This is a genomic window from Nocardia sp. NPDC051052 (assembly GCF_044456045.1).
Classification (GTDB): domain Bacteria; phylum Actinomycetota; class Actinomycetes; order Mycobacteriales; family Mycobacteriaceae; genus Nocardia.
In genome coordinates this window covers 57,672-169,586 of sequence record NZ_JBITFL010000007.1, presented here as the reverse complement: position 1 = coordinate 169,586, position 111,915 = coordinate 57,672, and the positions used below count along the sequence as shown (strand labels likewise).

115 protein-coding genes and 1 pseudogene (2 of these 116 running past the window's edge) are annotated in these 111,915 nt (G+C 66.9%); 57 read left to right on the top strand and 59 right to left on the bottom strand.

The features are described 5' to 3' along the window. On the top strand, nt 1-1,574 hold the final stretch of the coding sequence (locus ACIBCN_RS25160) for an AAA family ATPase (protein ID WP_396994098.1). It extends 1,630 nt beyond the left edge of the window; the window shows 1,574 of its 3,204 coding nt (coding positions 1,631-3,204); its start codon lies off the left edge, out of view; the stop codon is at nt 1,572-1,574. A gap of 199 nt (nt 1,575-1,773) precedes the next feature. On the opposite strand, the gene ACIBCN_RS25155 is transcribed toward ACIBCN_RS25160, so the two are convergent. From ACIBCN_RS25155 to ACIBCN_RS25140, 4 genes are all read right to left on the bottom strand, one after another. Then, nucleotides 1,774-2,334, bottom strand: coding sequence for a methylated-DNA--[protein]-cysteine S-methyltransferase (locus ACIBCN_RS25155; protein ID WP_396994097.1), 561 nt, complete (start codon nt 2,332-2,334; stop codon nt 1,774-1,776). Next, nucleotides 2,331-3,929, bottom strand: coding sequence for a DNA-3-methyladenine glycosylase 2 family protein (locus ACIBCN_RS25150; protein WP_396994096.1), 1,599 nt, complete (start codon nt 3,927-3,929; stop codon nt 2,331-2,333). Before ACIBCN_RS25150 ends, ACIBCN_RS25155 begins: the two co-directional genes overlap by 4 nt. A gap of 173 nt (nt 3,930-4,102) precedes the next feature. Next, a complete protein-coding gene (locus ACIBCN_RS25145) occupies nt 4,103-4,294 on the bottom strand; it encodes a YbdD/YjiX family protein (protein ID WP_396994382.1) in 192 nt (63 codons plus the stop codon). Between the two features lie 47 nt (nt 4,295-4,341). Beyond that, the gene (locus ACIBCN_RS25140; protein WP_396994095.1) at nt 4,342-6,636 is read right to left on the bottom strand and encodes a carbon starvation CstA family protein; all 2,295 of its coding nucleotides are present in this window, start codon (nt 6,634-6,636) and stop codon (nt 4,342-4,344) included. Between the two features lie 397 nt (nt 6,637-7,033). Here ACIBCN_RS25140 and ACIBCN_RS25135 point away from each other — a divergent pair, with 397 nt between their 5' ends. The 3 genes from ACIBCN_RS25135 to ACIBCN_RS25125 are packed head-to-tail and all read left to right on the top strand — an operon-like array spanning nt 7,034 to nt 10,031. After that, entirely contained in the window at nt 7,034-8,308 is a 1,275-nt protein-coding gene (locus ACIBCN_RS25135; protein WP_396994381.1) for an ABC transporter substrate-binding protein, read from the top strand. A 14-nt stretch (nt 8,309-8,322) separates the two neighbouring features. Beyond that, a complete protein-coding gene (locus ACIBCN_RS25130; protein ID WP_396994380.1) occupies nt 8,323-9,198 on the top strand; it encodes a carbohydrate ABC transporter permease in 876 nt (291 codons plus the stop codon). Next, complete coding sequence (locus ACIBCN_RS25125; RefSeq protein ID WP_396994094.1) at nt 9,195-10,031, top strand: carbohydrate ABC transporter permease; 837 nt, start codon at nt 9,195-9,197, stop codon at nt 10,029-10,031. The genes ACIBCN_RS25130 and ACIBCN_RS25125 overlap by 4 nt, the downstream gene beginning before the upstream one ends. Before the next feature lie 80 nt (nt 10,032-10,111). Here the strand turns inward: ACIBCN_RS25125 and ACIBCN_RS25120 are convergent, their stop codons facing one another. Together ACIBCN_RS25120 and ACIBCN_RS25115 are read right to left on the bottom strand one after the other, a co-directional pair. After that, entirely contained in the window at nt 10,112-10,534 is a 423-nt protein-coding gene (locus tag ACIBCN_RS25120; RefSeq protein WP_396994093.1) for a VOC family protein, read from the bottom strand. 4 nt (nt 10,535-10,538) lie between these two features. Then, nucleotides 10,539-11,381 (bottom strand): helix-turn-helix domain-containing protein, encoded by an 843-nt coding sequence (locus ACIBCN_RS25115; protein ID WP_396994092.1) that lies wholly within the window; start codon nt 11,379-11,381, stop codon nt 10,539-10,541. A gap of 130 nt (nt 11,382-11,511) precedes the next feature. On the opposite strand from ACIBCN_RS25115, the gene ACIBCN_RS25110 reads away from it, so the two are divergent. Both ACIBCN_RS25110 and ychF read left to right on the top strand, forming a co-directional pair. Then, on the top strand, nt 11,512-12,435 hold the full coding sequence (locus tag ACIBCN_RS25110) for a zinc-binding alcohol dehydrogenase family protein (protein WP_396994091.1): 924 nt from the start codon (nt 11,512-11,514) through the stop codon (nt 12,433-12,435). A gap of 136 nt (nt 12,436-12,571) precedes the next feature. Beyond that, entirely contained in the window at nt 12,572-13,651 is a 1,080-nt protein-coding gene (ychF, locus tag ACIBCN_RS25105) for a redox-regulated ATPase YchF (protein WP_396994090.1), read from the top strand. 127 nt (nt 13,652-13,778) lie between these two features. On the opposite strand, the gene ACIBCN_RS25100 is transcribed toward ychF, so the two are convergent. Beyond that, nucleotides 13,779-14,597 (bottom strand): Eco29kI family restriction endonuclease, encoded by an 819-nt coding sequence (locus ACIBCN_RS25100; RefSeq protein ID WP_396994089.1) that lies wholly within the window; start codon nt 14,595-14,597, stop codon nt 13,779-13,781. A 152-nt stretch (nt 14,598-14,749) separates the two neighbouring features. Then, on the bottom strand, nt 14,750-15,589 hold the full coding sequence (locus ACIBCN_RS25095) for a GIY-YIG nuclease family protein (RefSeq protein ID WP_396994088.1): 840 nt from the start codon (nt 15,587-15,589) through the stop codon (nt 14,750-14,752). Nucleotides 15,590-15,705: 116 nt separating this feature from the next. On the opposite strand from ACIBCN_RS25095, the gene ACIBCN_RS25090 reads away from it, so the two are divergent. Further along, nucleotides 15,706-17,037, top strand: a complete 1,332-nt coding sequence (locus ACIBCN_RS25090) for a DNA cytosine methyltransferase (protein WP_396994087.1) — start codon at nt 15,706-15,708, stop codon at nt 17,035-17,037. Nucleotides 17,038-17,041: 4 nt separating this feature from the next. After that, on the top strand, nt 17,042-17,824 hold the full coding sequence (locus ACIBCN_RS25085; RefSeq protein ID WP_396994086.1) for a very short patch repair endonuclease: 783 nt from the start codon (nt 17,042-17,044) through the stop codon (nt 17,822-17,824). Between the two features lie 49 nt (nt 17,825-17,873). Here the strand turns inward: ACIBCN_RS25085 and ACIBCN_RS25080 are convergent, their stop codons facing one another. Beyond that, nucleotides 17,874-18,662, bottom strand: a complete 789-nt coding sequence (locus ACIBCN_RS25080; protein WP_396994085.1) for a hypothetical protein — start codon at nt 18,660-18,662, stop codon at nt 17,874-17,876. A gap of 288 nt (nt 18,663-18,950) precedes the next feature. Between ACIBCN_RS25080 and ACIBCN_RS25075 the strand changes: the two are divergent. Then, a pseudogene (locus ACIBCN_RS25075) lies at nt 18,951-19,117 on the top strand (redox-regulated ATPase YchF); the annotation flags it as partial. Here ACIBCN_RS25075 and ACIBCN_RS25070 read toward each other — a convergent pair. After that, entirely contained in the window at nt 19,114-19,821 is a 708-nt protein-coding gene (locus tag ACIBCN_RS25070) for a TVP38/TMEM64 family protein (protein ID WP_396994084.1), read from the bottom strand. The pseudogene ACIBCN_RS25075 and the gene ACIBCN_RS25070 overlap by 4 nt on opposite strands. Nucleotides 19,822-20,727: 906 nt before the next feature. Here ACIBCN_RS25070 and ACIBCN_RS25065 point away from each other — a divergent pair. Beyond that, on the top strand, nt 20,728-21,009 hold the full coding sequence (locus tag ACIBCN_RS25065) for a hypothetical protein (protein ID WP_396994083.1): 282 nt from the start codon (nt 20,728-20,730) through the stop codon (nt 21,007-21,009). Next, a complete protein-coding gene (locus tag ACIBCN_RS25060) occupies nt 21,006-22,130 on the top strand; it encodes a hypothetical protein (RefSeq protein ID WP_396994082.1) in 1,125 nt (374 codons plus the stop codon). Before ACIBCN_RS25065 ends, ACIBCN_RS25060 begins: the two co-directional genes overlap by 4 nt. Before the next feature lie 59 nt (nt 22,131-22,189). Here the strand turns inward: ACIBCN_RS25060 and ACIBCN_RS25055 are convergent, their stop codons facing one another. Beyond that, nucleotides 22,190-22,633, bottom strand: a complete 444-nt coding sequence (locus ACIBCN_RS25055) for an SRPBCC domain-containing protein (protein ID WP_396994081.1) — start codon at nt 22,631-22,633, stop codon at nt 22,190-22,192. 38 nt (nt 22,634-22,671) lie between these two features. Beyond that, a complete protein-coding gene (acpM, locus tag ACIBCN_RS25050; protein WP_396994080.1) occupies nt 22,672-22,977 on the bottom strand; it encodes a meromycolate extension acyl carrier protein AcpM in 306 nt (101 codons plus the stop codon). Between the two features lie 120 nt (nt 22,978-23,097). Between acpM and ACIBCN_RS25045 the strand changes: the two genes are divergently transcribed. Continuing rightward, entirely contained in the window at nt 23,098-24,045 is a 948-nt protein-coding gene (locus tag ACIBCN_RS25045; protein ID WP_396994079.1) for a MerR family transcriptional regulator, read from the top strand. Here the strand turns inward: ACIBCN_RS25045 and ACIBCN_RS25040 are convergent. After that, nucleotides 24,042-24,422 (bottom strand): nuclear transport factor 2 family protein, encoded by a 381-nt coding sequence (locus ACIBCN_RS25040; protein ID WP_396994078.1) that lies wholly within the window; start codon nt 24,420-24,422, stop codon nt 24,042-24,044. The two genes, ACIBCN_RS25045 and ACIBCN_RS25040, sit on opposite strands and share 4 nt — an antisense overlap. A 191-nt stretch (nt 24,423-24,613) precedes the next feature. Between ACIBCN_RS25040 and ACIBCN_RS25035 the strand changes: the two genes are divergently transcribed. After that, nucleotides 24,614-25,198: an NADPH-dependent FMN reductase gene (locus ACIBCN_RS25035; RefSeq protein ID WP_396994077.1), complete on the top strand. Its 585-nt coding sequence runs from the start codon at nt 24,614-24,616 to the stop codon at nt 25,196-25,198. Nucleotides 25,199-25,220: 22 nt separating this feature from the next. On the opposite strand, the gene ACIBCN_RS25030 is transcribed toward ACIBCN_RS25035, so the two are convergent. From ACIBCN_RS25030 to ACIBCN_RS25010, 5 genes are all read right to left on the bottom strand, one after another. Further along, nucleotides 25,221-25,574, bottom strand: coding sequence for a hypothetical protein (locus ACIBCN_RS25030; protein ID WP_396994076.1), 354 nt, complete (start codon nt 25,572-25,574; stop codon nt 25,221-25,223). A 42-nt stretch (nt 25,575-25,616) separates the two neighbouring features. Beyond that, nucleotides 25,617-27,479: a lipase family protein gene (locus tag ACIBCN_RS25025; protein WP_396994075.1), complete on the bottom strand. Its 1,863-nt coding sequence runs from the start codon at nt 27,477-27,479 to the stop codon at nt 25,617-25,619. Between the two features lie 101 nt (nt 27,480-27,580). Continuing rightward, entirely contained in the window at nt 27,581-27,898 is a 318-nt protein-coding gene (locus ACIBCN_RS25020) for a hypothetical protein (RefSeq protein WP_396994074.1), read from the bottom strand. A 120-nt stretch (nt 27,899-28,018) separates the two neighbouring features. Next, nucleotides 28,019-28,639, bottom strand: coding sequence for a hypothetical protein (locus tag ACIBCN_RS25015; protein ID WP_396994073.1), 621 nt, complete (start codon nt 28,637-28,639; stop codon nt 28,019-28,021). A gap of 46 nt (nt 28,640-28,685) precedes the next feature. Further along, a complete protein-coding gene (locus ACIBCN_RS25010; protein WP_396994072.1) occupies nt 28,686-29,546 on the bottom strand; it encodes an NAD(P)H-binding protein in 861 nt (286 codons plus the stop codon). Nucleotides 29,547-29,689: 143 nt separating this feature from the next. On the opposite strand from ACIBCN_RS25010, the gene ACIBCN_RS25005 reads away from it, so the two are divergent. Beyond that, on the top strand, nt 29,690-30,679 hold the full coding sequence (locus tag ACIBCN_RS25005; protein WP_396994071.1) for an Lrp/AsnC family transcriptional regulator: 990 nt from the start codon (nt 29,690-29,692) through the stop codon (nt 30,677-30,679). Here ACIBCN_RS25005 and ACIBCN_RS25000 read toward each other — a convergent pair. Beyond that, nucleotides 30,676-31,167, bottom strand: coding sequence for a MarR family winged helix-turn-helix transcriptional regulator (locus ACIBCN_RS25000; RefSeq protein WP_396994070.1), 492 nt, complete (start codon nt 31,165-31,167; stop codon nt 30,676-30,678). The two genes, ACIBCN_RS25005 and ACIBCN_RS25000, sit on opposite strands and share 4 nt — an antisense overlap. Nucleotides 31,168-31,241: 74 nt before the next feature. Between ACIBCN_RS25000 and ACIBCN_RS24995 the strand changes: the two genes are divergently transcribed. Then, on the top strand, nt 31,242-32,699 hold the full coding sequence (locus tag ACIBCN_RS24995) for an MFS transporter (RefSeq protein WP_396994069.1): 1,458 nt from the start codon (nt 31,242-31,244) through the stop codon (nt 32,697-32,699). A 257-nt stretch (nt 32,700-32,956) separates the two neighbouring features. Here the strand turns inward: ACIBCN_RS24995 and ACIBCN_RS24990 are convergent, their stop codons facing one another. Then, on the bottom strand, nt 32,957-33,934 hold the full coding sequence (locus ACIBCN_RS24990) for a helix-turn-helix transcriptional regulator (RefSeq protein ID WP_396994068.1): 978 nt from the start codon (nt 33,932-33,934) through the stop codon (nt 32,957-32,959). A gap of 92 nt (nt 33,935-34,026) precedes the next feature. Between ACIBCN_RS24990 and ACIBCN_RS24985 the strand changes: the two genes are divergently transcribed. Beyond that, a complete protein-coding gene (locus ACIBCN_RS24985; protein WP_396994067.1) occupies nt 34,027-34,674 on the top strand; it encodes a TIGR03086 family metal-binding protein in 648 nt (215 codons plus the stop codon). Between the two features lie 39 nt (nt 34,675-34,713). Here ACIBCN_RS24985 and ACIBCN_RS24980 read toward each other — a convergent pair whose 3' ends face one another. The 6 genes from ACIBCN_RS24980 to ACIBCN_RS24955 all read right to left on the bottom strand — a co-directional run bounded on the left by ACIBCN_RS24980 (nt 34,714) and on the right by ACIBCN_RS24955 (nt 39,052). Further along, entirely contained in the window at nt 34,714-35,688 is a 975-nt protein-coding gene (locus ACIBCN_RS24980; protein ID WP_396994066.1) for a glycine betaine ABC transporter substrate-binding protein, read from the bottom strand. Next, nucleotides 35,685-36,467 (bottom strand): ABC transporter permease, encoded by a 783-nt coding sequence (locus ACIBCN_RS24975; protein WP_396994065.1) that lies wholly within the window; start codon nt 36,465-36,467, stop codon nt 35,685-35,687. Before ACIBCN_RS24975 ends, ACIBCN_RS24980 begins: the two co-directional genes overlap by 4 nt. Next, entirely contained in the window at nt 36,464-37,663 is a 1,200-nt protein-coding gene (locus ACIBCN_RS24970) for an ABC transporter ATP-binding protein (protein ID WP_396994064.1), read from the bottom strand. The genes ACIBCN_RS24975 and ACIBCN_RS24970 overlap by 4 nt, the downstream gene beginning before the upstream one ends. Beyond that, complete coding sequence (locus tag ACIBCN_RS24965; protein WP_396994379.1) at nt 37,656-38,306, bottom strand: ABC transporter permease; 651 nt, start codon at nt 38,304-38,306, stop codon at nt 37,656-37,658. The genes ACIBCN_RS24970 and ACIBCN_RS24965 overlap by 8 nt, the downstream gene beginning before the upstream one ends. Before the next feature lie 105 nt (nt 38,307-38,411). Then, complete coding sequence (locus ACIBCN_RS24960) at nt 38,412-38,804, bottom strand: type II toxin-antitoxin system VapC family toxin (RefSeq protein WP_396994063.1); 393 nt, start codon at nt 38,802-38,804, stop codon at nt 38,412-38,414. Then, on the bottom strand, nt 38,801-39,052 hold the full coding sequence (locus tag ACIBCN_RS24955) for a type II toxin-antitoxin system VapB family antitoxin (RefSeq protein WP_396994062.1): 252 nt from the start codon (nt 39,050-39,052) through the stop codon (nt 38,801-38,803). Before ACIBCN_RS24955 ends, ACIBCN_RS24960 begins: the two co-directional genes overlap by 4 nt. A gap of 151 nt (nt 39,053-39,203) precedes the next feature. On the opposite strand from ACIBCN_RS24955, the gene ACIBCN_RS24950 reads away from it, so the two are divergent. The 3 genes from ACIBCN_RS24950 (at nt 39,204) to ACIBCN_RS24940 (ending at nt 42,234) form a co-directional block, all read left to right on the top strand. Beyond that, nucleotides 39,204-39,860: a CHAP domain-containing protein gene (locus tag ACIBCN_RS24950; protein ID WP_396994061.1), complete on the top strand. Its 657-nt coding sequence runs from the start codon at nt 39,204-39,206 to the stop codon at nt 39,858-39,860. Between the two features lie 233 nt (nt 39,861-40,093). Then, complete coding sequence (locus ACIBCN_RS24945; RefSeq protein WP_396994060.1) at nt 40,094-41,251, top strand: hypothetical protein; 1,158 nt, start codon at nt 40,094-40,096, stop codon at nt 41,249-41,251. A gap of 275 nt (nt 41,252-41,526) precedes the next feature. Then, nucleotides 41,527-42,234, top strand: coding sequence for a DUF1906 domain-containing protein (locus tag ACIBCN_RS24940; protein ID WP_396994059.1), 708 nt, complete (start codon nt 41,527-41,529; stop codon nt 42,232-42,234). A 113-nt stretch (nt 42,235-42,347) separates the two neighbouring features. Here ACIBCN_RS24940 and ACIBCN_RS24935 read toward each other — a convergent pair whose 3' ends face one another. Both ACIBCN_RS24935 and ACIBCN_RS24930 read right to left on the bottom strand, forming a co-directional pair. Then, the gene (locus ACIBCN_RS24935) at nt 42,348-42,698 is read right to left on the bottom strand and encodes a hypothetical protein (protein WP_396994058.1); all 351 of its coding nucleotides are present in this window, start codon (nt 42,696-42,698) and stop codon (nt 42,348-42,350) included. A 119-nt stretch (nt 42,699-42,817) separates the two neighbouring features. Then, the gene (locus ACIBCN_RS24930; RefSeq protein WP_396994057.1) at nt 42,818-43,603 is read right to left on the bottom strand and encodes a hypothetical protein; all 786 of its coding nucleotides are present in this window, start codon (nt 43,601-43,603) and stop codon (nt 42,818-42,820) included. Nucleotides 43,604-43,935: 332 nt separating this feature from the next. Here ACIBCN_RS24930 and ACIBCN_RS24925 point away from each other — a divergent pair, with 332 nt between their 5' ends. After that, nucleotides 43,936-45,162, top strand: a complete 1,227-nt coding sequence (locus tag ACIBCN_RS24925) for a mannosyltransferase (RefSeq protein WP_396994056.1) — start codon at nt 43,936-43,938, stop codon at nt 45,160-45,162. Between the two features lie 167 nt (nt 45,163-45,329). Here the strand turns inward: ACIBCN_RS24925 and ACIBCN_RS24920 are convergent, their stop codons facing one another. Together ACIBCN_RS24920 and ACIBCN_RS24915 are read right to left on the bottom strand one after the other, a co-directional pair. After that, nucleotides 45,330-45,626, bottom strand: a complete 297-nt coding sequence (locus ACIBCN_RS24920; protein ID WP_396994055.1) for a 4a-hydroxytetrahydrobiopterin dehydratase — start codon at nt 45,624-45,626, stop codon at nt 45,330-45,332. Between the two features lie 97 nt (nt 45,627-45,723). After that, nucleotides 45,724-45,900, bottom strand: coding sequence for a hypothetical protein (locus tag ACIBCN_RS24915; protein ID WP_191093947.1), 177 nt, complete (start codon nt 45,898-45,900; stop codon nt 45,724-45,726). 153 nt (nt 45,901-46,053) lie between these two features. Between ACIBCN_RS24915 and typA the strand changes: the two genes are divergently transcribed. From typA to ACIBCN_RS24885, 6 genes are all read left to right on the top strand, one after another. Continuing rightward, nucleotides 46,054-47,952, top strand: a complete 1,899-nt coding sequence (gene typA / locus ACIBCN_RS24910) for a translational GTPase TypA (RefSeq protein ID WP_396994054.1) — start codon at nt 46,054-46,056, stop codon at nt 47,950-47,952. 412 nt (nt 47,953-48,364) lie between these two features. Further along, nucleotides 48,365-50,146, top strand: a complete 1,782-nt coding sequence (locus tag ACIBCN_RS24905; protein WP_396994053.1) for an ABC transporter family substrate-binding protein — start codon at nt 48,365-48,367, stop codon at nt 50,144-50,146. Next, a complete protein-coding gene (gene mshB / locus ACIBCN_RS24900; RefSeq protein ID WP_396994052.1) occupies nt 50,143-51,018 on the top strand; it encodes an N-acetyl-1-D-myo-inositol-2-amino-2-deoxy-alpha-D-glucopyranoside deacetylase in 876 nt (291 codons plus the stop codon). Before ACIBCN_RS24905 ends, mshB begins: the two co-directional genes overlap by 4 nt. 178 nt (nt 51,019-51,196) lie before the next feature. After that, the gene (locus ACIBCN_RS24895; protein ID WP_396994378.1) at nt 51,197-52,666 is read left to right on the top strand and encodes an amino acid permease; all 1,470 of its coding nucleotides are present in this window, start codon (nt 51,197-51,199) and stop codon (nt 52,664-52,666) included. 45 nt (nt 52,667-52,711) lie between these two features. Further along, on the top strand, nt 52,712-52,870 hold the full coding sequence (locus ACIBCN_RS24890; protein ID WP_396994051.1) for a hypothetical protein: 159 nt from the start codon (nt 52,712-52,714) through the stop codon (nt 52,868-52,870). A gap of 17 nt (nt 52,871-52,887) precedes the next feature. After that, entirely contained in the window at nt 52,888-53,286 is a 399-nt protein-coding gene (locus ACIBCN_RS24885; protein ID WP_396994050.1) for a hypothetical protein, read from the top strand. A 13-nt stretch (nt 53,287-53,299) separates the two neighbouring features. Here ACIBCN_RS24885 and ACIBCN_RS24880 read toward each other — a convergent pair whose 3' ends face one another. Beyond that, nucleotides 53,300-54,865 carry a PH domain-containing protein gene (locus ACIBCN_RS24880; RefSeq protein WP_396994049.1) on the bottom strand — a complete coding sequence of 522 codons (1,566 nt, stop codon included), beginning with the start codon at nt 54,863-54,865 and terminating at the stop codon, nt 53,300-53,302. After that, nucleotides 54,862-55,359 (bottom strand): PH domain-containing protein, encoded by a 498-nt coding sequence (locus ACIBCN_RS24875; protein ID WP_396994048.1) that lies wholly within the window; start codon nt 55,357-55,359, stop codon nt 54,862-54,864. Before ACIBCN_RS24875 ends, ACIBCN_RS24880 begins: the two co-directional genes overlap by 4 nt. 253 nt (nt 55,360-55,612) lie before the next feature. Here ACIBCN_RS24875 and ACIBCN_RS24870 point away from each other — a divergent pair, with 253 nt between their 5' ends. The 5 genes from ACIBCN_RS24870 (at nt 55,613) to ACIBCN_RS24850 (ending at nt 62,663) form a co-directional block, all read left to right on the top strand. Continuing rightward, nucleotides 55,613-58,213 carry a bifunctional FO biosynthesis protein CofGH gene (locus ACIBCN_RS24870; protein ID WP_396994047.1) on the top strand — a complete coding sequence of 867 codons (2,601 nt, stop codon included), beginning with the start codon at nt 55,613-55,615 and terminating at the stop codon, nt 58,211-58,213. Between the two features lie 193 nt (nt 58,214-58,406). Continuing rightward, nucleotides 58,407-58,730, top strand: a complete 324-nt coding sequence (gene fdxA, locus ACIBCN_RS24865) for a ferredoxin (RefSeq protein WP_396994046.1) — start codon at nt 58,407-58,409, stop codon at nt 58,728-58,730. A gap of 7 nt (nt 58,731-58,737) precedes the next feature. After that, nucleotides 58,738-59,916: a succinyldiaminopimelate transaminase gene (gene dapC, locus ACIBCN_RS24860; protein WP_396994045.1), complete on the top strand. Its 1,179-nt coding sequence runs from the start codon at nt 58,738-58,740 to the stop codon at nt 59,914-59,916. A 151-nt stretch (nt 59,917-60,067) separates the two neighbouring features. Beyond that, nucleotides 60,068-61,702, top strand: coding sequence for an L-glutamate gamma-semialdehyde dehydrogenase (gene pruA, locus ACIBCN_RS24855; RefSeq protein WP_396994044.1), 1,635 nt, complete (start codon nt 60,068-60,070; stop codon nt 61,700-61,702). Between the two features lie 4 nt (nt 61,703-61,706). Beyond that, nucleotides 61,707-62,663, top strand: a complete 957-nt coding sequence (locus tag ACIBCN_RS24850; protein WP_396994043.1) for a proline dehydrogenase family protein — start codon at nt 61,707-61,709, stop codon at nt 62,661-62,663. A 6-nt stretch (nt 62,664-62,669) separates the two neighbouring features. Here the strand turns inward: ACIBCN_RS24850 and ACIBCN_RS24845 are convergent, their stop codons facing one another. Beyond that, nucleotides 62,670-63,554 (bottom strand): oxygenase MpaB family protein, encoded by an 885-nt coding sequence (locus ACIBCN_RS24845; RefSeq protein ID WP_396994377.1) that lies wholly within the window; start codon nt 63,552-63,554, stop codon nt 62,670-62,672. 166 nt (nt 63,555-63,720) lie between these two features. Here ACIBCN_RS24845 and ACIBCN_RS24840 point away from each other — a divergent pair, with 166 nt between their 5' ends. After that, complete coding sequence (locus tag ACIBCN_RS24840; protein WP_396994042.1) at nt 63,721-64,353, top strand: TetR/AcrR family transcriptional regulator; 633 nt, start codon at nt 63,721-63,723, stop codon at nt 64,351-64,353. 9 nt (nt 64,354-64,362) lie between these two features. Here the strand turns inward: ACIBCN_RS24840 and ACIBCN_RS24835 are convergent, their stop codons facing one another. Beyond that, nucleotides 64,363-65,076, bottom strand: coding sequence for a hypothetical protein (locus tag ACIBCN_RS24835; RefSeq protein WP_396994041.1), 714 nt, complete (start codon nt 65,074-65,076; stop codon nt 64,363-64,365). Nucleotides 65,077-65,174: 98 nt separating this feature from the next. Then, entirely contained in the window at nt 65,175-66,029 is an 855-nt protein-coding gene (locus tag ACIBCN_RS24830) for an oxygenase MpaB family protein (protein WP_396994040.1), read from the bottom strand. A 147-nt stretch (nt 66,030-66,176) separates the two neighbouring features. Between ACIBCN_RS24830 and ACIBCN_RS24825 the strand changes: the two genes are divergently transcribed. After that, complete coding sequence (locus tag ACIBCN_RS24825; RefSeq protein WP_396994039.1) at nt 66,177-67,604, top strand: acyl-CoA synthetase; 1,428 nt, start codon at nt 66,177-66,179, stop codon at nt 67,602-67,604. Between the two features lie 53 nt (nt 67,605-67,657). Here ACIBCN_RS24825 and dapD read toward each other — a convergent pair whose 3' ends face one another. Beyond that, nucleotides 67,658-68,605, bottom strand: a complete 948-nt coding sequence (dapD, locus tag ACIBCN_RS24820; RefSeq protein WP_396994038.1) for a 2,3,4,5-tetrahydropyridine-2,6-dicarboxylate N-succinyltransferase — start codon at nt 68,603-68,605, stop codon at nt 67,658-67,660. Nucleotides 68,606-68,941: 336 nt separating this feature from the next. On the opposite strand from dapD, the gene dapE reads away from it, so the two are divergent. The 9 genes from dapE (at nt 68,942) to ACIBCN_RS24775 (ending at nt 79,236) form a co-directional block, all read left to right on the top strand. Next, entirely contained in the window at nt 68,942-70,045 is a 1,104-nt protein-coding gene (gene dapE, locus ACIBCN_RS24815; RefSeq protein ID WP_396994037.1) for a succinyl-diaminopimelate desuccinylase, read from the top strand. A 147-nt stretch (nt 70,046-70,192) separates the two neighbouring features. After that, the gene (locus ACIBCN_RS24810) at nt 70,193-71,002 is read left to right on the top strand and encodes a TIGR00730 family Rossman fold protein (RefSeq protein ID WP_396994036.1); all 810 of its coding nucleotides are present in this window, start codon (nt 70,193-70,195) and stop codon (nt 71,000-71,002) included. Further along, nucleotides 70,996-71,544, top strand: a complete 549-nt coding sequence (locus tag ACIBCN_RS24805; RefSeq protein ID WP_396994035.1) for a TIGR00730 family Rossman fold protein — start codon at nt 70,996-70,998, stop codon at nt 71,542-71,544. The genes ACIBCN_RS24810 and ACIBCN_RS24805 overlap by 7 nt, the downstream gene beginning before the upstream one ends. A gap of 33 nt (nt 71,545-71,577) precedes the next feature. Next, nucleotides 71,578-73,347 (top strand): long-chain-acyl-CoA synthetase, encoded by a 1,770-nt coding sequence (locus tag ACIBCN_RS24800; RefSeq protein WP_396994034.1) that lies wholly within the window; start codon nt 71,578-71,580, stop codon nt 73,345-73,347. Nucleotides 73,348-73,421: 74 nt separating this feature from the next. Then, nucleotides 73,422-74,306, top strand: a complete 885-nt coding sequence (gene folP / locus ACIBCN_RS24795) for a dihydropteroate synthase (protein WP_396994033.1) — start codon at nt 73,422-73,424, stop codon at nt 74,304-74,306. Next, complete coding sequence (locus tag ACIBCN_RS24790) at nt 74,303-75,256, top strand: glucosyl-3-phosphoglycerate synthase (protein ID WP_396994032.1); 954 nt, start codon at nt 74,303-74,305, stop codon at nt 75,254-75,256. The genes folP and ACIBCN_RS24790 overlap by 4 nt, the downstream gene beginning before the upstream one ends. Nucleotides 75,257-75,458: 202 nt before the next feature. Next, nucleotides 75,459-75,992, top strand: a complete 534-nt coding sequence (locus tag ACIBCN_RS24785) for a (2Fe-2S)-binding protein (RefSeq protein ID WP_396994030.1) — start codon at nt 75,459-75,461, stop codon at nt 75,990-75,992. After that, on the top strand, nt 75,989-76,996 hold the full coding sequence (locus ACIBCN_RS24780; RefSeq protein ID WP_396994029.1) for an FAD binding domain-containing protein: 1,008 nt from the start codon (nt 75,989-75,991) through the stop codon (nt 76,994-76,996). Before ACIBCN_RS24785 ends, ACIBCN_RS24780 begins: the two co-directional genes overlap by 4 nt. Next, nucleotides 76,993-79,236, top strand: a complete 2,244-nt coding sequence (locus ACIBCN_RS24775) for a xanthine dehydrogenase family protein molybdopterin-binding subunit (protein WP_396994028.1) — start codon at nt 76,993-76,995, stop codon at nt 79,234-79,236. Before ACIBCN_RS24780 ends, ACIBCN_RS24775 begins: the two co-directional genes overlap by 4 nt. A gap of 98 nt (nt 79,237-79,334) precedes the next feature. On the opposite strand, the gene ACIBCN_RS24770 is transcribed toward ACIBCN_RS24775, so the two are convergent. The 8 genes from ACIBCN_RS24770 to sigE all read right to left on the bottom strand — a co-directional run bounded on the left by ACIBCN_RS24770 (nt 79,335) and on the right by sigE (nt 85,544). Then, nucleotides 79,335-80,414 (bottom strand): XdhC family protein, encoded by a 1,080-nt coding sequence (locus ACIBCN_RS24770; protein ID WP_396994027.1) that lies wholly within the window; start codon nt 80,412-80,414, stop codon nt 79,335-79,337. Nucleotides 80,415-80,505: 91 nt separating this feature from the next. Then, on the bottom strand, nt 80,506-80,727 hold the full coding sequence (locus ACIBCN_RS24765; RefSeq protein ID WP_396994026.1) for a hypothetical protein: 222 nt from the start codon (nt 80,725-80,727) through the stop codon (nt 80,506-80,508). A 22-nt stretch (nt 80,728-80,749) separates the two neighbouring features. Continuing rightward, nucleotides 80,750-81,310: a hypothetical protein gene (locus ACIBCN_RS24760; protein ID WP_396994025.1), complete on the bottom strand. Its 561-nt coding sequence runs from the start codon at nt 81,308-81,310 to the stop codon at nt 80,750-80,752. Between the two features lie 148 nt (nt 81,311-81,458). Beyond that, nucleotides 81,459-82,316: a hypothetical protein gene (locus ACIBCN_RS24755; RefSeq protein WP_396994024.1), complete on the bottom strand. Its 858-nt coding sequence runs from the start codon at nt 82,314-82,316 to the stop codon at nt 81,459-81,461. 102 nt (nt 82,317-82,418) lie between these two features. Next, a complete protein-coding gene (gene tatB / locus ACIBCN_RS24750; RefSeq protein WP_396994023.1) occupies nt 82,419-82,835 on the bottom strand; it encodes a Sec-independent protein translocase protein TatB in 417 nt (138 codons plus the stop codon). A 33-nt stretch (nt 82,836-82,868) separates the two neighbouring features. Beyond that, nucleotides 82,869-84,422, bottom strand: a complete 1,554-nt coding sequence (locus ACIBCN_RS24745) for a trypsin-like peptidase domain-containing protein (protein WP_396994022.1) — start codon at nt 84,420-84,422, stop codon at nt 82,869-82,871. Between the two features lie 10 nt (nt 84,423-84,432). After that, the gene (locus tag ACIBCN_RS24740; RefSeq protein WP_396994021.1) at nt 84,433-84,822 is read right to left on the bottom strand and encodes a hypothetical protein; all 390 of its coding nucleotides are present in this window, start codon (nt 84,820-84,822) and stop codon (nt 84,433-84,435) included. Between the two features lie 62 nt (nt 84,823-84,884). Then, nucleotides 84,885-85,544: an RNA polymerase sigma factor SigE gene (gene sigE, locus ACIBCN_RS24735; RefSeq protein WP_396994020.1), complete on the bottom strand. Its 660-nt coding sequence runs from the start codon at nt 85,542-85,544 to the stop codon at nt 84,885-84,887. 297 nt (nt 85,545-85,841) lie between these two features. On the opposite strand from sigE, the gene ACIBCN_RS24730 reads away from it, so the two are divergent. The 3 genes from ACIBCN_RS24730 to ACIBCN_RS24720 all read left to right on the top strand — a co-directional run bounded on the left by ACIBCN_RS24730 (nt 85,842) and on the right by ACIBCN_RS24720 (nt 87,371). Continuing rightward, nucleotides 85,842-86,474, top strand: coding sequence for an O-methyltransferase (locus ACIBCN_RS24730; RefSeq protein WP_379280751.1), 633 nt, complete (start codon nt 85,842-85,844; stop codon nt 86,472-86,474). Between the two features lie 82 nt (nt 86,475-86,556). Then, the gene (locus ACIBCN_RS24725; protein WP_396994019.1) at nt 86,557-86,796 is read left to right on the top strand and encodes a hypothetical protein; all 240 of its coding nucleotides are present in this window, start codon (nt 86,557-86,559) and stop codon (nt 86,794-86,796) included. 347 nt (nt 86,797-87,143) lie between these two features. Continuing rightward, nucleotides 87,144-87,371, top strand: a complete 228-nt coding sequence (locus tag ACIBCN_RS24720; protein ID WP_396994018.1) for a hypothetical protein — start codon at nt 87,144-87,146, stop codon at nt 87,369-87,371. Here the strand turns inward: ACIBCN_RS24720 and ACIBCN_RS24715 are convergent. Genes ACIBCN_RS24715 through glgC form a run of 3 tightly spaced genes read right to left on the bottom strand, consistent with a single transcriptional unit; the run spans nt 87,349 to nt 90,291 of the window. Then, nucleotides 87,349-88,518, bottom strand: coding sequence for a DUF6545 domain-containing protein (locus ACIBCN_RS24715; protein WP_396994017.1), 1,170 nt, complete (start codon nt 88,516-88,518; stop codon nt 87,349-87,351). The two genes, ACIBCN_RS24720 and ACIBCN_RS24715, sit on opposite strands and share 23 nt — an antisense overlap. Before the next feature lie 12 nt (nt 88,519-88,530). Next, on the bottom strand, nt 88,531-89,031 hold the full coding sequence (locus ACIBCN_RS24710) for a hypothetical protein (RefSeq protein WP_396994016.1): 501 nt from the start codon (nt 89,029-89,031) through the stop codon (nt 88,531-88,533). Between the two features lie 45 nt (nt 89,032-89,076). Then, the gene (glgC, locus tag ACIBCN_RS24705; RefSeq protein ID WP_396994015.1) at nt 89,077-90,291 is read right to left on the bottom strand and encodes a glucose-1-phosphate adenylyltransferase; all 1,215 of its coding nucleotides are present in this window, start codon (nt 90,289-90,291) and stop codon (nt 89,077-89,079) included. 138 nt (nt 90,292-90,429) lie between these two features. Between glgC and glgA the strand changes: the two genes are divergently transcribed. Then, on the top strand, nt 90,430-91,587 hold the full coding sequence (gene glgA, locus ACIBCN_RS24700; RefSeq protein ID WP_396994376.1) for a glycogen synthase: 1,158 nt from the start codon (nt 90,430-90,432) through the stop codon (nt 91,585-91,587). 158 nt (nt 91,588-91,745) lie between these two features. On the opposite strand, the gene ACIBCN_RS24695 is transcribed toward glgA, so the two are convergent. The 9 genes from ACIBCN_RS24695 to ACIBCN_RS24655 all read right to left on the bottom strand — a co-directional run bounded on the left by ACIBCN_RS24695 (nt 91,746) and on the right by ACIBCN_RS24655 (nt 99,431). Further along, nucleotides 91,746-92,597: a putative RNA methyltransferase gene (locus ACIBCN_RS24695; protein ID WP_396994014.1), complete on the bottom strand. Its 852-nt coding sequence runs from the start codon at nt 92,595-92,597 to the stop codon at nt 91,746-91,748. Then, nucleotides 92,584-92,751: a DUF3117 domain-containing protein gene (locus ACIBCN_RS24690; RefSeq protein WP_011211259.1), complete on the bottom strand. Its 168-nt coding sequence runs from the start codon at nt 92,749-92,751 to the stop codon at nt 92,584-92,586. The genes ACIBCN_RS24695 and ACIBCN_RS24690 overlap by 14 nt, the downstream gene beginning before the upstream one ends. A gap of 141 nt (nt 92,752-92,892) precedes the next feature. Then, nucleotides 92,893-93,459: a DNA-3-methyladenine glycosylase I gene (locus ACIBCN_RS24685; protein ID WP_396994375.1), complete on the bottom strand. Its 567-nt coding sequence runs from the start codon at nt 93,457-93,459 to the stop codon at nt 92,893-92,895. 38 nt (nt 93,460-93,497) lie between these two features. Next, a complete protein-coding gene (locus ACIBCN_RS24680) occupies nt 93,498-93,818 on the bottom strand; it encodes a DivIVA domain-containing protein (RefSeq protein ID WP_396994013.1) in 321 nt (106 codons plus the stop codon). Nucleotides 93,819-93,911: 93 nt separating this feature from the next. Beyond that, nucleotides 93,912-95,045, bottom strand: coding sequence for an Mrp/NBP35 family ATP-binding protein (locus tag ACIBCN_RS24675; protein ID WP_396994012.1), 1,134 nt, complete (start codon nt 95,043-95,045; stop codon nt 93,912-93,914). Nucleotides 95,046-95,064: 19 nt separating this feature from the next. Next, nucleotides 95,065-95,928: a lytic transglycosylase domain-containing protein gene (locus ACIBCN_RS24670; RefSeq protein ID WP_396994011.1), complete on the bottom strand. Its 864-nt coding sequence runs from the start codon at nt 95,926-95,928 to the stop codon at nt 95,065-95,067. Nucleotides 95,929-96,040: 112 nt separating this feature from the next. Beyond that, the gene (locus tag ACIBCN_RS24665) at nt 96,041-97,228 is read right to left on the bottom strand and encodes a lytic murein transglycosylase (RefSeq protein ID WP_396994010.1); all 1,188 of its coding nucleotides are present in this window, start codon (nt 97,226-97,228) and stop codon (nt 96,041-96,043) included. 360 nt (nt 97,229-97,588) lie between these two features. After that, the gene (locus ACIBCN_RS24660) at nt 97,589-98,152 is read right to left on the bottom strand and encodes a DUF1003 domain-containing protein (protein WP_396994009.1); all 564 of its coding nucleotides are present in this window, start codon (nt 98,150-98,152) and stop codon (nt 97,589-97,591) included. Next, the gene (locus tag ACIBCN_RS24655) at nt 98,145-99,431 is read right to left on the bottom strand and encodes a magnesium transporter MgtE N-terminal domain-containing protein (protein WP_396994008.1); all 1,287 of its coding nucleotides are present in this window, start codon (nt 99,429-99,431) and stop codon (nt 98,145-98,147) included. The genes ACIBCN_RS24660 and ACIBCN_RS24655 overlap by 8 nt, the downstream gene beginning before the upstream one ends. Nucleotides 99,432-99,482: 51 nt before the next feature. Here ACIBCN_RS24655 and ACIBCN_RS24650 point away from each other — a divergent pair, with 51 nt between their 5' ends. From ACIBCN_RS24650 to ACIBCN_RS24640, 3 genes are read left to right on the top strand one after another with little or no spacing between them, the layout of a single operon-like run. Beyond that, on the top strand, nt 99,483-100,451 hold the full coding sequence (locus ACIBCN_RS24650; protein WP_396994007.1) for an HpcH/HpaI aldolase/citrate lyase family protein: 969 nt from the start codon (nt 99,483-99,485) through the stop codon (nt 100,449-100,451). A gap of 12 nt (nt 100,452-100,463) precedes the next feature. Then, entirely contained in the window at nt 100,464-100,955 is a 492-nt protein-coding gene (locus tag ACIBCN_RS24645) for a general stress protein (RefSeq protein ID WP_396994006.1), read from the top strand. Between the two features lie 3 nt (nt 100,956-100,958). Then, a complete protein-coding gene (locus ACIBCN_RS24640; RefSeq protein ID WP_396994005.1) occupies nt 100,959-101,540 on the top strand; it encodes a suppressor of fused domain protein in 582 nt (193 codons plus the stop codon). Nucleotides 101,541-101,546: 6 nt separating this feature from the next. Here ACIBCN_RS24640 and ACIBCN_RS24635 read toward each other — a convergent pair whose 3' ends face one another. Further along, nucleotides 101,547-102,623, bottom strand: a complete 1,077-nt coding sequence (locus tag ACIBCN_RS24635; protein WP_396994004.1) for a magnesium and cobalt transport protein CorA — start codon at nt 102,621-102,623, stop codon at nt 101,547-101,549. A gap of 151 nt (nt 102,624-102,774) precedes the next feature. Here ACIBCN_RS24635 and ACIBCN_RS24630 point away from each other — a divergent pair, with 151 nt between their 5' ends. From ACIBCN_RS24630 to ACIBCN_RS24615, 4 genes are all read left to right on the top strand, one after another. Beyond that, nucleotides 102,775-103,629 (top strand): PHP domain-containing protein, encoded by an 855-nt coding sequence (locus ACIBCN_RS24630; RefSeq protein ID WP_396994003.1) that lies wholly within the window; start codon nt 102,775-102,777, stop codon nt 103,627-103,629. Between the two features lie 50 nt (nt 103,630-103,679). After that, complete coding sequence (locus tag ACIBCN_RS24625; RefSeq protein WP_396994002.1) at nt 103,680-103,892, top strand: hypothetical protein; 213 nt, start codon at nt 103,680-103,682, stop codon at nt 103,890-103,892. A gap of 96 nt (nt 103,893-103,988) precedes the next feature. Continuing rightward, entirely contained in the window at nt 103,989-105,755 is a 1,767-nt protein-coding gene (locus ACIBCN_RS24620) for an FAD-binding protein (RefSeq protein WP_396994001.1), read from the top strand. A gap of 438 nt (nt 105,756-106,193) precedes the next feature. Beyond that, nucleotides 106,194-107,390 (top strand): NADP-dependent malic enzyme, encoded by a 1,197-nt coding sequence (locus tag ACIBCN_RS24615; protein WP_396994000.1) that lies wholly within the window; start codon nt 106,194-106,196, stop codon nt 107,388-107,390. A 9-nt stretch (nt 107,391-107,399) separates the two neighbouring features. On the opposite strand, the gene ACIBCN_RS24610 is transcribed toward ACIBCN_RS24615, so the two are convergent. Continuing rightward, entirely contained in the window at nt 107,400-107,621 is a 222-nt protein-coding gene (locus tag ACIBCN_RS24610; RefSeq protein WP_396993999.1) for a hypothetical protein, read from the bottom strand. A 41-nt stretch (nt 107,622-107,662) separates the two neighbouring features. Next, nucleotides 107,663-108,562 carry a glycine betaine ABC transporter substrate-binding protein gene (locus ACIBCN_RS24605; protein WP_396993998.1) on the bottom strand — a complete coding sequence of 300 codons (900 nt, stop codon included), beginning with the start codon at nt 108,560-108,562 and terminating at the stop codon, nt 107,663-107,665. 244 nt (nt 108,563-108,806) lie between these two features. On the opposite strand from ACIBCN_RS24605, the gene ACIBCN_RS24600 reads away from it, so the two are divergent. The 4 genes in view from ACIBCN_RS24600 to ACIBCN_RS24585 are tightly spaced (at most 10 nt apart) and all read left to right on the top strand, a layout consistent with a single transcriptional unit that may run on beyond the window. Next, entirely contained in the window at nt 108,807-109,694 is an 888-nt protein-coding gene (locus ACIBCN_RS24600; RefSeq protein WP_396994374.1) for an ABC transporter substrate-binding protein, read from the top strand. A 10-nt stretch (nt 109,695-109,704) separates the two neighbouring features. Continuing rightward, a complete protein-coding gene (locus tag ACIBCN_RS24595) occupies nt 109,705-110,868 on the top strand; it encodes an ABC transporter ATP-binding protein (protein WP_396993997.1) in 1,164 nt (387 codons plus the stop codon). Beyond that, on the top strand, nt 110,865-111,533 hold the full coding sequence (locus ACIBCN_RS24590) for an ABC transporter permease (RefSeq protein ID WP_396993996.1): 669 nt from the start codon (nt 110,865-110,867) through the stop codon (nt 111,531-111,533). The genes ACIBCN_RS24595 and ACIBCN_RS24590 overlap by 4 nt, the downstream gene beginning before the upstream one ends. Further along, nucleotides 111,530-111,915: the 5' portion of an ABC transporter permease gene (locus ACIBCN_RS24585; protein WP_396993995.1), read on the top strand. Its footprint extends 331 nt past the window's final position; the window shows 386 of its 717 coding nt (coding positions 1-386); its start codon is at nt 111,530-111,532; the stop codon falls past the right edge of the window. Before ACIBCN_RS24590 ends, ACIBCN_RS24585 begins: the two co-directional genes overlap by 4 nt.

Genomic DNA, 111,915 nt, shown 5'->3' with positions numbered 1-111,915 from the left:
CCAAGGATGCCGAAGAGGCGGCGGTGGCGGCCGAACGCGCCGCCGAGGACGCGCGTGACCGCGTGCTGGCCCGAATCACCGCCCTGGAGCGCGAGATCGAGACGCTCACCGTCCGCGGCGGCGACACCGACCGGGTCGAACTGGCCGCCGCCCTCCGCGCCGCCACCGACCGCTACACCGACACCGCCGAATTGGCCGCTCTCGCCGACGGCCTGACCGCTGAGCTCGCCCGGCTGCGCACCGACGAGTCGCGCCTGCACGACGAACTCCGCGAATCCGATTCGCGCCGAAGCACAGTCGCGGCGAACGTCGCCGCCGCCACCACACGCCTCGCCGAACTCAATGACCGCCTCCGCGTTGCCGCGGGCGCCGACGAGACCATCGAGCGCCGCTACGCCCGCCTCACCGCCCTTGTCGCCGACGCCACCACCCTGCGCGACGCTCGCGCCGACACCGCAGCCGCGCGCGAACAGGTAGCTGTCATCGCTGACCGTGTCGAAAACCTGTCCCGTGCCGCAGGTTTCGTACCCGAGCAGGAAGGCAACCAGCAGCGAGCCGAGGCAGTGGCCGGTGCGGCATCCGCAACCGATGAATCGAGTGATTCGGCTACGGCACGCGCCGAAGAAGCAGGCACGGCGACGGCGGATGAGCCGGTCACCGAACCCGCACCGCGGTCTGTCGAGATACCCCAGGACGTGGTGGCGCGACTGACCGCATATGCCCGCGTGGTCACCGCGGCCAGCCGCACTCCGCAACGGCAAGCCGACATCGAAGCCGAACTGACCAACGCCGACCGCACCCGCGCACACGCGGAAGCCGTTCTCGCGGAACCGGAAATCCGAGCGGCCGCCGCCACCGAGCCGGGCGACCTGACCGAACTCGAGTCCGCCGTCGCCGCCGCGCAGACGCAACTGAACACCGCCGTCGCCGCACACGCCGAAGCAACCAGGCGGGTCAGCCTCCTGGAAGACCTCGGCGGCCAACTCTGGGCGGCAGTGGATCGCATCGCACCATTGCAGCGCACCCACGACGAACTGGCCGGGCTCGCCGAGGTGGTCGCGGGCCGCGGCGAGAACAACCGCAGGATGTCGCTGCGCTCTTACGTTCTCGCCGCTCGACTGGAAGAGGTGGCTCAGGCTGGTTCGCTGCGCCTGCGCCGAATGTCCGGTGGCCGTTACGAATTCGTGCACTCCGACAAGGCGGGTCCGCGCGGCCGTCGCGGCGGACTCGGCCTCGACATTCGCGACGACTACACCGGCGCCATCCGCCCCGCCAAGACCCTCTCCGGCGGCGAAACCTTTATGGCGTCACTGTCGTTGGCCCTCGGCCTGGCCGACACCGTCGCCGCCGAATCCGGCGGCCTCGTGCTGGACACCCTCTTCATCGACGAGGGCTTCGGCGGCCTCGACGCCGACACCCTGGACGCGGTGATGGGTGTCCTCGACGAACTCCGCGCCGGCGGCCGCGTCGTCGGCGTCGTCAGCCACGTCGACGAAATGCGCCAGCGCATCCCCAGCCGCCTGCACGTCCGGCGTGGCCGCACCGGCTCCCACCTCGAGGCCACCGTCGCCTAACCGGACCGTTGAACTCGACGCGATATCGAGGTCGAAGAGGGTATTCGCTGTCGGGCTCGTGGACGGTGCCGCTCGTCGGGCTGATGGTGCTGATGGCGCTCAACATCGTGATCGGCTTGTCGGCCGGACGCGCCGCTATATCGAGCGCGTCAGCACATCGCTGCCATGAGCGAAACTCGTTGCAGGACAGAGGCAACCGTCAGCACAAGGTGCCGCGTCCGGCCTCGTGATCGAGCAGCCAGCGCTTGATCGGCAGACCCCACCGGAAGCCGCCGAGCGCGCCGCCGATGCGATAGATGCGGTGGCATGGGACGAACAGGGCCGCCGCGTTGCGCGCACAGGCGTTGGCCGCGGCGCGGGTGGCGTCGGGGCGGCCGGAGATGGCGGCGTACTCGGTGTAGGTGATCGGAGCGCCCGCCGGGACCTTGCGCAGGACATCCCAGGCGTGCATGAGGAATTCGCCGGATTGCTGGCGAACCGGGACCTCATCGATCGCGGTGAGATCGCCGTCGTGGTAGGCGGTGATGATCCGGGTGAGCTCGCCGAGCGAATCCCGTTGCCGCAGTTCGGCCGGACGCAAAGCCGGGTGGATCACCGGGTGCAGCTGGTCCACGTCGGCGGTCCACCCGGCAGCCAGCACGGCACCGTCGGCGTCGACCACGGCGGTGAACGGGCCGATCGGAGTATCGACCGTCGCGAAATCCGCGGTGGTGGTACCGATGTGGCGCTTGATCGGGCGAACAGCGGTGGTGGCGTTCATGATTCGGTGCTCGCTTTCGAGGAGGCGGACTTGGCGCGGGCGGCGCGGTCGGTCAGCGCCGCCTTCCACAGGTGCATGGACAGGTAGGAGCGCCATGGCGCCCAGCGTGCGGTGTCGCCGAGGTCGATGCCGAGCACTGCGGCGCCCTGGCGGACCACCAGATCGGTGTTCAGCAGTACGTCCGGGTCGGCGAGCAGGCGCATGGTCACGTAGTCGGCCGTCCACGGGCCGACCCCGTCCAACGCGAGCAGGTCGCGGCGCAGTTCGGCGGCGGTGCGGCCCTGGTGCAACGCCAGTTCGCCGCTGGCCAGCGCCGCGGCCGCGCCGATGATCGAGCGAATCCGCCGCGTCGGACCGGTCAGCACCTCGGTCCCGCGTTCGGCAATCACCGCCGGGGTGGGGAACAGCAGGGGTATTGGCCCGTCGACCCGATCGCCGAGCGCGTCGACCAGCCGCGCGGTGTGCGTCGCTGCCGCCGACACCGAGATCTGCTGCCCGATCATGGTGCGCAGCAACAGTTCCGGCCCGTCCAAGCAGCCGGGCACCCGAATGCCGGGGGAGAAGACAGCCCGTCGCCCGGCGCCGGGCTCCAGCTCGGCGTCCGGTGGTGATCCGGCGCCCGCGTCGGGTAGTCGAGTGGTGTCCGGGTCGGCCAGCTCCGGTGTCGAAACCCGCTGTCCCGGAGCGACACCCAGCGCCTCGTCGATGCCGATCGGGTCGGCGTCGAGGTCGAGCAGGTGCCGTAGTCGCGCGACCGTCGGTGCCAGGTCCCGCATGTCGTGCAGGGCCAGCTCGGCCCGCACATGGTCGCGCTGGAAACTGAGCCGGGTCGTCGCGTGCCCGTGTGGCGTGCGCAGATTTCGGGTGTAGGCGCGGCTCTCCCACAACTCCATGCCAGGAACCACATGCGAGGAGAGGAACCACTCCAGCCAGGCCCGATCCAGCGGCTCGCGGTAGGGCAGCCGCAGGCTGAGCGAGCCGTTCACGGCGGGCACCGGGCGTCCATTCGAGGCCGACTTCGCCCGATTCGACTCGGCCCGCATGGTGGTGGGGCTGACCGCGAACACCTCGCGCACCGTGTCGTTGAACTGGCGAATGCTGGCGAACCCGGCCGCGAAAGCGATGTCCGACATGGGCATTGCCGTCGTCTGGATCAACAGCCGGGCGGTGTGCGCCCGGTGCGCGCGGGCCAGCGCCAGCGGGCCTGCGCCGAGTTCGGTGGTGAGCACGCGGGTCAGCTGCCGCTGCGAATAGCCGAGCGTGGCGGCCAGCGCGGGCACGCCGCCGCGTTCGATCACCCCGTCGCCGATCAGCCGCATCGCCCGCGCGGCCAGGTCCGCTCGGGTGTTCCAGAGGGGCGATCCGGGGGCGGCGTCCGGCAGGCACCGGCGGCAGGCCCGGTAGCCCGCCTGCTGTGCCGCCGCCGCGGTCGGCAGGAACGACACATTCATCCGTTTCGGCGTGATCGCCGGACACGAAGGGCGACAATAGATTCCGGTGGTCCGCACGGCAGTGAAGAACTGCCCGTCGAAGCGGGAGTCCCTGGTCGACACCGCCCGGTAGCACCCCTCGAAATCCAACGCTGTGATCGTCACGCCCACCACAATGTCAGCTGTCGGCAACCTCCGCTAGCGGAAATCTGCCACCACCCCTGGTAAGTGTGCGATGCGCACGGGGGCGTTGTCGGGGCGAATCGCGAACGCGCAGATCAGCCGCTACCCGGACGGGCGGAGCGTCGCCCTCATCGCGCCGCCCCGCCCCGCCGCGCTCAGCAGCAGCGATTTGTCGGGTTGTTATCCGCGTCCGCGTGCCGGGTCTTCCAGTACTCGCGTTCCGTCGGCACCGCGCAGCCGGGATGGTTGCGCGCCAGATGGTCCACGTACCGCTGATAGTCCTGGCCGCCGAGGATCGAGTTGAACCACCAGCCGACCGTGCGAACCGCTGTCGCACCGGCACGCAGGCCCCGCACGGCAGCCGATCGACTGCCGTGCGGGGCGACGTGCACGGTCATTGCGTCGCTTTCACCTGTGCGGCGCCCGGCGCTCGGACTTTCCCTGAGGCGATCAAGGCGTCCCATTCCCGTTGCACCTCCTTTTCCTCCAAGGTCGCGAGGAACGACGTCGGCGCGAAGATCTTCGACGGCTCATCCGGTGATTCGCTGTCCGGTCCGCCGCCCGCACGCCAGGCCCGCACACAGACCACGAAGCCGACGATCGCCACGATCAGCACCAGCACCGCGAAGATGACCGACAGACTGCCCTGGATGAAGGTGTTGCGCACCACCTTGTCCATGTCGGCGGCCGTCTTGGCGGGCGCCAGGATCTTCCCCGCGTCGACCGCCGCCACGTAAACGCTGTGCTGCTTCCAGTAGCCGATGCTCGGGTCGGCTGAGAAGATCTTCTGCCAGGACGCCGTCATCGTCACGACGAGATCCCAGATCAGCGGGATCGCCGGAATCCAGGCCCACTTGACCAGGCCCTTCTTGATCACGATGGTCAGCACCACGGTGAGCGCGATCGCGGCGAGCAACTGGTTGGAGATGCCGAACAGCGGATACAGCGTGTAGATGCCGCCGAGCGGATCGGTGACACCCATCAGCAGCACCGAGCCCCACGCGGCGACCACGATCGCCGAGCAGAGCCAGGCGCCGGGCCGCCACGACGGATCCTTGAACTTCTTGGCAGGGCCGCCGAGGTTACCCAGCGAGTCCGACAGCATGAAGCGCGCGACACGGGTGCCCGCGTCGATCGTGGTGAGGATGAACAGCGCCTCGAACATGATCGCGAAGTGGTACCAGAACGCCTTGAGGCCGCTGCCGCCGAGGAACTTGTGCAGCACCTCGGACATACCGACGGCGAGCGTCGGCGCGCCACCGGTCCGCGAAACGATGCTGGTCTCGCCGACGTCCTTGGCCGCCTGGGTCAGCTCAGCGGGGGTGATCGGATCCCCGCTCAGGCCAAGGCTGTTGGTGTAGGCAGCCGCTTTTTCCGCGGTGCCACCGGTGAGGCCGCCGCTCGCGTTCATCGCGAAGTAGAGGTGCTGATCGATGATGCTCGCGGTGATGATCGCCATGACCGCGACGAACGACTCCATCAGCATGCCCGCGTAGCCGATCATCCTGGCCTGCGACTGCTTCTCCAGCAGCTTCGGCGTGGTGCCCGAGGAGACCAGCGCGTGGAATCCGGACAGCGCGCCGCAGGCGATGGTGATGAACAGGAACGGGAACAGGCTGCCCGCGAACGCCGGGCCCTTGCCGGAACCGGCGAAGTCTGAGACGGCGGGCGCCTGCAACACCGGCATGGTGATCACGACGCCGACGGCCAACAGGACGATGGTGCCGATCTTCATGAAGGTGGATAGGTAGTCACGCGGGGCAAGCAGCAGCCACACCGGCAGCACCGAGGCGATGAAGCCGTAGCCGATGAGGAACCACGCGATGGTGGTGCCGGACAGCGTGAACAGGTCCTGGCCCCAACCGGATCCGGCGACCCAGTTGCCGGAGATGATGGCGAGCAGCAGCAGCGCGAACCCGATGAGGGAGACCTCGCCGACCTTGCCCGGCCGGAAGTAGCGCAGGTACACGCCCATGAACAGGGCGATCGGGATGGTCATCGAGATGGAGAACACGCCCCACGGGCTGCCGCCTTGCAGCGTGCCGTCCTTGCCCGGGGTCGCGGCCAGCGCGTTCACCACGACGATGCCGAGCACCGCGAGCAGGATCATCATGATCACCAGCACGGCGACGATCGCGGCGACACCGCCGACCACGCCGAGCTCGTCGCGGGCCATCTGCCCGAGGCTGCGGCCACGGCGGCGGGTCGATGCCCACAGCACCAGGTAGTCCTGCACCGCGCCGGCGAAGACGACGCCGATCACGATCCAGATGGTGCCGGGCAGATAACCCATTTGGGCGGCGAGGACCGGGCCGACCAGCGGGCCGGCGCCGGCGATGGCGGCGAAGTGGTGCCCGAACAGCACCCGCCGGTCCATCGGCATGTAGTCCTTGCCGTTTTCCAGGATCTCGGCGGGCGTGGCCTGGTCGTCCCGCGGCTTGGCGATCTTGTACTCGATGAGTCTGGAATAGAACTGGTAGGCGAGCACGTAGGTGGCAACGGCCGCGACCACGATCCATACCGCGTTGACCGACTCGCCGCGGGAGATGGCCAGGACGGCCCAGGCGATCGCGCCGAGGACGGCGATCGCGGCGAAAATGCCCTTCTTGACTGGGGTAATAGGCGAACGGTCCACGACACCCACGGGAGGTAGGTCGGGATCTGTCCGGAGGTATTCGATGGTCGCCATGCGAACTACTCTCCCGTGAAATCGAGCTGGCTGAAACGATGTCAACGTAGCTGAACCGAAGCGCGAATGCGCCGCACTTAGTGAAGTCTGAACATTGCGATACGGATCGAGATCGCCGCGAGGCCTCGTGCTGTGTCTTCCTACGAGCGGCGCTCGGTCCGCCGGCGCGGCGCGGGTATGGGTGGCCCGCGTGGCGTCAGCTGCCCGGTCGACCGTTGTTCACGGTGTCCGGTGTTCGCCGGTGCGCGTGGGCGTGTTCTCCTCGCCCGGCGATGTTGCCATCCGTATGCTGCCATGCTGGCTCGGGCATTCGCCGATCGGTCCTACACATCGACGTTTCTCCTCCCGGGGTTCGCGTATCCATCCGCAGGCCGTCGTGGAGGAGCTCGTGTCACCGATTCGTCGTCGCACCCTGCTCGGCTCGGCGCTGGCCGCCCCCTTACTCGGCGCGACCGGATGCGGGTCCGCCGACGATGCGCTGACCTTCTTCTTCCAGGCCAGGCCGGAGGAGGCACGGGTGCGGTTGTCGATCATCGACGAGTTCCAGAAGCGGCACCCGGACATCAGGATTCGCACCATCATGTCCGGCCCGGATCCGCAGCAGCAACTGCTCACCTACTGCGCGGGCGGTAGATGCCCCGACGTCATCATGGCGTGGGAACTGCTCTACTCCGGGCTCGCCGAGCGTGGCGTGCTGCTGGACCTGCGCACGCTGCTCGATCGAGAGCCCGAGTACGCGGAGATGTTGCGGCGCGACAGTTATCCGGCGCTCTACGACACCTTCACCTATGCCGGTGGGCAGTACGCCTTGCCTGAGCAGTGGTCGGGGGTGTTCCTCTATTACAACCGGGAGCTGTTCGCGGTGGCCGGGCTGACGCCGCCTTCCCGGTGGCGCGACGCCTGGTCGTTCGATGAATTCCTGGATGTCGCGCGCACACTCACGAAAAACAAGCAGTGGGGCTTCGCAGACGCCTGGGTGCCGTACTACTCGGCCGCGTGCTTCGGCATGAACAACGGCGCGGAGTGGTTCACGCCGTCGGTCGCGCCGACCAGGGCCAACCTCGGGGATCCCCGGTTCGCCGAGGGCTTCCAGTTCTACGCCGACCTCGCGGTGCGGCATCGGGTGGCGCCGAAAGTCGCCGACCAGCTGTCGATTTCGGCGCCGGACCTGTTCCGGGCGGGACGGGCGGCGATGGTGCTCGGTGGGCACTGGCTGTACTCGGAATTCGCGGGGCAGGAGGGGCTTTCGATCGACGTCACGGTGTTGCCGGTGGGGCCGCACGGTGGTCCCGGCGCGATCACCGATGTCGGCAGCACCGGGCTGTCCATCGCGGCGGGCAGTCCGCGCGTCGAACAGGCGTGGGAATTCGTCAAATTCGCGACCGGGCCGGTGGGGCAGGCCATCATCGCCGCCTCCGGGCTATTCGTGCCGGTGTTGAAATCCGCGATGGGCTCGCCCGGTTTCGCTGCCGCACACCGGGAGACACGCAACCTCGCGGTGTTCACCGAGGGACCGGACAACTCCCGGCCGCTGCCGGTGACCCCCGCCTGGGGCAAGGTCTCCGCACTGTTGGAGCGCGGTGCCAACCGTGTGCTGCGCGGTGCCGCCACTGCCGCCTCCCTTGACGGTCGATTCACCGCTGACCTCGACGCGTTGCTGGAGTCGCCGTGAGCCGGGCCACCGGGTTGGCGCGGAAGCGGGAGCGGGCAGGGTGGGCGTTCGTGGCGCCGAATGTGGCTGCGGTGGCGGTGTTCCTGTTGTTTCCTTTGGGGTTTTCGCTGTATCTGAGTTTTCACTCGTGGGACTTGTTCCGGCCGATGCGGTATGTGGGGCTGGACAACTACACGCGATTGTTCGGGTCGGATCCGTTGTTTCTCATCGCATTACGCAACAGCGCGGTGTTCACCGTGCTCACGCTGGTGCCGACGGTGCTGATCGGGCTGGGGATCGCGGCGGCATTGAATCGAAAGTTGTCCGGTATCGGGCTCTTTCGGACGCTGGCGTTCCTACCGCTGGTGGCTTCCACCGTCGCGATGGCGGTGGTGTGGCGGTTCATCTTCACCGAGGACGGGATGCTCAATGTCGGGCTCGGCGTGGTCGGTTTGGGCCCGGTGCCGTGGCTGACCGATCCGGACCTGGCGCTGGTCTCGCTGAGTGTGGTCACGGTGTGGAAGAGCGTGCCGTTCGCGACCGTCATTCTGCTTGCCGCGATGCAGGGGGTGCCGGAGCCGCTGTACGAGGCGGCGAAGATCGACGGAGCCGGTGCGCTGCGGCGGTTTTCGGCGATCACGCTGCCGCTGATCCGTGGGCCGCTGTCGTTTGTCTTCGTGATCACGGTCATCAACTCGATGCAGGCGTTCGATCAGGTGTACGCGCTCACCGGTAGCAACGGGGGACCGGAGACGGGGACCTATCTGCTGGGAATCATGTTGTTCCAGAACGCCTTCGGGTTCTACGAGGTCGGGTACGCGTCGGCGTTGGCCTGGGTGATCTTCGCGATTCTGCTGGTGCTCACGGTGTTGCAGTTGCGGTTTGCCCGGCGGGATGCGGTGGATCTGTGAACACGGCTCGTGGCAGGGCGCTGCTGCGCGGGGCGGGGATCTACGCGGTGCTGATCGGCATCGCCTGGTGCGCGTTGGCGCCGATTCTGTGGGCGTTGTCCGGGTCGTTGAAGCGGGAAGGGGAGGTCGCCGAGGGGAGCCTGCTCCCGGCGATCCCGCAGTGGTCCAACTACGGCAAGGTGTTCGAGCTGCTGCCGCTCGGGCGGATGCTGCTCAATACCGCGGTCTACGCGGTATGCGTCACCGCGGGGCAGGTGTTCTTCTGCTCGTTGGCGGGGTATGCGTTCGCGCGCTTGCGGTTTCGTGGCCGCGACGTGCTGTTCGTCGCTTACCTCGGCACGCTCATGGTGCCGCTGACCGTCACGGTGATCCCGCAGTTTCTGTTGATGCGTGCGTTCGGCTGGGTGGACACGCCGTGGGCGATGATCGTGCCCGGCCTGTTCGGCAGCGCCTTCGGCACCTACCTGATGCGCCAGTTCTTCTACACGCTGCCAATGGAATTGGAGGAGGCGGCCATCCTCGATGGCTGCTCCACCTGGCAGGTCTACTGGCGAGTTCTGTTGCCGCACACCCGCCCGGCGCTGATGGTGCTCGGCGTGCTCACCTGGATCACCGTCTGGAACGACTTCCTATGGCCGCTCGTCATGATCCAGCGCAACGAGATCGCTACCGTCACACTGGGATTGGTGCGACTCCAGGGGCAGTATTACACCCAGTGGCCGATTCTCATGGCCGCCTCGATGGTCGTTCTGTTTCCGCTGCTCGTGGTGTACGCGATTGCCCAACGCGCGTTCATCCGCGGCATGGCCATGTCCGGTCTCGGCGGCCGTTGAGCGCCTGACGGCCCGACCGCACCTAGTGCTGTCAGGCCGTAGACCCCAGGTGGACTTACGCGGTGCTCCCGGCCGCCGGGCTACTCGCCCCAGTAAGTGCCGAAGCTCCAGAGGTTGCCCTCAGGATCGCGGACGGTGAACCCGCGCGAACCATAGTCTTCGTCGCGCAGACCGCGAAGCACCTCGGCCCCTGCGGCGGTCGCGCGCTCGAGCAGGGCGTCCGGGTCGTCGCAGACCACATAGGTCGAGTCGTTGCCGGGGACGCGCTTGCCGAACACGCTCTCGTCCTTGCAGGCGGACCCGAACATCACGCCGCCGCCGAGCGGCCAGCGCAGTTCGGCGTGCTCGACGATCGACGGGTCGTCTTCCCGGGTGTACATCGCGGTCTCCTCGAAGCCGAACGCTTCGACGAGGAACTTGGACATGGCTTTGGCGTCGCGGAAGGTCAGCGTGGGCCAGACGGCGGTGCGGGTGGTGAGGTCGGCCGGTGTTGAATTCGTCATGCGTTCAGCGTCGCTCGACGGACCGGTCGGTGTCTTGGACGGATGGAATCTCCGCACTCAGCCAGACCGTCGGGCTGGTGCCGGCCAGCGCGGCGAAGTCGCGATTCAGATGCGCCTGGTCGTAGTAACCGCAGCTGGCCGCCACCTGCGCGATGGTGATGAACGAGGGAGTGCGCTCGAGCATCCGGCGGGCCCGTTCGAACCGGGTGACCCTGGCCGCGAGCTTCGGACTCAGCCCGAACTCGTTGCCGAACCGGCGGGCGAGGTGCTGTCTGCTCCAGCCGATGTCCTCGACCAGCGAGCTGACCGGCCGGGTGCCGCCGGAGTCGACGAGCGCCCGCCAAGCCCAGGTCAGCTCGGGTGCGACCACGCGATCGGGTTGGGCCAGCTCGGTCAGGATCCGATCGACCGTGGCGAAGCGTTCCGGCCAACCGCTCGGTTCCTGCAACCGCTCCCACAGCTCGCACCCCACCGGACCGACCACGTCCGCGAATTCCACCGACGTGTCCCACAGCGCCGCGGCGGGGACGCCGAACAGCGCTCGGCTGCCGAGCGGGGTCAGCGCGACCGAGACACCCTCCTGATGACCGGTATGCGAGATCAACGCCGTGCTGGCCTGCAGCCCGCCCACCGAACAGCGATAGTCCTGCGGGGATTGGCTCGGATCCGTCTGCGCCACAACGTCGATCGTCGGGCCGATGCTGATGATGAACGTCATGTGCGCCGAGGGCAGGCCACGATGCAGCCCCGCCGGATAACCCGTCATGCGGTAGCCGAGGTAATGATCGATGAACGGCGTGAGCATGGGCGCCGGTCGCGCTGTCACCACCTCGGTGCTCGGCTCCATGCAGGTCACGCTACGCCGCCCACCGGCGACCGCAAGCGCGGTGAGATGGAGCACTCGGCGGCGAAATTGGGTATGAGCACACAGCTACGGCTGGTTACCGTGTCCTCTTCTAACGATTTCTGGAGGTGTGATGCGGCGGGTCCAATACGAGCGCAGCGGTGGTCCTGAGGTGCTCGAGGTCGTGTCGGTCGAGGTGCCGACGCCGGGACCCGGGGAACTCCTGATCCGGGTGGAGGCGATCGGGGTGACGCTGCCGATGGTGCGGAAGGTGCGCGAGCAACCCGAGCCGATCGCGCTGGGTGGCGAGGTCGCGGGTGAGGTTGTCGCGGTCGGTGACGGCGTCACCGGATACGCGCCGGGGTATCGGGTGACCGGGCTGGTGTTCGGGCACGGATACGCCGAGTACGCACTGGTCGCGGTGGCGATGGCGTCGCCGATTCCCGACGGTGCGTCGGCCGTGGACGCGGTCGCGCTGGTGCGCAGTGGGTTGGTCGCGCTCGGCGCGCTCGCGGCGGCGAACCCTCGGGAAGGTGAGTCGGCGCTGATCACGGCGGCGGCCAGTGGCGTCGGGCATCTCGCGGTCCAGCTTGCGCGGGTGCGTGGCGCGTCCCGGGTCGTCGGTGCGGTCTCGGATCAGTCCAAGGCGGAGTTCGTGCGTGAGCTCGGCGCCGACGAGGTGATCGAATACGGGCAGGAGTCGTGGGGCGAGCCGGTCGACTATGTGCTGGACGCGGTCGGCGGCGACCTGCTCGGGCCCGCGCTCGCCGCGCTCGTTCCCGGCGGCAGGCTGGTCGCCTACAGCTCCGGCGGCGGCACCATCCAGGCGTACGACCTGCTCGCCGGCGGCAAGTCGGCGATCGGATTCCAGATCGCCCGCATCGCCAAGGGGCAGCCGGGCTTGTTCGAACAGTGGCGGCAGGAGCTCTGGCAGTACGTCGCGTCGGATCAGCTGCGGCCCGTCGTGCATGCCGAATTCGCGCTCGACGACGCCGCCGAGGCGCACGCGCTGATCGAGGACCGCGGCAATCTCGGCAAGGTCGTGCTTATCCCCTGATCATCGGTAGGGCAGGCGCGGGTCGAAGGCTCGCGCCTGCCGCGTAGACTCTCGTTCTCGTGAGCGAGCGAGCGAGCGAACTATCCAGCACAGCGTCTGAGACGTACGAGAATGCCGAGCGAAGCGAGGCAATCTCGTGAGTCTCACCCTCGGAATCGTCGGCCTGCCCAACGTCGGAAAGTCGACGCTTTTCAACGCGCTGACCAAGAACGACGTGCTTGCCGCGAACTATCCGTTCGCGACCATCGAGCCGAATGTCGGCGTGGTGCCGCTGCCCGATCCGCGGTTGAACAAGCTCGCCGAAATCTTCGGTTCGGCGAAGATCCTGCCCGCCGTGGTGTCGTTCGTGGACATCGCGGGCATCGTCAAGGGTGCCTCCGAGGGCGCCGGTCTCGGCAACAAGTTCCTCGCCAACATTCGCGAAGCCGACGCCATCTGCCAGGTGGTCCGCGTCTTCGCCGACGACGACGTGGTGCACGTCGACGGTCGCGTCGACCCGCTCGCCGATATCGAGGTGATCGAGACCGAGTTGATCATCGCCGATATGCAGACCCTGGAGAAGGCGATCCCGCGGCTGGAAAAAGAAGCCAGGATCAAGAAGGACCGCAAGCCCCTGCTCGACGCGGCCAACGCGGCGAACGCTGTCCTCGACAGCGGCCAGACCCTCTACTCCGCGCGCACCAAGCTGGATGGCGAACTGCTGAAAGAGCTTTCGCTGCTCACCACCAAACCCTTCCTCTACGTCTTCAACGCCGACGAGTCCGTCCTCACCGACGACGCGAAGATCGCCGAGCTGAAAGCCGCCGTCGCCCCCGCGGACGCGGTGTTCCTCGACGCCAAGGTCGAAGCCGAACTCCTCGAACTCGACGACGAATCCGCCCTGGAACTCCTGGAATCCATCGGCCAAACCGAACCAGGCCTGAATGCCCTGGCCCGCACCGGCTTCCACACCCTCGGCCTGCAGACCTACCTCACCGCGGGCCCGAAAGAGTCCCGCGCCTGGACAATCCACCAGGGCGACACCGCCCCCAAAGCCGCAGGCGTCATCCACACCGACTTCGAACGCGGCTTCATCAAAGCCGAAATCGTAGCCTTCGACGACCTCGTCCAACACGGCTCCATGGCCGCCGCCAAAGCCGCAGGCAAGGTCCGCATGGAAGGCAAGGACTACGTCATGGCCGACGGCGACGTCGTCGAATTCCGCTTCAACGTTTAGGTGCGCCCATACCTTCGAAGTGCGGGTTTTCTACGGTGGCTTGTCTAGCTGCGTCTAGCTCTGTCTATATTGGGATAGATCGCTGAGTCCTGCGTTTATTCTAAATAAGTCGCTCAATATTCAGACATCACATTTCTTGAATGCCGACCTGTGCGATCAGTTCGTGGATGATGGCCTGCGCATCGGTGAAAGGAGAGTTGTTTTCAAAATGCTCGGCAACCTGCGACTCAATGGTAGCGACCGTCTTCGCGTCTTCGAGCAGGGAGTTGCCTGCCCAGACTCGTCCAGGATGAAGCGTGTCCCAAGGTGATCGCTTATTTGTGCGAGTTTCTGCGTCGTCTCCATGTTTTCCGAAACCTTCGAGAATATTGATTTGTTTATTCCATATTGGCTTGAACAGGTTGATCAGCGCATCCTCTGCAGCAATTTGCCATCCGCTCGCTATGACGAGTCTCCGGCAGTGGAAGTCGTCCAGTGAGAGATTGATGGCCCTGTTGATGTTTGTTCTGTGTTCCATGAGTCGTTTGGATAATTTCGTTCCTTGTTTTTTAGGCGTGCGAGCACCGGATGGCGGATTGGCCTTACCGACATAGATTGGGGTCTCGGTTCCTCTGATCGGCGAGTAGATCTGCTCACTGCCGATGTAGTAAAGGGCGTATACGCCAGAGCCATATATCTTGTCGATGGTGACGTTGCTCAGTGGTTGGGCGTCTTGGCCGAGTAGCGCGATGGCTGCGAACACCCCGAACAGCCCGGAATCGGACGGATCGAAAACGGCTTGTGGTTGACGAACTGGATCGAGGGAGGCGACACTCTTGGAGAGTTCAGCGACGACGTCTTCCAGCTCGGTACGCCGTGCATTGGTTAACCTTGCTGGTAGGTCGACGACATCGTGTGTCAGCAGCTGTATATCGGCTACAAGCTTCCTATGACGATGGCTGGTCACCGAACTCCTCGTTCTTCCGGGTCGATCAATTCTCTGCCGGAGTGGTCTAGTGATATGTCAACGGGCTTGCGCGACGCTGATGACTGTACGCGTGGATTTGCTATTCGGTTGCCTGATTATCGTGACAGCTGCCGTGCTCGGCAGGTCGATACTCACTCGTCAAAGGCGAGGATATCGTCTGCGGTCATCTCTTCGGGAGATGCTTCGGGGGATGCTTCAATCGTATGGCCGGATCGGTAGTATCGCCAGGCGCTCTTGTACTCTTTTGGAGATTCTGCATACATGATCACGTAGCCCATGAGTGCTGTAATCTGCCAGATATCAGGCGAAACCGCCGAAACCATTCGGAAGGCAGCGTCTGCGGACAAGTCAGCTGCGGGCACCTCCACAAGCTGCAATCTCGCCCTGGGGGGTTCTGCATATCGGAAGTTGTATGGCAGCGCCATCTTGAGAGATTTCAGGAAGGCCGCGAGAGTAGTCCTACCGTGCGTGAGCCCTTCGACCGGTAGGTCCAAGTTTATTGGGTACATGACATCAAAGTGATTGTGCTTGAGGAGTGTCGTATCACGCTGGCGGCCCGGATCCTTATTGCCGAAGCCATTGTTGTTCCAAGGAATGCCTTTAAGTTCCTTGTGGTGGCTTATGAGAAGCTGCTCCGGGGCCAATGCGGAGAAATCCTCGGCGACGTATAGGCAGGAGAAACTGACGGTGCCGATGTTAATGTTTTGTCGCCCTGAGATCTTATGCAAATGGTTTCGGAGCCGACTGGGGAGAGATCGGTCTGCCTTGCCCACGTAGACGAATTTGCGGTCCAGATACAGCTGGTAGACGCCGGGCCGCTCGTCCAGCCGTAGGAGATTCTCCTCTGCCAGCGGTGCCGGTTCTAGGTGGGACAATGCTTCGGCGAGCTGATCACCCAGCGCTTTGGTGATGCTCAATCGGAAGTCGTCATGGTAGGTGCCCCGACCGCTGGGCCTGGCTGCCTGCGTCATCCGGTTCGCTCCTTCGATAGTGCTTGTCATCCAGAACCCTATGGGCTCAATCACTTACAGTCGACTCGCCATGCGGAATGTCGCGAGGGTTGCTGGCTCCGCGGTATGGTCTCCGTATGGTTGACCAGCCACAAGAAGCGAAGAAGTCGCGAACGAGTGTTGAGCTGTTCGCTGGCGGGGGCGGCCTTGCTATGGCCGTCCACCAGGCGGGTTTCCGGCCGCTCTTGTTCAACGAGTTCAACAAGCGGGCATGCGAGACCTTGGTCGCAAGTGCTACGAAGACGCTCGGTGTTGATGGTCTTGTGTCCATCGAGGACGTCTGCCCTAAGCCTCCGAGGCGAGGGGAACCCGCTCCTCTCTATCCGGGAGATGTGCGAGACCTCGATTTGACTCGACTGCAAGGCAAGGTTGATGTCCTCGCTGGAGGTCCACCTTGTCAGCCCTTCAGCGCCGGAGGTGTGGCTAAAGGTGATGAGGACAAGCGCAATATGTTTCCCGCCATGTTCAAGGCGGTTCGTGATATCCGGCCGAAGGCTGTAATCTGCGAAAACGTCCGAGGCCTACTTCGCCCCTCCTTCGCCGAGTACTTCCAGTACATCTTGAATGAACTCCAGCTCCCATTCGAGAAGAGGGACGACGACACGAGGTGGCAGGACCACAACGCGCATCTGACTGGAATCCTCGGAAAGCTCTCCGAGGATGATAGTGATTGGGATCATTATAAGGTCGTGATGGTTCCTGTTAATGCGGCCGACTATGGAGTCCCCCAGGTGCGCAATCGCGTAGTTATCGTTGCCTTCCGTGCAGATCTGGGCGTCGATATGGAGGCATTCGAAAAGTACGTCAAAACTCCGCGCTTCTCTGAAGCGGCCTTGTTTCGTTCTATGCGTGACGACGACGGCTCGTACTGGAATCGTCATGATGCCCCTGACCATGTGAGGTCTCGGGTCCAGGCGCGTTTGCCAAGAATCATCAAGGAAGACGACTGCCAGCCTTGGCGCACGTTGCGTGACGCAATCGCTGGTAACGGAAAAGACCTGCCAAAGCTACCGCCAGTCGATCTCAATCGACTTCACGAGAAGTTCGATTTTGGTAAGGCAATCGATGTCGTTGATCATGTCGGATGGCCGGGTGCCCGGATCTATAAAGGTCACACACCGAACGAGCTTGACCGACCGGCCAAGACTGTCAAGGCTGGCGTTCATGGTGTGCCGGGTGGGGAGTCGGTAATGCTGACAGACGAGTTGGATCCCGCTGACGGCATGAACTACCGGCACCGATATATGACCGTTCGAGAGACTGCCCGTGTGATGACCTTCCCAGACGAGTGGCTTGGCTCAGGCCCTCGGGGCGAGCAGATGCGGCAGTTGGGCAACGCAGTCCCGGTTGTTCTCGGTGAGTTCTTCGCCGAGGCGGTTGCGGACGCCCTTCTGGCTGCTGGACACTGAAACCATGCCGCAGGCAGGGGATGGTGGGTATTGGGGGGAGCGACTTCCCCCGGAGCGGGCCTACAAGCGCCGTGCGGGCTCCGTCGCTCCAGCGGTCGAGCAAGACCGCGCAGCAGGTGGTCGCAACAAACGCAATGTTGACCTCGGCGGAGGTCGACTTGCACGAGCTTCCATCACCCTGAGGCTGTATCGGCGCACTCGTCGAATCCGTGCGTATTTGCGTTGGTCTCGTGACGGCAAGACTGAGGAGAAGTACGTTTGCGAAGTCGGGAACGACTCACGCAGGGGCAATCTCGCTGAGGCGTGGCAACGAGCCCGGGAGAAAGGCTTTATCGTCGAGGAGTCGCTTCCGCCTGAGTCGAAGGCTTCGTCGCTTGAGGTACGTGCCGTCATGCGCGCCAACCGGCACAAGGACACTGAACCAGAGTTGGTACTGCGTAGAATGCTCTACCGGCGCGGGTTGCGTTACCGAGTTGACACCAAGCCACTTGCGGAAATTCGCCGAAAGGCTGATGTAGTTTTTCCGCGTGATCGAGTCGCTGTCTTCATGGACGGCTGTTTCTGGCACGGATGTCAAGAGCATCACCGCCCGGCAGTGAAGAACGCGGACTTCTGGCACGACAAAATCGAAGCTAACCGTGTCCGGGACACCGAGACGAATGACAGACTGAGGTCAGCGGGCTGGACCGTCGTTCGAGTTTGGGAGCATGATGACCCCCGCAGCGCGGCCGAGCAAATTGACCAGTTGATCAGACGGCTGCGCGCCATGCAACTTGAGGGGTGCTAGTTTAAACGTCCTGTTGCGGGATCAAAGTAGTCTGTGCGAGCCAGGAGTCTCACGAAATATCTGCTAAAGGCTGAGAAGGATCCGGCGCCGCAGCGATATCATCGCCGCAAGGTGCACTGCTGGCCAGGTATTCCTCATAGGTTGTTTTATGCATGGGAAAGTCCGGGAGCTTGGACCACGAGAGTGTGTTGCCTACTTGCGCCGCGACGAGATTAGCAAGGTGCTCTGCGGCGGCTCGGTAGATTCTAGCGCAGGTGATTGCTCCGTGTAGGACTAACGAGTGTTTGCCGGTTTTCGTTGGCTTCAGAACTGCCGAGGCAGGTACAGAGGTTCCCCGTATCGGGCCGGGCCAAATCTCACTCTGCCAACCGCTGGCTAGTCCGTGTGCCAGGCAATGGCGTACTTGCATCCAACCTTGTGCGTCGTGTCGAGCCCTTTTCCAGTCCAGCTCTATTGGATTCCACAAGCGTTTTCCGGCCTCGGGGGGATACCAGACGTCGATGCTGAAGCCGACTCCAATTGCCGATTTCGTGCCCGGGAACTCTTTAGTCGCGAGTCGTTCGATTTCTTCGATATCTGGGTTGTTTAGTTTTACATTCTTGACAATTTGCGCGAAACTCTGGCCTTGAAGGTGTAGCGCGGTGGCAAAAAAATCCTCTACGAAGCCCTCGAACGCCGCTACGGCACCAAGCGTGATAGCGGGAGCGAGCGCGGCAGCGTTACCCACTCCACCGGGTTTGCGGGGGTGTAACGCCAGTAAGCGGGACGGAACAATCAGTGACCGTGCGTATCGATCGACGCTGTCCTGAAGGCTAGGCGCGAGTACGGCGGTGGTCACGAGGCTCCCTATGGCTGGAGTGTACGAGCTAGTGAAGGTTCTCACATCTGAGCGAGGTGTGGCGAGGCCTCCCCGAGGCGATTGTGCCAGGCGGACAGATCTCCGTGCTGAAGCAGCCAGGCGTCTCCGAGCAGTCCTTCGTGAATCCTGCTGGTGTCAGGCGGCGCTCCTCGGCTTGGCGTGATACGCGGGCGATAAAAGTCGATGCAGATCCGTTGGCATGTATCACCATCTCGTCGGACCAGTGCCTCCGTGGTCGAGCTGAGCTGGCTCGTGTCCCTTTAGCCATACCTCCTCGACCTACAGATCCATCTCACCGAAATCTCGAAAGAGTCCCGCACGTGGACGATCCGCCAAGACGACACCGCGCCAAAGTCGCAGGCAAGGTCCGGATGGAAGGTAGGGATCACGTCATGGCAGATTGCGACGTGGTCGAATGCCGTTTCAACGTCTAAGGTTTCGGTGCTGGTTCGACTTCTTCACCGCGGTGGCGCCAAGTGCGGTAGGTGCGATGGGCGGCGTAGGCGCCGATGATGGTGGTGATTATGCACCAGACGGTGATTGCGGTGTAGGCGAGGGGGGCTGAGAGGTCGCCTATTGAGGCGCCTAGGGCGGTGTAGACGAATGCTCTTGGAGTGGAGCCGATGAAGGCGCCGGTGGCCATTTGCCATAGCGGGACGCCGAGTGCGCCGAACAGGTAGGACGCCAGGGCGTCTGGGGCGCCGGGGACGAAGCGTTGGCCGACTACGGCCCAGAGGTCGCGTCGTTCGATCTGTGCGTCTAGGCGTTCGGCGCGTTCGGCGCCGAGGAGTCCGCGCGCACTTTCGCGGCCTGCCCGGCGTCCGAGGAAACTGGAGGATGTCGCGGTGCCTACCGTCGCGCCCAACGTCACGAATGTGCCGACCAGCGGGCCGAATAGGAGACCGCTCCCGGCGGCGAGGATCGGGCCGGGGACGAGGATGGCACCGAGTAGGGCCGACACCATCGCGTAGGCCAATGGCGCGGCCGGGCCCGTCGACGCGATCATGTCGCGCACGCCTTCGACGTCGATCACTCGTACGACGGCAACGAGATAGAACATGCCGAGCAGGAATACGATGCACAACGCGAGCCGTGTGCCGTGTCGCCACCGGCTGGTCTGCGAGGAGTCGTCGGTCATGGTGCGCCCAACCCTGCCGCACGTTGACTGCGGCCGCGAATCGAGTCTTATTATGGCTGCCCGTCTGAGGGCGGCGGCTTGCACGCGCGGCGGTGGCGCGTCTGGCGGGCTGGCGCGAATTGTGTTCGCAGGGGTGGGATCGGGGGTGACCGACTGTCGGCGGCGAAGGCTTCAGGCAGTGGAAATGCCTGAAGCCTTCGTCGCTGGCGTGTCCGCGCGAACAGACGACGCCGATCCCGGTTGCTCGGCTGTCTCACACGATCATCCGGGGGCTTTAACCGCGCCTCGAAATTACCGGCCGGTAGCGTCGGCTAATCACTATAACGATAAGCCTGCCGCACGTTGTGCACGTCCTCCAGACGTTGGCGCGTGGACGCTACACAGTTCAGACAGGCGGGACTGCCGATAAACGCTGGTAGGAGGGGTACCGCGGCACTGACCTGATCGTTGGCCGGTGGGAGCGTTGGACTATCACAGGACTGCGATGAGACAGCGGTTTTCACCCGTTGGACAAGGGCTGGACCCTGCCGGTCGGTGATCGACCGTCCAGTTGGACGGCTAATTGTGGAATCTTCCACTCTGCGTTGGTCGTTCGTTCGTAATCTGCCCTGGAGCGGTGCAAGATGGTCTGCTGCTGGCCCCGAAACCGGGGCCGGTCCCTCGATCCTGAGCGCGAACTCGGGAGACGGGGATTGTCGCGACTTGCTCGTCGAAGTCTCGGCTGTCTCAACCGAATTGGTAGCCCGAGGTGCAGGTTCGCTCTGTCCCGTCGGTGGGGGTTTGCGCGCGCAATGAGAGTCGAACAGTGCCGGGCCTTGGACTACCTCGATAAGAGGAAGCGCTGTTGTGAACATCCGGGCTCTTCGGCGGCAACGCCAGGTTCAGCATTGTGCTGAGCATCGACCTGTGGCAGGTCCCTCCCTCCCCATCCCTCCCTCTCCCGCACCGGCTGTCTCTTGGCCTTCGGCATTTCTGACCGCGGTCATCGTGGTGGCCGGCCTCGGTTATCACTTCATGCTCGTCGCGCGGGGCGTCGAACCGGAACGCGCGGTGAAATACCTGATGATGATCGCGATTCCGCTTGTTTCGCTGGCACTGCCGAGCAGCGCGGCGGGGATCGCGGTGCGCACGGTGTGCCGTCTGCTCGGCTCGGCCCTCGGTGCGCAGGGTAGTGGCGGCGCACGATGAACGATCTGGTGTTTCCTACTCATCCATCAGAGGGCTCGACAGGTGATTCGGCGGCCGCGTTCATGGCGATGCTGCGCAGGATTCACCAGCTCTCCGGTCTCACGGCAGGCCAGATCGCCGTCTCGTCCGGGTTGCCGCGTTCCACGGCGTACCGATTCATCGACCCCAAGAACACGACGGTGCCCAAGAGTCGAGACCAGGTCGGAGCGTTCCTGCTGGCCTGCCGCCTATCGCGAGAGGGGGTGTTGCACATGCTCGAGCTGTGGGACGAGGTCACCGGCGCCGTGCCACCGACGGACCCGGCGGACCGGATACTGCACGGGCCACTCGACGACGACAGCGCGGGTCGCGAGGGCCGTGCCCCGGCGCAGACCCCGGAGCCGGGCTTCTACCCCTGGGAGGACCCGGCACGATGGCGTGATTCCACCATGCGATACCAGCGTTTGGAGGGACCGGCGGGCCTGCAATGGATGGGCCGAGACGGCATGGCGGCGGCGCAGCACATCTACGCACACCTCGGGACGTGCCCGATGTGTGCGGAGCATGATCAGCCACGTCGGCGGACCTCGGCGGTGCCGATATCGATACTGGGCCGCGCCTTGCCTTTGATGCTGCTGTTGGTGACCGTCGCTCCGATGGCATTCGCCCTGTGGCTCGGCCACCAATTCAACGGCCCGATCGCCGGCCTCTTCGCGCTCAACATCGTCACCGCGTTATTGATCGGCACCGCGAAGTGGGTGCACAAACCGTACGGCGTCAAGCTGCTGACCCCGGCATGCCTCAGCGCGGCATTACTCGCCGGTCTCAGCACCGGGACGTTGGCCGCGGTCGCGGCCGCGGCGCCGCTGGTCGGGGTACTCACCGGCTTCACAGTTTTCACCGGAACACCACTGTGGGTCGGGCTGACCAACCTGTCGAACATCGCCACCGCCCGTGGCGCGTTCATCCTCGTCGCCGCGGCCTGGTGCGGAATCGCCCTCGGCTACGCCGCCAGCCTCACCATGTTCTCGGCCGCCGGTGCCGTCCTGGTCGGGGCGATGGGATCGGCGATGACCGTGATGCAGCTATCGAGCAGGGTGTTCGAGGAAGCTTCGAGCGTGAACGCCACGGCGCAGTCCTAGGCGGTCGGGTCGACCTCGTGGCGCACTGGCGACCCGACCACCTCCGCATTCGACCAAGGTCAGTGGTGGATCACCTCGCCGAGTCGCGGCAGGACTGAACGCTTCCAGTGTCGCTCCATGGCGTTGCGGAGCATCTTCTGCCGACGGTCTTCGATGTCGAAACCCGTCTGCGTCAACAGAAGTCGGGTACCACGGCCCTGGGGGTGCAGCTGCCAGTCGACAACCCACCGGGCAGGGTGCTCACCCTGCGGATATACCCAGCTGTAGGTCAACTGTGCGCACCGCTGGGCCGCCAGTACTTCGCAGGCGATCTGGTTGATCGAGGCGGCCGGAATGGTGAATTGGAAGTGGGTTCCGACCGAGGCGGCGAATCCGGTCGGGCGAAGCAGCCACCGCTCCAGCAGCTCCGGCTCCGTCAACGCGCGCCATACGGTGTCCGGTGGCTGCGGGAAGAAGTTGCCGAGTTCGATCGCAGCGGGATTCAACCGCGCATCAGCAATCACCTACGCACCGCCTAGCGGCGGGGACTGCGGACCCGGGTTCAATTCCCTTGGCCTTCCTTGAATTTCGCCTCCATCTCTGCGGCGAGTCGGGGCTGCTCGGCCTCCATTTTCTGGACGTACGCCACCGCGTCGCCGACAGTTCTCAGGGCCGCCATGTCTTCGTCGGGGATTTTGACCTCGTATTTGTCCTCGAGTTGCACGGCGATCTCCACCAGCGACAGCGAGTCGATGTCCAGATCGTCGACGAAGGATTTCTCCAGCATCACCTCGGCGGCCTCGATGCCGGTCACCTCCTCGACGATCTCCGCGATCCCTGCGACGATTTCTTCCTGCGTAGTAGCCACGGCTCACCCTCTCTTCGATGCGATCACATATCTGCGGTACTCGGCGCGCCGTCCAGGACGGCGGTCGATCGGCAGTGCCAGTACGCTAAGAGCTCCACCGGGGTGGAGGTTCAATAGGTTGTGACAGACGACATACCGGCGCGGGCGCTGGTGAGCATCGGGGAATTGGCGCGGAGCACCGGGCTTGCGGTGCGAACGATCCGGTTCTACTGCGACGAAGGCATTCTGGAACCACGCCGCAGCCCAGGCGGGCATCGGATGTTCGACGCCGATAGCGCCACCGAACGATTGCTGCTGGTCCGGCGGTTGCGCGCGCTCGGCCTCGGGCTCGGCTCGATCACCGAGGTGCTGCGCGGCGAGCAGTCGATCGCCGAGGCCGTCGCCGCCGAAAGTGCGCGCCTCGACATCGAATTCAGGTCGCTGGCATGGCGGCGGGCGTCGGTGCGGGCAGTCGAGACGGCCGCGCCGACGCAACGGGCCGAGCGACTCGCGTTGCTGTCTGCCGCGCAAGACGGTGGTGCGGTGCATGATTGCCTCGTCCGGTTCTGGTGGCGCATCCTCGCGCCGATACCTCGGTGCGACGTGGCAGGCTGGGTGTGCTGGAATGTCCCGGAGCCGCCCGCTGATCCGTCCGTCGACGAGGTAGTCGCGTACGCCGGGTTGGCCGCTTTGGCTGTCGACCCAGAAATGAACAGTGTTGTGCGACAGCATCTCTGGCGGATGCAGCCGGATCTGATCCGCGACCCCCGAGAGTTGTACGCCGACGTGGGCGACGTGATGGTGGATGTGGTGACGCTGATCACCGAAGGCGTGCGGCCGCGCGATGGTAGCGAAGTCGATCGATTCGTCAATGCCCATGCCACTGCGCGAGGGGAATATGATTCTCCGCGTTTCCGCGAGCGATTGCTGACCGGTGCCACCGACACGGACCACCGGATCCATCGCTACTGGGCTCTGACGGCGCAGCTCTTCGGACCCCGCGTCACCGTTGGGCCGGCCTATAACTGGCTGATCGACGCACTGGCCCATTCCGCCGACCTTGCCGATGGACCAGCACGGCGGACTTAGTCCATTAGCTCGACCCACTGCGTGCGAGAGGGGCCAGGGGCGAAGGAATCGCCGAAATACTGTGTCTCGCGGACTACTTCCGCACCCTCGAATTCCATGATGCTCACGACGTGAGACGGTTCGCCGTCGTAGGTGAGGACGAGTTCGCTGATCCACAGATCGCCGCCGCCGAGTATGCGTCGAACGGTGAAGCGTTTCGCGCTCGGCGGAGCTTCGCGCGAGGCCTGAATATTATGCCGCCCGCGGATGCGCTCGCCGGATTGCGGGTACTCGAGAACCGCGTCGGCTCGGTAGATTTCGTGTTCGGTCGTGAAGTCGTTGGCGTCAGACGCCGCCCAATGGCGCCGCAGGGCTATCCGCGAATCGTCGTCGTGCATGGCGAACCTTCCTTCTGTGGCTGCATGCCGCAGGGTACTCGGGCGGCTTCACGGGAAGGCGCGGTTCGCTGCGGGGGCCTGAATGGGTCATTTGACCAAGGTTTGGTTGCCAGCTCACCGCAATTTGACATCAACCTTTGTTGATGTTCGACGCTTACTCGCATCACCTGCAAGCGTCGAAAGGAATTGTTATGACGAAGAATCCGGTCAAGGTCGCCGTGATCCTGGGAAGTACGCGGGCGGGCCGGTTCGGCCCGACGGTCGCGAACTGGTTTGTCGAGCACGCCGAACGGCGTGACGACATCGCGGTCGACCTCATCGATCTGGCGGAAGACCAACTGCCCGCGCATCTGTCGAGCGAGCCGGAACCCGACGGCGCGCGAGCACTGCGGTCCGTGGGTGCGCGCCTGACCGCGGCCGACGGCTTCGTCGTTGTGACGCCCGAGTACAACCACAGCTATCCGGCGCCGCTCAAGAGTGCGATCGACTGGCACTTCACCCAGTGGCAGGCCAAGCCGATCGGATTCGTCTCTTACGGAGGCGTTTCCGGCGGCTTGCGCGCGGTGGAACACCTCCGCCACGTCTTCGCCGAACTGCACGCCGTCACCGTCCGCGACACCGTCAGCTTCCACGGCGCCGGTCAACTCTTCGACCCGACAGGCAAATTGACGGACCCGTCGGCTCCCGCAGCCGCCGCCGACCAACTGCTCAACCAACTCGTCTGGTGGGGGTCCGCCCTCCGCTCGGCCCGCGCCGAACGGCCGTACGCGGCCTGATACCAAGCTAATTGGCTGCCGCTCAGCGAGTGGCGCGGTGCGGCTCTGGGTGATCCTTGCGGCGGATGCAGGCGGCACCGGCTCGGGGAAGCACTGCGTCACACCGTGGTTCGCCCCGGCCGGCGACGATCCGGTTCAGGTCGCCCGGGTCCACTCCGGCGCGAGCGCGCGCCAAGGCGGCACGCAGTGCGGCCCTGGGATCGGGGCCGTCCGGACCCCAGCCCTGCGACATCGCCGCATTGATCTCGTCCTTCGACATCACCCTGGCGATCGTCTCGTCGAGCAACCCGGCGGCGGCGACGGTGCGAATCAGACCTGCCGGTGCGGGTTCCGGCCGGTAGTCCCACCCGTCGAGGCCGATGTCTTCAACCAGCACGTCGAGTAGCACCAGCGCTTGCCACAGTTCGGTGGCTAGTGGTTAGTGGCTGGTCAGGGGGGTGGGGAGGGGTTGGCCGCAGTTGTTGGGGGTGGGGGTGTTGGTTAGGTGGTCGGCGAACCATTGGATGACGCGGGGGGCGACGGCTTCGTCGTTTTGGGTGTCGTGGCCGACGTTGGGGTTCCATTGGGTAGTCACCGGGGTGCCTGCGGCGCAGTAGCGGTCGACGAGGGCGGCGGTGAATTTCGGGGGGACGAGTTTGTCCTCCAGGCCTTGGGCCAGGTAGACGGGGACGCCAGGGGGTAGATCGGGGGCGCGGTTTTCCTCGAAGGCTTGGCGCCATGCTGGGTCGGCGAGTGGGTCGCCTTTGAAGTAGTCGCCCATGCCGGGGACGGTGGTGATCCGGGCGAAGAGTGCGGCGAAAGGCATTGCGGCGCAACCGGCTCCGGCCATTTCCTGGTTGCGTGCCGCAGCTTGCGGGGTGAGCAGGGCGTTGGGGTCGAGTTGGGGGTAGGTCTTTGCGTACTGGGTGGTGAGGAAAGGGGTGACGGCCCAGCCGTTGAGGAGTTGGGGTGGGCGTTCCCGGAGGATGCCCGCGATGTCGGACGCGGGGGCGGTGGCGGCGTCGGCGACGAGGTGCAGTTCGGGTGCGTAGGTGGGTGTTTGGGCCGCGGCGGCCAGGGAGATGAGGCCGCCCTGCGAGATGCCGTAGATCAGCATGTCGGTGCCCGCGCCGGTGCCGGGGAGGTTGCGGGCGGCGCGGGCGGCATTCACGGTGTCGCGGCCCTGGTCGGTGGCGACGAGGTAGTGCTCGCCGTCGCCGGTGCCCGCGGCGCCCGCGTAGTCACTGGCGGTGACCACCCAGCCGCGGTCGAGCGCGTCGTTGAGCCAGGGCATGGATGCGGCGATACCGGATTGCCTGCTCGGCGCGCATTCGGCACCGAGGCTGACGGTGCCGTGGGCGAAGTTCAGGATGGGGCGGTCGGTGCCCTCGGTGAGCGGCGTCCAGACCATGCCGGACGACACGGCCGGGGTGCCGTTCCGGTCCTGGGACCAGTACAGGATCCGCTGGCCGTGGCCGTGCACGCCGGGCAGTGACATTGGCGACGAACGGATCACGGTGCCCGGCGGCTGGGGTGAAATACCTTGTGGCACTTCGTAGAAGGCGGCCAGCCGGGTTTGCTCCGCGTCCTGCCTGGCGGCCTGGGTGACGATTGTCCCGTACCAGCCGAGCGTCACGGCGAGCACGATCAGCTGCACGGTCACCGCGGCCGGACGCCACCAGCGCAGGGTGCTCGCGCGCGGCAGGGGCGCGGTCAGCCGGACGCCGCGGACCACCATCGCCACCCCGGTGATCAAGAGCGTGATGATGGTCCACGCGGTGAAATCCAGGCCGGTGCGAAACGGCAGCGTGGCGAGAATCAGGCCGGCGAGCACCTGCCAGCCCGCGAGTGCGGCGGACGCGACGACGACGTCATCCCGCTGTGTTCCGGCCGACAGCCCGCAGCTCCCGACCCCGATCCAGCACGCCCCGACCCACACCAGCGAGAGCGACACCGGCATGGTCAGCACCGCGATTCCGAGCGCACCGAACCCGGCAGCCAGCACCGCCTCGATGCCCAGCAATCGCCGAGCACGCACAACTCGCGCGGATACGTGGCTGGCGTCGTCCGACGCCTGACCCGGCTCGGCAGCCGCCGAACTCCCGCTCCGCGCCAACCACCACCGGGCGGCGGCGGACGCGCCGAGCACCAGCATCGCGACCGCGACGACCACGCGTCCCTCGATCAGCGAGACGCCGAAGGGTGAGTACAGCAATACACCCGACACGATCACTGCCAGCCCGGGCAGCCACCAGGCAATCCCACGTGCGTCCCAGGTCCGGGCTTTGCTACCGCTCACCATGGCCTCCGTCTTTCGGTTACGCGGCAAACAGCTCGATGCCGATAACTCTACGGACGGCTAACGAGCGATCTATGTGATCTTCGTCGGCGCGCGGTCCCGGCTCAGCGGTTCCGCCACCGCCACCGCGCCCACTTCCTGGCCGCCGGGCTGACGGCGAGAACCGGGAGAAACAGTACGAAGCCGACCAACGCGACGGGAATCATCACGTAGATGAGCAACTCGCCGAGTACTTGAACGATGGTGGGAACGGCGAAGGGTAATGCCAGCACCGCCAGCGCAATCGCCAGCGGATAGGCGCCGCCCGAGGCCGCGACGATCGCGGCGAACGCGAATCCGGCCGCGAGTACGAGACCGAGCAGGGCGACGAGATAGTTGTCCCACCATGCGTGTTGTTTCGTGTGAATCGAAGCGCCTCCCATGACGTCGGGTCCGACCCAGCCGCAGAGCCTAGCGCGCGAACCGCGCCTCAGCCGGCAAAGTCCCCGATCACGTTGTCCACCCGCTTCTTCCGCGCACCGAATGGGACACGCGAGTAGCCCTCACATCTCGTTCGGCGCGTCTTCTACCGGTTCTATCGTGGCGTCGGCGAAGAGGGGAAAGTCGGCGGCTTCCGGGGAGTCCGCGGCGGTTTCCTCGCCGATGTAGAGGTCGAGGTGGTGGGGACCGCTTGCGCCCGGGATGAATTCGTCGCCGATAGACCATTCCGCGGCTTGGTATTTCGTGCAGGTAGCGGTGGCTTCGGGATCGAAGATGCCGCAGTCGGTGAGGCGCAGGCGGGTGCCCGGTTCCAGGCCGTCGGCCGCGGCGCTGTGGAAGGGTTGCAGGATTTCGCCCGCGGCGTCGCGGGGGTGTGAGTCGAGCCAGAAGCCGGAGTCGTAGGACCAGTTCAGGTAGGCGCCTGCGTTGCTGCCGCTGGTGATGCGGCCGGTGCCCTCGTCGCGTACCGCGTCGACGAAATCGCTGGGCAGGTCGCCGAGTTGGGCGTCGGAGTCGGCGCAGTCGATAGCGGTGCAGCCGTGCACCGTCTCGCGCGGTCCGTCGTGGTAGGACTCGACGGCGGTGTAATACGCCGTGACGGTCCAGTCGGACCACTCGCTCTCGCCGGCGTCGCACCCGGTCGCGAGGACCGACACGGCCAGCAACCCCACACCCAGCCTCACACTCTGATCGTACGGGGGTTGCCGCCGTGCCGCCGCCCGGGCCGAGTCAGGCTGCGGCGGAACAGAACTCGGCGGCATGATCGACTGCCCACTGCCGGAAGGTGCGTGATGGTTCGCCGGTGAGCCGCTCGACGGTGTCGTGCACAACGGACGTGAAAGCCGCCAGCGCGGTGGCCCGCAGCGCCATGATCGCGTCCGCCAGGTCGGCGGGAACGCCGTGCTCGAGAAGGGCCCGTCGTGCCTGTTCCGGTGCGACTTCGACGAATTCGAGCGGTCGGCCGAGTACCTCGGCGAGGACGGCGGTCTGCTCGCGGGGGGACAGCGCCTGCGGTCCGCTCAGCGTGTAAACCTGACCGTCGTGCCCGTCGGCGGTGAGTGCCACGGCCGCGACCGCCGCGATATCGCGCGGATCGATGACGGCTATTCGCCCCTGGCCGTATGGCGCGTGCACGGCACCGTGCGCGCGGATCGTGCCTGCCCAGTGCAGTGCGTTGGACATGAATCCGAGCGGGCGCACGATGGTCCACGGCACGCCGGCGCCGCGCACGGACCGCTCGCCCGCGCGATGCCAGGTGGGGATGGGATCGGTGGCGGTGTCGTCGCCGGTGCGGCCCGACGACAGCTTCACCAGGCGTGCGACGCCCGCCGCTGCGGCCGCCTGGGCGACGACGGCGTCGTGCTCGGGAATCGCGGGGCCGGTGGACAACAGGAACACCCGATCCACGCCTGCCATGGCGGCGGCCATGTGGGTGGAATCGCCAAGGTCGGCTCGGACCACCTCGATGCCGGCGGGCAGGCGCGCGTCCGCCGGGTGTCGGCTGGTTGCACGAACGTGTTCGCCCGCGGCACGCAACTGGTCGATCAGCGCGCGGCCGACGGTTCCGGTGGCACCCGTTACGAGAATCATGGTGTCGCTTTCTCTTCCGATGGCGCGGGCGTTCCGGTCGAGCGCTCGCTGCCTGGACCAGAGTGCGACCGGAATCGTCAATCGATCCATCTGCTGCCTGCAGATAGTGGAAAGTTTCCATTTGTCGTGGTGATATGAAAGGAATGACCACACTGGACGAAGTGGATCGCGGCCTGATCCACGCACTGCACATCGACGGCAGGGCACCGTTCAATCAGATCGGTGCAGTGCTCGGTGTGTCCACCCAGACCATCGCCCGCCGGTACCGCCGGCTCCGCGCGGAGGCCGGTCTGCGCGTTGTCGGGTTACCCGACGTGGGCGGAATTGGAAAGGCGCAGTGGCTGGTTCGGCTCACCACCACGATGGCCGCCGCGCGAAACCTCGCCAACTCGCTGGCCCGCCGCTCCGACACCTCGTGGGTCAAGTTGATGTCGGGCGGCACCGAAATCTTGCTCATCGTCGATGTCCCGCTGGGCGCGCAGACCCGATCGATACTGCTGCAAGACATTCCGCGTACAGCTGGCATCACGGGGGTGTCCGCGCATCTGGTGCTGCATACCTATCACGGCGGACCCGGAGTGTGGCGCGGACATGTCAACGCCCTGAATGCCGCTCAGCAGCAACAGCTTCGGATCAGCGTCGACCGACCGCCGCGAAATCAGGCACTGTCCGCCGCCGAGACCGCCTTGCTCGGCGCACTGAGCCGTGACGGCCGCTCCGGACTCGCCGAGCTCGCCACGGCGACCGGCTGGTCACCGGCGACGGTCACCCGGCGCCTCGCCGACCTGCGGGCGACCGGCGCGCTCTTCTTCGATGTCGAATTCGACGACGCGCACTTCGGCGCGACCACGCAGGCGCTGCTGTGGATGTCGGTCGCCCCGGCCCACCTCGACGCGGCCGCCACCGGGCTGGCCGGGCACGACGAGCTCGCCTTCGTCGTCGCGACCACCGGCTCGGCGAACCTCGTCGCCCAGGCGATGTGCCCGGATCCTGCCGCCCTGCACGGGTACCTCACCGGCCGCCTCGGCGAGCTCGGGGAGATCCGGACGCTGGAGACCGCCCCGGTGCTGGCGACGATCAAGGCGGGTGGCCGGACGGTCTCCGAGCTGACATCAGTCAAGGGGATCCGCTAGACCGATTGCCGCACCCCTGGCGGGCGCGGCCACGGATTGTCTTCGATGTGCTCGACGGACTGGTTGAACCGCGCGATCAGCCTGCTCAACTGGTCGACATCGGCATCGTCCCAGTCGGCGACCACCGCACCGATACCGTCCCGGCTCTGCAGGCGATCGGCCGCCAGCGCGTCCAGTCCCTTGCCGGTGGCCTGGATCTTGCGGGCGATGCCGCCGTCGGGGTCGGGGACCCGGTCGACGAGGCCCTGCTTGAGCATCGCGCCGACCTGGCGGTTGATCGTGGAGATGTCGAGCTGGAACGTCTCGGACAGCTCACGCAGGCTGAGCGCGGTGTCGAACTCCAGCCTGGTCAGGATGAGAAAAGCCGAGCGGTCGAGCTGGAAACCTGGACGGCGCAGCAGGGACGCGGGAAAGTGCCTGGCGAGCAGGGTCAGCTCGTAAACCAGGCGGGTGAGCGCTGCGTTGTCGGCGGGACCGAATTCGGACATGGGCCTCACTATGTCGGGTGCGTCACGTTATATCCAATTGTGCACGATACACAAGATGTGTAGCGTGCACATTTGTGACTGTTGCTGCCGACGCGTCTTCGACCGTCTCTGATTCCGACGACCGAAGGCGTCCATCGCCGGCCGTCCTCATCGCGACCCTCGGCATGGTCGGTGTCGTCGTCTCGCTGATGCAGACGCTGGTCATCCCGATCATCCCGACGTTGCCCGACCTGCTGAGCACCTCGGCGTCCAACGCCTCCTGGGTGGTGACCGCCACCCTGCTCGCCGGCGCGGTGTTCACCCCGATCAGCGGCCGGCTCGGCGACATGTTCGGCAAGCGCCGGGTGCTGTTCGTCAACCTGCTCTCGCTGGTCGCCGGTTCGGTGGTCTGCGCGACCTTCACCTCGCTGATTCCCGAGATCGTCGGACGCTCGCTGCAGGGTGCCGCGGTCGGCGCGATTCCGTTGGGCATCAGCATCATGCGCGACGAGCTGCCCGCCGAGAAGGTGGGTTCGGCGATGGCGATCATGAGCGCGACGCTCGGCGTCGGCGGCGCCCTCGGCCTGCCGCTCGCCGCGGCGATCGCGCAGAACGCGGACTGGCACATGCTGTTCTGGACCGCGGCCGGCCTCGGCCTCATCTGTGCCGCACTGGTTTTCGTGTTCGTGCCGGAGTCGCCGGTGCGCACCCCCGCACGGTTCGATTTCGGTGGCGCGGTTGGTCTTTCGATCGCCTTGCTGGCGCTGCTCATTCCGATCACCAAGGGCGCCGATTGGGGGTGGGCGAGCCCGACCACCCTGATCCTGTTCGCGGTGTCGCTGGTGGTGTTCCTCTGCTGGGGCGCCTACGAGCTGCGCCAGCGTTCGCCGCTGGTCGACCTGCGGGTTTCGGCGCGGCCGCGGGTGCTGTTCACCAATATCGCGTCTGTCGCGGTCGGCTTCGCGCTCTACGGCATGTCGCTCACCTTCCCGCAGCTGCTGATGGCACCGGAGCAGACCGGCTACGGCTTCGGCCTGACCATGGTCAACGCCGGATTAGCGCTGGCGCCAACCGGATTCGTGATGATCCTGCTCTCGCCGGTCTCGGCGAAGCTGTCCGCCGCGCGCGGCCCGAAGATCACCCTCGCGCTCGGCTCCGCGGTGATCGCGGCGGGCTACCTGTGTGCCGTGGTGCTGATGAACAGCGTCTGGGAAATCATGGTTGCGTCGATGATCGTCGCCGCGGGTGTCGGCCTTGCCTACGCCGCGATGCCCGCGCTCATCATGGGCGCGGTGCCGATCACCGAGACGGCCGCGGCCAACGGGCTCAACTCGCTGATGCGTTCGGTGGGTACGTCGACCTCGTCGGCGGTGATGAGCGTGGTGCTCGCGCACATGACCATGCAGCTCGGCGTGCACGTGTTCCCGTCCCGCGACGGATTCCACACCACGTTCCTGATCGCCACGGCGGCCGCCATTGTCGCGATCGTGCTGACCTCGCTGATCCCGATGCGCAAGGCGCCCGACGCGGCGGCGACCGTCGGTCACGCCTGATCTGAGTAGTGCGAGAAGGCCGACCCGAGTTCGCTCGGGTCGGCCTTTTTTCTAGCTCAGTTGCCCCAGTGGTTAGCGGTGTCTGTGGCAGCGCTAGCGCCGCCGTTGTCTCGCTGGTCATGCTCGACCTCTCTCACCTCCGACCTCGAGAGTCGATGCACGCACACTGGACAGGAAACTGCCTGTGAGCGTAGGAGAGTCGGCGGCCGTGGGGCAGGCGTCAACTCGCCGAAGCGTGGTATTCCGACACCCCGTGATCATTCATCCAGATCCGGGGCGACGGCTTCGGTGTAGCGGCGGGCGAGGGTGCGGAGGTGGGCGACGAGTTCCGGGGGGCCATCCACCCGGAAGTCCATCATCAGCATGCTCAGGTAGATGGCGAGGGTTTCCAGGGCGTCGGCGCCGGTCAGCAGGACGCAGGTGTCGGCGTCGACGGCCTCGACGACGCCGACCGCGGGATTGATTCGGGCTATGACGGTTTCGGCGGGGGCGAGGACGGTGACGCGGGCGTGCACTTTCCAGCCGGTGCTGGCGATGTGTCGCATGACGAAGGCGACGAGGTCGTCGTCGGGGAGTGAGCGGGCGGCGAAGCGGCGAGCGCCGGGGCTCGCCTGCTGGACTCTGGCTACGGGAATCGCACTCCAGGAATGGGTTTCGAGGTGGTAGGCGACCAGATACCAGCGGCGCTGCCAATTGATGAGTCGATAGGGTTCGACTTCTTCGCGTGCCAGGTCTGCCTGATCGATCAGCACGGTGGCGCCGTCGCGGATGGCGCCGGCGAGCGTGGTCAGGATCGCGGCGGGAACCGGGGCGTCGGGTTCGCGCGACCCGGTGGTGGCGGGGCCGATGGCGGTGGCCTCGCGTAACGCGGTCACCTTGCGTTGCAAGCGTTTCGGCAGAATCTGGTCGAGCTTGGCCAGCGCTCGGGTGACATTGTCGGTGATATCCGCGATCCCGGTGGCGCCGTCCTCGGCCAGTCCGACGGCGACCGCGACGGCCACTGCCTCGTCGTCGTCCAGCAGCAGCGGCGGCATGGTGGTGCCGCGGCCGAGGCGGTAGCCGCCGATCGCGCCGCGTCGCGCCTGCACTGGGTAGCCGAGTTCGCGCAGGCGTTGGATGTCGTTGCGCAGGGTGCGGTCGGTGATCGCTAGCCGCTCGGCCAGTTCCCTGCCGGTGTGCGCGCGATCTTGGAGGAGTGCTAGCAAACGCAGTACGCGGACTATGGTCGGCGTCACATTTCACCTCTGGAAAATTAGGAACGGAACTAGCCTAATCGACTCATAGGCTGATGTCAGAAGCAAGGAACACCAACTCGAAAGGTCCTGACATGAACGCCACCACCACCTCCATCGCCACCCTGAGCCCCGTGTGGCGCGACGTTCTCGCCGAGTCCTACCGCGCCCTGGCAAACGTTGTCGCCGGCGTTCGCGATTACCAGTGGCAGCTGCCGACGCCGTGCTCGGCATGGACGGTGACGCAGGTGGTTCAGCACGCCGCGGGCGATCAGCTCGCCTACGCCGCGGCCCTCGGCATCGGCGCCGGGCCCGCGTACGACCCGTTCGACCCGTCCGGAAGTGTCGACGGCTCGCTGACGGCGCTGGTCGATGCCGCGATCGAGCAGACCGCGGCGGCCTGGGCGACGGTCGCCGACGGCACCGAGGCCGTTCCGACACCGCTGCCGCACGGTGCGCTGCCGACTCCGGTAGCCGCCGTGATGTGCGCACTGGACGCCGCGGTGCACGCGTGGGATATCGCGATCGGCACCGGCCAGGCGTCGCCGTTGACCGAAGAACTGGCCGGGTATCTGCTCACCGCCGCGCGTACCGGGCATCCGGCACCCGGTAGCGGCCAGGAAGCGGAAATCGTTGAGCCGCTGCGGCAGTGGGGAGCCTACGCCGCGGTTGTCGACGAGAAGTCCGATGGCAGCGCGGTCGCCGAGCTCCTGCACTACCTTGGTCGCGTCCCGCGCGTCTGAAGTGTTCGGCCGTAACCCGCTGGACCGCAATCGAAAAGGTCAGCGGGCGGTGACGAATCCCTGGGCGACCATCCAGTCGCGGGCGACGTCGGCGGGCTCTTGCCCCTCGAGGTCGACCAGCCGATTCAGCTCGGTGACTGCCTCGTTGGTGAGGCGCTGCGAGATCGGCGCCAGGATGGTGGCGACCTGCGGATGCGCGTCGGCGAAGGACTTGCGCATTACGACCGCCGCGTTGTATTTCGGGAAGAAGCGCTGATCATCTTGCAGCAGTACGAGTTTCAGGGCCGGGATGCGGCCGTCGGTGGTGGCGACGGAGCCGAACTTGCACTGCTTGGCGTCGGCGGTGGCCTGATAGACCACCGCATCCTGGACGATCTGTTTGTGGACCTTGCCGACATCGATGTTGTATTTGCGGGCCATGCCGGGGTATCCGTCCTGGCGCACATTGAATTCGGTGCCGACACAGGTTGCCGCGGCGGCCGGGTCCTTCTCGATCAGCGCCGCATAGTCCGACAGCGTCCGCACGCCGGTCTCCTGCGCCGTGGCCGGGCTCATCACCAGCGCGTAGGTGTTGTTCATCGGCGCCATGTCGGCCCACACCATGCCGTGCGCGGCGAGGTCGGCGTCGCGGAGGGCGTTGAACTGCTCGACCTCGTCCGGGATCGGGGTCTCTTTGCCGAGGTAGTTGACCCAGCCGGTGCCGGTGTAGTCGTAGGCGACATCGATCTGACCGTGCAGCTGGGCGTCGCGAAGGCTGTTGGAGCCCTGGATGTTCGTCAGATCCCGCACGTCCGCGCCGGCGGCCGACATGGCGAACTCGATGATGTAGCCGAGGATGTTCTGCTCAGTGAAGTCCTTGGACCCCACGATGATTCGGACGCCGTCGAGTTCGGGGACCGGGCCGATGCTGCCCGGGCCCACCCGAAGGGGCACCGCGCCACCGGATTCCAAGCCGCAGGCCGCCACCAGCAACATCCCGGCCGCCAGCGCGACACCACGCCACCGCCGGTTCATTTCAGCCCCCTCGGTCCGAGGAACTGCTCGGCGAGCGCGCCGAGCCAGTCGACCAGCAGGGCGAGCGCGACCGCGAGCACGGCGCCGACGACGAGGGTGACGTTGTCGCGCAACTTGTAGCCGGTGTCGATCAGGATGCCGAGACCGCCCGCGCTCACCAGGAAAGACAGTGTCGCGGTGCCCACCGCCAACACCAGCGAGGTGCGCAGGCCGGCCAGGATGTAGGGCACGGCAAGGGGAAACTCGATGCGCCGCAGCACCGTTGCCGCCGACATACCCTGCCCGCGGCCGGCATCGGTGAGCGTCTGGTCGACCTGCTGATAGCCCAGGATCGTGTTGCGCAGCACCGGAAGTAGCGAATAGAACGCGATCGGCGCGACGCCGATCCAGAAGCCGGTGGTGCGGGTGGCGAGGTAGAACAGCACGATCAGGCCGATGGCCGGTGCGGCCGCGCCGATATTGGCGATGCCGACGAAAATCGGTGCCAGACGGCGATATCCGGGCCGGGTGAGCACTGTGCCGAGCGGCACCGCGATGACGATGACGATCAACACGACGGTCGCCGAGATCAGGATGTGCTGCCAGGTGACGCTCACGATGTTGTGCGTGTTCAGGCTGGCCTGCTGGGTGGTGGTCAGGTCTCGCGCGAACGCCCAGACCAGCACACCCGCGGTGAGCAGCAGCACGACCACCGGCTGGACGAACAGCCGGATGCGCTCGGCCCGGCGCTGGGCGGCGGGCGAGGCGGTCGCGGGCGGGGTGCCGATGGCCGCCGTCACGGCGTGTCACCCGCCGCGGGATGGCCGGATCCGTGTTCGGCGCGCATCGCCGACAGATGCGCGACCAGCGTGTCGATGGTGATCAGCCCGACGTATTCGCCGCGCTTGCCGGTGACGACCGCGTTCGCCGTCTGGTCGGCGAGCAGCGCCTCCAGCGCGTCCTGCAACGTCGACCGCGGCGACAGCGGCTCGCCGATCGGTGTTCCGGTGCCGCGCAACGAGTTCGCGTGCGCCAGATGCTCGGCCGACACCCAGCGCAGCGGCCGCCGCTGCTTGTCGAGCACCAGTGCCCACGGCCAGTCCTGCCCGGCCAGCGCGGTCCGCAGCACGTCGACCGGCTCGTCTTCTACGGCGGTCGGGCATTGCCCCATGTCGACATCGCTCACCCGGGTGAGCGTGAGCTGCTTGAGCGAGGCGTCCGCGCCGACGAAGCCCGCGACGGTCTCGTCCGCGGGATCGGCGAGGATCGCCGCGGGGGTGTCGTACTGCAGGATGCGGGATTGGTTGCCCAGCACCGCGATTCGGTCGCCGAGCTTGACTGCCTCGGTGAAATCGTGCGTGACGAAGACGATGGTCTTGCCCAATTCGCCTTGCAGCCGCAGCAATTCGTCCTGCAACAGGCCGCGGGTGATCGGGTCGACCGCGCCGAACGGCTCGTCCATCAGCAGCACCGGCGGGTCGGCCGCGAGCGCGCGGGCGACGCCGACGCGTTGCTGCTGGCCGCCGGACAGCTGGCGCGGGTAGCGGTCGCGATAGGTGTCGGGGTCGAGGCCGACCAGGTCGAGCATCTCGTCGGTGCGGGCGGCGACTCGCTTACGGTTCCAGCCGATCAGGCCGGGCACCGTCGCGACGTTCTTGGCGACCGTCATGTGCGGGAACAGTCCGGCCTGCTGGATCGAGTAGCCAATGCCGCGGCGCAGCTGGTCGGGATTCATCGACGCGGCATCGCGCCCGCCGATGGTGATGGTGCCCGAGGTCGGCTCGATCAGCCGGTTGATCATCCGCATGGTGGTGGTCTTGCCGCAGCCGGAAGGCCCGACGAGTACCACGATTTCGCCGGCCGGGATGGTCATCGACACCTCGCCGACGGCCGGATCGCGCTGGCCGGGATAGCGTTTGGTGACCGCGTCGAGCACGATCTCCTCGCCGGACACCGCCGATTCGATGCCGCCGGAACGGGTTTCGGTGTCAGTCACGGATTCCCCTCGAGGTGGTGAGGCGTCCGACGAGGACGTAGATCCCGTCCAGTACGAGCGCGAGTACGACGATCAGCACCGTGCCGACCAGGGCCTGCGGCACCGCGTTCGGGCTGCCGAGCCGGGCGAGTCCGGAGAAGATGAGGTTGCCGAGCCCCGGCCCCTTGGCGTATGCGGCGATGGCCAGAATGCCCATGATCAGCTGCGTGCTGACCCGGATGCCGGCCAGGATGGCGGGCCAGGCGAGCGGGAGCTCGATGGCGGTCAGTACCCGCAAGCGATTCATGCCGACGCCGCGCGCCGCGTCGGTCACCGCGGGATCCACCGAGGACAGCCCGATGATCGTGTTACGCAGGATCGGCAGCAGCGCGTAGAGCACCAGCGCGGTGACCGTCGGGGCGACGCCGAGGCCGAGGATCGGAATCAGCAGGCCGAGCAGTGCGAACGACGGCACCGTGAGGATCGCGCTGGCGACGGCCGTCGAGATCGACGAGCCGAGCGGGCTGCGGTGCACCGCTATCCCGATCAGCACCGCGACGACGGTCGCGATCAGCACCGATTGCAACACCGCCGACACATGCAGGTAGGAGTCGATGAGCAGCTGATGTCGCCGGTGTACTACGAAAGTCCACAGCGTGTCCAGGGTCGTACCTCCCCGTCGCCCGGTGTCCTGGGAGGGTAGCGCGGATTCGCTTCGCCCGGACGGTATTCCGGGCGGCGCGCCGCCGCCCGGAACCGAGCTCCGAGGTCAGACCGCGGATCTGATATCGGTGTGCACGAAGTCGTTGCCCTTGTAGAGCAGCGGCTTCTTCCTAACGGTGGCGAGTGCGTATGCGAAGCAATCGCCGAGATTGAGCTTGGCCTGATGCCCGCTGCCCTTGCCGAAATCGCGATACGCGGCTCGGGCGATGGCGGCCTGCTCGAGCGAGACCGGAACGAGCTCGATCTGTGCGCTTTCCATCAGTTGGTCTGCGCGCCGGGCGAGCACAGGGTTCGGATGCCGGTCGACTTTGATAGAGACCTCGAAATGGTTGACGACCGACATCGCGATGCTGTGGGTCGATCCCAGAATCTCGGTGAACGAGTCGGACTCGGGTTCCTCATTGAGGATGGCGAGCAGGGCAGACGCGTCGACGATCATGCGGGCAGCCCTTCGTCATCGTAGAGATCGTCGGTGGTCAACGGCGGTTGCCCGGACTCCCTCATGATCGTGTGAATATCGGCCACGATCAGCCGCAGATCTTCGAGCCGAGTCTGCTGCTCGGCATCCAGTTCTTTCAACATGCGTTTCAGTGCCTCCTCGACAACGCTGGTTTGGGACATCCCCGTCCGCTCCGCTGCCTCACGCACCAAGGCGTGCACGTTCTCATTTTTTATGTTCAAACCCATGGGGTCTACCCTCCTGGACTGGGATGGTAGAACTCTACCTCAAGTGTCGCGAGCAGGGAAATAGGTTTTCGACGGGAACCGTTCGGGCTCCACGTTCGTCCAATTCAGCAAGGACCGAGACGGTCGCGATCGCGAATCAACTGGGGGAGAGATGTCGGAGCAGCAGGTCAGAGCCTCGCATCGGGTGCGTCACCGCGCGGAGCGCCCGCGGCACGGCCGCGCTGGCCGGCCCGCGGGCCGGTGGCTCGCGGTGGGACTGGTGGTGGTCGCGCTCACCGTGGCGGGGGTGCTGGGAGTCCGCTGGTGGCAAGACCATTCGAACCCGGCGGCGATCATCGGTCAGCGCGGCACCGAGTTCCCCGCGGTCGACCGTTCGACGCTCGACCCGGCACAGGCCAAGGTGGTGGCGGTGACGGCACGGGAATTCAACAGCCCGGGGGCGGGCACCAAATACGCCGAAGGAGCGAGCGAACCGTGGTGCGCCGATTTCGTCAGCTGGGTGATGCGGGAGTCGGGGGTGCCGCTGGCCAACCCGAATTCGGGCTCGTGGCGGATCCCCGGGGTGTACACGCTGCAGGAGTACTACGCGAGCACGGGGCGCTTCGCCCCGTTGGGCAGCTATCAGCCGCGCACAGGTGACGTACTGATGTACGACAGCACCAGCCCATTCGGCCAGCACACGAACATTGTGCTGAAGTCCGGCGCCGGTGTCGTGACGACGATCGGCGGCAACGAGTTCGGTGAGGTGAGCATCCACACATTCGCGCTGGCCGAGGCGCCGGGGATCGTCGGATTCGGCACATTGTGAGAAGTATCGACGGCCGACGGCGGTGGTTGGTGGGTGCGCACGTCTTTCGGGCACGCGCGATAGCCCTACGATAGATAGTGACGGCGCCCGGCAGCGCCGTCGCCGATCCCCGCCCTGCCTCCCCCTCATCGGCAGGACGGGGATCTCGGGTTCAGACTTGGGCAAGTTCCGGGCAATGTCGGTCGCGTACCGTGTCCGGTGTCCATCGAGCGGTGAGGGTTGCGGAAAATCTGATGCAGTCGACCGACGAACCGATCAGCGATCCCGGGTGGATCGACTATGCCGATTTCGGCGAGCGATTTGTCACGCAGGCGGTGACGAAGGACCGGATCGAGGCCGCGGTGTCCGGAATGACCGGCCGCGGCATGACCATCGGCCCGTTCTCCCTCGGCCCGGCCGGTCTCGCGGGTTTCGTCGCCGAGGGCAAGGTCGGCACGCCGAAGGTGCTGCACAGTGGCCCGCACGTCACGTTCGAGGTCACCGTTCCGGTGTCGTTGGCGCTGAAGGTGATGCTCGGCGGCAAGAAGTTGCGGCTGGAGGCACGGGTCGAAATCGATCTGACCCTGCACGCGCGCACCGCCGATCCGTTGCTGATCGTCATCGACATCCCGCCGATCACCCAGCGCGACGTCAGCTTCGTGCTGCGCGCCCAAGCGATGGACGCCGCGGGGGAGATGCTGCTCGATCCGATCGCGGGCCTGGTGCAGCGCGAGGTCGCCTCGCGGGTGAACGCCATGCTCGCCGATCCGCAGGCCCGGCGCAGCCGAGTCTTCGATGTCGAGGCCATTGTGAGCGGCACCAAGTCGACGCATCGGGAGCAGGCGGAGTTCGACTGGATCGGCTACGACGAATTCGGGCACCGGTTCTTCTCGCGCATCGTGACGCGCGAGCGCGTGTTCGAGGTGGTCGAACGAATGGCGGGACGGCCGATCGAGATCGGCCCGCTGAAGACCGGGCCGGGTAAATCGGCGACCGTCACCGTGCGGGGGAGTGTCCGAGTGCCGCAGCTGGACGATAAAACAGACACGCCACGATCTTTCGACCTGACGCTGCCGGTCAGCCTGGACATCACCGTGGACGTGCTGAAGGCCAACCGATACCGCGCCGACGTCGAGGTGCCGCTGGTGTTGACCGCGCGCGCCGCCGACCCGTTGCTCGTGGTCATCGACGTACCCCCGCCCGACCCGGACGACATCCGGCTGGAGTTCAAAGCGCACGGTGTGCGTGCGGCGACCCTCGGTGCGCTCGCGGGCATCAAGAAGCAGGTGATCGCCCAGGTCGCGGGGGTCGTGAGCAAAGAGCTCGCGGACAGTTCGGGCCGGACGATCGACGTGGCCGCCCGCATCGGCTCGAGCTCGCCCGCCTCTCCGGGAACTTCTGACCAGGCCTAGGCGGGTCGGCGGTCGCGTTGGCGACCGGCAGTGATGTCAGGGGGTTTGCCGTGCCCGCCGAGTTACCCATGCTCTCGCGAAATCAGGCGTCTCGTTGGCATCCTGGTTGCTCATGTGACCAATGTGAAAGGGTGTGTCCCGTGGGTCTAGCGGTTCCCATGTGAATATGGTGAAATAAGTACACGTTCGAGGCTCCCGGCGCGTGCTGAATGTATGGGGAAGGTGCGCCGGGCACGCTGCCATCCATGGTCGGGGTTGCGCGAAGGAGTCCTACGATGCGTTCCATTTCGGTATCCCGGCGTGCGCTGTTCGGCTATGCCGCCGCGGCGGCCGCGATCGGCCTGACCGCCTCCGCGAAACCCGCCACCGCCGGTGCCTTCGGCACCTTGATCGATTACGCGGGCGGGGTGCCCTCGGCCGAATCGATCAGGGACGCCGGACATCTCGGCGTGATCCGGTACGTCTCCGACCGGCGGCCCGGCGCGGAATGGATGGCGGGCAAGCCGCTGCGTGCCAACGAGGTCGACGAGCTGCACGAGGCGAACCTGCAGATCGTGTCCTGCTACCAGTTCGGCAAGGGGCCGACCGCGGACTGGCGCGGCGGAGTGGAGGCGGGCAAGAAGCACGCGCAGCGCGGGCTCGACCTGCACCTCGCCGCCGGCGGACCCGAGGGCGTGCCGATCTACGCCGCCATCGACGACAACCCGACCGCGGTCGACTTCGCCACCATGATCGCGCCCTACCTGCTCGGCTGGCAGGAGGTGCTCGGCAAGGAGAACACCGGCATGTACGCCAACGCCCCGACTATCGAACTCGCCCGCGCCGCAGGCCTGGGTTCCTGGTACTGGCAACACAATTGGGGCTCCAACGGTGTCATCCACCCCGCCGCGCACCTGCACCAGTTCGAGATCGACAAGCGCTCGCTCGACGGCATCGGCATCGACCTCAACCACGCGCTCGCCCCCCAATACGGGCAGTGGTGACGTCGGATTCGGCAACCGGGCAACTGATTTCGCAAGAACATGGGTAACTCGCCGGGTACAGGCAAACCCATCAACGACGGCACCGCCGGTCGCCAGCGTTGACGTCGCTACACCTAGGTCTGGCCTAAATAATCGGGGAGGCGGGAGAGCTCTTCGTCGGGAACTACGCGCAATGTCGGGCGGCTGTCCGGCGCCTCGTGATCGCCGAGCCAGGAGAACAGTGACCAGCGGGACAGGCCGGAGAACGCCGAGCCGAGGCTGGTGAACGAGAACGAGGAGATGGCCGACCCGAACGAGCCGACCGAGCCGATCGACAAGATCGAGCCGACGCTGCCGATCGACAGGATCGAGTAGGCCGACCCGATGGACAGGATCGAGCCCTCGGATCGGAAGGACAGTATCGATCGATGCGAATGCCTGCTTCGAATGGAGCGGCCGGGCCGTATCGAATGTTCGATCGCCATAGTTAGCGGTCTACCACATTCGTCACCCATTCATCCGTCATCGCGCCGTTTCGCCGAGGCGATGTCGTAAAGACGACAACGGCGGCGGCCCCGCAGGGACGCCGCCGTTGGTCTGAAACCTATGCGACGGTGAAGAATCCGAGCGTCGGCAGGAATGAGCAGGTGCGTGCGTCGGCGTCGTCGGCCTTGGTGGTCAGCGAGCCGGAGATGACCGCGACGACCCGGCCGGAACCGGTGTCGGCGATCGCGGACAGGGTGGCCGGGCCACCCGGGTTGATCTTGGCCTCGTCGGTGAGCGGCAGCAGGCCGCCCTGGCGGGTGTCCAGGTTCATCCACTGCACCGTCATCGGCGGATTCTGGACCTCCGTCGGCGCCTTGGTGCCGAGCGCGGTGAACACGAACCCGGCCTGACCGGCCTTCGGTCCGGGCGGCGGCAGCTGGGCCGGGCCGGATACCGCGAGCGCGGTGCCGATGGAGTCGGCGGTCGGGCCGATGCAGCCCTTGCCGATGGTCGGGTAGAGGAACTGCGCGATGACCGGCCCTTCCTGCGGCAGTTCGGGGCCACCGCCACCGCTGCCGTCCAGGAAGGTGATGATCCGTTCCAGCGTCGACTTGATCTGCGGCGGCAGGCTCAGCGTCGCGAGCAGCTTGCGGGCCTGATCGAGGATGGCCGACTGCGGGCCTGCCGCGACATCGGCGGGGCCGGCGATCGAGCCGACGATGGCAGGGGCCAGGGCGGCAAGGGCGTCGATCGGGACACCCTCCGGGACCATCGGCACGGTGTTCGGGGTCGCCGCAGGCGCGGGCGCGGGCGCCGCGACTGCAGTCGTCGGCGCGGCAAGCGTGGCGGTCGCCGCAATGGCGAGCGCCGACAATGCAATCCGCGATCCTCGGGTGCGAAGCACTGGTCTAGCCGTCCTTACCTCGGGTACATCTGGGCCGATGCTGAAAAGCCATCGTTTCGGGGGTCACTCTAGGGATTACGCGGCTATGTGTACAGCTGCGTCGCCCTACCGGTGTTGCGGACGATCAGTGTTATCAGACGGTAGCGCGCATCAGGTGTTACTGGTGTGAAAGGTGATGCAAATGTTATCAGTGATTCGGCTGGTGACACGAGGGCGCGACGACCTGGATCGGCGCTGCGGTTAATCTAGTCGGGGCCATCCGTTCTTGTCGCCGAACACTCGCATCGCCGGGTGTCGGGCCGACGCCCCCACCCGAGTCGAAAGCCTGCGATTTGAACCGTCAACTCCGATGGGCTGTCTCGGTACTCGGTCTGTCCATTCTGTCCAGGCTGCTCTGGATGTTCTTGAACAAGAACGGACTCAACGTCGTCGACCTCCACGTGTACGTGGACGGATCGGCGTCGCTGCTCACCGACAAGCTCTACGACTTCACCTACGCGGAGAAGACGCCGGACTTCCCGCTGCCGTTCACCTATCCACCGTTCGCCGCGCTGGTCTTCTTCCCGCTGCACTATCTGCCGTTCACGGCTGTCGCAGTCGGCTGGTTGCTGGCCACCGTCGCCGCGCTCTATGTTGTCGTGCGCATCGCGCTGGAGCTGATCCTCGGGGTGGAGCGGGCGCACGAGCCGGGCTGGCAGGTCGCGACCGTCGGCTGGACCGCGGTCGGCATGTGGATGGAGCCGGTGCGGACCACGATCGACTACGGCCAGGTCAATGTCTTCCTGGTACTCGGCGCGATGATCGCGGTGCGCAGTTCGCGCTGGTGGCTGTCCGGCGGGCTGGTCGGCATCATCGCCGGGATCAAGCTGACCCCGGCGATCAGCGGTCTGTACTTCGTCGCGCAACGGCGCTGGCTGACGGTGGTGTGGTCGGCAGTGGTGTTCGGCGGGACCGTCGGGATCAGCTTCTTGATCGCCCCGCACGAGGCGCGGCGGTACTTCGGCACCCTGCTCGGCGACGCCGACCGGATCGGTCCGGTCGGCTCGGTGTGGAACCAGTCGTTGCGCGGCACGCTCAGCCGAATCCTTGGCTACGACGTGCAATCCGGGCCGTGGTGGCTGGCCGGCGTGCTGGTGGTCGCGGTGCTGGCGTTCTTCGCCTGGCGGGTACTCGAGCCGGACGACCGGATGGGCACGCTGATCATGGTGCAGCTGTTCGGGCTGCTCGTCTCGCCGATTTCCTGGTCGCACCACTGGGTCTGGCTGCTGCCGACGGTGCTGTGGTTGCTCTACGGGCCGCTGCGGCAGGCGCCCGGCGCCAAGATCATCGCGGGCTACTGGTTGGTGAATACGCTGATCGGGATTCCGTGGGTGCTGTCGTTCTTCCAGGATTCGATCTGGACCATCCCCCGCCCGGCCGTGCTGGCCTGGCTCGGCACGGTGGACGTGATCGGCTCGCTGGTGTTCTTCATTTGGGTGATTCGATCCGGTCGACGCCAGAAGTCGGACCCGGCGCAGGCGGCGCGCGCGGCCACCGAGGGCCAGGCGCGCACCGCTTAGGGCGTGTCTCCCAAATCCAGGCGGCGCCTCCGCGGCTCAGATCGCCGCCTGCCCGCGTTGTCGTCGTCGCCGATACAACCCCGGTATCGGCTCCTCCTCCGCCTTGGCAGGCGACGATCTGAGCCACGGATGCATCCACCTGGATTTGGGAGACACGCCCTAGCCGGTCAGGCGAGCTGAGCCGCCAGCTGGTCGATCTTGCCGGCCAGCTCGATGTCGAGCGCGGTGAGACCGCCGGAATCGTGGGTGGACAGCGCGAAGCTGACCTTGCGCCAGCGGATGTCGATGTCGGGATGATGATTGGCGGCCTCGGCCGCCTCGGCGACCTGCCGGACGAGCTCGATGCCCGCGAGGAAGGTGGGCGCTTGGACGGTGCGGGACAGCACGTTGCCGTCCCTGGTCCAGTCCGGCAGGGTGGTCAGTGACTCGGTGAGTTCGGTTTCGGTCAGCAACGGGGCACTCATAACCCCGGTTCTACTCCTCCGCCGGGAGTGATGTCCGTCATTGCCGGATCAGTCGGGCGCAGCGCGGTTCGGGGGCCGTGCCGGAGGGTCGGAAAGGTCAGGCGGCGCGCGCCTGCTTGAGTGCTTTTTTCAGGTCCTTGCCGCAGATGCCTGCGGCTTCACACTTCTTCATACGCATAATGACCACAGGGCATTTCACGCAGCGCGTCTTTTTTCGACAGCACTTCTTCTTCGGTTTCAGTCGCGAAACCTGCTTAGCCTTGACCTTGCCCATGTCGGTTAGCATACCCTTAGTTGCGTGCCTGGCGCGGAGGGGTGACCCGAACACAGGTAGGGTGTATATGGCCGCAATGCCCGGTGAGTTTCGATTCTCCACCTGTTTGCAGGGGTCGGCCGGTACCTACACCTAACAGCAGGAGGATTCAGCGTGTCGTCTGCGCGCGATTTTCGCAACGTTGCCATCGTGGCCCACGTCGACCACGGTAAGACGACGCTGGTCGACGCCATGCTCCGCCAATCCGGCGCCTTCGCCGAGCGAGCCGAGCTCGTCGATCGGGTGATGGACTCCGGCGACCTGGAGCGCGAGAAGGGCATCACCATTCTCGCCAAGAACACCGCGGTGCATAAGCACCACGCGGATGGTTCCGTCACCGTCATCAACGTGATCGATACACCAGGCCACGCCGACTTCGGTGGTGAGGTCGAACGCGGCCTCTCCATGGTCGACGGTGTCGTGCTGCTGGTCGACGCCTCCGAGGGCCCGCTGCCGCAGACCCGGTTCGTGCTGCGTAAGGCACTCGCCGCGTCGCTGCCGGTGATCCTGGTGGTCAACAAGACCGACCGGCCCGACGCCAGGATCGAGGAGGTCGTCGAGGAAAGCCACGACCTGCTGCTCGACCTGGCCTCCGACCTGGACGACTCCGCCGCCGAGGCCGCCGAGCTCGCGCTCGACCTGCCGGTGCTCTACGCCTCGGGCCGCGCGGGCAAGGCGTCCAAGGAGCGTCCGGAGAACGGGCACGAGCCGGACGCGGAAAACCTGGACGCACTGTTCGAGGTGCTGATGGACAGCATTCCCGCGCCCAAGAGCAACCGGGACGCGCCGCTGCAGGCGCACGTCACCAACCTCGACGCCTCGGCCTTCCTCGGCCGCCTCGCGCTGGTCCGCATCTACGCGGGCGAGCTGCGCAAGGGGCAGAACGTCGCCTGGATGCACGCCGACGGCGTCAAGACCGTCAAGATCACCGAGCTGCTGCAGACCGTCGGAGTCGAGCGGCAGCCGGGCGAGATCGCCATCGCAGGCGACATCGTCGCGATCGCGGGCATCCCGGACATCATGATCGGCGACACCCTCGCCGATGTGGACAACCCGGTCGCGCTGCCGCACATCACGGTCGACCAGCCCGCGATCTCGGTGACCATCGGCACCAACACCTCGCCGCTGGTCGGCCGGGTCAAGGGCCACAAGCTCACCGCACGCATGGTGAAGTCGCGCCTGGACCAGGAACTGGTCGGCAACGTCTCGCTGCGCGTGCTCGACATCGGTCGCCCTGATGCCTGGGAGGTGCAGGGCCGTGGTGAGCTGGCGCTGGCCATCCTGGTCGAGCAGATGCGCCGCGAAGGCTTCGAGTTGACCGTCGGCAAGCCGCAGGTGGTCACCAGGCTGGTCGACGGCAAGGTGCACGAGCCGTACGAAGAGCTGACCATCGACTGCCCCGACGAGTACCTGGGTGCTGTCACACAGCTGCTGGCCGCCCGCAAGGGCAAGATGGTCCAGATGGCCAACCACAGCGCGGGCTGGGTGCGCATCGAGTTCATCGTCCCCTCGCGCGGTCTGATCGGTTTCCGTACCGACTTCCTCACCGACACCCGCGGCACCGGCATCGCCAACGCCGTCTCGCACGGCTACGCGCCGTGGGCGGGCGAGATCCGGGCCAGGCACACCGGTGCGCTGGTCTCCGACCGGGCGGGCTCGGTGACCCCGTTCGCGATGATCCAGCTCTCCGATCGCGGCCAGTTCTTCGTCGAGCCGGGCGCGGACACCTATGAGGGCATGGTTGTCGGCATCAACCCGCGCGCCGAGGATCTCGACATCAACGTGACGCGTGAGAAGAAGCTGACCAACATGCGCAGCGCGACCGCCGACGTGTTCGAGACGCTGGCCAAGCCGCTGCAGCTCGACCTGGAAGCCGCGATGGAGTTCTGCGCCGACGACGAGTGCGTCGAGGTCACGCCCGAGGTCGTCCGGGTGCGCAAGGTCATCCTTGGCGCCACCGAGCGTGGTCGCGAACTGTCCCGCCGCAAGGCACGGGACCGCGCCGCCCTCTGATCGTTTCCACGGCAACGGGATTCCGGCGTGTACGCGCCGGAATCCCGTTTGCTATCGGAATTCTTACCGCCACAGACCGTGGTTTGAATTATCCGGGAATTTTCGGGCGTCGGCTCAGCTGAATAGCGTGTGCATCGGGATGTGCGCTGGATTTCGGCGCTAGCAAGGTGCGTGGCCTCGGTGGCGAATGCTGCTGATAGGCAAGCGTTCTGGACAACGCGTCGGCGCTGATCTGAACGCGGAGACCCCTTTTCGACAAGAATGCCGACCGGTTGCCGGGCGTTCTGTTCGCACAATTAATGAGCGTCGTCGCGGCCCGCATTGTGGTGCTGCCACCCCCTCAATATGGGCAGGATTCCGTCAGGTGGGTGCGGTAGAGTCCGCAACCGTGAAAGTGGGCGCAGGGAATGGCATGAGGCCGCCGACGCGGGCAGGGCGCCGCGCCACGTGGCGCGCACTGTTGATCATCGTGACGGCGTCGTTGACGGTGTTCGCCGGGTGTACCGCGAATCCGCCGCCGCCGATCGAGACCACGGACAGTCCGAAGACGACGCAAGCCAAGCCGGGTAAGAGCACGGTGGTCGTCGCGATCGACACCATCGGTATCGGGTTCAATCCGCACCTGCGTTCGGATCAGTCACCCGCCTCCGCCGCGTTGAGTTCGATGGTGCTGCCGAGTCCGTTCCGGGCGGTGCCGAGTCAGGCCGCGCCCGGTGCCACCGACTGGGTGCCGGACACGTCGTTGATCGCCTCGGCCGATGTCAGCGCGCAAGATCCGTTCACCATTACCTACGCGCTGCGCAACGAGGCCAACTGGTCCGACGGTGCGCCGATCGCCGCCGAGGACTTCCAATTCCTGTGGCAGCAGATGATTTCGCAGCCCGGCGTCATCGACTCGGCGGGTTACCGGCTGATCACCGATATTGGCTCCGCGGACGGCGGCAAGCTGGTAACCGTCAAGATGCGCGCGCCCTATCCGGGCTGGCAGCAATTGTTCACCAACCTGCTGCCCTCGCATCTGATGAAGGATTCGCCCGGTGGGTTCCAGGAGGGCTGGGTGAAGAGCATCCGGGTGTCCGGCGCGCAATTCGCGATCAAGAACGTCGATCCCCAGCGTGAGGAAGTTCTGCTGGAGCGCAACGCCCGGTTCTGGGGCACCCCGGCGGCGCCGGACGAGATCCTGTTGCGGCGCGGTGGCACGCCCGCGCAACTGGCGGAATCATTGCGCACCAACGATGCCCAGATGACGCTGGTGCATGGCGGTGTCGCAACTCAGGCACAGCTGGCCGCGATTCCGTCGGTACGCACCGCGATCATGCCGCAGTCGCGGGTGCTGCAGCTCGCGCTCAACGGCCGGAGCGGTCCGGTGAGCGACATTCGAGTCCGCCGCGCGGTGCTCGCTTTGCTGGATCCCGCGCTGCTGGCGACGGTCGGCGCGCAGACCGGCGGCTGGGTGGAACCGGCTCGCGCACAGATACTTTCGCCATCCGATCCCGGCTATGCGCCGACCTCGCCACCCCGCCCGCCCGCCGAGGAATCCTTCGCGCTGCTCGCCGAGGCGGGGTATGGCCGTGCGCCGGAACCGCCGCCGGTCAACTCGCCGACCTCGCCCGCGCCGACACCGCGACCGGTCGCGAAAAACGGTAAATCCCTGACGATTCGGATCGGCGCGGTGGAGGGCGACGCCACCGCCATCGCGGTCGCCAATACCGCCGCCGACCAATTGCGCAGTGCCGGAATCGATGCCACGGTTCGTAGTGTTGCTGCGGATCAGCTCTATGGGCGCGAGCTCATCGAGGGCACGATCGACGCGATCGTCGGCTGGGAGCAGGCGGGCTCCGACCCGGCCACCGTGCTCGCCTCCCGATACGGTTGCCCGCCACCGGAACCCGGTGCCGGCAGCACCGGTGCCGCGCAGCCGAGTTCGGATCCGGCGCGCCGCGCACCCGCCAACCTGTCCGGGGTGTGCGACCCCACCCTGCAGGGGCCGATGGATGAGGCGCTGCGCGGCGTCGACACGGGCCGAGTGCTCGCCGAGGCCGAGCCGAAGCTGTGGGAGCTGGCCACGGTGTTGCCGATCGTGCAGGACAACGTGGTCGCGGCCGCCGGTCCCCGGGTGGACGGTGCGTCGCTCAGCGGCAGCATCCAGGTCGGCATCTTCGGCGACGCCGGACAGTGGCGAAAGATCCAATGACCGGCGGCATACTGCTGGTGCACGCGCACCCGGACGATGAATCCATCACCACCGGCGGCACCATCGCGCACTACCGCCGCCGCGGTGTGCCGGTGACCGTGGTGACCTGCACGCTCGGTGAGGAGGGTGAGGTCATCGGCGACGAGTGGGCCCAGCTCACCGCCGACCGCGCCGATCAACTCGGTGGTTATCGCATTCTCGAACTGACCAGGGCATTGCAGGCTCTCGATGCCGCGCCCCCGCGTTTCCTCGGCGGCGCGGGCCACTGGCGCGACTCCGGCATGGCGGGGACCCTGGCGGCCGCGAAACCGCGGGTGTTCGCGCAGTCCGGCGATGCGGCGGTTGACGCGTTGACCGAGGTGATCCTGGAACTGCGGCCGCGCGTGCTGATCAGCTATGACCCGAACGGCGGCTACGGCCACCCCGATCACATTCGAGCACACCAGATCGCCACGGCCGCAGTACATTCCGCCGCGGCGCGGGGCTGGGACACGCCGAAGTTCTACTGGACCGTCACCGACGCCGACACGCTGCGCCAGCACACGACCGCGCTGGCCAGGCGCACGGTCGACGGGTTGCCGGGCCGGTTGCCGCAGGGCTGGCGGTTGCCCGCCGAGGGCGAACTCGCGAGCGTGCCGAGCCGCACGGTGACCACCACCATCGACGTGTCCGATGCCCTCGTCGCCAAACGCGCCGCCTTACGCGCCCATGCCACCCAGCTCACGATGGCGCCGTCCGGGCGCGAATTCGCGCTGTCCAACAATGTTGCTCAGCCGGTACTGCCGGAGGAGTGTTTTGTCCTTGTGCGCGGTCGGAGGGGACCGGTCGGTTCGGACGGCCGTGAACATGATCTTCTCGCGGGCCTCGATTGACGAACTTCTATCGATGGCGCGGCTAGTCTTCCGTAGTTCCTGTCGCATTCCGGCGTATCCTCCGAATGTGCCCTGAGCTGCGGATATTCGTAGCTTGAGGGTTGCTGTTCCACCGAAAACTTTCGCCGGGTACCGTTCCCGTGATCTCGAATACATCGATGTGGAGGCGAAGCGGTTCATGACGGCGGTCGGCGACAAGGCTCACCTCAGCCTCGAGGACGAGGGTTACCACAAGAGTCTCAAACCGCGGCAACTGCAGATGATCGCCATCGGCGGCGCCATCGGCACCGGACTGTTCCTCGGCGCGGGTGGCAGGCTCGCCAACGCGGGACCGGGTCTGTTCCTGGTCTACGGCGTCTGCGGATTCTTCGCCTTCCTCATCCTGCGCGCGCTCGGTGAACTCGTGTTGCACCGGCCGTCGTCCGGGTCGTTCGTCTCCTACGCGCGCGAATTCTTCGGCGAGAAGGCCGCGTTCGTCGCAGGCTGGATGTACTTCCTCAACTGGTCGATGACCGGCATCGCCGACACCACCGCGATCGCCCAGTACTTCCACTACTGGTCCGGGTTCAGCAGCGTCCCGCAGTGGCTGCTCGCGCTCATCGCGCTGGTTCTGGTGCTCAGCATCAACCTGATCTCGGTGAAGTGGTTCGGCGAGATGGAGTTCTGGGCCGCGCTGGTGAAGGTGTTCGCGCTGAGCGCCTTCCTGATCGTCGGCACCATCTTCCTGATCGGCCGATTCACCGTGCAGGGCAACCCGACCGGGCCGAGCGTGATCGCCGACAGCGGCGGGCTGTTCCCGACCGGCGTGCTTCCGCTGGTCGTCGTGGTCTCCGGCGTCGTGTTCGCCTACGCCGCGGTCGAATTGGTCGGCACGGCGGCGGGCGAGACGGAGAACCCGGCCAAGATCATGCCGCGCGCGATCAACTCGGTGATCGCCCGCATCGCGATCTTCTACGTCGGTTCGCTGGTGCTGCTCGGCCTGCTGCTGCCGTACACGGCGTACACCGCCAAGGAGAGCCCGTTCGTCACCTTCTTCACCATGCTCGGCGTGCCCGGCATCGGCAGCGTGATGAACCTCGTCGTGCTCACCGCCGCGTTCTCCAGCCTCAATGCCGGGCTGTACTCGACCGGGCGCATCCTGCGTTCCATGTCGATGAACGGCAGCGCGCCGAAGTTCACCGGCGTGATGGGGCGCAATGGCGTTCCCTACGGCGGCATCCTGCTGACCAGCCTGATCGCGCTGGTCGGCATCGCGCTCAACGGCGTGGTGCCGGACCGGGCCTTCGAGATCGTGCTGAACCTCGCCTCGCTCGGCATCGTCGCCTCCTGGGCCACCATCGTGCTGTGCCAGCTGCAGCTGTGGCGCTGGTCCAAACAGGGCAAGGCGGAGCGGCCCTCGTTCCGGATGTTCGGCGCGCCCTACACCGGACTGCTCACGCTGGTGTTCCTGTTCTTCGTGGTGGTGCTGACCGGCTTCGACTATCCGGTGGGCACCTGGACCGTCGCCTCGCTGGTGCTGATCATTCCGATGCTGATCGTCGGCTGGCTGGTGGCCCGCAAGCGGGTGCTGTCCATCGCCGAGGAGCGGATGGGCTATACCGGCGAGTTCCCGGTGGTGGCCAACATCCCGGTCGACGGCGAGAAGTGATCATGCGGCCCCCGGTCGCCGTAGCAGCGGAATAGACTCGCTGCCATGTACAACTGGTCGGTCCAGGACGCGATCGCCGCGTTCGTGGAGAGCATGAAGCCGAACTGGCAGGCGCAACACGACCTGTACCTGTCGGTGCTGTACGGGTTCGTCGACATGCAGAGTCACCTGCTGACCCTGCTCGGCTTTCCCCCGGTGCCGTGAGGGCGGCCGTCGAACCCGTGAGCTACCGGGAGTCGCCCGCCGCGGTGGCGCCCTGGTTGGCGCCGCTGATCCTCGCGATTCTGGTGATCGATGCCTTCATCACGCTGGCCATGGAAGTGCTGTATCTGCCGACCTACTTCGGCAGTACCGCGTTCCCGTTGTCGGGTGTGCTGGCCGGTGTGGTGAACATCCTGCTGGTGCTCGGTGTCCGCGCGGTCTCGCCGCGCGTGGCAGCGATGTTCCTGCCTTTGGCCGCTTGGACTTTCGGGTTCCTGATCTGTGCGAGCACCGGCCCCGGCGGGGACATCATGCTCGCAAGCGACTGGCGCACGGTGCTTTTGCTGTTCTGTGGCTTGGTGCCGCCGCTGGTGTACATCTACCTCCGCGTCAATTCCAGGTACTTCAGCAGGCGCTAGCGTTCAGCAGGCGCTAGCGGCTGCCGAGCTGGCCCGGTGTCACCGCGTCGATGAGGGCCCATGCTTCATCGAGCGGAATATCGAGCACGTGGTATCGCTTCTTACCCGCGGCGGATGCCGCGACCACGGTGGCGACGCCGGCCCGGCGCTGGAAGAACGACTGCCGGACGGTCCAGCCGATCACGCCGGGCGCTTCCAGGCAGTCGCGATCGCGGCCGAGCGAGCCGGATCGGGTGATCAACCAGCGTGGGCTGGTGGCGGTTTCGGGCAGCACGGTATGGCCGAGGCCGCGATAGCGGTCTTCGGCCAGCGCGATCGCGATCGGAACCAGCAGCACGGGCAGCACCCACCACCACGGCGAAAAGTCCACGCCCGCAATGGCAAAGGCCAACATGACGAGCGCGGCCACGGCAATGGGCGCCAGCGCGCGGGTGTGCCGCCTGCGGCGGGCGATCGGACCGTGCGCGACCAGCGGCGCGCTGCCGGGCGTCGGACCGGCGGCGGGCGAGGCAATCGCCCTGTCGTGGAACTCGTTCGGGGCGAGCAGGTGGCTCAGCGTGTGCTCGATGGCGGTGCGCGGCGCCTGCGGAAGAATCTTCTGGCGCGGGCTCGCGCCGACCATGATGGCCTCGAGCTCGGCGGCACCGGCCAGCCGCAGCAGCAACGGCTCGTTCACCGTCGCGCCGCGGAAGCGGGCCAGATCCAGGGTGATCTGGCGGGTGGTGAACAGGCCGTGGCGCAGCTGCAGCGTGCGGCCGTCATCGATGACGCGCAAGCCGAAATACGTTGCCAGATAACGCGCGCAGGCGGCGAGGCTGACGATGAGCACGATCACCACGAGCAACCCGGCGGTGCCGATGGCGATCAGTGCCGCGCCGCCGTTTTCCACCCGCTGCACCGCGTCCGAGCGGAACAGCACCTGGCCGACGCCGTACTGGAACGCCAGGCCGACGATCGGCGCGATGATCGCGAAACCCGTCAAAGACAGTGGGGCGTAACGGACCCAGGCCGGATTCCAGTGCGCGATCTCACGGCCGGGTGCGGCGTCCCGACTCTCGGATTCGGTCGACTTATCCAACGAAACAGGCTGTCCGGCAACGCCTTGCGTCGCGCCGCCGGTGTGCGCGAGCAGCGCGGTCCGCAACTCGGGCACCAAACGCGCGTCGAGCGCGTCCAATTTGAACTTCTCACCCGAATCCGCGTGCTGCCCGGTGCCGATGGCGAGCACCGCGAGCCCGAGCAGCCGGTGCAGCAGATCCGCCTCGATGTCCACCGACCGGATCCGGGACCGCGGCACCGCGAGCTTCTTGCGCTGGATCAGCCCGGTACGCAACTCGACATGGGTCGGGCCGACCCGATAGGTGGTGGTGAACCAGCGGGTGAGCGCGAACCCGACGATCAATGCCAGCGGGATGATGCTCCACCCATGATTACCGCTGCTGGTGCCGAGGATCACCGACCCGATCAGCACCGGAATGAACTTCACCACCTCGGTGACCGGATGTACCAACAACATTCGCTTGTCCAGCCGCGACCACGGCTGATCGGTCTCCGGCGCGACGGCCTCCGCCGAGGTCATGTCGCGTCGCCCCGATGCTGCGCGGCGATCCGGGTCAGCCTGGTCACCGTCTCCTCGGCCACCGGGAGGTCGAGCTCGGAGATCTGCACCGCGCCCGCGGACGACGCGGTAGTCACCGTCACGGTGGCCAGCCCGAGCAGCCGCGCCAACGGCCCGCGTTCGGTGTCGACGGTCTGCACCCGCGAGATCGGCGCCACCCGGCTCTCCTGGGTGAGCCAGCCGACCCTGGTGTACACGGCCTCCTCGGTGACCTCCCACCGGTGCACCGCGTACCGCCACCACGGCACCACACCGATATTCAACCCGGCCAGCACCAGCGTCACCAGGAACACCGTCAACTGCCACCCGCGATTGCCGGAGTCGAGCACTGCCCAGACGAGCTGCGCCGCGAACGGAACCACCCAGACCAGGGCGGCCTGGATGGTCCACAAGAGTTTTGCCTTCGGACTGGGGCGCCAGGCCGGATCGGCCATGATCGTGCGCGGCTGCGACATGCCTGCCATGGTTCCATGAACTTCGGCCGCCGGGGCTGCCGATTGTGCGCGGCGCGGCGCGGCTGGACGGCCTGCCGCGGAAATTTGGCGGGTGCCGATGGAATAGGCCCGAGCTTCGCGCAGTTGTCAACGCTCACATGGTGCCTCGCTGTTACCGGGTTCCGTGGTGGTCGCGGCGTCCCTGGCCTGGTGGGTTCCGGTCGCTACGCTCACTCATCAGCATCGGAAGGAGACAGGTCCGGATGGTTAGCGCATGATCGAGGACGTGAGTGAACTGCCGAACCCGAGCATTCCTGCCGCACCCCCTGCTCCCTCGGCCATGCGCCGGGCGCTGCGACGAGCCCGTGACGGTGTCACGCTGAATGTGGACGAGGCCGCGGTACTGCTGCACGCGACCGGTGACGACCTGAAAGATCTGAGTCGCAGCGCCGCCAGAGTGCGCGACGCGGGGCTGGAATCGGCCGGACGGCCGAAGACCATCAGCTACTCGCGCAACGTCTTCATCCCGCTGACCCGGCTCTGTCGTGACAAATGCCACTACTGCACCTTCGTGACGGTGCCTGGCAAGCTGCGCGCCGAGGGCAAGGGCATGTTCCTGGAACCCGACGAGGTTCTGGACATCGCCCGCCGCGGTGCCGCGCTCGGCTGCAAGGAAGCCCTGTTCACGCTCGGCGACCGCCCGGAGGATCGCTGGCCAGAGGCCGCGCAGTGGCTCGACGAGCGCGGCTACGACTCCACCCTGGACTACCTGCGCGCCGTCTCGATCATGGTGCTGGAGGAGACCGGCCTGCTGCCGCACCTGAATCCCGGTGTGATGTCGTGGGAGGAGATCTCCCGGCTCAAACCGGTCGCGCAGTCGATGGGCATGATGCTGGAGACCACCGCGACCCGTCTTTTCACCGAGAAGGGCGCTTGCCACTACGGCAGCCCGGACAAGGACCCCGCGGTCCGGCTGCGCGCGATCACCGACGCGGGCAGGCTATCGGTGCCCTACACCACCGGCCTGCTGGTCGGCATCGGCGAGACGCTGGCCGAACGCGCCGAGTCGATCATGGCGATTCGCAAGCAGCACAAGGCTTTCGGGCACATTCAGGAAGTGATCATCCAGAACTTCCGGGCCAAGGACGACACCGCCATGCGCGATGTCCCGGACGCGGGTATCGAGGAGTTCCTGGCCACCATCGCGGTGACCAGGCTGCTGCTCGGCCCGGACGTGCCGGTGCAGGCGCCGCCGAACCTGGTGTCGCTCGAGGACTGCCTGGCGCTGATCGATGCGGGCATCGATGACTGGGGTGGCGTGTCGCCGGTGACGGTGGATCACGTGAACCCGGAACGGCCGTGGCCGAACCTGGACACGCTGCGCGAGATCACCGAAACGGCCGGATACCAGCTGGTCGAGCGGACCTCCGCGCACCCGAAGTACGTGCGTGCGGGCAGCCCGTGGATCGACCCGCGGATCGGCGTGCACGTCGCCGCGCTCAGCGACCCGGTCACCGGCCTGGCGAACCCGGACGCGATGCCGGTCGGCCTGCCCTGGCAGGAACCGGACCAGTCCTGGGAATCCGCCGGACGCGTCGACCTCAACACCGCCATCGACACCGAGGGCCGCAACACCGAAAGCCGCAGCGACTCCGCGATCGGCCAGGATGTGGTCGGCGCCTTCGGCGATTGGGACACCATCCGCGAACAGGCTCGCGATCTCGCGGTCGTCGCGCCGGAGCGCCTCGATTCCGAGGTGCTCGCCGCGCTGAAGGCCGCCGAGCGCGACCCGGCCGCCCTCTCCGACGCCGAATACCTGGCGTTGGCCACCGCCGACGGCGCGAACCTGGAGGCCGTGGCCGCGCTGGCCGATCAGCTGCGCCGCGACACCGTCGGTGACGATGTCACCTACGTGGTGAACCGGAATATCAACTTCACCAACATCTGCTACACCGGCTGCCGTTTCTGCGCGTTCGCGCAGCGCAAGGGCGACGCCGACGCGTTCACGCTGAGCATGGACGAGGTCGCCGACCGCGCCTGGGAGGCGCACGTCGACGGCGCCACCGAGGTCTGTATGCAGGGCGGCATCGACCCGGACCTGCCGGTCACCGGCTACGCCGACATCGTGCGGGCGGTGAAACGGCGGGTGCCGTCCATGCACGTGCACGCCTTCAGCCCGATGGAGATCGTCAACGGCGCCTCGCGCGGCGGGCAGAGCATTCGGGACTGGCTGGTCGCGCTGAAGGAGGCGGGCCTGGACACCATCCCCGGCACCGCCGCCGAGATCCTCGACGACGAGGTGCGCTGGGTGCTCACCAAGGGCAAACTGCCCACCTCGGCGTGGATCGAGGTGATCACCACCGCGCATCAGATCGGCCTTCGCTCCAGCTCGACCATGATGTACGGGCACGTGGACAACCCGAAGCACTGGGTCGGTCACCTGCGCGTGCTGCGCGGAATCCAGGACGAGACAGGCGGTTTCACCGAATTCGTGCTGCTGCCGTTCGTGCATCAGAGCGCGCCGCTGTACCTGGCAGGCGCCGCGCGACCGGGTCCGACGAACCGGGACAACCGGGCCGCGCACGCGCTGTCGCGGATCATGCTGCACGGGCGGATCGACAACATCCAGACCAGCTGGGTGAAGCTCGGCACCGTCGGCACCAGGGTGATGCTCACCAGCGGCGCCAATGACGTGGGCGGCACGCTGATGGAAGAGACCATCTCCCGGATGGCCGGATCGCAGCACGGCTCGGCCAAGACCGTCGCGGAGCTGGTGGACATCGCCGCGGGCATCGGCCGTCCGGCCCGCGAACGGACCACCACGTACGGCGTTCCGCAGCACAAGGTTTCGGCGCTACCACTCACGGTCGGGTAACGGCGTAGGCTTCCGGCATAGGTCGGCCGATGACGGAAGGCGGGGCGGGTTCGGCGATAGTTCCGCACCTCGATAGTGGCGTGCGGAACATCTGAAGTTAGGCAAGGCTGACCCGGAGTAGCGTGGGGTGTCCGGATAGGGTTTCGCTGGGCGGACTATCCCCGCAAGGTGAGGACAGACTAGGAGAACGGCAGTGCCGTACATCATCGCTGAACCGTGCGTTGACGTGAAGGACAAGGCATGCATCGAGGAATGCCCCGTGGACTGCATCTACGAGGGTGGTCGCATGCTGTACATCCATCCCGACGAGTGCGTGGACTGTGGTGCGTGTGAACCGGTGTGCCCGGTGGAGGCGATCTTCTACGAAGACGACACCCCGGACCAGTGGAGCGGGTACGTGAACGCCAACATCGACTTCTTCAACGAGCTCGGTTCGCCGGGCGGTGCCACGAAGGTCGGTCAGGTCGACCACGACCCGCCGTTCATCAAGGAACTGCCCCCGATGGCGAGCGAGTAGCTCTGCCGTGTCCGTCCGTGGCCGGGTCAGCAGTCTGCTCCCCGATTTTCCCTGGGACACCATCGCTTCGGTGAAGGCGAAGGCGGCGACGCATCCCGGCGGGATCGTCGACCTGTCCGTCGGCACCCCGGTGGACCCCGTCGATCCGCTCATCCGCGCGGCCTTGAGTTCGGCGTCCGCCGTGCCCGGTTACCCGGCCACCCACGGCACGCCCGAGCTCCGCGCGGCCGCGGTCGACGCGCTCAAGCGGCGCTACGGGATCACCGGACTCGACCCGGCGGCGGTGCTGCCCGCGATCGGTACCAAGGAATTGATCGCGGGACTGCCCAGGCTGCTCGGGCTCGGCGCGGACGACCTGGTCGTCATCCCCGAGGTGGCCTACCCGACCTACGAGGTCGGTGCGTTGCTCGCGGGAGCGCAGGTCGCGCGCGCCGACGGGCTCACCCAGCTCGGCCCGCGCACACCCGTCCTGATGTTCGTGAACTCCCCGTCGAATCCGACCGGGCGGGTGCTCGGCGTCGATCATCTGCGCAAGGTCGTCGAATTCGCGCGCGAACGCGACGTGATCATCGCCTCCGACGAGTGCTACCTCGGCCTCACCTGGACTGAATCGTCTGGTCGCTCCGCAGGCTCCGCTCCCGGCGGCGCCCCCTCGATTCTCGACCCCGAGGTCAGCGACGGCGACCACACGAACCTGCTTGCCGTGCACTCGCTTTCGAAGACCTCCAACCTGGCCGGCTACCGGGCGGGCTTCGTCGCGGGCGACCCCGCCCTGGTCGCCGAGCTCCTCGAGGTACGCAAGCACGCAGGCATGATGGTGCCGTTTCCCATCCAGGCCGCGATGACCGCCGCGCTCAGCGACGACACGCACGAGGCGCAACAGCGCGAGCGCTACCGGATCCGCCGCGAGGTGCTGCGAAAAGCCTTGGAGCAAGCCGGTTTCCGCATCGACCACTCCGAAGCGGGTCTCTACCTCTGGTCCACTCGCGGCGAACCGTGCCGCACCACCCTGGACTGGCTAGCCGACCGCGGCATCCTCGCCGCCCCCGGCGACTTCTACGGACCCACCGGCACCGAACACGTCCGCATCGCGCTCACCGCCACCGATGAACGCATCGCCGCCGCCGCCGCACGACTGGCTCGCCCGCCTCTCCGGGAATTCAGGCCAGATCTAGGTGCGGAGTAGATGGCGTTGGCGACCGGCGGATTTCGTGTTGGTGCGTCAGCCCGTTCCCGGTGAGTTACCCATGTATTCGCGAAATCAGTCGGTACGCTGGGAAAACTCAGCTGAACGTGTCGTGCGCCGCGTCCAATGTGTAGTGGCGTTTAATTGATGTATGGACGCTGTCACGGTTGTTCCTGTTCCAGAAAACGAGCCCGTGCACTCCTATACACCGGGCAGTCGCGAGCGGGAGCTGCTGGTTGCCAAGCTGGCCGAGATCGCCGCGGACACCGTCGAGGTGCCGCTGGTGATCGGCGGTAAACATCGGCCGGGGATCGGGGAACGGCACAGTATCGTCGCGCCGCATCGGCACAGCCAGGTGCTGGGGACCTATACCGATACCACGCATTCCGAGGCGCAGGGGGCGATCGACGCGGCGCTGGCGGCGGCGCCGGGATGGCGGACGTTGCCGTTCGACGAGCGGGCCGCGGTGTTCTTGCGAGCCGCTGATTTGCTGGCCGGGCCGTGGCGGGAAACGGTGGCCGCGGCGACCATGCTCGGGCAGTCGAAGTCGGCACAGCAGGCGGAGATCGATGCGCCGTGCGAGCTGATCGACTTCTGGCGGTTCAATGTGGCGTTCGCGCGCGACATCATGGCGCAGCAGCCGGAGTCGAGTGCGGGGGTGTGGAACCGGCTCGAGTATCGGCCGCTGGAGGGGTTCGTCTACGCGATCACGCCGTTCAACTTCACCGCTATCGCCGGGAATCTGCCGACCGCGCCGGCGCTGATGGGCAACACGGTGGTGTGGAAGCCGTCGCCGACGCAGACGCTGTCGGCGTTCTACACGATGCGGTTGCTGGAGGCGGCGGGGCTGCCGCCGGGTGTGATCAATATGGTGACCGGTGACGGTGCCGACCTGTCCGAGGTGGCGCTGGCCGATCCGCGGCTGGCCGGGATCCATTTCACCGGCTCTACCAAGACTTTTCAGCACCTGTGGCAGCAGGTCGGCGCGAATATCGGCCGGTATCAAGGTTATCCGCGATTGGTTGGCGAGACCGGTGGTAAGGACTTCATCGTCGCGCACCCGTCGGCCGACCCGGATGCGTTGCGGACCGCGCTGATTCGAGGTGCCTACGAGTATCAGGGACAGAAATGTTCGTCGGCCTCGCGTGCGTACATCGCGCGTTCCGTGTGGTGCAAGATGGGCGACGAATTCTTGCACCACACCGCGGAGCTGACCTACGGCGACGTGACCGACCTGTCCAATTTCGGTGGTGCACTGATCGATCAGCGTGCCTTCGACAAGAACGCCGCCGCGATTCGGCGCGCCAGGGAGGCCGGGATCACCATTCCGGTCGGCGGCACCTATGACGACAGCGAGGGCTTTTTCGTGCGGCCGACGGTGTTGCTGTCGGACGATCCGCACGACGAGTCCTTTGCTACCGAGTATTTCGGGCCGATTCTGTCGGTGCACGTCTACGACGATGCCGAACCCGGCTCGTACCCGGCGATATTGGCCGAGGTCGACTCGGCGGCACCGTACGCGTTGACCGGGGCGGTGTTCGCGCAGGATCGCCGGGCGATCGAACAGGCAGGCGCGGCACTGCGATTCGCGGCGGGCAACTTCTACGTCAACGACAAGCCGACCGGTGCGGTGGTCGGCCAGCAGCCGTTCGGCGGCGCCCGCGCGTCCGGTACCGACGACAAGGCGGGGTCCCCGCTCAATCTGCTGCGCTGGGTCTCCGCACGCACGATCAAGGAAACCTTCGTGCCACCCACCGATTACCGCTACCCGCACATGGGCGAGTGACCCGGTGAATCCGCTGCGTCCCCTCATCCTCGCGGCGGCCGACTCGCCGCGGCTGAAACGCGCGCTCACCGGCATTCCGGTCACCGCCGACATCGTGCGGCGGTTCGTGGCAGGGGAGGCCCGGAGCGACCTCATCGAGGTCGCACAGACACTGCTGAACAGCGGGCGGATGGTCAGCGTGGATGTCCTCGGCGAGAACACCACCGACCGGAGCCAGGCCGACGCCACCGTGGCCGAATACCTTTCGCTGATCAACGATTTGGCCGCGCTGGACCGTCCGGAACTGCCTGGCATCGACGCCCCACCCGTCGAGGTGTCGGTGAAGCTGTCCGCGCTCGGCCAGGCCTTGCCGGTGGACGGACCCGCGATCGCCACCGACAACCTGCGCATCCTGTGCACCAAGGCGGCCCAGGCCGACGTCTGGGTGACCGTCGACGCCGAAGACCACACCACCACCGATGCCACGCTGGCCACGGTCCGCGAGCTGCGCGGTGAATTCCCTTGGCTCGGTGCGGTTCTGCAAGCCTACCTGCGTCGCACCGAGGCGGACTGCCGCGCGCTGTCCGGGCCGGACTCGCGAATCCGGTTGTGCAAGGGTGCTTATCGCGAGCCGCACGAGGTCGCTTTCCAGCGTGCGTCCGAGGTGACCGACTCCTATCTTCGCTGCCTCGAGGCGCTGATGCTCGGTGACGGCTATCCCATGGTGGCCTCGCACGACCCGGTGCCGATCGCCGATACCGAGGATCTCGCGGCGGAAAGTGGTCGTGGCCCTGAGCGGTTCGAGTACCAGATGCTGTACGGCATCCGGGAGGCCGAGCAACTACGGTTGGCCGCGGCAGGCAGGGCGGTGCGGGTCTACGTGCCCTATGGCAGCCAGTGGTACGGCTATCTCACCAGGCGACTGGCGGAGCGGCCCGCCAATCTCGCGTTCTTCCTGCGTGCGCTGGTCAGCAAGTCCTGAAAGTCGCTACACCAGTTGCTTTCCCAAGCGCATCCGTCTGCGCAGGTCGAACAGGTAGAAGTTCATCGGAAACATCCGCGCCTGCTTGGGTAGCCGGTTATGTACCGCCGAGATCGTCCGCAGCATGCGGTCGAATTGGCGTTGATCATTCTCGGTCCAGGTCAGGTGCATCTCGTCGCGCAGGTGCTGCGGCAGCAGGCCGGCGACAATGAAGCGTTGCAACCTGGCGAAGGTAACCTGCACCGGACGCGGCATCATCTTGAGGTCGATGATGTCGTTGAAGTAGTCCCGCAGCTCGGGCTCGATGCCACGCAGCGCCAGGTTCTCATCCCAATATTGCTGGAACGCACCGAGGTCGGCAGGCCACATCTCCTCGCGCATCTGCAGGGTGGTGCCGAATCGGGCGCTGTACTGATAGAAGGCCTCGGCGCGCTCGGGATCCATCGGCCCATGCATGCGGGTATACATGTCCGCGAAGCCCCAGTACAGGCATGCCGCCACCCACAGCTGGAGCTTGGGATCGAAAGCGTTGTACTTGACCGGGCTCTTCGGCCCGGAATGAACCGGGCGATGGGACCGGTTGACCGCTTCGCGGTAGGTTTCGCGCTCGTGGTCGGTACCCATCATGGCGACCGCGATATAGGTCAGCGTGGTACGCAGCCGCTTGATCGGGTGCAACGTGACCTTGCCACTGTCCACGCTGCTTTCCAGCACGCCGCGTCCGACGGGGCGCAGGCTCAGCTGCATGATGACATTGGCGGTACCGCCCAGAAAGGCCGCGATTCCGTCCATATGGTCCGCCATGAGCTCCGGGGTGAATGGTTGCGCGGCGGGGTTCCCGGCTTGGACCGAATCCGGTTCGTATGCGGCGGAGTGCAGCGGTGCGGTCATCATCGACCTCGTCTTTCTGTGTCCATCCGCTCCCCGATGAGCGGACGGTGAGAAGGTTGCACTCTCACCTTCTCATTGCCTCCGAAGGCTGTCAATGGGACTCGGCCCTGACATTATGCGATGCTGCTTTTATCATCCTTTCGTCCGCCCGGATATGGTGGGAGCCATGGCGAGGCTGACCAAACTGCTGCCGTTGATCCGAAGCACGGGTCCGGAAGACGGCAATCAGGCGCGCGTGCTCGACGCCGCGCTGCTGGCGTTCCTGGACTTCGGCATCAAGCGCACCAGCATGATCGAGGTGGCCCGGCGCTGCGGACTCTCCCTCGCCACGCTGTATCGCCGCTTCGCCAGCAAGTCCGATCTGATCGAGGCGCTCGGGCTGCGGCAGACCCGCGAGTTCGTCGAGCAGGTCGACGCCGCCCTGCAGCGGCAAGTCGATCGCGACGCGGGCGCGGAAGAACAGATCGTCGAGCTTTTCGCGGCGTTCATCACTGGGTTGCGCGACAATAAGCTGCTGCATCGGCTATTGGCGACCGAACCTGAACTGGTCCTGCCGTATCTCACCATCAAGGCGGCGCCGGTGCTCGAGCTCGGCCGGGACTATCTGGCCGAATTCATCGCGCGGCTGCAACAAGAGGGCAAGCTGGCCGCCTACGACCCGGAGCCGCTCGCGGAGATGATCGCGCGCACCGCGTTATCGCTGGCGTTGACGCCGCAGACCGTCATTCCGCTCGGTGACGAGGTGGCCATCCGGCGGTTCGCGCGCGATCACATCGTGGTGTCGTTCCGGGTGCCCTGACTGAGTTTTTCAGTGGCCGGTGATGAGTTCGAGGGTGGCCAGCGGGAGCGCCCCGAGGATGTCGAGGGTCTGCTCGGTCGCGGTGCCGTGCGTGTGCGCCGCCACCGCGAAGCCGGGGCCGTAGGAGGCCGAGGCGACGTCGGGCTCGCCGAAATCCGACCAGCCCCACTTGGTTCCGACGACGAACGGCACACGTGCGGTGCCCCAATCCTGTTCGGTGCCGTCGGTGGCGTTCTCGCCTGCTTCGGCCATCCATTCGAGGATCGGGGAGTTGGGGTCGGTGCGTAGTTTGGCATCCAGGAAATCGGTCAGGTCCGCGGTGCTGGTGTAGGCGGCGCCCCAACCGCCCGCGGCGTGGGTGTCGGCCAGGTGGTATTCCGCCGCAACGGATTTGAGTGCTTGCGGATACTTGGACTCCATCGTGGTCGCCGCGCCGTCGTCGGAGTAGCGGATCATGCGTTCGGCGAGGTCGCGGTCCGCGCGGGAGCCGTCGCCGTGCCGCAGGGCGTAGTCGGCGAGATAGAGCTTCGTCAGCGACAGGCTGGTGCGCGACTCGTGTTCGTTCGCGGTGCTCCAGTGCGCGCCGAGGGTGGAGCGGATGGAGATCGCGGTGCGTGGCGGGACCACCGCGGGGTCGGGTGGTTCGGCGCCGGCGGTCGGCGAGAAGAGTGCGCAGTAGGTTGCCGCGGCGGCGGCCGCGGTGGCAACAGTCCGATAGCCCATCGTTTCCTCCTGGCTCGGCCCCCTGGGTGCACTTCGAGATAACACCGCTCAATGCCGAACAGGTGCCCGCGACACGCAGTTGCTGATCAATTGCCCAGTCAGACGAGCGGCAGGCCGAGGCGGCGGCGCAGGCGCAGGTCGAGCAGGTAGGCGTTGACCGGGAACAGGCGTGCCTGGCGGGGCAGCCAGGTCTGGGTGGTGCCGACGATGCGCAGGATGCGGCCGAGGGCGCGGTCGTCGCGTGCGGTCCAGGTGAAGCCCATCTCGTCACGCAGGTGTGCGGGGAGCAGGCCCGCGACGACGAAGCGGTGCGGGCGGGCGAAGGCGAGCTGGACCGGCCTGGGCAGCATCTTCAGATCGATCAAGTCGTTGAAGTAGTCGCGGATCGGCGGGTCGATCGTGGTGGCGGCGAGATGGGTGTCCCAGTACGCGGCGAAGGCCTGCCGATCGGCGGGCCACATGTCCTGGCGCACCTGCAGGGTGGTGCCGAGGCGGGCGCTGTAGCGATAGAAGGCGTCGGCGGTCGGCTCGTCCATCGGGCCGTGCATGCGCTCGTACAGATCCTTCGCGCCCCAGTAAAGGCAAGCGGCAACCCATAATTGGAGGTTCGGATCGAAGGCGTTGTAGCGCACCGGACTCGACGCGGTCGAACGCACCGGGCGATGCGACCGATTTACCGCGTCGCGGTACTCGGCGCGCTCGGCGTCGGTGCCGAGCATGGCGACTGCGAGGTAGGTGACCGTGGTGCGCAACCGTTTGACCGGGTGCAGGGTGACCTTTCCGCTGTCGACGGTGCTCTCCAGCACGCCGTAGCCGACCGGGCGGGTGCTGAGCTGCATGATGACGTTCGCGGCGCCGCCGAGCAGGCCTGCGATGCCGTCGATGAACTGGGTGATGTCGATATCGTCCGGCAGTTCGGTCTCGTGCGTCGGTGCGCGAAGTGGCCTGGTCATCGTTGACCCCTGTCTCATTGAGAAGGCTATGCGTGAACTGTCTCATCACCTCATGGAGTGTGTCAACGGTCACATCGAAGGTTCATTCACCCGTGATCGGCCGAGGTATCGGGGGCGCGGTGGGCCGGGCGAAGTAGGTTTGGGCGCATGTCATTCGGTACGCCGCTGCTGCTCAGTTCCCTGAATCCGCTCGCCGTCGCAGGCGGCGCGGATATTCCGGATGCCGTCACCATCGACGGGGTGACGCTCTCGCGCAGTGACCTGCTCGGGGCCGCGACCTCGGTCGCCGAGCGCGTTTCCAGGGCCGAGCGGGTCGCGGTGCTGGCCAAGCCGACGGTGCGCACGGTGCTCGCGGTGGTCGGGTGCCTGATCGCCGGGGTGACCGTTGTTCCGGTGCCGCCGGATTCGGGCACCGCCGAGCTGGCGCACATGCTGGCCGATTCCGGCGCCCAGGCCTGGCTCGGCGAGGCGCCTGCGGGCAGCGAGCTGCCGGTGGTGCCGGTACGGGTGCACGCCAGGTCGTGGCATACCTATCCCGAACCCGACGCTGCCGCAACCGCTTTCGTCCTCTACACATCCGGGACGACCGGTTTGCCGAAAGGTGTTGTGCTCAGCCGCGGCGCGATCGCGGCCGGGTTGGACGCGCTCGCCGACGCGTGGGCCTGGACCGCGAACGATGTTCTGGTGCACGGGCTTCCGCTGTTCCACGTGCACGGCCTGATCCTCGGGGTGCTCGGCCCGCTGCGCGTAGGCAGCCCGCTGGTGCATACCGGCAAGCCGACACCGCAGGCGTACGCCGCCGCCCGCGGCACGCTGTATTTCGGGGTCCCGACCGTGTGGTCGCGGGTCGTCGAAGATCCGGACGCCGCAAAGCAATTGGCCGATGCGCGGCTGCTCGTGTCCGGCAGTGCGCCACTGCCCGTCCCGGTCTTCGAGCGGCTGCGCGAGCTCACCGGCCACGCGCCGATCGAGCGCTACGGCATGAGCGAAACCATGATCACCCTGTCCACCCGTGCCGACGGTGAGCGCCGCCCCGGTTGGGTCGGCACCCCGGTGCGCGGCGTCCAGACCAGGCTGCGCGACGAATCGGGTGCCGACGTCGCGCACGACGGCGAAAGCATCGGCGGCCTCCAGGTTTCCGGCCCGATGCTCTTCGACGGCTACCTCAATCGCCCGGACGCCACCGCCGAGAGCTGGACCGAGGACGGCTGGTTCAAAACCGGCGACGTCGCCGCCATCGACCCAGCAGGCTTCCACCGCATCGTCGGCCGCGAATCGGTAGACCTCATCAAATCCGGCGGCTACCGCATCGGCGCGGGCGAAGTGGAAACCGCCCTCCTCGGCCACCCTGCCGTCGCCGAAACCGCCGTCGTCGGCCTCCCCGACCCCGACCTGGGCCAACGCATCGTCGCCTTCGTCGTATTACGCGGCCCCGCACCGGCTTCCATCGAACAAGAGCTGATCACCCACGTAGCCGAACAACTCTCGACCCACAAACGCCCCCGCGAGATCCGCATCGTCGAATCGCTCCCACGCAACGCCATGGGCAAGGTCCAAAAGAAGCGCCTCACCTGACCTACCCCGGGCGCGCGAAGGCGCAGTTCAGTCGATTCCCGACGGGCCGGGGGTCAGTCGTTGGCGTGCAGGGCGGCGTTGAGTTCGATGCCGGTTCCCTTGCGGGGCACCACCTCTACCGCTCCGGAAAGGGAGTTGCGGCGGAACAGGAGGTTGTTCTGGCCGCTGAATTCGGCGGCCTTGGCGACGGTGCCGTCGGGGGTGCTGACCTTGGTGCCCGCGGTCAGGTAGAGGCCCGCTTCTACGACACAGTCGTCGCCGAGGGGGATGCCGACGCCCGCGTTGGCGCCGAGCAGTGAGCGCTCGCCGATGGAGATGACGGTGGTGCCGCCGCCGGAGAGGGTGCCCATGATGGAGGCGCCGCCGCCGACGTCGGAGCCGTCGCCGACCACCACGCCGGCCGAGATGCGGCCCTCGACCATGGAGTTGCCCAGGGTGCCCGCGTTGAAGTTCACGAAGCCCTCGTGCATGACGGTGGTGCCGGAGGCGAGGTGCGCGCCGAGGCGGACCCGGTCGGCGTCGCCGATGCGCACGCCGGAGGGGATGACATAGTCGACCATCCGCGGGAACTTGTCGACGCTGTACACGGTCACCGGGCCGCGGGCGCGCAGCTTGACGCGGGTGGTCTCGAAGCCCTCCACCGCCGCCGGGCCGTGATTGGTCCACACCACATTGCTGAGCAGCCCGAACTGGCCGTCCAGGTTCACCCCGTGCGGGCGGACCAGCCGATGCGAGAGCAGATGCAGCCGCAGGTACACGTCGTGCGCGTCGACCGGGGCGGCGGACAGGTCGGCGATGGTGGTGCGCACCGCGACCACATCGACCCCACGCGCCGCATCGAAGCCGAGCAGCGCCGCGAACTCCGCGGGCGCGTCATCCAGCCGCTTGGTCCCCGTCTCGGCGAACTCGCCGAGCTCCGGACTCGGGTACCAGGTGTCCAGCACGGTCCCGTCCGCGGTCACATTGGCAATACCGACTGCTGCTGCTCCCTGAATACTCACGTCAACAGAGATTACCGACCCATCGCCCCAAGTGGTGAGCCCGCTCCGCCGATGTGTCCCACCGCACGGGACCTGCGGACGCGCCGCGCGCTGATCGCGTCACGCGCACGGTATCGCTGGCTGTGTTGTGCGCGGCGGGTCAAGTCATGCGCGGCTGCGCTGAACGCGGTTCTCGTGCTGTGGTGCGCGCTGGTTGGCTGCGGAGTGAATAACAGCTGTGCGAGGGGGGCGGCGCGCTGATTCGTGTCGCGCGCACGGAATCGCTGGCTGTGTTGTGCGCGGCGGGCGGAGGTGTGCGCGCGGTGCTTCGGCGGGGGACGGTCGTAGGGTAGGGGCGTGACTCTTGACCTGCGTGCTGACCCGATTACGTTGACCGCCGCGCTTGTCGATATTCCGAGTGTTTCGCGCGACGAGCTGGCGATCACCGACCTCGTCGAGCGGGCGCTGCGGGAGCAGACGAGCGGGTTCGAGGTGGTGCGGCACGGGAATGTGGTGCTGGCGCGGACGAATCGGGGGTTGCCGAGCCGGGTGGTGCTGGCGGGGCATTTGGATACCGTGCCGATCGCCGACAACGTGCCCGGCCATTTCACCGAGAACGAGGCGGGGGAACGGGTGTTCTACGGGTGCGGGTCGGTGGATATGAAGTCCGGCGACGCGGTGTTCCTGCACCTGGCCGCGACGGTGGCCGAACCGGTGCACGACCTGACGCTGATCTTCTATGACTGCGAGGAGATCGCGTCGGAGTTCAACGGGCTCGGCACCATCGAACGCGAGCTGCCGGAGTGGCTCGCGGGCGATCTGGCGGTGCTCGGCGAACCGTCCGGCGGCTGGATCGAGGCGGGTTGCCAAGGGACGCTGCGCGTTCGGCTGTCCACCGCCGGAACGCGCGCGCATTCGGCACGAGCCTGGTTGGGCGACAACGCGATTCACCGCTTGGCGCCGGTCCTGCAGCGGTTGGCCGACTATCGGGCCCGCGAGGTCGACATCGATGGCTGCGGCTATCGCGAGGGTCTGTCCGCGGTGCGGGCCGCAGGCGGGGTGGCCGGCAACGTGGTGCCCGACGCGGCCGAGGTGGACGTGAACTTCCGCTTCGCCCCGGACCGCACGGTCGACCAAGCCATCGAGCACGTCCGCGAGGTGTTCGCGGACCTCGAGCTGACCTTCGAGGTGACCGACTCCGCGCCCGGCGCGCTACCCGGCCTGACCGCCCCGGCCGCCAAGGACCTGGTCGCCTCAGTGAACAGCCATGGCGGCGGCGGGGTGCGCGCCAAATACGGCTGGACCGATGTCGCCCGCTTCGCCGCCCGCGGCATCCCCGCCGTGAACTTCGGCCCCGGCGACCCCAACCTGGCCCACAAGCGCGAGGAGCACGTCCCCGTCGACCAGATCACCGCCGTCACCGCCATGCTGCGCAACTATCTGACGGGCTCGACCACCTGAGGTCCTCGACTGATTTCGTGAACACCTGGGTAACTCATCGGGCACGGGCCAACCCGGCCGCCACATAACCGCCGGTCGCCAACGTCGCTGGTGTGGCCCGTAAATCTGGCCTGAATACGCGGCGAGCGGATGAGCTAGCGTGGTCGCATGTCCACCGACGCCGCTGACCGCGAGGTTGCCAACACGCAGAAGTCGACAGCCAAGTTTCGCGGGCCGATCATGCTCCGCCGGGACCGCAAGGATGGGACCGGCACTGCCGACCGGAATTTGCTGGACAGGCGCGGCGACACCGATTGGGTACACACCGACCCGTGGCGCGTGCTGCGCATCCAAGCCGAGTTCGTCGAGGGTTTCGGCGCGCTCGCCGAGGTGCCGCGCGCGGTCACCGTTTTCGGGTCGGCGCGCACGGGTCCGGATCATCCCGAGTACCAGGCGGGGCTGGCGATCGGCGCGGCGCTGGCCAAGGCCGGTTTCGCGGTGATCACCGGCGGCGGCCCCGGCGCGATGGAGGCCGCCAACCGCGGCGCGTGCGAGGCGGGCGGCTATTCGATCGGCCTCGGCATCGAGCTGCCGTTCGAGCAGAGCCTCAACGACTGGGTCGACCTCGGCATCAACTTCCGCTACTTCTTCGTCCGCAAGACGATGTTCGTGAAGTATTCGGAGGCGTTCATCTGCCTGCCCGGCGGCTTCGGCACCCTGGACGAGCTGTTCGAGGCGCTCACCCTGGTGCAGACCCGCAAGATCACCCGCTTCCCGATCATCCTGTTCGGCAGCAGATATTGGTCCGGCCTGGTCGATTGGCTGCGCGATTCGCTCGGTGGCTCCGGCAAGATCTCGCCCGGTGACCTCGACCTGATCCACGTCACCGACAGCGTGGAGGAGGTCGTGCAGATCATTCTCGCCAGCGCGGAGGGCAACGGCGCCGACGACGCGCTCGGCACAGAGGACCAGTGGTGAGCGACCAGCCCTACGCCGTCTGTGTCTACTGTTCGGCAAGCACCGCCGACCCCACCTACCTTGCGTTGGCCGCTCAGGTCGGCACCGAGATCGCCCGGCGCGGTTGGCAATTGGTGTCCGGCGGCGGCAATGTCTCGATGATGGGCGAGGTGGCGACCGCGGCACGGGCCGACGGCGCGCACACCGTCGGGGTCATCCCGAAGCATCTGGTGCACCGTGAGGTCGCCGATGTCGATGCCGACGAATTGGTCGTCACCGACACCATGCGGCAGCGCAAACAGATCATGGAGGACCGCGCCGACGCCTTCCTCACCCTGCCCGGCGGCATCGGCACCCTCGAGGAGTTCTTCGAAACCTGGACCGGAGGCTATCTGGGACAGCACAATAAGCCGGTGGTGTTGTTGGACCCGAATGGCTTCTACCGAGGTCTTTTGCAGTGGCTCGACGAACTCTACGACCGTAAGTTCGTGCCCCGATCCGCCATGGACCGCATCACCGTGGTCACTGATCTTTCGTCCGCCTTCGCTGCGCTGGAGGCGTGAGCAACACATTTTCCTGATGAGGAGAGCTACACAGTGAGTTTTGACGGCCGCTCGACGGTGAGCTTATTGGACCTGGCCAAGAACCTGCCCGCGATGGCACTCGACGTACCGGGCATGTTGCGTAACGCGGCAGGCATGGCTGTCAAGCCGGACGACAAATCCTCTGTCGGGCTGTACTTTCAGCGCGCCGCGCATCGTCATCCGGACCGCCCGTTCCTGCGCTTCGAGGGCACCGCCTACACCTATGGTGCGGCCAATGCCGAGGTGAACCGCTACGCGTCGGTGCTGGCCGCGCGCGGCGTGCAGCGCGGCACTGTGGTCGGCGTGCTGATGACCAACCGGCCCGAAACCCTGTTCACCGTACTGGCTTCGGTGAAACTCGGCGCCACCGTCGGCCTGCTCAATCATCACCAGCGTGACCAAGTGCTCGCGCACAGCTTCGGCCTGCTGAACAGCGTGCTGAACGTGGTCGGCGAGGAATGCGCGGAGGCGCTGGACTCACTGTCCGAGCCGCTCGCGAATGTGTTGCCCGCCAACGATTTGCAGGCCGCCGCGCAATCCGCCGACGCGACCGACCCGCCGGTGTGCGCGGAGATCACCGCCAAGGAACGCGCCTTCCTCATCTTCACCTCCGGCACCACGGGTCTGCCCAAGGCCAGCGTGATGACGCATCTGCGCTGGACCAAGAGCATGTCCGGCATCGGCGGCCTCGGAATTCGCTTGCGCGGCAACGACATCCTGTACTGCTGCCTGCCGCTGTACCACAACAACGCGCTCACCGTCGCGCTGTCGGCGGTGGTCGGCGCCGGCGCCACCTTCGCACTCGGCAGGCAGTTCTCCGTGTCCCGCTTCTGGGGCGAGGTGATCCGCGAGCAGGCAACGGGATTCATCTACATCGGTGAACTCTGCCGTTACCTGCTGAACCAGCCGGCGAAGCCGACCGACCGGCAGCACCAGGTCCGGCTCGCCGTCGGCAACGGATTGCGTCCGGAACTGTGGGACGAGTTCAAGAAGCGGTTCGGCATCAACCGAATCGTCGAGTTCTACAGCGCCAGCGAAGCCAACATCGCCTTCATCAACGCGTTCAGCGTCGACCGCACCGCGGGCTTCGGGCCGCTGCCGTACGCGGTGGTCGATTACGACGACGAGACCGGAAAAGTCAAGCGGGACAAGGATGGCCGGTTGCACCGGGTCGGCACCGGCGGTGTCGGGCTGCTGCTGTCCAAGGTCACCGACCGCTCACCGTTCGACGGCTATACCGACAAGGACGCCTCGGAGGCGAAGCTGGTCCGGGACGGCTTCGAGCAGGGCGACATCTGGTTCGACACCGGCGATCTCGTGCGCAACCAGGGCTGGCATCACATCGCGTTCGTGGACCGGCTCGGCGATACCTTCCGCTGGAAGGGCGAGAACGTCGCGACCACCGAGGTCGAGGGCGCGCTGACGCGCTCGCACGCGCTCTCCCAGGCGGTCGTCTACGGCGTAGATGTGCCGGGCGCCGACGGCAAGGCGGGCATGGCCGCGGTGACGCTGAGTCCGGATATCGAGTTCGACGGCAAGGCGCTCGCCGGCGAGGTCTACCAGCAGCTGCCCGGCTACGCCGTTCCGCTGTTCATCCGCGTGGTCAAGGAGCTGGAGCAGACGTCCACCTTCAAGAGCCGCAAGGTCGAGCTGCGCAAGCAGGGGTACGCCCCCGACGGCGACGGCAACCTGTACGTCCTGGCAGGGCGCTCCGACGGCTACGTCCCCGCCTATGACGACTATCCCGCCGAGGTAGCGGCAGGCCGCGCCCCGAAGAACTGAGTTGAACGGCCGCTGTCGCACCTGAGTCCGGCCTGAATACCCGGGGTGGGGTAACCGCTAGCTACAGTCAGAGGATGTTCAGTACCACCGCAACGCCGCTTCCTACGTTGTGCGGCAAGCCGGTGGCGACCGATCGGGCGCTGGTGATGGCGATCGTGAATCGCACCCCCGATTCGTTCTATGACAAAGGAGCCACCTTTACCGACGCGGCGGCCATGGCGGCCGTTGCCCGTGCGGTGGACGAGGGCGCGGATCTGGTCGATATCGGCGGCGTGAAGGCGGGCCCTGGTTCGCTGGTCGATGCCGCCGAGGAATCGCGCCGGGTGATCCCGTTCGTCGCGGCCATTCGCGCGAAATACCCGGAGCTATTGATCAGCATCGACACCTGGCGGGCCGAGGTGGCGCTGGCCGCGGTGCGAGCGGGCGCGGATCTGATCAACGACACCTGGTCCGGCGCCGACCCGGACCTGGTCGAGGTTGCCGCCGAACACGGTGTCGGAATCGTGTGCAGTCACACCGGCGGTGCGATCCCGCGCACCCGCCCGCATCGGGTCCGCTACGCCGACATCGTGGCCGAAGTGACCGATACCCTGGTGCGCGCGGCCGAAAACGCGGTCGCGGCGGGTGTGCGCGAGGATTCGATTGTGATCGATCCGACCCATGATTTCGGCAAGAACACTTATCACGGGCTCGAGTTGTTGCGCGGAGTGGACGTTCTTGTAAATACCGGGTGGCCAGTCCTGATGGCACTCAGCAACAAGGATTTCATCGGGGAGACTCTAGGTGTCGATCTTTCCGAACGGTTGGAGGGCACATTGGCAGCGACAGCATGGTCGGCAGCCGCCGGCGCCCGGCTCTTCCGCGTCCACGAGGTCGCCGCGACCCGGCGAGTGGTGGACATGATCGCCGCGATCCAAGGCATCCGGCCCCCAGCACGCACCCTGCGAGGTTTGGTATGAAATTTCACCACCCCCACAGCCGCGAAGACCGCCACGCGTGGGCGACGACAAATACCTGGGACAGCCCCCGCTGGTCGGTCGACGAACTCGTCGCCGCCAAGGACGGCCGCACCGTGTCGGTGGTGCTGCCCGCGCTGAACGAAGAAGACACCGTGGCCGACGTGGTGGCCAGCATCATGCCGCTGTTCGGCACGCTGGTCGACGAGCTGATCGTGCTCGATTCCGGCTCGACCGACGCCACCGCCGAACGGGCCCGTGCCGCGGGCGCCGAGGTGATCAGCCGTGAGCAGGCGGTGCCCGAGCTGGACCCGGTGCCGGGCAAGGGCGAGGTGCTGTGGCGCTCGCTGGCCGTCGCCAGTGGCGACCTGATCGCCTTCGTCGACTCCGACCTCATCGACCCGGATCCGGAATTCGTGCCGAAACTGCTCGGCCCGCTGCTCACCGTTGAGGCGATGCACCTGGTCAAGGCCTACTATCGCAGGCCACTGCGGCAGGGCGGCGCGGTGGACGCGCACGGCGGCGGCCGGGTCACCGAACTCGTCGCCCGCCCGCTGCTCGCCGCGTTGCGTCCCGAGCTCTCCCAGGTACTGCAACCGCTCGGCGGCGAATACGCGGGCACCCGTGAGCTGCTCACCTCGGTCCCGTTCGCGCCGGGCTACGGCGTGGAGATCGGGTTGCTGCTCGACACCTTCGACCGGCTCGGCCTGTCCGCGATCGGGCAGGTGAACCTGGGGGTGCGCACGCACCGCAATCGTCCGCTTGCCGATCTCGGCGTGATGAGCAGGCAGATCCTCGGCACCGTGCTCGGCCGCAGCGGCGTCCAGGACTCCGGGGCGGCGCTGACTCAATTCCCGCTGGTCGGCGATGCCTTCAGCGCGCACAGCACCGAGGTGTCGCTGGCCGATCGGCCGCCGATGAACACGCTGCGCCCCGAATGGGCGGCTGCCTGACCGATATCTCGACGCGCGAACCCGGGTGCCTGTGGCGCCCGGGTTCGTTGTTTTTGTCGAAAACCATGGGCTGACAACGCATGCTCGCTGTTTGACGAGCGTGTTTGCTGACTGGACGCTAGAGTGTTGTTTGGTCTTACGTTCGCATTCTGTACTGCACGACGCCGCCCCCAATGCGCGCTCATGAGCAGGAGATACGCCGATGACTATTGGTGAGCTACCCAAGCAGGACACGAGGCAGCCAGAGTTTGCCGGTCCCGACTACACGCTGGCGACGCTGCGCGTGAATGGCCACGTTTTCCCGGTGGCGCTGGAACCCCGGGTGAGTCTGCTCGACGCCCTCCGCGAATACCTACGACTCACCGGCACCAAGAAGGGATGCGATCAAGGTGCGTGCGGCGCCTGCACGGTGTGGGTCGATGGTAAGCGCGAATTGTCCTGTCTCACCTTGGCATTGAGCGTCGAAGGGCGCGAGATCACCACGATCGAGGGCGTCGCGGAGGGGGAGGAGCTGCACCCGGTGCAGCGCGCGTTCATCAGCTGCGACGGCTTCCAGTGCGGGTATTGCACACCCGGACAGATCATGTCGGCGATCAAGTGCATCGAAGAGGGGCACACCGGCAGCGACGCGGAGATCGCCGAATGGATGAGCGGCAACATCTGCCGCTGCGCCGCCTACCAGAACATCAGGGACGCGATAAAGAGCGCGCGCGACGAGATGGGTGAGACCCGATGAAGCCCATCGCCTTTGCCCGCGCCGAGACGGTGGATCAGGCGCTCGCCGCCGTGACCGCCCGCCCGAATACCGTATTCCTCGCCGGCGGCACCACTTTGGTGGACATGCTGCGGATCGGCGCGATGGAACCGGACAACGTCGTCGATATCAACCGGCTGCCGCTCACCGACCTGGAGCACCGCCCGGACGGCGGCCTGCGCATCGGCGCGATGGTCCGGATGGGCGAGGTGGCCGCCGATCCCGGTGTCGTCGAACGCTTTCCGTTCCTGTCCATCGCCCTGTGGAAGGGTGCGTCCGCGCAGATCCGCAACATGGCCTCGATGGGCGGCAACCTGATGCAGCGGGTGCGCTGTCCGCAGTTCCGCGACGTCGCGTTCGCCTGCAACAAGCGCGCGCCGGGCAGCGGGTGCGGCGCGCACGAGGGACTGCATCGCGGCAATGCTGTATTGGGCACCAGCGAGCACTGTTTCGCCATGCACCCCTCCGACATGGCCATCCCGTTGACCGCACTCGACGCCGTGGTACACGTGCAGGGACCGCGCGGCACCAGGGCCATCGCCTTCGACGACTTCTTCCTGTTGCCCGGTGACACACCGCATCTCGAACATCCGATCACCGCCGACGAGCTCATCGTCGGCATCGACGTGCCGCCGTTGCCGTTCGCGGTGAACTCGCACTATCTGAAGGTGCGCGACCGCGAATCCTATGAGTTTGCCGCGGCGTCCGCGGCGGTGGCGCTGGATCTGGTGGACGGCGAGATCCGGGATGTCCGGGTCGGCCTCGGCGGCGTGGCGACCAAGCCGTGGCGCGCCAGGATGGCCGAGGCACTGCTGGTCGGCAAGCCCGCGACCAAGGAGAACTTCGCGGCGGCCGCCGCCACCGAGCTCGCCGCCGCGGACGGTCATCCGATGAACCAGTTCAAAGTCGAACTGGCACAACGGACCATGGTGCGCACCCTGGAGATCGTGACCGGGCAGATCGCGCAGCGGGGAGGCCGGAAATGAGCACACCTACCGTCCCCGAACTGGTCGGGCAGGGCCTCGATCGCATCGATGGGCACGCCAAGGTCACCGGCGCCGCCCGCTACACCGCCGAGATCCCGATGCCGAACGCCGCCTACGGTGTCATCGTCGGCGCCGAGATCGGCAACGGCACAGTGCGATCCATCGACGTCAGCCACGCGCTGCGTGCGGGGGCGGTCGCGGTGCTGACCCATGAGGATCTGCCGCGCGTCGCGCCGGTGCCGCTGTTGCCGTCCATGTTCGGTCAACCCGCGCCGGGGCAGAGCTTCTTTCCCATGCAGGACACCACTATTCACTACTTCGGTCAGCCGATCGCCGTCGTTGTCGCGGACACCTTCGAGGTCGCGCAGCAGGCCGCGCGCCTGGTCGAGGCCACCTATGACGCGCGGCCCGCGCTGGTGCGGCTGGACGACGGACGCGACGAGCAGTACTCGCCGGACAGCATCTTCGCGGGCCAGATCCCGGCGTCCCAGTCACGCGGCGACTTCGCGAGTGCGAGTAAGGCCGCCGCGCACACCGTGGACGCGACGTTCCGCTTCGCCGCCAACCACCACAATCCCATCGAATGCTCGGTCACCGCCGCGATGTGGAACGGGGATTCGGTCACCGTCTACGACGCCACCCAGGGCATCGTGGCCAGCCAGCTGACCATCGCGGCGCACCTCGGCATCTCACCGAGCAAGGTGCGCGTCGTCACCGACTATGTCGGCGGCGGGTTCGGCGGCAAAGCCATGATGTGGCCGCACGTGACGCTCGCCCCGCTGATCGCGCGGGAGCTGGGCAGGCCGATCCGGGTGATCCTGAATCGCGAGCAGATGTTCTACGGCACCGGATTACGCGAAGAGCAGGAGCAGCGCGTCACCCTGGTCTGCGACACCGAGGGCCGGTTCACCGGACTGCGTCACCACAAGCTTTCGGTCACTTCGCATTTCGATGATTGGGCGGAGCCGTCGCTGGAGGTGGCGAGCAAGGCCTACGGAATTCCGCACTGGGAGGGCCGGTATCGGCTGATCAAGGGCAACACGATGACGCCGACATTCATGCGCGGGCCCGGCGAGGCCTCCGGGATGATCGCGCTGGAATGCGCCATCGATGAGCTTGCCGAACAGCTCGGCGCGGACCCGGTGCAATTGCGGCTGCGCAACCATGCCGCCGTCGACCCGGAGAGCGGAAACCCGTGGAGCTCAGACGGTTACCCCGAATGCCTGCGGCTGGCGGCCGAGCGCTTCGGCTGGGACGCTCGTAACCAGCGCCCCGGATCGCATACCGACGGGAACTGGCTCATCGGCTGGGGCGTCGGCACGGCGGGCTACCCGGTGTACGAGCCGGGCCAACCGCAGCGAGCCCACGCCCGGTTGCGTTCGGACGGCTCGCTCGTCGTCCAAGCCGGTACCCAGGAGTTCGGCACCGGTGTCGCGACCGCCATGTCGCAGGTCGCCTGCGATGCCATGGGCATGCCGTTCGACCGCATCCGCTTCGAGATCGGCAATACCGACTACCCGAACGTCGCGGCCACCGTCGGCTCGATCGGCGCGAGCGCCGTCAGCTCTGCCGTGCATGTCACCTGCTCCCAGTTGCTCGCGCAGCTCATCGAGATCGCGGTCGCCGATATCGACTCACCACTGCGCGGCCGCACGCCCGACGAGATCGAAGGCGTCGAGGGGGTGCTGCGGCTGATCGACGATCCGTCGGTATGCGACGCCTACGCGGATGTGCTGGAGCGGAACCATCTTTCGGATATCGAAACGACCGGCAGCTGGCGGCCCGCCACGACCCCGGCGCCGTACGGGAAGATCAGCTTCGGCGCACAGTTCGCGGAGGTCGCCGTCGATCCCGAGCTGGGCATGATCCGGGTGCGCCGCATGGTCGGCGCCTTCGCCCCCGGCCGGGTGCTCAATGCCAAGCTGGCGCGCAGTCAGGTACTCGGCGGCATGAATTGGGGCCTGTCCCAAGCGCTGATGGAGGGCTCACTGCCCGATATTCGAGACGGCCGCTGGGCCAATGCGTCGCTGCTGGAGTATCTGCTGCCGGTCAACGCGGACGCTCCCGAGGTCGACATCTCGTTCGTGCCGGTCGATGACGCCGTGGTGAACCCGTTGGGTGTCAAGGGAATCGGTGAACTCGGCATGATCGGTGCCGCCGCGGCCATCGTCAACGCCGTGCATCACGCCACCGGCCGCCGGTTCCGCGACATCCCACTCCGCATCGAACATCTGTTGTGATCGTGCCTACGCAACAACAGATTTCGTAGGCGGGGGTAACCACCCGGGGAGCGGGCTACTTCGCCTGCTGCCGGGCGTCGACGTTCGTCTGAATGCGCCTAGGAATAATGGATGGGGCCGTTGATGCGGTCGAGGGGGCGGCCGGAGGCGTTGCCGCGCTCGGCGAGGATCTGGGCGGCGATGGAGATCGCGGTCTCGTCGGGGGTGCGTGCGTTGAGGTCAAGGCCCAGTGGGCTTTTCAACCGCGCAAGCTTGCTTTCGGTGACGCCCGCGGCACGCAGGCGGTCGGTGCGCTCGGCATGCGTACGGCGGGAACCGAGGGCGCCGATGAAGGCGATGTCGTCGATGTCCAAGGCCGCCGCGATCGTCGGCACGTCGAACTTGGTGTCGTGCGTGAGCACACAGACCACGGTGCGGCGATCGATGCGGCCCGCCTCGTGCTCGGTGCGCAGGTATCGATGCGGCCAATCCACCACGACCTCGTGCGCGGCGGGCAAGCGCGCTGGGGTGGCGAAGGTTTCGCGGGCATCGACGACGGTGACTCGGTACCCGAGTTGGCGACCGGTGCGGCTCAGCGCGCGCACGAAATCATTGGCACCCGCCAGGATCATCCGCGCGGGCACACCGAAGACCTGCACGAAAACCCGGGGGCGTGCGGAGGCGTCGGCCTCGCATTCGTCGGCACCGACCACGCCACTACGACCCGCGGTGAGCAGTGCGACGGCGTCGCGATCGACGTCGTGCCAAGCCGCCGTCGAGTCGGTCCGCAACAGCTGCCATTCCGCGGTGGTATCCAGCCGGGTAGCCAGCGCGACGGGCAGGCCAGCGGCGATCTGCCGCCGCAACTCCGCCAACATCGCGACGCGATCCGGGCCCACCCGTTCGACAAAGACCTCGATCTCGCCGCCGCAGGTCAGCCCCACCGCGAGGCCATCGCCGTCGGCATACCCGAACCGGTCGGTCACCGCGTGACCGGTGGTCAGCACCTGACGCGCCGACTCGACGACCGCGGCCTCCACGCAACCACCCGACAGCGACCCGAACACCTCGCCGGACTGAGTGACGATCATCGCGGCACCCGGCTCGCGCGGCCCAGGACCGGTCGTATCTACCACCCGAGCCAAGGCCACGGGACCGTGCTCGGCCAGCGTTATCAATTGCTCGAGCATTGCGCGCATAAGCACGGTTCCTCTCTCGAGCTGGCACACCGGAGTAGACCGGTTACCTCGAGCCTAGCTACTCGAAAGCTATTCGGCCGTGCCGTGCTGGTCAGGACTCCTTGGCCTGCTGCGCGGACGCGTGCTCCAACTCGGGCGCGACCAGGCGCTCCGCCGCCTCCTCGGCCGGGGCGTGCTCCTCGGCGAGTCGCGCCTTCAGCGCGGCGACGGTCAGCTGCTCGGGCGACCTGGACGGTCGTCGCAGCACCGTGGCGATCAGGATGAGCAGGCCGAGCGCCAGTACGGCGCCGCCGACTGTGACGAGCAGATTCATCACTGCCTCCTCAGGTCACGCATCAATCGGTCTCGCGGAGCGCGAGACCGGGTGGGACCGTGCCGGTGCGGAAATAACCGGCGAAGACCTCGGCCGCGTCTTCGGCCGTGAATACCTCGTCCGGAAAGATCCACGGCGCGGACATGCTCTCCGGAACCTGCACACAGATGCCGGGCTCGCCGTTGTGGTCGGCGGCGCGCCCGACGGTGCAGCGCTGCGCTACCCCGTCGACGACGGTGCGGAGCTCGAGCACCAGTGCGTCCGCCGAGCCGGTGCATCGCAGATAGTTCTGCCCGGGGGCGGAGCTGATCGCGGGGCTGATGTCGGCGGAACGCATGGGTGCGGGCAGGCGGGTCAGCTGCACCGAATAGCGGTGGTGGCCGTCCAGCCTGCGCAGCGGGCGCAGGAAGTTGTCGATGGTCTCGCCCGCGCCGATGAACAACTTCAGCCGGTCGCTGTAGGTGACCCGGTGGGTCGTGATGATCGGGTCCGCCGCATCGACCGTCGCGGACTCGGCCTGCTGCGGCCGCACCGTCCGGACAGTGGGCGCGGAACCGGCCGCCGTCGAAAGTTCAACACTCATCGGTGCTCACCTATCACGCATAGTTAACGTCTAGCTATTCAAGCATCGCACCAAGATTTCCCGAGCGGAAGAGGGGAGTGACCCGAGACACAATTTGGTCACGACGCGCATCGCCGGCCGCGCGTCGAGCGTCGGCCGCAGGCGCGTGTCAGCGACGGATACCCGGTGCGGGCAAACGGTTTTCGGGGTCGTGCCGATAGACCGGGGTGAGTAGCTCGGCTTCCAGGGGTTCGCCGGTCGCCCGGTCGAACCTGCAGGCCACGAGCACCGAGAACAGGTGGGTGCCCGCGCGTTCGTGCAGGGTGGCCAGCCGGGTGGCGAGCAATCGGATGGCACCCAGCGAGCCCGGCGGGTGCATGCCGTCGATCATCAGCACCGAGCCGCGCCCATCCGGACGCGGCAGCCGGGCCAGGTAGGCGATGTCGTGCGGGTCGGGTCCGCCGGGCCGATAGACCCGGCGCGCGGCCCGGTCCTCGATGCCGCGCCTGGCGTCGCCAGCCCTGGCCACCGCGCGCCGCAGCCGCGGATCGGCGGCGATCAGCTGACGCACGCTCGGCGAGAGTTCCGGGCCGCCGAGCACGACCAGGCCGTCCCGGTTCAGGTCGACCGGTCGCCCGGGCAGGAAGTGTTCGACCGAGGCGGTGAAGCCGAGCTCGCGGAGCAGCTCGACGAGCCGATGCGGCGCCGCGGGATCCGGTGCGCCGATCACCCGGCCCGCCCGCACCTCCGGCACCAGCACCGTGAGCGTCCCGTGCCCGAAGAACAGACCCTCCGGCGCCGGGCCCTGGGTGCTCACCTGATGGATGCGCGCACGGGAAAGTCCGGCTGCCGCACCGATTCTGGCGAAGGTCCAGCCCTCGGCGTGTAGCTCCCGGATCACCGCACGGCGAATCCTGGTGAGCTCGTTGATGGTCTGCTGGGCCGCAGCCACACCATCGGTGGCCGCTTTGAGTCGCTCGACCTTGTCCTCGATCGCGAAAACGCGCGCCACGTCATCGGCCGACATGTGGGAAGTCTAGACAGCTGGACAGGCCAAAGTGTCTAGAACTCTTGACACTGCACCCTTCTCGTGACGCGTTTGCGCCAGCTTTGACGAAACCGCTGCGGGTCAGGTCGCGTCGGTGTCGATGGGTGGACGTTCGTTGTGCTCCAACGGCTTTTCCAGCTTCGGCATCGGATAGTCCGGCATCGCGCCGCCGGTGCCGTAGAGGTCCTTCTTGTCCGGCAGCGCGTCCTCCATGTTGCGGAAGATCGAATCGTCGCCGTTGAGAAGGTGTTTGGTCACCATCGAGCGCGGGGACATACCGCGCAGCTCGTTCAGGTCGGCCAGCGGCTTGCGTAGGTCCTCGAACTCCGGACCGAGCTCGTCGCGCAGCTGCGAGGTCGCGCCGCTGGCGTAGTCGCGCACCTGACGCAGGCTGCGCGTGGTCCAGCGAACCGCGCCGGGCAGTCGCTCCGGTCCGAGGATCACGAGGGCGGCGACGAGCAAGATCATCATCTCGCTCCAGCCGATATTGCTGAACACCTAATCAGGCTACCCGGCTATGCGACCAGCAGCTCAGTCGGATTCCAGCGTCACGGGGACGTCAACCTGCCTGCCGTCCCGGATCAACACCACGTTCACGGTTTCGCCGATATTGCGCGACTGCACCGCGACGACGAGCTCGTCCGGACCGGTCACCTCGCGGTCGCCGACCTTCACGATGACGTCCTTCTCCACGATCCCGGCCTTGGCCGCCGGACCGCCCTGGGTGACGTCGGCGACCTCGGCTCCGGTCATCTGCTCGTTCGCCACCGTCTTGCTGCGCAGGCTGAGACCCATGGTCGGGTGATGGATCGCGCCGTCCTTGATCAGGATCTGCGCGACCTCGGTCACCCGGTCCACCGGGATGGCGAAGCCGAGGCCGACCGAGCCGCCGGTCTCGCTGCGGATGGCGGTATTGATGCCGATGACGCGGCCCTCCATGTCCACCAGCGCGCCACCGGAGTTACCCGGGTTGATCGAGGCGTCGGTCTGCACCGCGTCGATCACCGCGTTCGTGTCGCTGCCCTCGCCCTGCAGTTTCACCGGGCGGTGCTGCGCGCTGACGATGCCGGAGGTGACCGTCTTGCTCAGGCCGAGCGGGGAGCCGATGGCCAGCACCTCGTCACCGACCTGGACGTCGTTGGACTTGCCGAGCTTGGCGACGGTGAGGTTCTTCACGTCGACCTTGAGCACGGCCAGGTCGGACTTCGGGTCGCGGCCGACGATGTGCGCGGGCACCTTGCTGCCGTCGGAGAAGGTGACCTTGATGGCGGCCTTGTTGGTCTTGTCCTGCGCGGCCATCGACACCACGTGATTGTTGGTGGCGATGTAGCCGAGGCCGTCGATCACCACGCCGGAGCCGGTGGCGCCGTTGTCGCCGACGATGACGCTGATGGACACGACGGACGGCAGGACCGCGTTGGCGACCTTGGCGATCTGGCTGTGCGGCTGCTCGCCGTCCGCGCTCTGCTCCAGCGTCACCTTGCGCGAGGTCAGATCGGAAGCCTGTTCGGCGGTCAGCCTGCCGACCAGGCCGCCGAGCACGCCGACGGCGAGCGCGACGAGAGCGAGCAGGGCAAGCGCCTTGGGGGCTACTCGCGAGCCGAAGAGGACCTCACGCGCGCTGAGGCGTCGGGCCTGCGGCAGTGGTTGGGCCTTCGGGGTCGGCACCGCGGGGGCGCCGAGCCTGGCAGCGGAATCCGGATCACGCCAGGGATCGACAGGCCCGGCGACCGTCCCGGCGCCGTTGGCCGCGTCGGGGTCGCGCTGCAGAAGTTCGGTGGAACCCTCCGGGCGCCCGAAGGCCTCGGCGAGCACGGTGTCCGGCGGGCGGTTCTGCATGTCCTGGCCCGCCACCGGCTGCGCGCCACGGGGGAGCGGCTCGGCGAACGAACCGCGCTGACCCGCGGGCCTGCGGAAAGCATGGGCGGTGTGGTTGTCGACATGCGGGCGATATACCGGTCGCGGGCCCAATACGGGCGCGTCCGGCGGCCGCAGGTTTCCCCTGTCGGCCACCGAATCCGTGGGCCCGCCCTGGACGCGATCCGGGGTCTCGGCCGATCCGGTATTCGTCGATTCCGTCGTCACCCGGGAAACTCTACTTGCGCCACCACGTAGTCCACCGAGTCGCGGCAAATGAATCGGTCAGAAAGCCGAAAACTGCCTCGTTGCGCGGAGTCCCGTTGGTGCCCGAAGTGTGACTCGACGCGGCGCCGGGAAGATCGGCGAGCGGAATTCGGGTCAGGCTGTCGTGCAGCCCGTGCGGAATCGAGATGGGGCCCGACTGGCGCAGTGCGATACGCGCCTGCTGCTGTGCGTCGACCTCGGCCGCGCATTCCGGGCACAAAGAAAGATGTTGGGCGGCACGCAGATAGGCGTTCATCCGCAACTCGCCGTCCACATAGGCCGCGATCGCCTCGCTGGCCAGATGCTCGGTGGGACGGAATCGAGGCGGACGACGACCGGGCGTGCTGGAGTCGCCACTCATTCGGTGCTCACCCTTCCAACCGACATCATTCGAACCGTAGGGCGATGCCGGCTTCGTCCAGCTCACCCGATACTTGCTTCAGCAGCGAGCCGCTGCTCACTTCCATTATGCGCAAGATAGTCGCGCAGTGCCTGCCGCCCGCGATGAATCCGGCTGCGCACGGTGCCGAGTTTCACGCCGAGCGTAGCGCCGATCTCCTCGTAGGAAAGCCCCTCGATGTCACACAGCACCACCGCGGCGCGGAATTCGGGCGCGAGCGAATCGAGCGCGCGCTGCAGATCCGGGTCGAGGCGGGCGTCGTGATAAGCCTGCTCCGGGTCGGGACCCTCGGAGGGGACCCGGTCGTAGTCCTCGGGCAGCGCTTCCATCCGGATGCGGTTGCGGCGACGGACCATGTCCAGAAACAGGTTCGTGGTGATGCGGTGCAACCAGCCCTCGAAGGTGCCCGGCTGGTAGCTGGACAGCGAACGGAAAACCCGGATGAAGGTGTCTTGCGTCAGATCCTCGGCATCCTGGGCGTCGCCGGAAAGACGGTAGGCCAAGCGGTAGACACGGTCGGCGTGTTCGCGAACCAGGTCGTCCCAGGACGGCATGGCCGCCCGGTCACCGGTGGCATCGAAGGCAGCGGTACCGGTGAGATCGACGGCCTCTTCAGCGGCGTCGGACTCGATCGGCAGAATCTGCTCTGGCAGGGTGGCGTGCTCACGCGCCGCATCGACCATGTGGATGGGGCTACCTCCTACTAGGGACCGTAAACTCGGAACATAGCTTCGATCCGAAATCTCTTTCGGACCTGAAACCGTTACGTGGGGATACAACCGACAACCTGTCCGTTGTTGTTCCCGTGTCCCGTGTCGAGCCGGTCTGTTGGTCTTGCGTTGCCCCTACTCTTTACTGTCCTGATATGGCCTGGATATGGAGATGCTGAGGGACACCTGAGAAAACTGGCGGGGAGATTGCTCAGCGGCGCGTGGACTTCAGCACGCCGATACCCGCTGCCCAGCATTAACCTCATAGGCGTGGCATCGAATTTGGAGCGAAATCTCGCCTACGTGGAGGAATCCGTCGTAGAAGACGAGATCCTCGTCAGCGCGCGCGAACGGTCCACCGAACTCGGTGCGGTGCCGGTGCCACCGTCGGTGGGGGCGCTGCTCAGCATGTACGCGCAGCTGCTCGACGCCAAAGCCGTGGTCGAGGTCGGTACCGGTGCCGGGATCAGCGGGCTGTGGCTGCTCGACGGCATGCGGGAGGACGGCACACTGACCACCATCGATTCCGAGCCGGAGCACCAGCGCGCTGCCAAGGAGGCTTTCCGTGCCGCGGAGATTCCGCCGGCGCGCACCCGGCTGATCAACGGCCGCGCGCTGGACGTGCTACCCCGCCTCGCCGACGGCGCCTACGACCTGGTTTTCATCGATGCCGCACCGCTCGAGCACCCGCAATACGTCACCCAGGCGGTGCGCCTGCTGCGTGCTGGTGGCGCGATTCTGCTGCACAACGCGTTGCTCGGCGGGCGGGTACCCGATGCGGCGCAACGTGATCCGGCGACCCAGGCGGTGCGCGCGGCCACCCGTGCGATCGCCGAGGATCCGGAACTCACCAGCGTGCTGATTCCGGTCGGCGACGGTTTGCTCTGCGCCTCGCGCGGTTAGTCGCGGCGCGCGCCGCCAAATCCGTACCGACATCGCGGTTTCCTTGTCCTGCACCGGGTATTCAGGGTGCGGAGGTACCGCAATGCGTGGGCACGAACTGTTCGAAATCGGCCACATCGGCCACACCATCTTCGAAACTCGATCGAGTTGGCTGCGGCCCGCGCTGCTCTTCTTCGGCTTGATCATTGCCGCCGCGGTGATCGCGATGGTGGTGGTGAGTAACGCCGATTTCGATACCGGCCCAGCGAAAGTCACGCCGACGCACGGGTCGTGCGCACCGTTCTGCACGGCACCGCCCGTAGCGCCCGCGCCCGGTCAGTAGTTCCGGCTAGCGCCTGAGACTTCGCGAATTCGCTTGTCGTGCGGGGCATTGCGCCGTCCGATGGGTGATGTGTCACGGAATATGAAGCCCCGCAATGGATGTACGATGGTCGGTTCGCCTTCGACAGGTCGCGTTCGCAGTAGGGGAGGCCGAGCACGAGCGCGCACGAAGGCTTGCCGGAACGCTGGCGACCGACCCTGGCGGGGTGGGCCGGTCCCAGCGCCGTTTCCGGCCGAGTCGCCGAATACAGCAACAGCGCGGCGATTCGAGGCGCATGCTGCTCAGAGCACGTCCGATACCAGATCGGTGATGCCCCGGGCGGGGGTATGCGGAGAGGTGCGATCCGAGTGATCTACTACATCTTGAACAACAGCAACAACAACGATGACGACGGGCGCCCGCAGATCCACTGGGGCGGGGCGCTGGTCGCCTTCGCCCTGGTCCTGGTGGCCGCGGTGCTGGTGGTGTACCTGGTCAGCACCGCCGACTTCGGTCAGCCGTCGCGGTCGACGGTGCCGCGCACGCCAGGCCCCTGCGCGCCATTCTGCCCGGCTACGCCCGCGCCGCCGCTCTGATCGTCGCGTCGCCGACGAGGGCGCGAGCGCGCGACCACTGCGCCGCGACGGCGGCGAGTTGGGCGGCTTCTTCCACCAGATTGGCACCGGCGCAGTGCCGCAGCGCGCAGGTACCCGCCGGTACGTCGCCGCGGGTCTTGGCGGCGCAGGCGCGCACCAGGCGGACCGCGAGATCCAGCGCTTCGCGTTCGGGGCCTGCTCGGACCTTGCCGATCTCCGCGCACAGGTGCGCCGGCGTGGGCGTGGCGTACCTGGCCAAAATGAGCACACTGTCGCGGATCTCGATGACGGTGCGGTGCAGGAAATACCGGCTCCGGTGCGCGGCGACCGGCGTCGAGATGCGATGAACGATCTCGGGACAGGCCGCGGTGAGGTCGAACCACAACGGCAGCAGCCGCTTTCGGCGACGCGACCAGGAATCGAGCCCGGTCCGGTCCAGGGACCAGGACACGACGGAGACCGCGCCGATGCCGAGGAACGGCAGCACCTGGCCGAACACGGCGTTGCTGTCGATGACGATTTGCGCACGCGTCAGCCAACTCTCGTGCCCGAACGACCGCAGGCCCGTGCTGACCAGGGTCAGGCTGAACATCAGGAACACGGTGCACGCGGCCCCGAGAAACAGGGCGTGCAAGGTGCGTTCGCGGTGATCGGGCTGCTTGCGCATTTCGGCCACGCACACACCGCCGCTGTAACAGACCATCCAGTAGGACATCGGCGCCAGCGCCAACCAGAAGCCGAACTGTCCCCACCCTGGTTGCTCGTACATCGTCTGCGGGCTCGGGCCCTGCGCCGGTCCGCTACAGATCAGCGCCGCCGCGCAGGACGCGCCCGCCAGCCCGTAGACGGCGGTGGGCGACGGTGTTCGGCCGAGCATCGCGGCCGCGAGCAACAGGCTTGCCGCAGCGGTCAGCATGAACCCGATGGCGCCGAACTGGTATATCAAGCCAGGGCTCAGGCGTCCGCCGGTGAGCGTGCTGAGCTGATGGCGCAGCGTCGGTTCGTGCGTGGTGAGGATCTCGGTCAGCAGGGCAAGCAACATGTTGATGCGGCGGTCCACCAGCGTGCCGCGGAACCGGAACAGTCGGATCGCCAGCAATAGCCAGGAGGCCATCGTGATCGGCAGCGTCACGGCGCTCGGCAACATCAGCGGCTCCCGCTAGCGTTGGAAGATCGCCCGGCCGAGCGCGGAACCCGGACGGGGAGTATCGGTTTCGGACATCACCAGGGACGCGAACAATTCCGCCTGGCTCTCCAGGATGTCGTCGTAGTCGGTGCGGGCCAGCACGCGAAGCACCACGTCCGTGTCGATTTCGGCGAACAACTGTCCCAGCGTTCGATGGCGAGACGTCGCAGACACATAGCCCGCGTGATCCAGCAGCAGATGCGCGATCTCGTGCAGCACGATGTGGTCGGTGTGATAGCCGGAGCTCGCCGCGTCGTAGGCGACGACAAAACTGTCCGGGCGTTCGATGACCACCCCACACGGAAAACCCTCGGCCGTCAGATCGGGTTGCGGGAACAAGGTGATCGGCTTGCCGAGCAAGGTCGCGACATGATCGACGAAGGTCCGCAGCTGCCACCGCCGCGGCACCTCGAGCGAAGCGGCCAGCGCGCGAACCTGATTCAGTGCGGGATCGGACCGTGCGCGCCTGACCATAGGTGCTATCTTCCGGGCCGGACGGCCCCGCTGTCCAATATTTCGCTACACCCAAACACCCTTGCCGACGGTGACGACGCCGCCATTACTGACGGCGAACCGCTCGCGATCGCGCTCCAGGTCGACACCGATGATCTCGCCCTCGCCGACCACCACGTTCTTGTCCAGGATGGCCCGGCGCACCACCGCGCCGCGGCCGATTCGGACGCCAGGCATCAGCACGCTGCCCTCGACGGTCGCGCCGTCGTCGATCACCACATTGGAGCTGAGTACCGAATTGCGGACCGTGGCGGCCGACAGGATGCTGCCCGCGCCGACGATGCACTCCTGGGCAAGGCCGCCCTGGGCGAACTTCGCGGGCGGCAAGTTCTCGGCGGCGCCGCGAATCGGCCAGTGCCGGTTGTACAGGTTGAAGACGGGGTGCACGGAGACCAAGTCCATGTGCGCGTCGTAGAAGGCGTCGATGGTGCCGACGTCGCGCCAGTAGCCGCGGTCGCGTTCGGTGGCGCCGGGCACCTCGTTGTCGGCGAAGTCGTAGACGCCGGCCTGGCCCGCGGTGACCAGCGCCGGGATGATGTCGCCGCCCATGTCGTGATCGGAGTCGGAGTTGTCGGCGTCGGCCTTGATCGAATCCACCAGCACTTTGGTGGTGAAGACGTAGTTGCCCATTGACGCAAAAGTGACATTGGGATCGTCGGGCGTGCCGGGCGGATGCGCGGGCTTCTCCAGGAACTGGGTGATCAGGCCGGACTCGTCGGAGTCGATGCAGCCGAACGCGCTGGCCTCGCTGCGCGGCACCCGGATGCCGGCGACGGTGACGCCCGCGCCGGACTCGATGTGGTGGTTGACCATCTGTTCCGGATCCATCCGGTACACGTGGTCGGCGCCGAAAACCACGATGTAGTCGGGGTCTTCGTCATAGATCAGGTTCAGCGACTGCATGATCGCGTCGGCGCTGCCGGTGTACCACCGCGGCCCGAGCCGCTGCTGCGCGGGCACCGGCGTGATGTATTCGCCCCCGAAACCGGACAGCCGCCAGGTCTGCGAGATGTGCCGATCCAGCGAGTGCGACTTGTACTGGGTGAGCACGCACAAGCGCAGGAAACCCGCGTTGACCAGGTTGCTGAGGACGAAATCGATCAGTCGATACGCGCCGCCGAATGGCACCGCTGGTTTGGCGCGATCCGCCGTGAGTGGAAAGAGTCGCTTGCCCTCGCCACCGGCGAGCACGATCCCGAGTACGTGCGGCTGGCTCCTCACACCTGCCAAACTACCGGGTAACCGGCGCGCGAGTGGCCCCAGCGGAGGTGAACGTCTACTTTGAACCTGGTGAGTTTCGGCACGGACACCGGGCGCTCGACGGCGGATTCCGGCGCGCACGAGCGGCTTCGGGTCGCGATGCTGACCCGCGAGTACCCGCCGGAGGTATACGGCGGGGCCGGGGTGCATGTGACGCAGTTGACCGCGCAGCTGCGGCGACTGTGCGAGGTCACCGTGCATTGCATGGGTGTCGCGCGCACCGATGCCGTAGTGCATCAACCCGATCCACAGCTCTACGCCGCCAATGCCGCATTGCAGATGATGTCCGCGCAGCTGCGGATGGCCGACGCCGCCGGGCAGGTGGACGTCGTGCACTCACATACCTGGTACACCGGCCTGGCCGGGCACCTCGCGGCCACGCTCTACGGCATCCCACACGTACTGACGGCGCATTCGCTGGAGCCACGACGGCCGTGGAAGGCCGAACAGCTCGGCGGCGGCTATCGGCTGTCCTCGTGGTCGGAACGCAACGCGGTGGAGCACGCGGACGCGATCATCGCGGTGAGCGAGGGCATGCGCCACGACGTGCTCGACGCCTATCCCGCGGTGGACCCGGACCGGGTGCACGTGGTGCACAACGGCATCGACGCGGGCATGTGGTACCCGGGGCCGGTGGCGGCGGGCGCGCGACCGGTGCTCGCGGTGCTCGGGGTGCGGGCGGACCAGCCGATGGTGGCGTTCGTCGGGCGGATCACCCGGCAGAAGGGCGTCGGGCATCTGCTGGCCGCGGCTCGCGAGTTCGATCCGGAAATCCAACTGGTGCTGTGCGCGGGCGCGCCGGACACCAAGGAGCTGGAGGCGGAGACGGCCGCCGCGGTGGCGGAACTGCAGCGCAGCCGGGGCAACGTGTTCTGGGTGCGCGAGATGCTGCCCACCGAACAGATCCGGCAGATCCTGGCCGCGGCCACGGTATTCGTCTGCCCGTCGGTGTACGAGCCGCTCGGCATCGTGAATCTGGAGGCGATGGCCTGCGCGACCGCGGTGGTCGCCTCGGATGTCGGTGGCATCCCGGAGGTGGTCGTCGACGGCGGCACCGGGCGGCTGGTGCACTACGACCCGAGTGCGCCCGAGGAGTACGAGCGAGCGTTGGCCGCGGCCATCAACGAGGTCGCCGGCGACCCTGCGCTGGCCGCCGAGTTCGGCGCGGCCGGCCGGGCCCGGGCGATCGCCGAATTCGATTGGTCACAAATCGCCGCCCAGACTGTCGGCGTCTACGAACAGGTCCGCAAGTCCTGAACCCCGCCCCAAGGCCGACAGTCGCTCACCGACCGAAGGCCGCCTTCGGTCGGTCTGGGTTACGGAATGGCGCCTTCGGTCGGAATTGCGAGACTGACTGAAGGTGACTTTCGGTCGGTGTGGGGGTACTGACGGGCGCCTTTGGTCGGGTTTGGGGGTTAGGTCGGGTGGTAGGTGGAGATCAGCACCGAGGCGGTGACCTCCGTTGTTTCCGGTAGGGATTTGATGCGGGTTTCCTCGGCGGGCGTGTGGTGGGCGGAGGGGCCCATGGCGATGACGTTCGCTACGTCGGTTCTGGTGAGTTTCATCGGGTATTCGATCAGGACGCGATCGACGACGGTGAAGTGGCCGGACATGGCTGTGTCGAGCCTGCGGTCCTTGTCGGGGTCTACGGTCACCATGCCGAGTGGGCCGATCAGTTCGCGCAGGTGTCGTTCGGTGGGGGTGGCGACGACGAAACTGCCGTGTTCGGTGAGCGCGCGGGCGACCTCGGGCGGGTTGCGGGGGGCGAATACCGAAAGGACGGCGCGTAGGGTGCCGTCGCGGACGGGTAGGGCGCGCCAGGCGTCGGCGAGTACCGATGCGGCCCGTGGGTGGGCGCGGGCGCAGCGTTTGGCGGCCGGTTTGGCCACGTCGAGCGCGATGCCCAAAGTGGAAGGTGCGGCGTCGAGCGCACCGGCCAGATAGTAGCCGGTGCCCGCGCCCACCTCCAGTATGGTGCCGGACGCATGCTTGTCCGGCCCGACCGCTGCTGCTACAGCTGCGGCGATCGGTGCGAAATGTCCGCCACCTTGAAAGGTGGCGCGCGCGTCCAGCATGGCCGCGGTGTCGCCGGTCATTTTGGTCGACGCGCCGGTCAGCAGGCTGACATAGCCCTGTTTGGCGATGTCGAAACTGTGCCCGTGTGCACAGCGCAGTACCCGATCACACGGCTCGAGTTCGAGCGCGCATTCCGGGCAAGCCAGCAGACCGGCCACAGCGGCCAGCGCTGAGGTATCAGCTGGTGACACTCTTCAGTTCGTCGCCGAGCGCCGCGGCCTCGTCCGGCGTGAGTTCGACGACCAAACGCCCGCCACCCTCGAGTGGAACCCGCATGACGATTCCACGCCCTTCCTTGGTTGCCTCGAGGGGACCGTCCCCGGTACGGGGCTTCATGGCCGCCATCCTCTGCTCCCTCCAGATCTGCGCGATATGCTGCGCACTTTCTTGGAACTCCAGTTGTCACCAACCAGCGAGCTCGCCGGCATTTGGCGAGCTACACCTGTCCCATTCTTCCCTATCGCGGATGTGGACGGATACCTGAGTTCAAAAAGTGACCGGTCGGACTGTGTTGGACACGTCACTACCGACCCAGCAATCGGCCAGGTGATCGTCTACCATCCCGGTCGCCTGCATCAGTGCGTAGGCCGTGGTCGGACCGACGAAGCGGAACCCGCGCCGCTTCAATTCTTTTGCCAGAGCTACGGATTCGGGTGTGCTGGCGGGCACGTCCGCACCGGTTTTCGGGCGCGGCCGCGGGGCGGGCGCGAACGACCAGAGCAGCGTGTCCAGTCCGATATCGAGTTCGCGTGCGACCCGGGCGTTGCTGATCGCCGCGTCGATTTTCAGCCGGTTGCGCACGATGCCCGTGTCGGCGAGCAGACGCGCCGTGTCGGCCTCGTCGAACTCGGCGACGCGGTCGATCGAGAACTCGGCAAACGCGGCACGGAACGCGGGTCGCTTGCGCAGGATGGTGATCCACGACAGCCCCGACTGGAAGGCCTCGAGGCACAGTCGCTCGAACAGGGCGTCGTCACCGTGTAACGGCTTGCCCCACTCGAAGTCGTGATAGTCGCGGTACAGCTGGGTGTCCAGCGGCCAGGAGCAACGGATGCGGCCGTCGTCCTCGGCACGGACCAGCGCGGCCGGGCTCACTGGGGTTCCGGTGCGACCGGCGTCTGCCACCGCGCGGCCTGCGCTTCCGCCAACTGGTGCTGTAACTCGTCGATTCTGGCGGCGAGCCTGGCCAGCGACCAGTCCACCTCCGACGCCTTGTAACCGCGCACCACCTGCTGGAACCGCAGCGACCGGACATCGGCGCCGGAGATCCCCTCGGCGGGTAGCACGGTCGCGGTGGTGCCCTCCGGCAGCGGCCCGAGTTCCTCGGCCCGCCCGAATACGGCACTGGCGAGCAGGAACAGCACCGCGGCAACCAGACCGACGATCAGCACGTACAACAGCAACGTGAGCATGGGACGAGCATATTGCCACCCACCGACAGCCGGCCCGCACAGTCCGCGCGGAAATCGGACTCGGCGTTCACCGGGAAGACGCGCGGCGGCGGGCTAGCGCCGCGTGGTGTCGATGTTCAACGACATGCCCGCCAGCCCGCGGCGCCGGACGGCCAGCTTGTCGGCGATGTCGAGCAGCGCCTTGCCCGCGGCGGAGTCGGGGGCGCTCAGCACGATCGGCGTGCCTTCGTCGCCCGCCTCCCGCACGGCCTGTTCGATCGGCACCTGTCCGAGCAGCGGTACGTCGGCGCCGACGGCACGGGTCAGGCGATCGGCGACCACCTGGCCGCCGCCGGAGCCGTAGAGCTCCATCCGGCTGCCGTCGGGCAGGTCGAGCCAGGACATGTTCTCCACCACGCCCGCGATCCGCTGCCTCGTCTGCAGCGCGATCGCGCCCGCGCGCTCGGCCACCTCGGCGGCGGCGATCTGCGGGGTGGTGACCACGAGGATCTCGGCGCCGGGAATCAGCTGGGCGATCGAGATGGCGATGTCGCCGGTGCCCGGCGGCAGGTCGAGCAGCAGCACGTCCAGGTCGCCCCAGAACACGTCGGCGAGGAACTGCTGCAGCGCCCGGTGCAGCATCGGGCCGCGCCACACCACCGGCGTATTGCCCTTGGTGAACTGCGCGATGGAGATCATCTTCACGCCGTGCGCCTGCGGCGGCATGATCATCTTCTCGACCTGGGTGGGCCGGGCGTCGGTGCCGAGCATGCGCGGAATGGAGTGGCCGTAGATGTCGGCGTCCAGGATGCCGACCGAGAGGCCGCGCGCGGCCATGGCGGCGGCGAGGTTGACTGTGACGCTGGACTTTCCGACGCCGCCCTTGCCGGACGCGACCGCGTACACGCGAGTCATCGAGCCGGGCTGGGCGAACGGGATGACCGGGTCGGCGGAGTCGCCGCGCAGCTGCTTGCGCAGGTTGGTGCGCTGCTCGTCGTTCATCACGTCGAGGTCGACGGTGACCGCGCCGACGCCGGACACGTCGGCGACGGCCTTGGTGACCCGCTGGATGATCTCGGTCCGCAGCGGGCAGCCCGCCGTGGTCAGGTAGATCTCGATGTGGACGTTGCTGTCCGGGTTGATCGCGATGCTCTTCACCATGCCGAGTTCGGTGATCGGCTTGCGGATCTCCGGATCGTCGACCTTCGCGAGCGCGCCCCGCACATCCGATTCCGTAACTACTGGCATGGCAGGAATTTTAGGCGTGTCAAATTCTGGGCAGGTCCCCGGCCCGTGGTGCCACGCCATTGGCGTAGGAGGTTTCCCAGGCCATGACATTGGCGACGTAGGCCATCGAGTTGTTGTAGCGCAGGATCGCCTTGGACTGCTGGGCCAGGTCGCGCATGTTCAAACCGCCGTCGCACAGGTACTTTCCGGCGGTCAGTGCCGCGTCGAAGAGGTTCTGTGGATCGGCAATGCCGTCACCGTTGCCGTCGGCGGCATAACGCTTCCAGGTCTGCGGCAGGAACTGCATCGGGCCGATGGCGCGGTCGTAACCGGCCAGGCCGTCCAGCTCGCCGCCGTCGGTGTCCCGAACGACGTTGTTGCCGTACAGGCTTCCGTCGAGCACCGGGCCGTAGACCGCGGTGAGCGGGTTGCCGTCGGCGTCGGCCTTGCCGTACGCGTGCGTGGACTCGACGCGGCCGATCCCGGCGAGCATCGACCACGGCATGGCACAGCCCGGGTTCTCCTCGGCGAGGATGCGTTCGGCGTTCTCATAGGCCGCGACCGCGATGCCGGGGACACCCATCGGTCCGGCGGGCAGTGCCGCGAGCTGCCTGCCATCGGCCAGCGCAACGCTTTTCACCACCGGCGGACCGCTCGGCTTGGCCATCTTGTTGGCCACGAATTCGGTTGTTGCGCCGGGATCTGTCATCAGCGTCGCGGGCTTGGCGCCCTGTGCGTCCTGATCGTCCCCCGGAAGGTGCTGTTCCACCGCTGCCGCGGCACTCCCATTTCCCACATTGGACGCGGCGGTGCACGCCATCAGTCCAGCGGGAACCAAACCGGTCAATGCGATAACCGAGCTGCGTTTAACGGTGACAGCTGGTTGTTTTCGGTGACGCCCCACTGTGCGGTGACCCTCCAACGGCTCATGTGAGCCCTTCGTGATCTGACGAAGAGGAGACTACCGCATCCGAGACCTTTTTGTTACTACTTCGTGACCTGCTTCGAGTGTGGCGTCAGCCTTGGGGGGCGGGCGGCAGCGGAATCACGATGCCGAACGGCAACGTGATGCCCGGCTGCTGGGTCGGCGCTGCCTCCACGGTCGGGGCCGTCGGCTCGACGGACACCGTCGGCGGCGCTTCCGGTGCCGCTTCTGGCGTCTGTACGGCCTGCTGCCCGGGTGCGGGCGCTTGTTGTGGCTGCGCCTGCTGCTGGGCGGCATCCGGCGGCGTACAGACCGGCGCGACCGGCGCGGCATCCTGCTCGGGGTGCGCGGGATCCTTCGGCCCGGCCGCTCCGGCGCCGAAGGTCTGTGCGGGTGCCCCCGGCACGATCGCGGGTGCGACCGGCTCACCGGGCTGCGGCATCGGGGCCGGAATCACCGCGGGCTCACAGGGATTGAGCGGCTTGGGCGGCGGCGGGCAGAAGACGCCGCACGGGATCGGCGGCAGACCGGGGATGGTGATCATCACTTCGGTCGGCGTCGGTGTGGTCGTGCTGGTCTGCGGCGTCGTCGGGGCCGTCGTGGTCGGTGTGTTGCTGGTGTAGGTCACCGCCGTCATGTCCGGCACCTGGGCGGGCGCGCTGCCCGGCGGGATCAGGTCGGGCGAGATGGTCACCTGGGTCGGCGCGCCGCCGGTGCGGTAGGCCGCCGCCCAGCTGAGCACGTTGGCCGCGTAGGCGGCCGAGTTGTTGTAGCGCAGTACCGCCTGAAGTTCCTGGCCTTGATCGCGCAGGTTCAGCCCGCCGGAACACAGGTACTTGCCCGCGGCGAGCGCGGCATCGAAGACATTGTTCGGGTCGGCGACACCGTCGCCGTTACCGTCGGCGGCGTAATGGGCCCAGGTGCCGGGCAGGAATTGCATCGGGCCGACCGCGCGGACGTAACCGCCGCTGGCCTCCTTGATGATCTCGTTACCGGGCAGCGTGCCGTCCAGCGCGGGGCCGTAGATCGGCGAGACCGTGGTGCCCGCGGCGTCGGTGCGTCCGCCGCCCGCGTGGCCCGATTCGATCCGGCCGATGCCGGCCAGCAGACTCCAGGACAACCCGCAGTCGGGCGTGGAGGATTCCAGCGCGAGTTCGGCGTTGCGATACGCGGCGAGCACGACCTCCGGGATGCCGAGCGCGCCGCCGATCAGGGGGAGCGAGATCTCCTGCAGCGGCACCCGCCCGGCGAACGGCGCCGAGCCGTCGGACGGAGTCATTGCCCGGAGTTTGCGGGGAGATTCCTGGGTGACCGGGAGGAGGCCAACTGTCTTAGACAGTCCTGTCGCGCTCGACTTACCCGAGGCGTCCGCGGATCCGGCGGGATTCGTCGAGGCGGCCAGCAAAGCCTCCGGTGCGGTGGGCGCGCCGGCCGGGGAGGAGGGATCAGAGGCTGAGCCGGAGGCGACCAGACCGGCTACGACCAGGGCCGAGACGGTTATCGGAGTAGATATACGCATTCAGCCACACCAATCCTCTACGTCGTGTGAGCGGCTATCTGGGACATCCCCTTCCCGGCGCCGCTCGGGACAACGCTGTCCAGGTTACCCACCAGTCAGGTAGTTGTTCGGTATTTCCGGTCAATCGTCAGCTACAGCCGGTGAAACCGGGGCTGGCGCCTGCTTTCGGCCGGAACTCTTCTTGCGTTGCGGCGTGCTGGTGCCCGCACCCTCGATCCGATCGAGTATCTCCTTCATCTCCTCCAATTCCCTGCGCAAATAGTCGCGAGTCGCGACTTCGCCGACCGCGATCCGCAGTGCTGCGAGTTCGCGGGCGAGAAACTCGGTGTCCGCCTTGGTCTGGGCGGCCCGCATCCGATCCTCCTCCAGCGCGACCCGGTCGCGGTTGTCCTGCCGGTTCTGCGCGAGCAGGATCAATGGCGCGGCGTAGGCGGCCTGGGTAGAGAACGCCAGATTCAACAGAATGAACGGATATGGATCCCAGCGCAACGCGATGACGCCGACATTTAACGCGATCCAAACGATCACGATGATCGTCTGAATGGCCAGGTAGCGGCCGGTGCCGAGGAATCGGGCGACGCGTTCGCTGCTGCGCGCGAGCGCGTCCGCGTCCCAATCGATGCGGAACCGGGACTCGACCGGCGTCTCCAGCCGCTGCCGCGCGCCGCCGACTTTGTCAATCATGCCCAGCTATCCCTTCGTGTAGCTCTTCCTGATCGCGCCAGTCATCGGGTAGCAAATGGTCGAGCACGTCGTCGACGCTGACCGCGCCGAGCAGATGGTTCTCCTCATCGACCACCGGGCCGCAGACCAGGTTGTAGGTCGCGAAATAGCGGGTCACCGCGGCCAGCGGGACGTCGGCACGCAGCGGGGCCAGACCCGCGTCGAGGATGCCGCCGACCAGATTGGCGGGCGGTTCCCGCAGCAGCCGCTGAATGTGCACCGACCCGAGATACCGGCCGGTGGGTGTCGAGGTCGGCGGCCTCACCACGAACACCATGGAGGCCAGCGCCGGCGTCAGATCGGGGTTGCGCACCCGCGCCAGCGCCTCGGCGACCGTGGTGGAGGGCGTGAGGATCACCGGCTTCGGCGTCATCAGGCCGCCCGCGCTGTACGGGGAGTGCTCGAGCAGCCTGCGGACCGGTTCGGACTCCTCCGGATCCATCAGCGCGAGCAGCGATTCGGCCTCGCCGACCGGCAGCTCGCCGAGCAGGTCGGCGGCGTCGTCGGGATCCATCGCCTCGAGCACGTCGGCGGCGCGCCGCACCTCCAGATGGCCGAGCAGATCGACCTGCTCGTCGTCGGGCAGCTCCTGCACCACATCGGCGAGCCGCTCGTCATCGAGCGCGACCGCCACCTCGAGGCGGCGTTTCTCCGGCAGCTCGCGCAGCAGGTGCGCGACGTCGGCGGCGCGCAATCCCTCGTACTGCTCGAGCAGCTGAGTGACCTCCTGGCCAGGCCGGTCGATGTCGGTCGGGGTCAGCCCCGTGACATGGATCCAATCCACCACGTGCACGGTGCGGCGTCGCCCGATCCGGCGGTGTCCGCGCACGGCGACCCTGGTCACCCGCCAATCCCTGGTGCGGGCCTGTTCCATGCCGAGATCGACCACGACGACATCCACGCCGACCAGGTCGGGCAGGTCCGGATCCTCCACGCGCACCGAGGAATCCACGATCTGCGCCAGCGCGAGCATCTCGCCGGGTCGCTGGGTGAATCGGCGCAGGCTCACCGTCCCGGTGTTCAGCGTCACCACGCCGGGCTCGATCGCGGTGACCCGCAGAATGGGCACGAAAATGCGCCGCCGAGTGGGTAATTCGACGACGAGGCCGTGAATGCGGGGCTGTTGTCGGTCGTACCGGATGGCCACGACGACATCGCGGACCCGGCCGATAGACTCGCCGTCCGGTCCCAACACCACCAGGCCGGCCAGCCTGGCGACGTACACCCTGGTAGCTGCCATGCTTGCCAGGCTAGAGGTTCGAGGGCGGGTGTCAGTACCACGCCACGATCGATGGGAGTGATCTTGAAGCCGCGCCGTTCGGTGCTCGCCTGTCCCGGCAGCAATACCAAAATGATCGAAAAGGCCAAGGGTCTGCCCGTTGACGAGGTGTTTCTCGACCTGGAGGACGCCGTCGCACCGGCCGCCAAGGCCGAGGCGCGAGCGAATATCGTGGCGGCGCTCAACGATTCCGACTGGGGATCACAATTGCGGGTGGTCCGCGTCAACGACTGGACCACTCAGTGGACCTACACGGACGTGATCACCATCGTCGAGGGTGCGGGCAACGCGCTGGACGCCATCCTGCTGCCGAAGGTGACCGACGCAGGTCAGGTGCGCGCACTGGATCTGCTGCTCACCCAGTTGGAGAAGGCGACCGGACTCGAGGTCGGCCGCATAGGCATCGAGCCGCAGCTGGAAAACGCGTTGGGATTGCGCAACATCGACGAGATCGCCACCGCGAGCCCACGCGTGCAGGCGCTGGTGTTCGGCCCGGCGGACTTCATGGCCAGCATCAACATGCGCACCCTGGTGGTCGGCGAACAGCCGGAGGGCTACGACACCGGTGACGCTTATCACCACATCCTGATGACCATCCTGCTCACCGCTCGCGCGCACGGCCTGCAGGCGATCGACGGACCGTACCTGCAGATTCGCGACGTGGACGGTTTCCGGCGGGCTGCCGGGCGCACCGCCGCGCTCGGTTTCGACGGCAAGTGGGTGCTGCATCCCGGCCAGATCGAGGCCGCCAATGAGATCTTCAGCCCGCGTCAGTCCGACTACGATCGGGCCGAGCTGATCCTGGACGCGTACGCCTTCCACACCTCGGCCGAGGGCGGCGCCCGCGGTGCGGTCATGCTCGGTGACGAAATGATCGATGAGGCCAGTGCGAAAATGGCTCAGGTGATCGCGGAAAAGGGCCGGGCCGCGGCAATGACGCGAACCACGCGTTTCACGCCCCCGGAAAACCGGCCGAAATAGCAGAATAGAGACATGACGAATCCCTTGGGGAACTCGAATCGCGCTCGGCAGGCCCTGCCGACGCCGCCGTCCGGCTGGCCGGTCGGTTCCTATCCCACCTACGCCGAAGCGCAGAAGGCCGTCGACTACCTGGCCGACGGGCAGTTCCCGGTGCAGGACGTGACCATCGTCGGCGTCGACCTCATGCAGGTCGAGCGGGTCCTCTACCGGCTGACGTGGGGCAAGGTCATCGGCGGCGGTGTGGTGAGCGGAGCCTGGCTCGGCCTGTTCCTCGGCTTGCTGCTGAGCCTGTTCACCACCAGCGGTGCGCTCGGTCCGCTGCTGGTCGGTCTGGTCGGCGGCGTCATCTTCGGCGTCATCTCCACCTCGATCCCGTACGCGGCGACCAAGGGGCAGCGCGACTTCGCGTCCACCATGCAGCTGGTGGCCGGGCGTTACGACGTGCTGTGCGACCCGAAGTCCGCGGAACAGGCGCGGGACATGCTTGCGCGGCTGGCCATCTGACGCATGGAGGTGGTGTCGACGGTCCGCGCCGGTGTGCTCGACCATTTCGGTGTGCGGGCGACCGGCGTCGATTCGGCGTCGGTGACGTTCCTCGGGTTGGAGCCGATCGAGATCCTGCGGATCGTAGACGGCGAGCTGGTGCATTACGCGACGGTGGGCGGCTCCCGGCATCCGATGGGCGATCCCACTGTGCTGCTTGCCGATCCGGTGCAGGGGCCGAGAGCTGAGCTGGTGCTCACGCTGCGTGGCACGGCGGGCGCGAGCTCGGGGCTGGCCAAGACGCTCGGCGTGCTCGCCGCCGCGCCCGCGGTGGAAGGTGTTGTGCTGCAAGCGGATGCGCTGATGGATCTGGGCGAGCCGATGTGGCACGGCGCGCCGTTCTCCGCGGTGTTGTTGGGGGACAGCGGGATTCCCGAGGTGGTGCTGCCCGCGCCCGCCGAGCCGGTGCGCTACTTCGCGGTGACGCCGGTGACCGCCACCGAGGCGGCATGGGTGCGGGTGCGCGGGGCGCAGGCATTGCGGGACGCGTGGGCCGAGGCAGGCATCGATGTGCGCGACCCCGAACGAGGCGCCGCCAGCCTGTAATTCGGGTTACAGCCAGTTGTTGCGATGGAAGTTGGCGTACAGGCCGACGCAGATGGCCAGCGTGACCACGATCACCAGCCAAAACCCCGACGGCGCTTCTAATCCGGGCATGTGCGTGAAGTTCATGCCGTAAATGCCCGCGATCATCGTCGGCACCGCGGCGATGGCGACCCACGCCGAGATCTTGCGCATGTCGGTGTTCTGCTGCACGCCGACCTTGGCGAGCGCGGCACTGATCAGCGCGCTCAGCGCCTCGTCGAAGTCGCTGATGCGCTCGGCGACCCCGGCGTGATGGTCGGCCACATCCCGCATGTAACGCCGAATCTCCTTGGGCAGCGGGATATCCGGCTTGTGGCCGAGCAGCTGGAGCGGAATCGCGAGTGGATTCACCGCCCGGCGAAGTTCGACGACTTCGCGCTTGAGCTGATAGATCGACTCGATCGCGACCTGGCTGCGCGGGGTGAAGACCTCTTCCTCCATCGCATCGATATCGAGCTCGACCGACTGTGCCACTTCGATATACGAATCCACCACATGGTCGGCGATCGCGTGCAGCACCGCACCGGTGCCGAACATCAGCTGCGCCGGATCGGCCTCCAGTTCCTTGCGCAGCGAGGCGAGTTCGGAGTGCTCGCCGTGGCGTACGGACACCACGAAGTCGGGCGCCGTGAAAACCATGATCTCGCCGGTCTCCACGATCTCGCTGATGCTGTGCAGTTCGTGCTCCACGTAGGCGACGGTGCGCATCACCAGCACCAGGGTGTCGTCGTAGCGTTCCAGCTTGGGGCGTTGATGCGCGGTGACGGCGTCTTCGGCCGCGAGCGCGTGCAGCCCGAATGTCTCCGCGATATCGGCCATTTGGGCCTCGTCGGGATCGTGCAGGCCGACCCAGACGAACCCGGCGCCGCGGTTGTGCACCTCGGCCAGCGCGTCCTGGTGGGTGAATCGGCCGGGCAGCCGCCGTCCCTCGACATAGACACCGCAGTCGACAATCGCCCGCGCGGTCGGGATCGGGATCCGCGGCAGGGCGCGGACCGGGCGGCCCGAACCGCGGAACGACGGTAGCGGCGGAATCGATGGCACATCGCGATGCTACGTCCCCTGCGCGCACGGTCCACGCCTTGCGCTCGCGGCGAGCGTGCCGGGCCGGGAACCTTCAGCGAAGTGGCGCCGGGCAAGAACTCGCGAACGCCGCCGATCGCACTGGCCGGTCGCGCACTGTAAGACTGAGGGCGTGCGCATCGACTTGCATACCCATTCCACCGCGTCCGACGGCACCGACAGCCCGGCCGAACTGGTCCGGAACGCGGCCGCCGCCGGCTTGGACGTCGTCGCGATCACCGATCACGACACCACGTCCGGCTGGTCCGAGGCGGTCGACGCGCTGCCGAAGGGGTTGACGCTGGTCCGTGGCATGGAGATGTCGTGCATCGGCCTCGGCGAGGACGGCTGGCCGGTGCCGGTGCATCTGCTGGCCTATCTGTTCGACCCGACCGACCGCAGTTTCGCCGACGAACGCGAGCGGTTACGCGCCGAACGGATCCAGCGGGTGCGTGCCATGGCCGACCGGATGGTGGCCGACGGCTTGCCGATCGATCCCGATGCCGTGCTCGCTTCGGCCGGGCCGTCCGCAGGCCGTCCGCATTTGGCCAGGGCCCTGGTCGCGGCGGGCGTGGTGCCGAGTGTCGACGCCGCGTTCGAGGAATTACTCGCGCCGCACGGCCCGTACTACGCCGAAAAGGCCGACACGCCGCTGCGCCGCGCGGTCGAGATGATCGCCACCGCGGGCGGGGTAAGCGTGGTCGCGCACGCGCGGGCCCGCAAGCGGGGCAGGCTGCTCGCCCTGGACGACATCCGCGAGCTGGCCACCCTCGGCCTCGGCGGACTCGAGCTCGACCATCCGGACCACTCGGCCGAGGATCGCGCCGTGCTTGCCGACCTGGCCGCTGAGCTCGGCCTGCTCACCACCGGCTCGTCGGACTATCACGGTGCGAACAAGACCATCCGCCTCGGCCAGTTCACCACCGACCCCGCGCAATTCGAGGTGCTGGCGGGCAAGGCGACCGGTGTGCCGGTGATCGCCTCGTGAAAGTGGTGCGCGGAGTCAGCGGGGCGGTCGCCGCGGGCACCGTCGCGCTGATGCTCGTCGTCATCGGCACCGCGGTGGTCGCGGCGCGGCGGGACTTCCCCGGCCCGGGCAGCGAGTCGGTGGCCTGGCACGTGGCGTCGGCGGTGATTGCCGTTGCGGCACAGATTTATTCGGACAAGCGTCGGGGTTTTGCCGCTTTATCCGGATCTGCGGTTGTTTTTGTTGCCGCCGGATTATTGCTGTGGACCCAGTGGTGGAGCTGATTAACGGCGCTCCGCTGACAACAGATCGAATACGGCAGCGATAAATATTTCGTTAATGGTTGCGGTTCCGTGAATTGTGGCCGAATATTTCTCTTTGTGGCGGAACTCGAGACGGACGTACTTGTTTTGGGCGGAGGGCCCGCCGGGACCTGGGCCGCTATATCCGCCGCCGCTACCGGAGCCCGGGTGGTGCTCGCCGACAAGGCCAGATGTGGCACCAGCGGCCCCACCGCGCACGGCACCACCTCCCTGTGGAACATCCCGCCCGGACCGGCCAGGGACGAGGCGGTGCACCGCGGCTACGCGCATGGTGGCGGCCTCGGCGACCAGGAGTGGATGCATCGGGTGCTGGAGGAAACGCACCTGCGCGTAGAACAGCTGGCCCGCTGGGGCTATCGGTTCCCCGGCACGGGGCCGGGCTCCTCGCTGCGGGTGTATTTGGACGGCGCGAGTTATCTGCGCCGAATGCGGCGCAGCGTGCTCGACGCGGGCGTGCGCATCCTCGATCACCATCCGGCGCTGCAACTGCTCCTCGATCGCGACGGCAAGGTCGCCGGGGCGACCGGAGTGCAGCAGCACAACGAGTTCCAGGCGTGGACCGTGCGCGCGGGCGCCGTGGTGGTGGCCACCGGCGGCTGCGCGTTCCTATCCGGCGGGGCCGGCACCGACGTGGACACCGGCGATGGACTGCTGTTCGCCGCGGAGGCCGGTGCCCAGTTGTCGGGTATGGAGTTCTCCAGCGCGTACGGCCTGACGCCAGTGGTGCAGGTGCTTGAACCCATCCCGTCGCTGAATTCCACGCCCGGCCTCGGGCTGCATTTCGCCACCCTCTACGACGAGTCGGGCACGGTCCTGGAAGGGCATCGGGCCGCGGCCTTCGCCGCGATCGCCGACGGCCGCAAGGTCTTCGCCGCACTCGATGACGTGCCGGTGACGATGCGCGGCTGGCTGTCCGCTCAGGGTCTGGTCGACCGCGCCGGACGGGTGCCGCTGCGGGCCGTGCTGGAGGGCACCGTGCGCGGCACCGGTGGTCTGCGCCTGGCGGGCACTGATTGCGCGACCACGGTCCGCGGGCTGTTCGGCGCGGGCGATGTGACCACCAGGGAGCCGATCACCGGCGCGGTCAGCGGTTTCGGCGGTCAGGGCGGCGCATGGGCCATCGCGTCCGGCGTGTGGGCGGGCACGGGGGCGGCCAGGCACGCGCGCACGGCCGACCGGCGCAGCCCGACCCATGAGGTGGCCGGTGCCGGACTCAGCGCGGTGGCGCGGATCGATCCGCGCGCCGTGGTCGGGCTGGTGCAGGAACACACGTTGCCGTTGCGGCGCAGCTACTGGCGCAGCGCGGGCAGTCTGGTCGACAGCATCGGCGAACTGGATTCGATGTGGCCCGGCGCCGAATTCGATCTCGGCGGCACCGGCGTGGACCGGTTGCGGGCCAGGCAGGCCGCGGCGCTGCTCGCGGTGGCGCGGTGGACCAAGTACAGCGCGCTGGCGCGGACCGAGAGTCGCGGCATGCATCGGCGCACCGATCATCCCGGGGCCGGGGCGGACTGGCGGGTGCGGTTGATGTCAGGGGGCCTGGACAACGTGTGGGTGCGGCCGGATGCCCGGGAAATCGCGGCGCTGGACGCGGGAGTCGTCGGTGCCACGGAGATCTCGGTGGCACCCGCCCGCGAAGCTTTCCCGCGGGGCAGGCGCGAGACCCTGGTGCTCGACGCGCGCGGCCCCGCGGTAACCCACAAGCGCGACGTGGGCGTACTGAGCGCGCGGTCCGCGGCCATCCCGGATGCCCCGGCGATCCTGCCCGAAGAGGAGGGCGGCACCGCCCAGCACCTCACACCGGCCGACCCGATCGCGATGTGACAACTCACCGCCCGACCGTGGTCACGTGCGAGTTTTCCCTTACCGCCGGGTAATTCCGCCGCTCTAGGCTGGATACCGGCGCGCGACACAGCGAGAACCCGACCGGTTTGGCAAGTCGCGGACCGTGCTGGCAGAATGTGTCGAATTCCTTCACCTAAGCCACCGCCGGGTACGGGAGTTACGGAGATCTCCGCCTCGCGACGCACCGTCGCGACCCGAGGATCACGCCGCATGTTCTGTCCGGACCCACCCGTCCGGCTCCCGCTCCGCGGATCAGTGCCGCGCCACGTCAGCAAAATCGGCTACGGGTTTTCGTAACCTGCCGTAACAGCGAAACGTACCGGTCTGCGCACTCGATGAGCGTAATGAAAACACTTATCCCTATATACCCGGCGGTAACCGTCCCCCGGTTTGTCCGGCCCGAGCAGGAGTGAAATCGTGTCACCTGTGACTGACGCACCGAATGCCACTGCAAGTCTTTCCGAAATCACCCACGACGAGATTTTCGCGGGACATCTCGGAGGCAAGCTCTCGGTAGAACTCAGCTCGCCGCTGGAGACCCAGCGCGACCTGTCGATCGCCTACACCCCGGGCGTCGCTCAGGTGAGCCGGGCGATCGCGCAGGACGTCGAGCTCTGCAAGCGCTACACCTGGACCGACCGTCTCGTCGTCGTGGTCAGCGACGGCACCGCGGTGCTCGGCCTCGGTGATATCGGCCCGCGCGCCTCGCTGCCCGTGATGGAGGGCAAGGCGGCGCTGTTCAAGAAGTTCGCCGGGCTCAACTCGATCCCGATCGTGCTGGACACCAAGGACGTCGACGAGATCGTCGAGACGGTCATCCGGCTGCGCCCCAGTTTCGGCGCGGTGAACCTGGAGGACATCTCGGCGCCGCGCTGCTTCGAGGTGGAGAAGCGACTCATCGAGGCGCTGGACTGCCCGGTCATGCACGACGACCAGCACGGCACCGCCATCGTGGTGCTCGCCGCCCTCAACGGCGCGGCCAAGGTGCAGGGTCGCGGCATCGCCGACCTGAAGGTCGTGGTTTCCGGCGCGGGCGCGGCCGGTGTCGCGTGCACGAATATCCTGCTGGCCGCGGGCGTTCGGGACGTCACCGTGCTCGACTCGAAGGGCATCATCGGCCGTGAGCGCAGCGGCCTCAACGAGGTGAAGGCCGAGCTGGCCACCCGGACCAACCCGCGCGGGCTGATCGGTGGCGCCGCCGAGGCGCTGAACGGTGCCGATGTCTTCCTCGGTCTGTCCGCCGGCCTGATCGCCGAGGAGCTCATCGCCTCGATGGCGCCGGAGTCGATCGTGTTCGCCATGTCCAACCCGGACCCGGAGATTCACCCCGAGGTCGCGGCCAAGTACGCCGCGATCGTCGCCACCGGCCGCAGCGACTTCCCGAACCAGATCAACAATGTGCTCGCCTTCCCCGGCGTGTTCAAGGGCGCGCTCGACGCGGGCGCGCGCCGGATCACCGAGGGCATGAAGATCGCCGCCGCCGACGCGATTCTCAGCGTCGTCGCCGACGAACTCGCCCCGGACAAGATCGTGCCGAGCCCGCTGGACCCGCGGGTCGCCCCGGCCGTTGCCGAGGCCGTCGCGGCCGCCGCGCGCGCCGAAGGCGTTGCGTAGTAGGTTCGTTCACTCGCTGGAAGGCGCCTTGTCCCGGTCGGGACGGGGCGCCTTTCGCGTTGTGGTGTGCTTCCGGAGCGACAGATGGATCCAGATGTTCATGGCGATCATCGCGCACAGCGCGAAGACCAACGCCGCCGCGAACAAGGGATTCTTGTCCGAGTAGGTCGTCCAGGCGAACAGCAATATCGCCACGAGCGCCACGTAGCCGCCGATGAACCTGATACTCACGGGTCAGACGTTAGCCAGGTTCGGCGCCGAAGGTGCGATGTTTACAGCGAGTGGTCGTCCAGCCACTTGCGCGCCAGCTCGGCAGGTTGCGCGTGGTCGTCGCGGGCACTGCGGATCATGGCGGCGAGGTCGTCGGTGGTGAGTTCGCCCGCAACGTAATTCAGCTTCTTTATCTGGCGTTCGTCGAGCACGCCCTTGCGGAATAGGGGGAGTACGTTCTCGGTCCGCATCGCGTAGCTGTCGTCGGACAGGATCGTCAGGCCGTCGGTCGACCCGGGTACGACGGCGGGCGGGCCGGTCAGCAGGCCGGCTTGAACCTGCCCGTCCAGCAGCGCCTTTCGCAATGCGGCGGCGTCGGGAAACGGCACCGTCGCGGCGAAGTGACACTCCGCCACCTGCTCGACCGCGGGCGGCAGCGCGATCAGGTCCGGCACCGCGGCGACACCGACCGTGAGCGTGCCGCATCGGGGCGTGAGATCGCCGATGGTGCGCACGTTGTCGTGGGTCGCGGCCGCGGTGCTCAGCACGACGCGCGGCCGCAAGTCGGTGCCGTCGGCGGCATCGCTGACCACCAGACCCTCGGGCAACGACTTGCTCAGCGCGGTGGGCACCTTGTCGATGTCGGGTGCGCGGTCGGTGGCCGTGGCGTCGAGGAACGCCAGCAGCGCGCCGTTGTGCTCACCGATCAGATCGATCCGGCCCGCGTCCAGCGCCGCGAGATAGTCGGCGCGACCGCCGAGATGCGGCTCGACCGAGGTGCGCGCGCCGATCCGCGCCAGCGCGCCCGCATATATTTCGGCGAGCACGCGCGACTCGACCGAATCGGCGGCGCCGACCGTGATGCGCGCGCCCTGATCACTGTTACCGCAGGCTACGGCCAGTGTGGCGGTCGCGACGACCAGTACTCGAGCCAGCATCCGCAGCGACGCGGGCAACACCATTCGGCGACACCAACTCTCCGAGAGACCGACAGAGCTAACACGAACACCCTGAAGCGGGCAGTATGGACACCCAGAATGTACCGGTGGCTGTGTTGCCTCGGGACCTCGCACTGCCCGTCAGGTCGGAAGGACTCCAGTGAAAACCTCGATCACCCCCGGTGCCGCGCGGCATGGCCGGTCGGCGCTGCGGCTCGCGCTGCGCGCCACCCGGTTCATCGTCGCCGCCGCGGCCTTGGCCGTCGCCATGATCCTGTCCGCGTGCGGCGGCAACTCCGACCCACTGGCCAGCAAGGGCGACTGCGGCGGCGACGGGCTCATCGTCGGTTCGGCGAACTTCCCGGAATCCGAGACGGTAGCCGAAGTCTACGCGGAAGTGTTGCGCGTCAACGGATTCAAGGTCGACACCAAGCTGAATATCGGCAGCCGCGAAGCATACGTCCCGGCCGTGCGTGAGTGCGCCATCTCGGTGATTCCCGACTACAACGGCAACCTGCTGCAGTACTTGGACAAGAGCGCGACCGCGACCAGCGCGGCCGATGTCGATACGGCGCTCACCAAGGCGCTCGGTTCGGATCTCGTCATCGGCACCCCGGCCCCCGGTGAGGATTCCGACGCGGTAGTGGTCACCAAGGCCACCGCAGAGCGCTGGAACCTGCACTCCATCGCCGACCTGGCCGCGCACGCCGCCGAGGTGAAATTCGGTGCGCCCGCGGAGTTCCAGGAGCGGGCCGGCGGTCTGCCCGGCCTGAGGAAGAACTACAACCTCGACATCGCCGCGAACAACTTCGTGCCGATCGCCGACGGTGGCGGCCCTGCCACCGTGCGCGCGCTGGTCGAAGGTCAGGTGACCGCCGCCGATATCTTCACCACCTCGCCCGCGATCACCCAGAACAACCTGGTGGTGCTGGCGGATCCGAAGCACAACTTCCCCGCGCAGAACGTGGTCCCGTTGCTCAACGCGGCCAAGAAGTCGGACAAGGCGCTGGCCGCGCTGAACGCCGCCTCGGCCAAGCTGACCACCGCGGAGCTGATCAAACTGAACGAGGCCGTGTCCGGTAGCAGCAAGACCGAGCCCAAGGCAGCGGCGGTGGCCTGGGTGGCCGCGCAGGGACTGAACACACCGACCGGCTAGGGGAAAACCGTTGTCCGATATCGAATTCCGCGGTATCAGTAAGACCTACCCGGACGGCACCCGCGCCGTCACCGACCTAGATCTGCGCATCGATTCCGGTTCGTTCACCGTGTTCGTCGGCCCGTCCGGCTGCGGCAAGACCACCTCGATGCGGATGATCAATCGAATGATCACGCCCAGCTCCGGCACGATCACCATTGCCGGACAGGACATTTCGAAGGTCGACCCGGTAAAACTGCGGCTCGGTATCGGCTACGTGATCCAAAGTGGTGGACTGCTGCCGCACCGCACGGTCGTCGACAATGTGGCGACCGTGCCGGTGCTGCGCGGTGATTCGCGCAGGGCCGCCCGGGCGGCGGCGCTGCAGGTGCTCGATCGGGTCGGCCTGGATCAGGCGCTGGCCGGCCGGTATCCGGCGCAGCTTTCCGGCGGCCAGCAGCAGCGCGTCGGGGTGGCCAGGGCGCTGGCCGCCGACCCGCCGGTGCTGCTGATGGACGAGCCGTTCAGCGCCGTCGACCCGGTGGTGCGGGCCGAGCTGCAGAGCGAAATGCAAAGGCTGCAGGCCGAATTGCGGAAGACCATCGTGTTCGTGACGCACGACATCGACGAGGCGATCACCCTCGGCGATCGGGTCGCGGTGTTCGGCCGTGGCGGCGTGCTGCAGCAGTACGCCGCGCCGGATCATGTGCTGTCCCAACCGGCTACCGATTTCGTCGCCGATTTCGTCGGACGTGATCGCGGTTACCGTGGACTGTCCTTCCGTTCCGCGAAAACTGTTCCGCTGCATGAGATTCAGATCACGACGGCGGAGGCGGTTGCGGCGCTGCGGTTGGACCGCGGCGACTGGGTGCTGATCGTCGACGCGGCCGGTAAACCGCACGGCTGGATCGACGTGACCGGCGTGGAGGCGGTCCGCGGTGGCCGTTCGCTGGCGGACAGCACCGCCGCGGGTGGTTCGCTGTTCACACCGACCGGCGATCTGCGGCAGGCGCTGGACGCCGCGATCTCCTCGCCCGCCGGAGTCGGTGTCGCCGTGGATGATTCGGGCGCCGTCCGGGGCGGCGTGCTGGCCACCGAGATCCTGCAACAACTCGCCGACCAGCGGGCCGTGGAAGACGCCGAGCGCAACAGGCACTTCTTCGAACAGGAAGTGAGCGGCGGGGGATCGGCGTGAGATACCTGATCGACAATTTCGCCGACATCATGGGGTTCACCAAAACCCATCTGTACCTGGCGCTGGTGCCGCTGGTGCTCGGCTTGGTGATCGCGATTCCGGTGGGCGCGCTGGTGCGTCGGGTGTCCTGGCTGCGCCGGGTGACGGTGACCACGGCGAGCCTGGCGTACACCATTCCGTCGCTGGCGCTGTTCGTGATCATCCCGCCGCTGGCCGGGATCTCCACGATCGACCCGTTGAACGTGATCATCGCGCTGACGCTGTATTCCACCGCGCTGCTGGTGATCGCGGTGCCCGCGGCGCTGGATTCGGTGTCCGCCGAGGTGATCGACGCGGCCGACGCGGTCGGGTTCAGCCCGCTGCGGCGCACGCTGACCGTCGACATGCCCTTGGCCATCCCGGTTTTCGTGTCCAGCCTGCGGGTGGTGGTGGTGACCAATATCGCCATGGTTTCGGTCGGCGCGCTGATCGGTGTCGGCGGCGTCGGCAAGCTGTTCACCCAGGGCTACCAGCGTGACTACCCCGACGAGATCGTCGCGGGCATCATCGTGATCCTGGCGCTCGCGTTGATCTTCGACCGCCTCGTCTACGCGCTCGGCCGCTGGTCGACGCCGTGGGCGCGGGCCGACGCGAGGTCCGCGAAGGCGAAAGGCGGTGCCGCATGAACCTTTTCATCGACGCCTGGCACTACCTCACCGACGGTGCGAACTGGAGCGGGCCCGCGGGCATCGAACACCGTATCGCCGAACATCTTTGGTACAGCTTCCTCACCATCGTGATTTCCGCCGCCGTTGCGCTGCCGCTCGGTCTGGTGATCGGCCACACCAAGCGCGGGGCCGCCGTGCTCGTCGGTTTCGCCAATGCCATGCGGGCGCTGCCGACGCTCGGCCTGCTCACCTTCCTGGTGCTCGGCCTCGGTCTCGGGCTGATCCCGCCGCTGCTCGCGTTGGTGACCGTGGGCATTCCGCCGCTGCTGGCCGGTGCCTACGCCGGAATCGCCAATGTCCCAGCCGATGTCGTCGACGCGTCGCGCGCCATGGGGATGAC

Coding starts and splice junctions, on each gene's coding strand:
- ACIBCN_RS25155 (WP_396994097.1), bottom strand. CDS start 2,334: ATGAACGCCACCACCGCTGTTCGCCCGATCAAGCGCCACATCGGTACC.
- ACIBCN_RS25140 (WP_396994095.1), bottom strand. CDS start 6,636: ATGGCGACCATCGAATACCTCCGGACAGATCCCGACCTACCTCCCGTG.
- ACIBCN_RS25120 (WP_396994093.1), bottom strand. CDS start 10,534: ATGACGAATTCAACACCGGCCGACCTCACCACCCGCACCGCCGTCTGG.
- ACIBCN_RS25115 (WP_396994092.1), bottom strand. CDS start 11,381: ATGGAGCCGAGCACCGAGGTGGTGACAGCGCGACCGGCGCCCATGCTC.
- ACIBCN_RS25110 (WP_396994091.1), top strand. CDS start 11,512: ATGCGGCGGGTCCAATACGAGCGCAGCGGTGGTCCTGAGGTGCTCGAG.
- ACIBCN_RS25095 (WP_396994088.1), bottom strand. CDS start 15,589: ATGACGCAGGCAGCCAGGCCCAGCGGTCGGGGCACCTACCATGACGAC.
- ACIBCN_RS25090 (WP_396994087.1), top strand. CDS start 15,706: ATGGTTGACCAGCCACAAGAAGCGAAGAAGTCGCGAACGAGTGTTGAG.
- ACIBCN_RS25085 (WP_396994086.1), top strand. CDS start 17,042: ATGCCGCAGGCAGGGGATGGTGGGTATTGGGGGGAGCGACTTCCCCCG.
- ACIBCN_RS25070 (WP_396994084.1), bottom strand. CDS start 19,821: ATGACCGACGACTCCTCGCAGACCAGCCGGTGGCGACACGGCACACGG.
- ACIBCN_RS25060 (WP_396994082.1), top strand. CDS start 21,006: ATGAACGATCTGGTGTTTCCTACTCATCCATCAGAGGGCTCGACAGGT.
- ACIBCN_RS25040 (WP_396994078.1), bottom strand. CDS start 24,422: ATGCACGACGACGATTCGCGGATAGCCCTGCGGCGCCATTGGGCGGCG.
- ACIBCN_RS25035 (WP_396994077.1), top strand. CDS start 24,614: ATGACGAAGAATCCGGTCAAGGTCGCCGTGATCCTGGGAAGTACGCGG.
- ACIBCN_RS25025 (WP_396994075.1), bottom strand. CDS start 27,479: ATGGTGAGCGGTAGCAAAGCCCGGACCTGGGACGCACGTGGGATTGCC.
- ACIBCN_RS25020 (WP_396994074.1), bottom strand. CDS start 27,898: ATGGGAGGCGCTTCGATTCACACGAAACAACACGCATGGTGGGACAAC.
- ACIBCN_RS25010 (WP_396994072.1), bottom strand. CDS start 29,546: ATGATTCTCGTAACGGGTGCCACCGGAACCGTCGGCCGCGCGCTGATC.
- ACIBCN_RS25005 (WP_396994071.1), top strand. CDS start 29,690: ATGACCACACTGGACGAAGTGGATCGCGGCCTGATCCACGCACTGCAC.
- ACIBCN_RS25000 (WP_396994070.1), bottom strand. CDS start 31,167: ATGTCCGAATTCGGTCCCGCCGACAACGCAGCGCTCACCCGCCTGGTT.
- ACIBCN_RS24985 (WP_396994067.1), top strand. CDS start 34,027: ATGAACGCCACCACCACCTCCATCGCCACCCTGAGCCCCGTGTGGCGC.
- ACIBCN_RS24980 (WP_396994066.1), bottom strand. CDS start 35,688: ATGAACCGGCGGTGGCGTGGTGTCGCGCTGGCGGCCGGGATGTTGCTG.
- ACIBCN_RS24960 (WP_396994063.1), bottom strand. CDS start 38,804: ATGATCGTCGACGCGTCTGCCCTGCTCGCCATCCTCAATGAGGAACCC.
- ACIBCN_RS24955 (WP_396994062.1), bottom strand. CDS start 39,052: ATGGGTTTGAACATAAAAAATGAGAACGTGCACGCCTTGGTGCGTGAG.
- ACIBCN_RS24950 (WP_396994061.1), top strand. CDS start 39,204: ATGTCGGAGCAGCAGGTCAGAGCCTCGCATCGGGTGCGTCACCGCGCG.
- ACIBCN_RS24945 (WP_396994060.1), top strand. CDS start 40,094: ATGCAGTCGACCGACGAACCGATCAGCGATCCCGGGTGGATCGACTAT.
- ACIBCN_RS24940 (WP_396994059.1), top strand. CDS start 41,527: ATGCGTTCCATTTCGGTATCCCGGCGTGCGCTGTTCGGCTATGCCGCC.
- ACIBCN_RS24935 (WP_396994058.1), bottom strand. CDS start 42,698: ATGGCGATCGAACATTCGATACGGCCCGGCCGCTCCATTCGAAGCAGG.
- ACIBCN_RS24920 (WP_396994055.1), bottom strand. CDS start 45,626: ATGAGTGCCCCGTTGCTGACCGAAACCGAACTCACCGAGTCACTGACC.
- ACIBCN_RS24915 (WP_191093947.1), bottom strand. CDS start 45,900: ATGGGCAAGGTCAAGGCTAAGCAGGTTTCGCGACTGAAACCGAAGAAG.
- ACIBCN_RS24905 (WP_396994053.1), top strand. CDS start 48,365: ATGAGGCCGCCGACGCGGGCAGGGCGCCGCGCCACGTGGCGCGCACTG.
- mshB (WP_396994052.1), top strand. CDS start 50,143: ATGACCGGCGGCATACTGCTGGTGCACGCGCACCCGGACGATGAATCC.
- ACIBCN_RS24895 (WP_396994378.1), top strand. CDS start 51,197: ATGACGGCGGTCGGCGACAAGGCTCACCTCAGCCTCGAGGACGAGGGT.
- ACIBCN_RS24890 (WP_396994051.1), top strand. CDS start 52,712: ATGTACAACTGGTCGGTCCAGGACGCGATCGCCGCGTTCGTGGAGAGC.
- ACIBCN_RS24880 (WP_396994049.1), bottom strand. CDS start 54,865: ATGACCTCGGCGGAGGCCGTCGCGCCGGAGACCGATCAGCCGTGGTCG.
- ACIBCN_RS24875 (WP_396994048.1), bottom strand. CDS start 55,359: ATGTCGCAGCCGCGCACGATCATGGCCGATCCGGCCTGGCGCCCCAGT.
- ACIBCN_RS24870 (WP_396994047.1), top strand. CDS start 55,613: ATGATCGAGGACGTGAGTGAACTGCCGAACCCGAGCATTCCTGCCGCA.
- pruA (WP_396994044.1), top strand. CDS start 60,068: ATGGACGCTGTCACGGTTGTTCCTGTTCCAGAAAACGAGCCCGTGCAC.
- ACIBCN_RS24845 (WP_396994377.1), bottom strand. CDS start 63,554: ATGACCGCACCGCTGCACTCCGCCGCATACGAACCGGATTCGGTCCAA.
- ACIBCN_RS24840 (WP_396994042.1), top strand. CDS start 63,721: ATGGCGAGGCTGACCAAACTGCTGCCGTTGATCCGAAGCACGGGTCCG.
- ACIBCN_RS24835 (WP_396994041.1), bottom strand. CDS start 65,076: ATGGGCTATCGGACTGTTGCCACCGCGGCCGCCGCCGCGGCAACCTAC.
- ACIBCN_RS24830 (WP_396994040.1), bottom strand. CDS start 66,029: ATGACCAGGCCACTTCGCGCACCGACGCACGAGACCGAACTGCCGGAC.
- ACIBCN_RS24825 (WP_396994039.1), top strand. CDS start 66,177: ATGTCATTCGGTACGCCGCTGCTGCTCAGTTCCCTGAATCCGCTCGCC.
- ACIBCN_RS24810 (WP_396994036.1), top strand. CDS start 70,193: ATGTCCACCGACGCCGCTGACCGCGAGGTTGCCAACACGCAGAAGTCG.
- folP (WP_396994033.1), top strand. CDS start 73,422: ATGTTCAGTACCACCGCAACGCCGCTTCCTACGTTGTGCGGCAAGCCG.
- ACIBCN_RS24790 (WP_396994032.1), top strand. CDS start 74,303: ATGAAATTTCACCACCCCCACAGCCGCGAAGACCGCCACGCGTGGGCG.
- ACIBCN_RS24785 (WP_396994030.1), top strand. CDS start 75,459: ATGACTATTGGTGAGCTACCCAAGCAGGACACGAGGCAGCCAGAGTTT.
- ACIBCN_RS24780 (WP_396994029.1), top strand. CDS start 75,989: ATGAAGCCCATCGCCTTTGCCCGCGCCGAGACGGTGGATCAGGCGCTC.
- ACIBCN_RS24775 (WP_396994028.1), top strand. CDS start 76,993: ATGAGCACACCTACCGTCCCCGAACTGGTCGGGCAGGGCCTCGATCGC.
- ACIBCN_RS24770 (WP_396994027.1), bottom strand. CDS start 80,414: ATGCGCGCAATGCTCGAGCAATTGATAACGCTGGCCGAGCACGGTCCC.
- ACIBCN_RS24765 (WP_396994026.1), bottom strand. CDS start 80,727: ATGAATCTGCTCGTCACAGTCGGCGGCGCCGTACTGGCGCTCGGCCTG.
- ACIBCN_RS24760 (WP_396994025.1), bottom strand. CDS start 81,310: ATGAGTGTTGAACTTTCGACGGCGGCCGGTTCCGCGCCCACTGTCCGG.
- ACIBCN_RS24755 (WP_396994024.1), bottom strand. CDS start 82,316: ATGTCGGCCGATGACGTGGCGCGCGTTTTCGCGATCGAGGACAAGGTC.
- ACIBCN_RS24740 (WP_396994021.1), bottom strand. CDS start 84,822: ATGAGTGGCGACTCCAGCACGCCCGGTCGTCGTCCGCCTCGATTCCGT.
- sigE (WP_396994020.1), bottom strand. CDS start 85,544: ATGGTCGATGCGGCGCGTGAGCACGCCACCCTGCCAGAGCAGATTCTG.
- ACIBCN_RS24725 (WP_396994019.1), top strand. CDS start 86,557: ATGCGTGGGCACGAACTGTTCGAAATCGGCCACATCGGCCACACCATC.
- ACIBCN_RS24715 (WP_396994017.1), bottom strand. CDS start 88,518: ATGTTGCCGAGCGCCGTGACGCTGCCGATCACGATGGCCTCCTGGCTA.
- ACIBCN_RS24710 (WP_396994016.1), bottom strand. CDS start 89,031: ATGGTCAGGCGCGCACGGTCCGATCCCGCACTGAATCAGGTTCGCGCG.
- glgA (WP_396994376.1), top strand. CDS start 90,430: ATGCTGACCCGCGAGTACCCGCCGGAGGTATACGGCGGGGCCGGGGTG.
- ACIBCN_RS24690 (WP_011211259.1), bottom strand. CDS start 92,751: ATGGCGGCCATGAAGCCCCGTACCGGGGACGGTCCCCTCGAGGCAACC.
- ACIBCN_RS24680 (WP_396994013.1), bottom strand. CDS start 93,818: ATGCTCACGTTGCTGTTGTACGTGCTGATCGTCGGTCTGGTTGCCGCG.
- ACIBCN_RS24675 (WP_396994012.1), bottom strand. CDS start 95,045: ATGCCAGTAGTTACGGAATCGGATGTGCGGGGCGCGCTCGCGAAGGTC.
- ACIBCN_RS24665 (WP_396994010.1), bottom strand. CDS start 97,228: ATGACTCCGTCCGACGGCTCGGCGCCGTTCGCCGGGCGGGTGCCGCTG.
- ACIBCN_RS24660 (WP_396994009.1), bottom strand. CDS start 98,152: ATGATTGACAAAGTCGGCGGCGCGCGGCAGCGGCTGGAGACGCCGGTC.
- ACIBCN_RS24655 (WP_396994008.1), bottom strand. CDS start 99,431: ATGGCAGCTACCAGGGTGTACGTCGCCAGGCTGGCCGGCCTGGTGGTG.
- ACIBCN_RS24650 (WP_396994007.1), top strand. CDS start 99,483: ATGGGAGTGATCTTGAAGCCGCGCCGTTCGGTGCTCGCCTGTCCCGGC.
- ACIBCN_RS24645 (WP_396994006.1), top strand. CDS start 100,464: ATGACGAATCCCTTGGGGAACTCGAATCGCGCTCGGCAGGCCCTGCCG.
- ACIBCN_RS24640 (WP_396994005.1), top strand. CDS start 100,959: ATGGAGGTGGTGTCGACGGTCCGCGCCGGTGTGCTCGACCATTTCGGT.
- ACIBCN_RS24625 (WP_396994002.1), top strand. CDS start 103,680: ATGCTCGTCGTCATCGGCACCGCGGTGGTCGCGGCGCGGCGGGACTTC.
- ACIBCN_RS24605 (WP_396993998.1), bottom strand. CDS start 108,562: ATGGTGTTGCCCGCGTCGCTGCGGATGCTGGCTCGAGTACTGGTCGTC.
- ACIBCN_RS24600 (WP_396994374.1), top strand. CDS start 108,807: ATGATCCTGTCCGCGTGCGGCGGCAACTCCGACCCACTGGCCAGCAAG.